Below are 114,696 nucleotides of genomic sequence, written 5' to 3'. Positions count from 1 at the left end.
GTTCGAGACGACGCGCGTCGACTTGTAGGTGTTCTGGACGTTCTGCGTGGCCTGGTTCTCGATCACGTGGCCCTCGGTGGCCTTGGTGACCGTCGCGGGGATGGTGACGAAGTACTCCTTGCCCAGCAGCGTCTGATCGATCGTCGGGTCCTCGAGGGGGCGGATCGTGGCCTGGTCGTATGCGCCCAGGTCCGCCGGCTGCGGGTCGCCGGCGATCGTGCCGCCGTAGACCGCCTCGGTGTCCACCTGCTTGGCGAACACGTAGGCGACACCGCCCGTCACCTGCACGTTGAATCTCGCCGTGACGTCCTCTCCCGTGGTCTTGTCCAGCACGCGGATGCCGCTGGCGGACACCGCCAGGTGCTCGGCGTCGTAGCGGTCGACCAGCCCGAGCTTGTGCACGTTGTAGGCCAGAGCGCTGCGCGCGGGACGGGCATCGAGCGTGAGCCGGTAGAGGATGATGTCCCCGGTGACGACGGTCTTGCCGTCGATGTCGACCTGGTCCGTGGACAGGCTCTCCTTGTCGGGGGTGATCGTAGGCACCTGAACGACGGGAACGTCGGATGCCGTCCGGGCGCCGTTGATGACCTGGAAGGCCTGGTTGTGCACGGTGGAGCCCTCGGGGATGTCCTTGCGGACGGTGCCCGTCAGTCGCATCGTTAGCCATCCCTGCGTGAGCCACTGGCTGTTCGCACCGGACTCGGCGACGTTCTTGGACAGCCACTCGGCGGTGAACGCTGCGGTGAAGCTGTGCGCGTCCTCGTCGAAGGTGAGCTTGTACGCGCTGCGCGGGATCGGTCGCGGGTTCGAGGCGTCGCGCGAGTCCCAGAACTCCACCGACGCCTTGTCGGGCGTGAAGAACGGGTCGTAGACGTCCTCGATCGCGAGCGACTTGATGCCGCGTGCGGTCCCGGTGGGAACGCGCAGGTCCACGCCGACGGAGTACTCGAGCTTCTGGCCGGGCCACACGCTCGTGCCGCCGATGTTGTCGTGCGCCATGTCGCCCGACTCCTCGCTGGAACCCAGCACCTGCTTGTTCGGGTTCGGCGTCCAGGTGTAGACGGGCGGCTCGTTGGAGGCGATCGTCTCGTTGTTCCAGACCTCGCGGCCGGCGTTGCGTAGCTGCACCACCTGGCCGTTCGTGTCGAAGTCCGCGCGGAAGGAGCCGGAGACAATGAGCTTGGTCTTGCGATCGGCGCCCAGGCCCTTCGTGGTCGCCAGGAACTCAGGCTTCGCGGTGGCGGTGGTGACGGTGTCCTTGACCTCCACATCGAATTGGTTCGTGACGCTGACGTAGGTGCCCGATCCCGGCGTCGTCTCGGCGTAGACCGCGACGCGAGTGGCGTCGGTGAAATCGACGTACGCGCCCGCCAGCGTCCAGTCGTCGACGAGCTGGTAGTTCGACATCGGCTCACCGAGCTTGGCGGGAATGCGTCCGTTGACGACGGCCGAGACCTCGTCGCCCATGAGGAAGACCTTGTTGTCGGCGCCGGACTGGTTCGTCTTGGTCGGGTCCGCCGTCGTCAGCCCGCCCTCGGGGTCGAGGACCCACACCTTGTCGGGAGCCGCGGTGACCTTGCGAACAGTCGCAGTGTTGCCCGCGATGCAGTTCGACTGCGCCGCGGTGTAGCAGACCTGCGAGAAGTCGGTGATGGAATAGTCCGTCTTCGTGGGCCGCAGGTAGGTCGGGACGACGAGGGTGTATTCGCGTGCCTGGTGGACGTTCGGGATGTTCGTCACCGTGCCCGTGATCTTCACCTGAGAGCCCGAGCGGTCGATCGCGAAGGTGGCGCCGGAAGCGGGCGAGCCGTTCGGATCGAGCAGCTGCAGCTTGCTCGTGTCATCGGCGGTGGAGGAGCCGATGAAGACCTGGTCGGTTGTGACGACGTCGCTGATGCTCATCGAGCTCGAGTAGCCGTTGGTGCGAGCGGTGACCTGGGCGTTGTAGAACTGGCCCGAGACGAGCACCTCATCGTTGGCGAGCTGGTCCGAGGGAGACCCACTGGTGAGAACCTTGCGGGGTGCCGTGGCCGCTGCAGCCCAGTTCTCGCGGGAGTCGTTGACGCCGGCGTGCGAGACGGCGTTCTTCATCTTGCCCTGCTGCGGAACATTCACGTCGAACCAGAAGCGTCCCGACGGCCACGAGGACCAGCCGAAGTCTCCCGGGCCGAACTCGGGCGACGCGGTGGTCCCCTCGTTCGCGATCGACATGTCCTTCGTGACGCCGCGGCCGTTGCCTTCGACGCCACCCCAGTTCAGAGTCACCGAGGCGGTGACGTTCTCGCCGATGTTGGAGCCGTTGCGGCTGGCGTTGATCCGGTCACTGACCGCCCCGTTCGTCCCGGCGGACGGGAACGCCCCGACCGCGTCGGTGGAGATCGAGAGGTCGTAGTTGACTACCTCGGTGTCGTTGAGGGCGACACAGACGACACGGGGGGTGTCGCCGATGGACGCCATGAACGCGTTGAAGATGCCCTCGAAGATCGGCCCGGAGAAGCCGGGGAGCATCGGCTGCCAGTAGTTGGCGTTGGTGCGCTCCTGGTACCAGTTGCGCATACCGGTCTGCGTGCCACCCCACCCCATGAACCAGTTGCCGTTCTGCTGGTCGACGGAGACGCCCACCTGCACCACGCGTGCGCGGTTCGATGCCCCGTTGCTGCGCGAGATCGCCTGGCTCATTGCAGCGTTGCAGGCGGTGTTGATGCCCTCGCGGCCGCGCATCGCGCTGGCCCACTGCATGCTCTGTTCCATGGCGTCGGCGAAGGAATCGGTGGATGCCTGGCCCCAGAGCCGGGGGTTCCCCGACTCATCGCGATTGTCACCGGTGAACAGCGAGTAGTAGTTCGCGGCGCCGCTGTTGCCGCTGCCGCCGCCGACCCCACCGCCGCCGATATCGGCCATGGCCGGCGTCGCGCCGGAGACGACCAGGCCGGCGACGATGGCGCCAGCCATGAGGCTCTTCACGCCACGGATTCGACCGGAGCGCTTGACCTCAGCGCGTCGACGGTCTCGATAGGTGACGGTCGATTCCCGATCACTCATCTACGTTCCCCTCTCGTCGTGGTTGCGAGTCCCGTCCACAGCGGGGCATGCCTGGACGGGACTCGCTCCTCAAGCCTAGCGGGCGGCGGCTCGTTTTCTCCTCGTTTTCGTGGCAAAACTGTCCCTATTCACGTTTTCGAGGGGTATCGTGATTTCGATGATGGATGCAGCCCCCGCCCACGATGCGGAGGCACCGCAGATCGACCCCTGGATTGAGCAGCTCGCACGCAAGCCGGCGATCACCTGGCGGTCCTGGTTCGAGGCTCTCCGCGCCTTGTCTGGCCGCCTGCTTGACGCCGATGCCGCCTTCGACGCATGGCTCCGAGCGCTGACGCCGGCCGCCTACCTCTTGCACCTGCAGCAGCAGGACCCGACCGATTCGGAGCACCCATGATGCACACCGCCCCCGCTGACCTCGAGCGCGATCTCGCCTGGCTGAAACGAGTCGCCGGCGTCGACGACGACTACATCGCGCGGTGGGACCGCCGCGACTGGACCGCCTGGTCGATCGCCATGCGCACGCCTCGCGGGGAGCTCTGCCCCAGCGTGCCGCAGTGGATGGCCGAGAAGGTGGGTCCTTGGCAGAACGACTTCTCCCTCCCCTACCCCTGTGTCGCCCAGCTCTGGCCGACGACGGTCGACTGGTTCGCGGAGGCTGACGAGCACGACGAGCTGACGCTCGTTGCGGAGGAGAACGGGGATCGACCCTCCCCGACGTCGGACGAGCTTCGCCGGGCGTGGACCCTGGCCGCCGGAGTGTCCGTCACGCCCGCCATGGCGATCTCCGTCGTCCCGGACCCCGCGACGCCGGATGCCGTCGTCGGACAGATCGAGGCGTTCTACCTCATCGGGAACGAGCCGGAAGTCGCGGCGATCGCACAGCGGATCGCCGGGATTCTCCGCGAGCCCGGCAAGACGCCGGTGCTCCCCCTATCGGTCACGGATCACGTGCTCGCGTGGGAGTGGATGTACGGCTGAGACCAGCAGTGGTTGACCAAGGAGGATCGATGAGCCCCGACGACTTCGAGAACGAGCTGTACCGCCGCGCACTCGTTCACGGCGGTACCCACGGTTACCCCTGGGTGAGCCGACTGGTCACCAACGTCATCAGCGATGCGCGGGAACTCTTCGAGGGCAACCAGGCCAACGGGGTTCGCCCATGACCCTGCACGCCACTCCCCCGCACGGAGAGCTCGCCACACCCTGCTGTGATGCGACGGCATCCGAGCTCCCCGAGGGAGATCGTCTGACCCTCGACGAAGCCGCCGTCACCTGCCTCGCGAACTGAACAGAAACCACCCACCAAGGAGCACAATTCGATGTCCGAAACCACCCTCCCCGCCCTCACGCCCGAGGACATGCAGATGCTGTGGACCGACGGTCAGACCTTCCCGTTCGTGGAGAGCGATGACTGCCTGATCATGGGTTTCGGTCACCCCGACCCCACGGAATTCGCCGTGCTCGTGTCGGACTACGACCGCGCCGCCGGACAGGGTGGGGAGGCGACCACCACCCCCGGTGACGTTTCCCAGGTCTGGGCCGTGCGCCTCGCCCCGCCGAGTGCTGACGTCGACACGGACGTCAGTGGCTGGTGGCTCAAGATGGACGGCGTCACCCCCACGACTCCCGGGGCATTCCCCGTCTCTGTGGTCCAGCGATGACCATCATCGACGTCGCATCCGCCGGACACGGGGCCGAGGTCGCCGTCGACTGGGTGCTCGGCGAGGTACTGCACGACGGCGCTGCGTGCCCGGGCTGGCATCCGTGGAACGAGGCCGTCTACGGACCGCTTCCCGAGCGCCAGGTGTGGAAATGGAGCTGCCAGGAATGCAGCGACACCGGCGCCATGCCCGCCGATGCCCTCCAGAGGGTCCACGACTGCACGAGCCGCGGGCCCTTCGACGAGGTCGCACGCCTCCTGGTCGAGCTCTGGGCGCAGGCTCAGAAGGAGGAGGTGCCCGATGAGTGATCGACGAGAGCTCGCGGCGCTGTCGCAGCGAGAGCTCGAGGACTACCTCGACGAGCTCGTCCAGCGCGGCGAGGACGAGCGCGATACCGCTGAGTGGCGACGCGCGTACGCGTTCTGGGAGAAGCAGTAACCGCGCACCAGGCGGCCTGAGAATCGAGAAAACCCCCTCCGCCCTTCGGGGCCGGCGGGGGTTTTCTCGTCTGTGCTAGCGAGCGCACGCTACGCGATCATGCTGCGTGTGCCGAGCGCATTCATCAGCTGACGCGCGGTCTGAGGCTTCGTGCGGCTCTCTGCACGAGTCGGACGTTCCCCAACCCGTCGCGCGACACGGTGAGGCGCTTGCCTTCGCTCGCGTTCCTCAGGACCACGCTGGTGGGACCCCAGAACGTCACACCGTAGAGCGTGTGGCCCAGCTGGACCACGTCGCCCACCGCGAAAATCTTCGTCCCTGTCAGGGCTGACTTCACGATCGCGAGCCGAGTGCGCAGATCCCGCGCGCGCGGGATCTCATCGATCCTCAGATGTCCCTCGCGCATGCCGTGCTCCTTCTTTGTCGATCAGCATAGAGCTCAAATGCGGACGGGTGTGTCGGGCATTATTCTTGTCGGCTTGTCGGGGCCGCGTTTTAGTTTTGCTTCCTCTGAGCGATGTAGCTTTTCGCCGCAGCGAGCCATTGGGTCTTTTCGCTTTTCTCTTTATCGAGTGCGGCTTGGTTCGCTTTGATGAGGGGGTTTTGGAAAGAAGCGACGATGTCGCCCGCTGTCTGTGTTACGCGTAAATCGTTGTTACATCGCGCCTCGATGGTTGCCAATTGAACAATTTGCTCAACGGTTTCACCATCCTCCAGCGCTGTCTGCGACTCGACGGAGATCCAGTCGTTGTTGTTGTTCATCGCCGTGAGCCCATTTTCAGTCAGACACGCTGACCACTCCAGACGGATTTTGCCCCACTCTTCAGTCTGTGTCGCTGCTTGCATCGCGGCCGTGCTCAGCTGCTGCGCCATACTGCCAGCCGTCTTGCTTTGGGTGGGAACAAACCCAGCAGCATCAGGATCAGCCTCAGCCTCAGCGTTGCAATCGGCAACAGCGCGTGACCAGCTTTCGCCCCCGGCCTCCTCGTCCGCCTGGAAGGTCTCTGCTACGGGGTCGGGGGGACGCAGCAGCCCCCAGGTTCGGACTCCGGGTTCAAACCAGACTCCGAAGCTCCGATCGTCCAGCGGTGGCCCCGGGTCTACGCGACCTGCTCGAAACGGCAGGCTCCGCGCAGTCATGCAGGTCTCAATACGCAGGAACAGTGCTTGATTCAGCACGCCGATGTCGGATGCCGAGGCGGAGAGGTCGTACTCAGAAAGCGGGAAGACGATGTGGCCCGTCTGCTGATCGAGACTCACGCGAGCCGTCGGGTCGCGGTCCAGGCTCGTGGGAGAACTGCCCTGTGGGGTTGGGGTGCACGCGACAACAGCGCACCCCAACCCCACAAGAGCGAGCCCCTTGAAGAGCTGCTTCATCGATGGGTTACGGCTTGACGGCGCTGATGCGGTCGCTCCAGGTCTCGCCGAAGTTCAGACTGCTGTTCACGGCGCGCAGATCGTTGTAGCTGCCGTTGAGCCGGACGGTGCGCCCCGCGCAACCGTTGTTCTCGCAGTAGGTGGCCCACCCCGTGTTGCGGATCGAAGACGCCTTGTCGGAGTAGGTGAGGTTTCCACTGCTGAGGGTCTCGAGGTACTTGCCGTAGTTGATGTCGTCGTAGAACGTCGCCGCGGACGCTGCTTGCGCGCCCGACATGAGCAGGCCAACCCCCAGGCCCGCAGTGACGACAATTTTGGTCAGTTTCTTCATCGCGCTTTCCTCTTCTTTGGAGATAGCGAGGCGAGTCCCCCACACCGATTGAGTGTTGCGTAGGAGGTGAATAATCGCAACAGGTGCCTATATTTGCATGTTTTGCAACTCCGTCTATTCGGTATGCGCGATAATTTGGCCCTTTTTTCCATCGATGGCACACGTCTTGCTTGACAATCCGCAATGGTTGCGAAAATATTCGCGCTCGATATTCGTCGGTGCCGCATCGATTGCAATTTTTAGCTCAGCACTTATTGAGCACTCGTGAGGCGGGAGTCGGCAGAGCCGCCTCCGAGAGCAGCTGTGACAGGAGAGTGACCTCTCCCGACATCCGCGCTGCCTCGGAGGCAGCATCACCGCCTGGGAAGGACTCGCATCATGGCCACTGGACTCCACCGCACCAAGACCGGCGAGCTGGTCTACGTCTCCGTCACCGTCGACGGCCACTACATGATCAAGTACTCCGACGGCCGCGTCACCTTCATCTGACCCGCATCGTCCGACCACGCCAGGAGACTCCGTGACTCTCGCAGAGACCCCCATCAACCAGACCGCTCTCGAGGGCGCTAAGGTCGCGATCGCCATCGCCGCCAGCCAGCAGACCAGCGAGGACATCGTGCTCCGCTCCCGTGAGTTCGCCGACCTCGACGGGGCCGTGCACGCCGCCATCAAGGCGCACGAGTACCCCGGCGTGAGCTACCGCACCGTCGACGTTCCGGCGAGCTACAACTGCCACGGCGCGCACGCCGACGTCGAACCCGAGATGTTCCCTCTCGACGCCTACGTCACCGCCCTCGTGCGCATCAAGAGCGAACACCCCGTCGACGAGCTCACGCAGATCTCCGTCATCTCGTCGATTCAACGCGACATCCACCGCGCGGCATCCCGTGCCGACGCGTACATCTCCCGGCTGATCTTCGTCATCGACGAACCCGCCTGATCTGGAAGGATCGCCACCATGACCCCTCGTGACTCCCTCACGGTGACTCCCGGTCTCCGACTCGAGATCCCCGGACACTGGGGCGGGTACCTGCTGCTCATCGACTCGTACAGCCACGTCGAGTTCCAGCTGCTCTTCAGCGCGGACGGCGCCCAGATGGACGTCGAGGTCGCGGCGCAGAGCCCGATGATCGAGGCGAGCATCGGCGACGGCCCCGGGATCGACCGCCTCGAGCTGCACGTCCACGACGTCGTCACGATCCCCGGCATCGGCTCGAAGGTCCTCAGCGGCATCATCGAGATCCGACCCGGGCGGTTCCAGCTGCACCTGGACGAGAAGTTCGCCGAGCGCATCGTCGTCGACGTGCTCACGGTCGATACGCGTCAGCTGGCCTCCGCCGCTTCCCGCTGAACATCCCTCTCGAGAGACCCCCGTGGCCGCACCGGCTCCGGGGGTCTTCTCATTCGAGCCTGCGGCCGCGGCAACCGAGGTGGAAGGGAGCCGGCAAAGCCGTCTCCGGGTGGTGTGGTGACAGAGCAGTATCCCGGAGCCGGAGGAGGCACCCCATGAGCACGCAGATCGCAGCATTCTTCCCGGTCGAGACCATCGTCGACGCGCGCGACCTCCGCGAGGGTGACACGCTCCGCAACGGCGACAAGATTCTCGAGGTCCGCCCCGTCGACGCCGTCTTCCACGGAGAGGTCGCCATCGTCCTCGAGGTCGAGGGCATGACCAACACCATGCGTGTGCCCGGCCACAGCAAGTACCGCATCACGCGCCAGATTCCCGTCACGGCTGACTGGCAGTTCGTCGACGAGTTCGTCGCCGAGATCCCCGTCCCGCTGGCCGCCTGACCCCAGACCCCCACCCCGAGCCTGTGCCGACCGCAGGCTACGCGCGCACCCCACCAGACCCTCGTCGCCCTCACGGGCGGCGGGGGTCTCTTCTTTCGCGGCGGATGCCACCTCTGCGCGCAGCGATCGGCGACGCCGATCCGGGTCTGGTCGTGGAGAGAACACCCACCCCACCAAGGAGGCCCACCGTGAGCATCACCACCGACACGATCGCCGTTCCCGCGGCACAGATCACCCCGGGCGACCACCTGGGAATCACCGGCAATCTCGTTACCGCCGTCGAACCGGTGGACGCCGACGGCCCGGTCAGCATCACCGTCCTGCTGGAGAACGGCGACCCCTTCACATTCCCCGTCCGGGCGACCGGCAACATCGAGATCCTGGCCGCCCGCCCGACGGCCCCCGCGCACACCGCGCGCCGTGACCTCGAGGCGGAGACTGTCTGCGCCGTCGTCTCGATCGGAGCTGCAGCGTGAACACCGCGTCAGCCGCGGCGCCGGCGGAATACCGGTCCTACCCGACGATGACGCTCCCGGTCTTCGACCTCCGGGTGGGTGACGTTGTCGTTGGCACCAACTCCGAGATCGTCGAGATCGACGCCGAGTCCCCGTGGGTCCGCCGTCTCACCGAGCGGTATCCCGCCGGCCAGAAGACCTGCTTCAGCTACAGCTGCGCGGACGAGCTCAAGGTGTACCGGAAGCCACAGCCCGAGAAGGTCTCGGCCGAGACCGTGGGCCCGCCGAGCACCAACACCCAGAACCTCGCTGGCATCCGCTGCCCGCGGTGCTCCTTCGAGAGCGCATTCGTCGTGCAGGTGACGCTCGACATCGTCGTGCTCGACGACGGCTTCACCGACCATGTCATCGAACCCCAGCGCGGTCTCCTGGACGACGACCCCATCCAGTGCCCCGAGGTTCGAGGTGGCTGCGGCCACCGCGGCACCGTGGCGGAGTTCCGCATCCCCGAGGAGGATGTCGCCACTGCATGACCCTGTGTCCCCATCCGATCAGACCCCTGTCGCCGTAACCGGCGGCGGGGGTCTCTTCTTTGGACACCGGCATGATGAGGGCATGGCCCTTTCGCACGCACGTCAATACGGATTCCACGAGCTCGTAGAGGGTCAGGTGGTGCACTTGCGACATAAAGGCGCGCCGGTGACTGAGAAGCCCGAGTACAGCAAGGCGAAGGTGGTCAGTCATCCCAGCGGAACCGAGGGTGAGATGCACGTCGACTTCCGAGTTGATGGGGTGCCCTATCCGATCGAGCTGAGCGAGAAGGTCTACGACGCGTGGAGCCTCCACCGCTAGCCAGCGACCCGAGCACCCCCACCGGACTCGTCCCGGCGGGGGCGTCGACGTATCCGACGCGCGCGGGGCGCGCATCTGGCTTCACGCTGTCGGAACCCTGACGTACACTCGACCATCGAACATCGGTTCGAATGATCGGCAGTGGGTAGGGCGGGTGAGATGAGCGTTCTCGAGGTCCTCGGGCAGATCGACCTGAACGCCCCGCCCGCTGGCATCATCACCCCGGTGACGGGGTCGGTCTCCGCCGGGTTCCCCTCCCCCGCCGAGGGCTGGTTCCGCGGGGATCTCGACCTCAACGAGCACCTCATCCGCGACAAGAACTCGACGTTCCTACTGAACGTCGCCGGGGACTCCATGACGGGTGCCGGGATCTTCGACGGCGACCACATCATCGTCGATCGATCGATCACCCCCAGCCTCGGCGCCGTGGTCGTCGCCATCGTCGACGGTGAGCTCACGCTGAAGACCCTCGCGCGCGAGGGCGGCCGGCTGATCCTGCGCGCGGAGAACCCCCGTTTCCCTTCGATCGCGCTCGAGGGCGACCTCGACGCGCAGCTGTGGGGCACGGTAGTCTGGAATCTGCACCGGCACCAGACATGATCGTCGGGCTCGCGGACTGCAACAGTTTCTATGCCTCCGCCGAGGCCATTTTCGATCCGAAGCTGCGGGGGGTGGCCCTCTGCGTGCTCTCGAACAACGATGGCGCCGTCGTGGCCATGTCGAAAGAAGCCAAGGCGCTTGGCATCAAGATGGGCACGCCCTGGTTCAAGCTGAAGCACTGGGCCAAGGCCCACAACGTTCAGGCTCGATCGTCGAACTACGAGCTCTATGGATCGATCTCGAGGCGCGTGCACGACATCGTCGCCGGCTACGCCGCGCACCACGAGGAGTATTCGATCGACGAGTCCTTCTTTCTCGTGAACGAGGAGAAGAGCGACCTTGCAGAGCTCGGCCGCGAGATGCGCCGGACCATCTACAAGAACGTCGGTGTCCCCGTGTCGATCGGCTTCGCCAAGACCAAGACCCTCGCGAAGCTCGCCAACCATGGTGCCAAGCGCACCGACCGCCTCGACGGCGTCTGCAGCTGGGAGGACTACTCCCCCGAGAAGCAGGAGCAGATCCTTCGGCACTACCCCACCAGCGAGACCTGGGGCATCGCCAGCCGCCTCGAAAAGCGTCTCGCCGCGCGCGGCATCAAGACGATGCTCGATCTTCGCAATGCAGACCCCGACGTCATCAAGAAGGCCTTCAGCGTCGTCGAGCAGCGCATCGTCTACGAGCTGCGCGGCATCCCGTGCATCGAGCTCGAGCCCGTGCGCAAGGTCCGCCAGAGCATCGTCAGCAGCCGCATGTTCGGTCACACCGTCGACGACCCCGCGGAGATCGAGCACGTGCTCTCCGTCTACGCCCAGCGCGCCACCGAGAAGCTCCGCCGCGAAGGATCCGTCGCCGGACACGTCAGCGCCTTCGCCGCTTCCTCCCCCTACGGCGACGACTACACCTCCGCCTACGGGCAGGCGATCTTCGCCATGCCCACCGACGACCCGGTGTCCATCGCGCGCGCAGTCAAGGACTCCATCCGCGACAGGCTGCGCCACGGCGTGAAGTACGTGCGCGCCGGAGTGATGCTCAACAAGCTCTCCCCCGCGCGGTCCCACTCGTTCCTGCCGATGTTCCAGCCCGAGTTCGACAACCGTGGTCTCGGCGAGCTCCTCGACAAGGTCCACAAGCGCCACGGCGATAACGCCCTCGGCCTCGGCCTCGCCGGCCTCCAGCTCGGGGCGTCGTTCGAGATGAGACGGGAGATGCTCTCCCCCCGCGCGACGACCCACTGGGGTGAGCTCGCCACCGCGTACGCGCGCTGAGTGCGGACTCGACGGTCTGCTGACGGAGTTGTGTGCATTGCATACAACCCTGTCCGCGGGCGCTGGTACGGTCGCGAAGTGACCCTGGAACAGCTCGACGACGACAAGAAGATGCGACTGCGATACGCCGGGACGTGCCGTTCCTGCGGTGAGGCTCTGGACGCCGGGGCGCAGGCCGTCTACAGCCGAACGGCGAAGAGCATCTGCTGCCTCACCTGTGCGGGTGAGCCCGCCGAGATCGCCTCGAGCACAGCCGGCGGTTCCGCCCGCCGAGAGTACGAGCGGCGCAAGGCCACGCGCGAGCGCCGGATCCGTGAACGATTTCCCCGGATCGGCGGTCGGATCCTCGCCCTCTTCGACGACCCCCAGAGCACCACCGCCTGGAAGACCGGCGCCGTCGGCGAAGAGCACCTCGGCACCGTGCTCGCGCAGCTCCCTGACACCTTCCGCGTCCTCCATGATCGACGGATCCCGCGGACCCGGGCCAACATCGACCACATCGTCATCGGGCCCGCAGGGGTCTGGGTCGTCGACGCGAAGCGCTACGTGAACAAGCGCCCCTCGCTCCGCGTGGACGGTGGCATCTTCCGACCCCGCGTCGAGACGCTTCGCATCGGCGGCCGCGACGGCACGAAGCTCGTCGACGGCGTCTCGCATCAGGTGAATCTCGTCTCGAGAGTTCTCGGTGACACCGTCCCCGTCTTCGGCGCCCTCTGCTTCGTGAACGCCGACTGGCCGCTCATCGGCGGCTCCTTCGTTGTCGACGACGTTCAGGTGCTCTGGCCGAAAATGCTCCTACGCCGTCTGGCCGGGCAGGAGGACACCACCGTCGACGTCGACGGTGTGCACGCTGCGCTGGTCGCGCACTTCCCGCCGGCCTGACGTCGACACCGGCGGAGCCGGCGCCGGGAGCCCCCGTGAACACGGATGACACCCACACCGACACGGAGGCCGCCATGGCACACCAGACTCTCGACGACGCCGACTTCTTCACCGCCGATCCCGACGAGCTCGCCAACCTCATCGTGAAGACCGAACCGGGTATCGGCACCGTGAGCCGGCTGTACCGGGAGATGGATCGGAAGGGCTTCACGTACTCCACGATCAGCGCCGCGCGACTCCTCGGCGACATCCCGCAGCAGGCCATCGTCGGTGAGCAGATCGACACCCTCGTCGTCGATGCCCCCGGGGAGCTGGTCTTCCACCCCGAGACGCGAGAGTTCGTCGCTCAGCTCATGAACACGCGCGCGGCCGCCGGGCACGCGTACCCGCACCTGAAGCGCATCGTCCTCGTCTACATCGAGCTGCGCGAAAGGATGAGTCTGAGCCGCACCGTGATGTCGGATGGCAGCATCGCGACCACGCTCCTCACGCAGCACCTCGAACGCCCTCGCACCCTGGACCGCACCACGGTGATCACGCGCGAGGTGCTCTGACCTTCTCGCACCAAGACCCCTGTCACCTTCGGGTGGTGGGGGTCTTCGCTTTCGGCGCGCCACCGGCAGAGCCGGCGTCGGGGGGCATCCCGAACACGGATGACACCCACACGGAGACGGAGATTCCCATGCGCGACCAGATTCCCCACGGCCCTGACTTCTTCGACGGCGGCGCCCAGCAGGCCTCGAACGTCATCGTCGTCACCGAGCCCGGACTCGGCACCCTCGCCATGCTGCGTCGCGAGATGGACGCCAAGGGCTTCACGCACGTGACCATCCCGGCGTCGCGCCTCGAGCGCGAGTTCCTCGACAAGGTCGCGTGCGACCAGAGCGTCGACACCCTCGTCATCGACGACGCCGACGACCTGCTCGTCGGATCCGACGTCCACAAGGTCATCGAGGGCGTGTTCAACACCCGCTTCTCTATCCCCCACCTCAAGCGCATCGTGCTGGTCTACCTGCAGCTGCCCGGGCGCCGCGTCGACGACAGCCGGGTGGCGCTCCGCGGCGGTGTCTCCACCACCGTGATCGTGCGTCAGGAGGCTCGCGGCGGCGCCAAGGACGGGGTCATCGAGATCCACAAGAGCATTCGCACCGCTGAGCCCCAGACGGCATCGCTCGTCGGGGCGCGCTCGAACACGGCACCGAAGCGCAGCCTCGTGATCATGCCCGCGCTCTTCAACGCCGAGCCGCGGATCAGCGTCGAGTTCAGCATCGAAGGCGAGAAGCCGACGTCAGGAACGTGCGTGATCACGAAGAGCGGTAATCGCGTCTGGGTCGAGACGTTCGTAGATGGGGAGGTGATCCTGAGCAACAAGCTCGACCCGAACGTGCCCGAGAACGACTTCGACGTCCTGCGCGCCGAGCTCGCTCACCTGCAGGAGGAGTTCCGCATGCCACTCAGCAACGGTTCCATCGACGGCGCTGCCACGATCGTCCACACGTATGTGTCCGGCGGTCGAGCATCCTCCTGGTGACCCCCCTCGCCGATAAGACCCCTGCCACCTTCGGGTGGCGGGGGTCTTCGCTTTCAGACGCTGCGGACCGAGACCAGGACGTGGCCGGCCGGCAACTTCGCGCGGAGGGCCACCATCGTCTCCGCCTCGAGCTCGAGCCCGCCGTCGCGACGGACGATGGTGGCCGTGGCCACCAGGCGGGTCTCGCCCTTCATCATCGTCACCGGCATCTTCGCTGCCTCCCACCCCGCAGGGGTCTGCCGCGCGACCGCCTGGGCGATCTCGGCGAGGCTGTGGCCCTCGACGTCGAAGCTCTTCTTCTCGTCAGGGCGGCAGGATCCGATCAGCATCTCTCCATCGTACGAAGGGTCTCCGACACTCGGCGATCAACGCTGACGCGACGGAGACGGCGACGCCGTCTCGGGATGCCCCGCGACAGGAGTTCGGCTGACACGGCCGAGTCGACACCGAAGGAGCACCACCATGATGACGATCGCCTTCCCGCGCACGCCCCTCAAAGAGATGGACGCGGCATCCCTGGTCTTCGAGCTCTCGCGCCAGGTCGAAGCTCGTGTCTTCGACCGCAAGGGCATCGTCATGGCCGCCGCGATGATGGCCGCCCACCTGCACCGCAACCAGACCCGCGGCATCCGCCGCGACCTGCCCCGTGTGCCTTACATCGAGCACCCGATGCGCAATACGCTCCGCGCGCTGCGCTACGGCAAGACCGACCCTGAGCTGCTCGCCGCCTGCCTGATGCACGACACCCTCGAGGACTGCGTCGACGAGATCGTCGATCAGTTCGTCGACACCGACGAGCTCCCCGGGCACATCGCGCTGGAGACCATCAGTGGACGCCGCGCGGCCGCCCACCTCTGGATGATCGACGCCTTCGGCGCGACGGTCGCCGACGTCGTGCTCGATGTCAGCAACAAGGTCGCCTGCACGCGCCGGGACTACTGGATGAAGATGGCCGCCCTCGCCGCGCGCGCCACCGGGGCGGTCCCCGACCCCATCGCCACGATGGCGGTCATCGTGAAGGCCCTCGACCTCCTCGACAACGCCGGCGCCCTGCGTCACCAGCTGGCAGCCGGAGACACCCCCTCCGTCGTGCTCCGCCGGGCACAGAAGTACCTGCCCGCAGTGAAAGAGCTCAGCCCCGCGCTGCGCTTCATCGGCGAGCCCGAGATCGCCGATGACCTCGACAAGCTCTTGGTCCACCTCGAGGAGATCATCGCGAGCCAGCGGGTCAGCGGCTGAGCCCTCGCACGTGATCACGGTCGGACCCCGCTCCCCTCTCGGAGCGGGGTCTGTCTCTCAGTGGGCGTCAGGTTTACCTGGTAGATGAGAGCTTTCTCATGTGTGACACGCCGCCATCAGCTTGGAGGGCACCCCCGCGCGTGGCACGGTTGTTGAGGCGGCCATCCCCACGGTCGCCCTCAGGCCCCTGCAGACCCCCCGCTGTAGGGGCCTCATCCTTTCTCGGCGCGGTGAGCCCAGCAGAGCTGGCCTCGGGTGACACAGTGCAAGGGAGTCGAACGGACGAGCCGGTGACTCCACACGGGATCTGCGCCTCGGCGCGGGACCGGATCCGTCGTCAAGCTGCCGCAAGGTACGGGCGCGGATCGACGCAGCGACTGAGAGTCCGAACCGAGGGTTCGGATGCTGGTGAAGAACCAGCCGACTGCGGGCGAGGGACTGATCACCCTCGTCGAAGACGGGTCTGCGCGCGAAAGCGCCGGGCCCGGCTTCCTCACCCCTAACGGACGGGCCGCACACCCGGACGCTGCGAACCCTCGTCACCTTCGGGCGGCGGGGGTTCGTGTTTTCGGTGATGGAGCACGGGTGCGATCGAGATCGCACGGGAGCCAGCAAAGCTGTCTCCGGGTGGGGGTGTGACAGGTCCTCCTCCCGTCTGCGTGTTCGTCATCCTCCTCCGAGCAGAACCCCCGTCGCCTTCGTGCGATGGGGGTTCTGCTTTTTTGACGGCGCGCACCTCGGACGAGAGTCGTCTGTATCGTTCGATTGTCGGCTCACCGAAGGAGACCCATGTCCGAACCCGCTCGACCGTCCTCGCGCGTCGCACCCGTCGACTTACGCCGCCTCCGCTGCGACATCAACACCACTGTCGCGATGTGCGGTGCGGACACAGCACCCGCCTGGACGACTCTTCACTCCGAGGTGAGAGAAACGAAGCTGACGCTCACACTCGTGGGTGGCGGCGAGCATGACTCCTCAGGGGGTGATGAAGTGATCGGCGAGGCGCTGGCCTACGTGACGTATTTCAACGTGGACGACGGCAACGAGCGCTTCGCCGAGCGGATTCTCGAATGGCTCACCCCCGTGGGCGGCGAGGCGCTGTCCATCGTCGACGAAGCCTTCGACTCGCATGACTTCGTCGAAGACCTCGAGGTGGCTCACCCTGACGGGCTGGAGCTTCCCGAGCAGCTGATCATCCTCGACAGCATCGTCGTGGACGAGGCGTACCGTGGGCAGGGGCTCGGAGCCGAGATCCTCTCGACGCTGATCGATTCGCTTGATGGTAGCGGCGGTAAGTCCCTGGTCCTCCTCCGCGCGGAGTCGCACCGCATGGAGGCCCCCCTGCGTCGACAGGGATTCCTCCACTACGCGAACGGCATCTACTGGCACCTCACCGGCCCGGCCCGGCAGAACAGGTTCACCCCCTCGATCTGACACGGATTCACTGCACACCTCTCGAACCCTCGTTGCCCCCCCGGGCAGCGGGGGTTCTTCTTTTTCGGCTTACGGGTCAGCCCGACCGCGGCGCCAGTATCGGTACAGTTCGCCTGGAAGCCCACCCGAGGAGACCCATGCACGATCACGATCGCCCCGAGCCTCGCGCTGACTCGCTTGATCTGAATGCCATCCAGTGCGATGTGAAGATCTCCCGACCGTTCCCGGGAACGGAGGTTGAAACGCTGGTCTCAGACATCCCCCATGGATTCGTCGAGCTCGAAGCCACGTTCACGCTCGAGGTTGTCGACTTCGAAGAGGACACAGTCGAAGACCAGGTCATCGCCTCCGCATCCGCGTACGCGATTCGCATCGACGTCGACTGGAATCGGGACCGGCTCTACGCGCGCATCCTCGACAGTCTCGACAGCGTCGGCGGCGAAGCGTTCCACATCGCAGAAGTCGTCTGCGGCGCAGGTGACATCTTGTCCGATCTCGACCGCCCCTACGACGGCGGTCTCGAGCTCACGACGCAATTGGTCTTCGTCGACGACGTCTTCGTCGAGGAGCCCTATCGACGGCAGGGCCTCGGGTCTCAGCTGTTAGGCGCTCTCATCGACGCCGCTGATGGAACAGGTAACCAGTCGCTGGTGATGCTCCGGGCGTGGTCGACGCACTGGCCGGATGTCTCGGAGCTCGACGCGCGCCGCCTGCAGAAGAACCTCGAGTTGCCGCTCGCGAACATCGGGTTCGGCCACTACATGGAGGGCGTCTACTGGCGTCACACCGCCCTAGCCCTCCCGAGCGAGATCGCACCACAGCGCTCCTGATCCGACCTACCCCTCTTGAACCCTCGTTGCCCTCCGGGTAGCGGGGGTTCTTCGTTTCTCGCCGCCGGCGCCGCGGCTCGCTGCTCTCGCCAGGTCGTTTCGGCCGTGTTGGGTGGCGCCGGCAGTATGACCGGTCTGTGACCAGGAAACGGTCAGTCGACGGTCACCTGATGCCCACGGAGGGGCATCCGATGAGGCTGCAGACCCTCGATTCGCCCCCTGTGACCGCGAACCGGCCGTCTAGTGACCGGTTGGTGGTCACTACGCGGTCACGGGACGCGTGACGCGCCCCAGATTTGTCGACAGAGCGACGAATCCACCGCGGTGACCGTCTCCCGGTCACAGAGCGGTCGCTATCCGGTCACGAATGGCCCATTTCTGCCCGGAACGCGACCGCGAACGGGCCGCAGATTCCCGGGGTCGAGACCCCGGATGATCCCGCCACGGAGGCGTATGAGGGGGCGGGGGTGGGAAGCGATGGAGCCTGTCTCCGACGCCCCTAGATCTGGCCGTGACGTACTGCCCAGCACCGGTCGTCCGCCCGCGATGGGGGTCACAATCATCCGCCGGCTCCCTCCCTCAGCTGGCACCACGCCCCACCCAGATCGCTGAAAGTCTGAGGGATGATCGGGGCGTCAATGAGCTGACGAGCGGCAGGACGACGTCCGCATCCCACCCCCACCGGCGCTCGCTCGAGGACGGCGGTGCTCTCCTTCAGCGTCCGCGGGAGGAGCTCAAGACCAAGCAGCTGCAGACCGTCTCCGGGGCTTCCGCCCCGTCGGCATGAAGGCGCAGCCGCCGGGCTCGGCTTCGCCTCGCGCTCTGATCAGAACCCGATCAGCATGAGGCGGTTCCCAGGCACATTCCGAACTGACCGCCAAGGGGGTGAAAGCCCGAGCAGTTCGGAATGAAAGCAGCTGTTGGACCGCACCCGTATGAGCTGGAGAGCACCCATCTGCGAGGTGACAGCGCCAACGGGACTGCATCCGAGACGAGGGTCTGAACCGATCCGGTGACGACTCCTGTGATGCGGCGCAGGGGGTCCCGATGCGCTGCGCGCGCCGAGGCCGAAACCGATCCGGCGACCGGCTCTCAGGCGTCTTCTGAGACGGGTGAAGTGACCCGTTCGGCATCCGGTCCGGTGGTGCCACTGGCCGCTCCACAGTCGCGTCCGAGGGGGTGAAAGAAGAGCTTCACGAACGCCGCTGCGCGGCTGGCGCCAACCCTTCGGCCACGGCTCCTCTGTGGAGGATCCGCGTCCTTCGATGAGGCCGACGACGGCTACACCCAGAGGCCACGGCTGCGCTGCGTCCTGCGCTCCAGCGAGGCTGAAAGCGACCGCGTCCCCGCGGCCGCGTCGGGGTGGAAAGAGGATGGTTCCACGGTGTTGCACCATCCTCGCCTCGCGTTGCTCGAGTCATGGACCCACGGTGCCACTGCGTTCCAAACCGTGGGTCCAAGACAACCCCGACTTTCCAGGGCAAAAGGGTGCCACTTGACCCATGCCGCCCTTCGGGTCCTACGGATTCCGGCATGGGTCAAGAGAGAGTTGACCAACCCTTTTCCCCTGATGCTGACGCAAAACATGACCTCGATCCTCCGCTGAAGCTCCGGATGCTCGGGGGTAAAGAAAAGAGCATAAGGGGAGGTGGCACCGGGCTGCGTTTCTCCGTCGCTGCGCTCGGTCGAAACACATCCCGGTGGTCGGCATAGCCGACACCTCTTCGGTCACCCGTTCGGGCGTCGCTGCGCTCCTTCTCGCGGGTTCCCTCACCCTCGCCGCTGACGCGTCGAGGGCCCCTACTGCGTCGCTTCGCTCCTTGCCCTCCAACGCCCCACTGGGGCGTTTTCGGGTGCTCCCGTCGATGTCGCTTCGTCGCTTCGCTGTGGCGCGGCATCGCCGGTTGAACCCACCCTTCGGGCGGGGGTGTGAGAGCGCGGCTGAAGCCGCTGATGATGTCCGAATGAACCAACGGCGCGGGGCCGCGGTCGCGATGCGACCGAGCGTCTGAGAGCGCCCTCCGCGCCAGGGCAGTGAGAGGTCGGCGGTGCCGACCCGGGGGTTGGTTCGATGTCCGTCACAGGTTCGTGGTCGGAACGTGAGACCAACCTGTTGACCGACAGAGGATGACGTGAGTTCGCTGTGGCTGAGAGTACGAATCGGGACCTGCGCGAGCGGCTGACGTCCTCGCTGGAGATCCCCGAGACGTCTCGCCTCGAGCATGGATCTGGGCCACGGAAACATGACAGCGCAGCGCTGAACGCCGCCTCTCGATTCAGAGCTCTCTGGGGTCGCCGGCGAACGGAGCAGCGCATGCGCGTCGCTCCGATGCAGACGGCTGTCGACGTGGGCCCGCCCCACCTCGACGAGCTCGCGCGCGAGCGCATGCTGATCACCATGGTCGGGTGGCGCTTCGATCGGGGCGCCTCGTCGTTCGTTACTGATGACGTCACGCCTGAGCGAATGGACGCTCTCATCCATGCCGTGATCGCCCTAGGTCCGCGCGTCGTTCAGCTGAACGTCGCCGGGCTCTCGAGAGAGCAGTATCTCGAGGTCGTCGACCACCTCGCCGAGGGATCGTGGCTGACCGTCACACCCGTGCTCGAGGAGCACCTGGGCTCTGCCTGATCGCGCACCCGAGGCGGCGAATCAATTCCGAAATCATTCCGCGAATCATTTCCGCGCATTGTCCTCCCCGCACCCGTCGCCGCCCCGGCGGCTGATGGGTGCGACGAACACCCCGAAGGAGGGGCTATGAAGACCCCCGAATGGATCGCCGACACCCGCTTGGTGGCGCAGCCGTCAGGCACCTCGACTCTCTACCTGGGAAACGAGACGGTGTTCAACATCCAGCGCCATCACGCCGACGACATCCGGAAGGCGATGATCGTTGCCGTCCGTGACGATCGTCAGAGCGCCTCCGATTTCGACCCGAACGCCGCGCCCGCTCGCACCTTCGAGAGCCCGCTGGCGGAGGCGCTGCACGGCTGCCTGATGGATCGGGAGACACCTGGTGCGACACGTGCGGCGACGTGGGTCGCCGAGAACGAAGCCGACCGTCTGTGGGACCACTTCGTCGGGCCGTTGCTGGATGCGCTCGAGCAGGTCGCACGCTGATGGCCGCGCGAAAGAAGTCGCGCACGCCCCTCGCTCTGGCGGCAGCTGAACTCGACCGCCGGTTCGGAAAGAGCAGCGTCTACGGCCAGCCCAACGAATTCGACGAGGTCGGCATGACCCTGGCTCTGGCACGCGGCGACGTCGACAGTGACACCGTCATCGAGATGATCGCCGCGGCGATCAAGGACGACCGCGCACACCGTCCCGCGGTTGAGACCGACGAACAGCGCGGCATCGTGCTGAGTGCCCTCCACGACAAGCTCCACGAGACCGAGCGGTACCTCATGGGGCCTGCCCCCGGTGAGACTCCTGCCCCCGAGGAGGACTGCTGCGACTACCACCGCATGAGGTGGCAGCGCGACCGCGAAATCCGCCAGTCCCTCCTCGCGCGCAAGAAGGCCATCAAGACAGCCATCCGTCAGTTCACGAAGGAGATCCCGTCATGACCTCTCCCGGCGCACAGCCGGGGCTCACCGGGACCCCCGACCAGTGGTGGGAGAACGCCGAGCCCATCACCGAAGAAGAGGTCGCTGATCGCGTGCTCGGCACGTGGTACATCACCGCCGAAACGCGGAACAGGGAGCACACCGGTGCCTTCCGTATCGCTCTCCCCACAGCGGCTGGCAACCATCAGCGCCGAGACCAGCTCCAACGTCGCGCGTACGAGAACGGGTTCAGACCCACCGACATCTCACCCAACGTCCGCGCCTTGATGCGCATCGCCGTCGCACGCGAGCCGTGGATGGACGCCGCATTCGTCTTCGCCACCGACCCGGACACGAACGAACGAGTGCTGTGGCGCCCGAAGAACGGGCGCTGGGTGCTCGTCAGCAACGCCAGCCGCTCCTGCAGCGAAGCCGCGATGGCAGATCTCCGACCCGTGATCGCCGTCATCACCGAACAAGAAGAAGGTGTTTCCGAATGACCCGCATTCGCGCATACCGCGTCCCCGCGGACCCGACTGACCAGCTCGAGCTCGTCCACTTCGACACCAACGAGGCCGTGCGTTCCCTCTCTTCGTTCGTCGGCGGACACTTCCAAGCAATCACCCTCGCGCGGGACGTGACGCTCTGGGTGAACGAGGACCGGTCCACCATCGAGCCGGTGTGGAACCAGCGCGTGCAGACTCTCTGGGACATGACCTTCGGCGCGGGGACGGACCACCTCGTCGGGCAGGCAGTCCTCACCGGCGGCGTCGATGCCGCCGGGGAGACTCTCGGCCTCACGGACGCGCAGCTCGAGCACATCGAGGGCGCACTCGGCGGGCTCGTTCGCGTCAAGATCGAGAACACCTACGAAGACGGCCACGAGTCGGAACGCACCTACGCGCTCACCCCGCCGGAGGATCTCGCCGACCTCGACGACTGGTGGGATACCGCCGTCTACGACGTCACGGGAGACGGGCACGGTGCAGAGCACCCCTCGCTCGGATCGCTCCACGACGCCACCGTCCTGGCGGGTCCATCCGGCCTCGTCGGCAAGACCTGTGAGTTCGGAGGTTGAGTCTCGTGGGCGAGAAGCTGCTCGATGAGCTCCGCGCGGCACCTGGCGTCCTGGAGACGCTCCAGAAGATTCGGCCGGGCGACGATCACGACGAGGCGCTGGCGCGAATCGCATGGTCCGTCATCGCGGAGCCGGATGATGAGTGCATCGGGGCGGCCATCACTGGGCTCGGCGCCGCCGGTGCACTTCGCGACATACGCCCTCTCGAGGGCGCAGGAGAAGCGAAACGCCGCTCACACATTCGCGCAGCGTCCGCGGCCATCACGGACGCGTGTGCTCTCGGCGCTCGCCTGGTCATCCCTGGCGACGAGCACTGGCCCGCGGGCCTCGGCGACCTCGGTGACAGAGCCCCCTTCCTCCTCTGGGTGCGCGGTGACATACGCCTTCTCAGCGCTCCGTCACGAGTTGCCATCATCGGCGCCCGCGCTGCCACGGCGGCTGCCGAGTCGCTGGCTCGTCAGATGGCGGAAGACCTCGCCCGCAGCGGAGTGGTCGTCGTGGGCACACTCGGATGGGGAATCGGAGGAGCCGCCCACCGCGGCGCCCTGGCTGTCGGTGGCCCAACCGTTGCGGTCGCAGCGACAGGCCTCGACAAGTCCCACCCGCTCGGCCACAAAGACCTGGCCGACGAGATCGCCTCAGCCGGCGCGCTGATCAGCGAGCTCCCCTTCGGGGCCACAGCCACCAAGTGGCGGTACCTCGCACGCCAGCGGGTGATCGCGGCCATGACCGAAGCGACCGTGGTGGTCGAAGCGGGCTGGCGGTCCGACAACATTCGCGCAGCGGAGCACGCTCTCTCGATCGGCAGAGTCGTCGCCGCAGTCCCCGGGTCGTGGCAGAGCGCGGCCTCGGCGGGCACATTCCGTTTGCTGAAGGACTTCGCCGCACGACCGGTGAACTCAGCCGAGCACGTGCGTGAGCTGCTGCCTTCTCTGAACACCACGGACGCGCCCGCGTCCTGACGACCCGTGACGGTCACCCTCCCTCGTAACAGAGGGGGGTGACCGTCACGCCTGCTGAAGGAGACCCTCATGAGCCGCGATGACCGTGACCAGCGTGGAGGGCACCCTCGACGAAAGTCCGACCTGAACTCCTGCATGTGCTGCCCGAACCTCCCTCGGCACCCGAGGAACCGAACCCGACGCCAACGTCAGCTCGACCGCTTCGAGCGGACCGCCGATGGGCGCCCCTGACGAGGAGATACCCGTGATGTTCGCGAGCAAACCACCCCGCGTCGACCGCTTCCCCTTCGGGGGAGTCATGCCCAACGGTGAGGTCGCACGTCGCTTTTCGACAGCCGAGGAGGCTCAGAAGTTCGAGGAGAAGACCGGAGGTGCATTCCGCTGGGATTACCGCCCGCGATCGCTCCCTCCGCAGACGAATCCGACGAACCCCATCCTCGTTTCGTTCCGTTCTGCGCTCCAGCATGACGGTCTGACCACGATCTCGTGGTGGCTTACGGAACTCGACCCGGAAAACGTCGACAACCCTGACTGGGAAACCTGGCCCGTGATCTTCGATGCGACATCTGACGAGCGGGACCACGCCCGACGCGTCCTTGAACGTCTCGAAGGCGCCGGTGGCACTCCGCCCCACGGCCTCATCTGAAACACCGACCCACCCCCTCGACAACACCGAAAGCAGAGTCATGTCCAACTTCATCGCCTCAGCCCGCACGAACCGATTCCGCGTTCGCGACATCGATGCTCTCAAGGCTGACCTCGCCACCTACGGCGTGGAGGCTGCGACGTTCGACGACGTGAACCGCGGAGCGGAGTTCGTCCTCGTTGACGAATCCGAGCAGTACCTCGCCGGGTCGGTCTCTCTGTACTCCTTTGGCGCATGGCCGTCGTTCGACGAAGACGGTATAGCGATGCGTCTCGACCTCGATGACGAGACCCCTGTCCCCGACAAGTTCGAGAGCCTCCACGCTCTCGTGGCCTCGCACCTGGTCGACGGTGAGGTGGCGATCTTCATTGAGGTCGGCGCCGAGAAGATGCGGTACCTCGGGGGCGTAGCCCTGGCGGTGAACGCCGCTGGCGAGACCCGTCGCGTCGACCTCGACGACATCCACGGACTCGCACAACAGCTCACGGCCGCGGACCAGTCCATCTGGCGCGCGGACAGCTGAGCGACCTGCCCCACCCACCGTCATCGTCCCAAAGGAGACCCACGATGCCCGAAACCATCAACACCCCCGCCTTCCTCAAGCTCACTCCGACGGTGCCGAAGGGCTCGCCCGCCGTGCGCATCAACGCCATGTTCGATCAGCGCGCCGGCTCGTACGCCACGGCGAACCTCACCGTCGAGAGTCCGGTCGAGTCGATCACTCCGACTCGACTGGCGAAGATGCGTCTGGGCGCGCTTCGTCGCGATGCGCTTCGCCTGCAGCTCGGCGAAGAGAACGCGGTACTCGCCCGTCGCGCACCCGTGAAGTCCTACTTCCGCGGGACCCCCGGCCGTGCTGTGGCGGAGAAAGCCCGCCTCGAGCCGACACCCGAGCACCTCGAGAACGCCGGGCTCGTCTACAGGCTGGCCCGCATCGTCGGCGACTACCCCGTCCAGGCCGTGTCCCGGTGCTTCGGGCTCGAGGTAGCGGATGCTCACCGCTGGGTGCGTCTGGCCAAGAAGACCGGGGCGATCTGATGAGCACCTTGACCTTCCTCGCGCCCCCGGCTCTCGCGCCGGCAACGGACGAGCAAGTGCAGCTGGCCGCAGTCCTCGCAGTCGAGCAGAAGAACGCGACCACCTCTTCGTCGGCTCCCGAGCGAGCCTCGGTGACCCGCACTCGCGTCCTCGTGGAGACGGCATTCGCATCGGACGCCGGACACGGGGTCACCCTGGACCAGGTTTACGCGCGCGAAGCGCTCCGTGACAGCCTGCTTCGCGGCGAGGCCCCCATCTCGAGCCAGGTCCTGTACGGGCAGACTTTCGTCCTCGACACGAAGAACCCGGCCGAACGCGACATCTGCAATCGTGCCGCCGAGAGCTGGATGCCGCTGGTCGACCGCGTCGTCGTCTACGTCGACCGAGGCACCAGCGACGCCGTGCGAGCCACCGTCGAACGCGCGAAGGCCATCGGCGTCGTCGTCGAGGAGCGGACCCTGGACTCCTGGAAGCGAGGCTGACGGTGGTCACCCGCACCGCGCCGAAGAAGTACGCCGACGCCCGTCGCACGAAGGTCACCAAAGAGTGGGCCGAGTGGGACAAGGCTCGCCGAGAGGAGATGCTGGTCGACGGCCCCACGCAGCTCATGCAGGGCGGTATCGACCCGGCCGCCTACTTCCCGGAGCAGTACGACGCTGCCATCCCCGAAGAAGGGGCATGGATCCTCGTCCTCGAGGAGCCGCAAACCGTCATGCGTCAGCACTTCCGAGTGCCTCTGCTCAGTATGTGGCGCGCGAGATCCCACACCCTGAACACGGGCGCTTTCGTGCTCGGCGGCAAGGGCCCCAAGGTCTACCCGCAGCAGGCCGTCATCCAGACACCCGCCGGTGACCTGCACCTCTGGCCTCACGAGTACCGCATCGTTCGTGACCCGATGGCTCTCGCCTCGGGCCCTGACGCGACCCTCAACTCGCTCGGAGGGGAAGCGGTCCTCAACGAGGACGAGCGGTTCTACCTGATGTCCCGCGGGATCAGCCACCAGGACGCCACCCTGATGCTGTTCGGCAAGATCGAATCCCTCGATTTCGTCTACGTCACCTTCCCGGAAGAAATCACATCGATCCTCGAAGGCGTGGGACAACCCCTCCATCGGCACCTCGCGCTGAACCCGCGATGACACGACCGAGAGGGGCCGGCATCCGCTAAGCCCCTCTCCCGGCCCCAAGGAATCCCGTGACCGACTCCCCCACACCCCCGAGCGAGATCGACGACGTAGACGACGCTGAGGACTGGCCTCGCTGCGACCACCGCGACGCCCCTTCCGTGCGCCTCACCAACGCCTCCCAGGTCGCCGGGTACAACCGGAACCTCCCGCACGTGGCTGCAACAACGTGCACCGAGCGCGCCTGCATCATGGACGCTCTCGCCTGGATCGAACGCAGCGTCGGCGAGCACGGCGTCTGGATCGACGCGAACGGCAAAGCCCACATCACGCCGCCGGCCCCGGCGCTCGCGTCGGCCAGCCCCGCCGAAACCTTCGCGCTTGAAGGTGACGAGTTCACCGCTTCGTGGGCATCGGTGACGCCTGAGCATATCGACCTCCTCACCGACTACGCCGAGACCCTTCTCGGCGCCCCCGACACCCTTACGTGACCGCAGGAGGCCCGGTGATGCCTAAGAAGACCCCGAATCCGCATCGTCGGGCGAACCCTGACTGGCAGAGGTCGCAGCATGCTCTCGGCAGCTCGAACGCGACCCAACCACATACCCCCGGCCCGAAGAAGGGCACCCGCGGGGTCCGCGACGACAAGGCGATCCGCGACCAGCGCGATCCCATCTGAAATCGACCCGAAAGCACGCCATGGACACCGATACCCCCGCCACCCTCGCACCCACAGTCTGGATCGTGGAAGGCGACGACCACGAAGTGCGCATGATCGAGGCGCTCACCGCGTCCGAGGCGATCGAGCAGGCCGCAGGCGAGTTCTCGGATCAGTACGACGCGCCGTACGACGAGGATCTCATCAGCGTCGTTGGTGCATTCGCGGGCGACTCCTTCGACACCGACACCCTCGTGTTCGTGCCCACTACGGGTGCGGAGGATGAGTCCGCCGCGCGAACTGCGCTCGATCAGGTCTGACCCTGACCGTCGGACTCAGCGCGATCGCTTCTTCTTCGGTGAGGGCCGCCTGTTGCGCGCTCGTTGCTTTGCCACGAACTCATTCGTGAAGGGGAACTCGACCCCAATTCGTTCCGCCCACGAGCGGTGCGTCTCCGGCCGAGATCCCGTTCGCGTCTCCCATGACGCGCGGATGCACGGGGTGCCCTTCAGCGCCGCGCACTCCGAGCACAGCTTCTCGTTCAGCTCATACGGCCTCGGCCCGACCGGCACCAGACGTCCACCCATCGACCCACCCGTACGCCCCTTGACCATGCCGCAACGCTATCGGTCGCCTTCACAGAAAGCTCCGCCATGACCCGTCTCACCCAGCACACGATCCCGGCCAGCGAACTCGCGGACATGATGGCGGACCCCGCACGGGGCATCTTCAGCCTCGTCGGCGGCAACGGAGGGCTCTCCCTCATCACGGGCGACATCTCCTCCTCCTCCCTGCTCTTCGGAGCCCTGTCCGTCGAGACCGAGCACGGCACCATCTACGTCGCCCCCGACGAAATGATCGTCGTCAGCGAGGCCGTCCCCTACGGCAGTGAGCACGAATGGCTTGTCTCCTGGGACATCGATTCGTATGGGGCGACACCCGAAGCGGCCGCAATGCGCGTCTGGCGCGAGACGTTCGGTCGCACGATCGCTTCGGATGACGACGCGTGCGTCTTCACCGTGACCGACAGCGAGACGAAGACCGTCCACCGCATCGATCTCAGCGAATACGCGCCGGACACCGTCTGAGCAGAGAGGACCACCATGGGCGCTCATCAGCCCCTGGCCGCGCGCATGCGGCCGAACACTCTCGCCGACGTCGTCGGGCAGGGCCACCTTGTGTTCCCGGGCTCTCCGCTCGAGCTCGTCACAAGCGGTAAGTCGTCGGCGTCGATCCTCCTGTACGGGCCACCCGGGTGCGGGAAGACGACGATCGCCGGCGTCATCGCCGAGAGCGTGCGCGGCAAGTTCGTCCAGCTGTCCGCCACGTCGGCCGGCGTCGCCGACGTCCGAAAGGTCCTCGCGGCGGCCGAAGAGGACAGCCGGGAGGGGGTTCACACAGTGCTCTTCCTGGACGAGATCCACCGGTTCACGAAGTCGCAGCAGGACGTGTTCCTCCCGGCCGTCGAATCCGGCGTCATCTCCCTGATCGGCGCGACCACGGAGAACCCAAGCTTCTCAGTCAACGCAGCCCTCGTCTCGCGATCGGTGATGTTGGTCCTCAAGCCGGTCCAGCGCGAAGACGTCGTGGTTCTCCTTCGACGCGCCCTCGACCAGGATGCGGAGCTCGCCGGTCGCGTCACCGCTGCACCTCCTGTGCTCGAGGCTCTCGCCGACCTGGCCAGCGGTGACGTTCGTCAGGCTCTCGGCCGACTAGAGACCGTCGCCGAGACCACCCTCGCCCGCGGGGACAGCGAGATCACGATGGAGGTCCTGCAACAGGTGTCCGGGAACGCTCTTGCGCGCTACGACCGCCAGGGTGACCAGCACTACGACGTCGTCAGCGCCTTCATCAAGTCGATGAGGGGGTCCGACCCCAATGGCGCCCTCCACTGGCTTGCCCGCATGATCGACGCCGGCGAGGACCCTCGCTTCATCGCGAGGCGCATCGTGGTGCACGCCAGCGAGGACGTCGGTATGGCGGATCCCACGGTCCTGCCGGTGGCGATCGCCGCCGCCCACGCCGTCCAGCTCATCGGGATGCCCGAAGCGCGCATCAACCTGGCCCAGGCGGCGGTCGCCGTCGCCGTCGCGCCAAAGTCGCCGGCCGTCATCGACGGGATCGACCGCGCTCTGCAGGACGTTCGCTCTGGTCGCACCGGGGAGGTGCCCACACACCTTCGGGATGCTCACTATCCCGGCGCGAAGGCCCTCGGACACGGCGTCGGATACCTCTTCCCCCATGACTTCCCCTTCGGGGTCGTCGCCCAGCAATACCTCCCCGACGCCGTACTCGGTACCGAGTACTACTCCCCCACCGCGAACGGCTTCGAGAAAGCCGTCGGCACACGAATCGACGCCATCGCGCGTCAGACGCAGAAGGAAGGCTGACCATGACGACAGATCTCGCTCCCGATCAGAGCCTCTCCGAGATCTCCGCGGCTCTCAAAGAGGCCGAGCATCACCTCTCGACAGTGAAGACCGGCGTCGACGAGCTGCGTGCGCGCTTTGCGCGAGCTGTCCTCGAAGAGTCCTACCCGGACCACCGGCTCGCCGTGTTCGCCCGCTACTGGTACGAGGACAAGCCCGTGCTCATCCAGCTGCTCGGCCCCGACGGCGTCCCGGACATCGACGACTTCGAGTCAGCTGCCATGGCCGATGAGTTGTCGGGTGCCCAGATGCGCGCGTGGGCCAGCGCCAGCGAAGCCGTCGCTGCCATCGGTTCCGACGATGACCTCAGTGCCTTGCTCGAGCAGGGCGAGGAGCACGAGGACTGGATCGAGTTCGACCTCCCCCTGAACGCCGATCACGAATCGAAACCGCTCCCCTCGAGCGTGGGCGGGGCACAAGACGAGAAGGAGACGCGATGACCGACCAGCAGGGCAAAACTCCCCTCGGCAACGATGAGAGCCCCACGACCGAGCGGACCGCTGTGTTCATCGCCGATCCCCGCGCCGCGGCGCTCCTGCTCACGGAGACCGTCGAGAAGCTTATCGAGTCGAGCGACATCGAACTCGGCATCATCGATCTCTCCACTGTCCCGGGTATCGCGGTGGCGAAAGCCTTCGACAACAGCGGCGTCCCCTTCGAGTCGCTCGAGTACGGGCAGTCAGACCACACCGACCTCGCCCCCGCGGAACCCTCGACGTCGACACCGGTCACCGCTGACGACGCCACGCGCCTTCGTGCTCTCGCCTCGGCGGAGCATGCCGCCCCGGTGGCCGAGCTCGGCGACATGGATGCCAACATCGTGCTCATCCCCGCCATCAGCGGTGGTGGCGACAACGCGCGTCTGGATCTCAGTCCCCAGACGGTGACCGGCGCCGTCTTCGTTCAGATCGAAGCCGCAGGCCGTGACGTGCTCATCGTCGATGCTCCCGAGCGTGGCCTGCGCACCTCCGGTGATGGTGATTACCAGCGCGCCATCATCCGGGTGCAGACGGAGGACGTCTGAACAGCGGATCGATCACACGCAAGAGCGCGCCGTTTCTCCTCATTTACGAGGGGATGCGGCGCGCCCTTCGCCGTAGACTGCCCCATACCCCTGTATTTCCGCGAAGGAGCGCCCTATGACCAATCCCGGATTTACCGGATCGATCAACAACGGCAACGAACCGTTCGGCGGGTTCGAGGACAACTCCCTGTTCGGCATCCTGGCCCGCAATCGCGGGTGGACCAGCGAGTTCCTCGTCTCGATCAACGACCCCACCCACGACGAGCTGAAGGACGTCGGTCGCATGGCCGACGAGCTCGAGCGCATCCGCCTCTCCGGCGAACAGTTGGTCGTCCTCCCCGACTTCGACATGGACGGCATCACCTCGGGCACCCTCGGGTGGGCCGGTCTCAACGAGCTGGGCTTCAACGTGCGTCTGTACGTCCCCGACTACCAGCGCGGACACGACGTGACCGTCGAGGCGATCCAAGAACTCCGCGCACAGTTTCCCGACGCGACGGCGATCATCACCTGCGACGGCGGGATCAACAGCAACGAAGGCATCGAGGAAGCGCGACGCCTGGGATTCACCACCCTCGTCACCGATCACCACATGGAGCTGCCGCCTGGCAGTGTCGCTGACATCGCGGTGAACCCCGTGCGGATGGTCGAGACCTACGCGCACGACGGAATCTGCGGGGCGTACGTACTGCACCAAGTGCTCATGGCGTACACGACCCGCTACCAGCCTGCCAAAGAGGGGGCGATCGCGAAGCTGAAGCTGTTCGCCGGGATCGGCACCGTCTCCGACGTCATGCCGCTCCAGTACGAGAACCGCAAGATGGTGCGCGACTCCCTCTCGCTGGCGCGCCTGCTTTACGTGCCCATCCCTCTCGACGACACAGAGACACCGTACAACGTCGAGAACAGCACCCTCATGATGCTGCTTCGCTCGCAGAAGCACCACCCGGCGTACGTCTCGGTCTTCGAGGGTTTCGCGCTGATGATGCAGGCGTTCAAGGAGCACCGCAAGCCCGTGCTCGACAGCGAGGGAAACCCGGTGCTCGACGCCCAAGGGAACCCCACCTTCAAGACGGGGAAACTTCGCACCCTGGGGGAGCTGAACGAAGAGTTCTACGCCTACTACCTCGCTCCCGCCTTCAACGCGATCCGTCGCATCGGTGGTTCCATGAACGACGCCTTCGGCGCGTTCTGTGCCGCCACAGCAGCCGAAAAGATGGCGCACGCGAAGGCCATCATCGCCGGGAACGAGCTGCGGAAGGAACTCAGCGCTCAGTACATCGAGAAGCTGTGGACCGAGGACCAACCGCTCGCCGAATCCGGCGTCTACTTCACGGACGCGCCGACCGGGATGCTCGGCCTCATCGCCGGGTCCGTTCTGCAGGACACAGGGTGGCCTGTCGTGGTCGTCCAGCGTCCAACGGATCCTTCCGCACCGCTCGGGGGCTCAGCTCGAGCGCCCTCCTGGTTCCCGATCATCACGACCATGACACAGCTCGGGTTCACCGCCGTCGGCCACGAGCAGGCCTGTGGTGTCCGCGCCAGCAACCTCGACGAACTCACCCTGTTCGCCGAACTTCTGCGCGACGCGGCCTCCGGCATCCACGCCCGGATGCTGGTCAGCGGTGAGCTGGACGTCACGCAGGGCGCCGACCTGGTCATCGGGTCCGCAGATGACTGCCATGCGCCCCTGGGGGACACCGAGGACCTGATGGACCTCACCCTTGGGATCGAGTCGATCGCCCCATTCGGGCACGGCTTCGAGCGGCCCACCATCGAGCTCGTGATCGATCTGACTCGATGCTCCATCTCGACGATGGGCTCGCAGAAGCAACACGTGCGGATCATCCTGCCGAACACCATGAAGGTCCTCTGGTGGAACGCCGCCGAGCGGGTCTCAGAACTGCGCGAGCGAGCGCTCAGCCCGACTCCGGGAGAAAGTGCACTCCGCGTGCGAGTCGACCTATCGATCAACTCGTTCCGCGGTACCCAGTCGGTTCAGGCAGTCATCGCCCACGCCGTCGAGGGTTCTCCTACACTTCTCGAGGCTTGCAGTGCCTGAACGCGAGGCCACGACTTCCTCCCACGCCCTTCGGGGCTGGGGGAAGACCATCGTGGTGGTCCTCGCGGCGCTGGCGGCCTACGTCGCCAGCGCCCTCGCGGTCACTCTGATCACGGGGGATGGCATCCTCGGCGCCGCCGTATCGAATATCGCGACAGCGGTGCTCGCCCTGCTTTACCGGCGACGCGTCACCGGTACCTTCCGGCCGCCGGCGCTCTCCGCTCGCGCGCGCACAGCCGAGTTCTGGCTGGCAGCGGGCGCGGGACTCGTCGCCTGCTGGCTGTTCGGGCAGGCTGCGGCGTCTTGGGTCTACTCGAGCTGGGGCTCCGAGGGGTTCGACGCCGTGAACGCAGCGCGATTCGCCGGGCCCGCGGCGCTCGTTCTGTTGACGGGTGTCCTCCTCGCGCCCCTGGGTGAAGAGGCTCTGATGCGCGGGATCGTGTTCTCCGCGCTCCGGCGACACTGGTCGCTACCGGTAGCAGCGGTCGCCTCGAGCGCCGTGTTCGCGGTGCTTCACGGGAACCTCGTTCAGATCGTCCTCACGCTCCCTCTCGGGGTGCTTCTCGCCTACGTCTACGAGGGAACGCAGCGCCTCTCCCCCGTCGTGCTGATGCACGTGGCGTTCAACGCGGCCGCATCGTTCACGCCCCCGTCCTTCGTGGCGGCGATCACCAACCCCATCGTCTGCGTGATGCTGGCTCTGCTGACTGTTCTCTCGATCATCATGCTGTCGCCAAAAGCGTCAGCTCGGATGTGAGGGCATCACCGCACGAACGGTGGGCGCGCTGCGCGCGATTCAGATGGCAGCTATCGCTGCCGATTTGGCGGGGTGTGGGCTGTCGCCCCACCCCGCCAAGGCTTGAGCGCCACACGGCGGCCACGAACGGGCGGTGCCGTTCGCGTCTGATCGCCGTGCGAGCGACTTCGTGGTGACCGGACGGCCGGTCACCCGGGTGGGTGGGTGAGGAGGTGTTCCAGAAGGACTGGGTAGAGTCTCCTCACAGGTCTTTCGCACCATGAGCCCAGGAGGTGAGAGCGATGAAGATCAGCCCCACCTTCTACAACGAGGACGGCGAGCTTCTCGCTCCCCGCTCCATCGACGTGAAGCGCACGAGAGCCCTTCCGGGCGGTCCCATCACGATCGATGAGGGGTTCTACCACCTCATCAAGCTCGAAGGTCGAACCGCACGCGAGCTCGCCGATGCGCGTCAGCGCTTCATCGACACTCTGTCGACCGCCCGCACGGGTCGTGTCGTCGAGGTGCGCGAGTACCAGGTCACGATGGACTCCTACGTCCGAAAGGGCCTCGAGATCGCCTACGTTGTCGAGCCGCCGCTCGCAGAGCGCACGCGTCGGACTGCCGCTGAGATCCGCGTCGCGCATCTCGCCGCGCGCTTCTGACCCCCCCCTACTCCCCGAGCCTCCCCAAGCGGAGGCTGCCTGGGTACCCATCGCGGGAGGCTCTCCATAGGGCCTCCCGCGCATTCTTCTTGTGCCCGCGCACCGTGCCGGCGGCGACGCCGCTTCAAGCTCACGTGCCGGGTGCCACTACGGTGGACACCGACGCAAATGCTCATAAAGCATCAGAAACGCGGATTTCACCCTGCGGATCGGTCTCACCGATCCGCACATCATTCCCCCGGCTGTCGTAGATGCGGGGCTGGCTGTTCGACAGCGGCCCTCCCCGCGAACGCTTCATCCCCATCCACGCTCGAGTCTCAAGGAGACCACCATGACTGACGAGATCAGTACCTCGCCGGAGGCTCCGGGCTCCCCGCGACGACCCCGTACCCGCACCATCGCCATCTTGGCGACAGCCGCGGTCGTGCTCGCCGGTGCCATCACCGTCGGATCCGTCACCGCTGCTCAGGCCGAGGCTGACGAGACCCTGCGGCAGTGCACGGCAGCCCTGAACGCCGGCGCCGCCGCGCGAGAGATCGCGACCGCGTCCGTCGCCACGGCCAACTCGGCTCTCGAGGCCGTCACGGTCACGGCCCTCCCCAACACCGATGGCTGGGTCAGTTCGGCGTACTCCGAGCGCGCCGGTGCCCCGGCCGTCGAGGCCGTGCCGGCGGTCGAAGCCAGCGAAGGTGTCGAAGCCGTCCCCGCCGTCGACGCGGTTCCCGCTCGCCTGAGCGGCGCCGAGCAGATCACCACGGTGGCAGACGCAAGCTCGTCCCTCGCCGAGGTCGCCATCGCCGAACAGTGCGAGGACCGCGACACCGCGGCGTCCATCACGAAGATCGCCGATGAGGCCACCGCGTCTGCCGCCGACCTCGATGCGAGCACTCTCGCGCTCACGCAGGACTTCACCGCCTTCCAGGGCGAGGAGACCGCGCGCATCGCAGCGGAGCTCGAGGCTCAGCGTCTGGCCGCCGAAGCCGAGGCCAAGCGCCTGGCGGAGGAGGAAGCTGCTCGCCAGGCTGCCGCAGCCGCGGCCGAGGAAGCCGCTCGTCAGCAGGCCGCGCAGCGCAACTCCGGTGGCGGCTCGTCGAACAACTCGAGCGGCGGCAGCCGCAACTCCGGTGGCTCCAGCAACAGCGGTGGCTCGTCGAACAACTCCGGTGGCTCCAGCAACAGCGGGTCCTCCGGTGGCTCGCGACCCGGCAGCGGTGGTCCCCCCGCGGGTGGCCAGGTCGGAGGCGGCGGTGGCTGCGTCGTGGACAACGGTATGGGCGGCACCCGTCCCTGCTAAGACCGGGGGTGGCTGGCCCACCCCGCATCTCGCCTACCAGCGGTAGAAGGAGATTCTGAGAGCGCCCCTGATGGCGCACTCTGCCCGAGCTCGGCGCCCAGCGCGCGAACGGTTCAAGAAGCCCCCGGGGAGCATCTGCTCCTCGGGGGCTTTTAGTCTCGCTCACCGCTCTCGCTGCATCGCGTACCAGGGCATCCGGTACGCGTGCTCGCCGCGTCGAATGGCAAAAAACCCCAGTTCAGGCTTCCTATACAGGTCGAGTTCGCGCGTGGGCGTACCGGCTGCGGTACCACGCTGATTCGCTCGATTCCAACCGCTGACCTGGTCTTTTGCGCCGAAGTACCACGTGTACCACCTGGCGCGCTCAACCTCATGCACGTGTGTGCGCATGCGCGTACGTGTGGAGTTTGTAGATATAGGTGGTACTCCCGGTACATTCACTCTTTCTCTCTCCAAAAGCCCCGGAAAACCGGGCGAGAACGGGGTCTGGAGTGCGTACCGGAAGAAAATCGCTCCCGGTACGTGGCAAAGCCTGGCGTGCATAAATATCACCCCTGAGCTGGCATTTGTTTGACGCCGATGCGTACCAGATGCATCCGGCTACGTGGTACTTCCGCAGCCCTTGCGCCCCCTCGCGCGAGCTCCGATCGGGCAGGAGATGTCAGCGCCCGACGCTGTCGGCCCTCGTCGCTACACTGAGCAATCCGGCGGTCTGGACCGCCCCTCTCCTGGTCAGACCCCCCACGCGGGTCGGACGAAGAGGACAACCGAGGCGGATCCAGAGCTGCAATACCTGTTAAATCCCGTTCTCTCTCATGAGGGCGTCGCAGGCGTGGGGTGTGATGTCCAGAAATGAGATCGAGATGAGCGATTCCACGACGGCCCGAGATCGCGCTATCACCCGCGACGCGAAGACCTGGTCCCGCGTCACGAATACGAAGTACACCGAGGCCCTGCGTCTCATCGAGCACCCGCTGCACCAGGGCATCCTCGGGGATCGCATCGTCGTACGCGATCTGCTGCGGACGCTTGAGGACCACCCCGTAATCGGTTCGGCGCACACGCGATCGACCTTCGGCGCGCGGGGCCTCGGCGACGACACACCCCTGGTCGACGAGCTCTCCCCAACCATGTTCCGGCAGATCCTGCTCTGCGTCGAGTTCCTGCGGATGTTCACCCCGAGCACTGAGGTCGACGAAGCGTCCAGGCACGAGGTCGACAGCTACACGCTGAAGCACCGGCTCGAGCATTTCCTCGAACGCACCACGCCCGAACACATCACCATCGGCGCGATGATCCTGGCGGCCGCGGTGCTCGAGCTCCCGATCCGTGAGCAAAAGTTCGAACTCGGGAAGAGCCGCAACGTGTTGATCACCCTTCCGCGTCACGAGGCCGAGTTCATGCGGGGAGAGCACCCAGCCCTCAACGCGCGCCGCGGTGGAACGTACCACCGCCCTCCCGGGTACCGACGCCTGTTCGCAGTGCTCGACAAAGCGTCCCGCGGTGAGGCCTTTGTGGACGAGCTGCACGCGGACCACGACCGGAAACCGACTCTGTCAGGGTTCCACGTCTGGCTCGCCTCGCAGATCGACCGGGACACGGATGACGTTCCTTTCGTCCGGGACTACCTCGCCGGCATCGCAGACAGCGATCACGACCCCGCGGCTTCTGGTGAGGACTTGCGCGGGATCCTGAACGGCCTCCCCCGTGTCCACGAGGACTGGCTGGCCGCTGCAGAGGGATATATCGCTGAATACGAACGGGCCCAACCCGAACACTGAGCGACCGAAGAGCCACCCGCGGATCACGTCGGGTGGCTCTTCCGCGTGCGCCCGCGGCGCGCATCGGGACTGCGTGCATCGGCGCGACTGCACGCGGACCATGCCCTATCGAGCTTGTGGGTACCGGCGACGGCAAAGCCGCCGACGGGTGGTTTCCGATGGTTCCGCAACGGTGGGCCACACTCCCATCTCCACTCGAAGGAGCATCATGCAGACGCAGACCATCGCTACCGCCATCAGCTCGCTCAGCGGACTCCTGTCCGAGCCCAAGGCCTCGTTCGAGGGACTCACCACGCTCCACGGCGTCCGCGAGCAGATCTCCGACCTGTTCGACAGCTACGCCGCCGAGCTGCGCGCGGATCCGAACACCGCGCCCATGTGGGACGCTGTCGCCGCGGCTCTGCCGCACCCCTCGAGTGCCACGGTGGCGACCCCTTCCCCCGACGCCCACGTCGCGGCGTTCTGGCGTGAGCACTCCGACCAGTTCACCTGGGATTTCGTGCCCATGGTCGTGGTTCACGAGATCTACATCGACTGGATGCGGCGCCGGCACCCGTCCGTGGATCAGCTGACCCGGCTCGCGTTCAGCAGGGCTCTGCGGCGCATCCTCCCCGGCCGCGGCGCCTGGCGCTACACACGGGCTCGCATCGGCGCTCTCGCCCGCGTCGACGAGCCGCTGGCCCGCGGGATCAAGTGGCGCCCGGGCGGAAGCGCCGCGACCTACGGGCTTCGTCGGCAGGCGTCGTGAGCGACGCCTGCGCGGAATCACGCGAGGCGCTCAGCCCCCACGTTCTCAGCCAACTCCTCATCAACAGCGGAAAGACTGGCTATACGATCGTCTTACCAAACCCTATCGAAAGGAAACAAACGTGTCCTTCACGAACTCGCTTCGGTCTTCCCGTCTCGTTGCCGCCGCTGTTCCCGTGGCCCTTGCCGTCGGAGCGGCCCTGACTGTCATCCCCGCGGTTTCCGCCGCGGTCGCCCCCGTCACCGTGCAGGCGGAGGTCGTCCACTACCGGCCCTCGCTGCCGATCGCGAACGGTCCGTCCATTCATTTCTGACGCGAGCCCATTTCTCGCGCGCTCCCGATACCTGGCCGGCGGACGCGATTGGCGATCCTCGCCAGTCCCCTGACCGTGCGGGCCTATCCCATTTCCCTGCCGTGGTCTACGATCCCGGCTAGGCCGGAGGTTCCTGATCAGCTCCCCGCGGCTAGGCCCGGCGGCAAGACCGCCGGGCCTCTCGCCTTCTACGCGTCGACCGCTTGGTTCTGTTGGCGCGAATTACGTTCTCACGGCCCATATCGGTGCAATACTCCATCTCATCGGAAACGCAAAGGAGCGACTCATGTTCCGAGCGGGAGGTTTCACCACGCAGCCGAATTGGAACTGCGTGGAAGACGACTTCGTGCTCGGGGCCTGCGCCCATAGGCCCTTTGGCTTCATCAGTCGAAGTCCCGCCGGCGTGTGGACAGCCTTCAATAGCAACGCGCACCCCGTCGGCGAATTCGACACACTTTCCGACGCCCAAAGCGCTTTATGGGCCACACACCAGCCGACTCACACTATTCGCTGCATCGGAACACAGCGCTCGTGGTTGAGCCTCTGCCGACGTGGTGGGCGTCGAGGTAGTGAAGGGGTTGTCAGCTGAGCGGACCCACCGCGATACGAGGTCTCGTGGGCGGCCGCCCCGCCTGAAACGGTCTCGCGACCTCGGCAACAGTCCTCGGAGTGGTCGCTCTCGTCTTCACGGCATTCAACATCGTGCCGCTCCTGGGGCTCTTGTTCCTGCCGTTGGCCATTCTCAGCGCGATCGCCGCCATACTCCTCGGCCACTTGGGGTTCAGCGCCAGCCGCCGGGTGGGCGTCGGCCGGAAGCTCGCGATCGCCGGCCTCGTAACGGGGTACATCGCCGCGGCGGCTCTCGTGTGGTACCTGGTCTCGTGGGCGGTCGGCGTCACCACCGCATTCGGATAGGCGTTGCGAAACGACTGCTGCTTCGACAGGATCGGTGTCAAACCGTTTCCAGGGGGGACAACGAAATGAACCGTTTCAAGAAGAAAATGGCCGCAGTGGGATTCGCAGGCGCAGTCGTTATGGGATCCGTCTTGGTGGCTTCGCCGGCTCAAGCAGCGGTGCCAAACGGATGGGGTTTCAGCACCCCTTCGCAGGTCATGTGCGTCGCCAAGACGGCCTTGAAAGAAGCGGCGGTGGCTGCGGAGGGAAAGAAGATGCTGAGCAGCTCCACCCGTTGCGTGAAGAGCATCCGAAAAGGCATGGCCTACTACGACACGCGCCTGTGGTGGAACTGAGCGAGTCGCGACTCCCGCGCACATAAGCACCACCAGCGCCCACGCACGCATAACGCGTGGGTGTGTCAGCGAAAACGACCGGTCCCACACCTTGACTAGTGGGACCGGTCGCGGCTTTGAGCCCAGGGCATGACCCCGGCGATGAGCGTAATGGCCTAGTGGCATCAGTAGCGGCGGGAGCTGCGGCGCCGCGTCAGCCGAACGGATAGCGATCCCCGGGTGGTCACCTGGACCTTTCCCGTTCCCTCCCGTTCCCCCGGATTTCACGCTCAGCAGGCGCGACCAACACGCCACCAGTCGGCGGGCTGCCACGCAGCGTTTTGTCCATCGCGACGAATCTCGAGGAACCGTTCCGCGTGATCACGCGGCTCTCGTTGCTCAGCCCCATCTCACTTCACCCCCCTGCCACGAAGGCCTCGATAGTTTCGCTTATCAGGACTATCGGCGCGAACCCCTCGTTTTCGAGGAGTAAGCCCGAAAACAGTGATCGGGAGGGATGGGCGACAGTGAAGGACTCATGGGGCGACACCAGCCGCCGAATCTCGCCCGACAACGTCGCTGCCGACCGAGCGCTCACCGCGGCCGCGAATCAGCCGGCACACGTCGTCGTGCTGTCGCCGGACGCCGCCGTGCCCGCTCGGGTGGACTCCCCCCTGCCCCAGGGGCTCGTGGACGGCATCGAATCCCTCCACGACGCCGCCAGCGCGTCGAACACCGTGCGGGCGTACGAGAGCGACTGGACGGCGTTCTCGCGTTGGTGTGACGATCACGACCAGACCTCGCTCCCCGCTTCGGGAGTCACGGTGGCCGGCTACCTCACCGATCGTGCGAACCTCCTGGCACCATCGGGTGACTACGCGTACGCCCCCAGCACCCTCAGCAGATGGGTGACGGCGATCAACGCCCGCCACCACGAGGCGGGTCTTCCCGAACCGGGCACCCTCTCCGTGGTGAAGAAGACCCTCGCCGGCATCCGGCGCTCTCACCTTCGCCCGACGCGTCGCATGGCACCCCTTCTACTCACCGACCTCCGCACCGTGCTGAGTGGGATCGACCTCAACGCCTTCCCGAACGGCGTCATCGGGCACCGCGACTACGCCCTCCTCGTGCTGGGATTCGCCGGCGCCTTCCGTCGTTCCGAGCTCGCGTCGCGGCTGATCCAGGACGTCGTGCTCCACTCGATCGACGGACTTCACATCCGTCTCCAGACGTCGAAGACTGACCAAGAGGGGCGCGGGTCGCTCAAGGCACTCCCCTACGGCGCCCACGCGCTCACCTGCGCGCCGTGCGCATTCCTCCGATGGATCCGGGTCCTGGACACGGCGCAGAACGAGCCGCGAAGCGCCATGATGCGGCTCCTCCGTTCCGCCTCGACGCACGAACACATCTGCCGCGCGCCCGTGCCGGAACTCGAGCGCCTCGACCCGAAGGGGCCGCTGTTCCGCGCCGTCCGTCGAGGCGGGCACATCGGAGTGGATGCCATCAGCGGCGACGTCGTCAACGACGTGGTGAAGCGTCGCATCGAGCACGCTGGCATGGACCCGAAGCGATTCGGCGGGCACTCCCTTCGTGCCGGTTTCGTCACGCAGGCGCTTCGCGATGGAGCGAGCCCCGAAGAAGTGATGCGGCAGAGCTTCCATCGGAACGCGGCGATCATCGAGAACGTCTATCGCCGAGAAGGCGACCCGCTCCGCGGCAACGCCGTCAACCGAATCGCGCTCTGAGCATGCCCGGCGCAGCTACCCAGGATCAGCGCGACTTTGCGCTCTTCGTCGACTGGTGCCAGTCGATCGATGTGGACCCGCTTCCCGCCTCGGCCGACACTATCGCAGCGTTCCTCGCCGCTTTTCCCGCCAGCATCCGGGCGCACGGGCGCCGAATCCGCGCGATCAGACACGCACACGAACACGCCCATCTGCCGTTCGAGATTCTCACCGAGAACCGCACCGCGACCACACTGCGCGAGGGTGACGAGTGGGTCTCGATCCCCGAGGCGCTGGCACAGGTGCCGAAGTACCAGCACCGCAAGCATCTCCCCATCGCGCTCCGTGGCCGCCGCGACGCGTGGCTTCTTGTGCTGCTCGGTGTCGTCGGCCTCAGCCGCGCCGCGGCGCGGGACCTGGTCGCGGACGACGTCGCACTGTTCCCCAGGCTCGCGATCCGCTCCACACCTATCGTGCGGACGACAGACGCGTCCCCGTGCCCCGCGTGCGCCGTCACCCGCTGGCTGCGAGTCGTCGGCCCCGCCGCCTTCCACTACCGCTCCGAAATCGCGGAAGCCGTCAGCCCCGAAGCCGATGCCGAGTCCGTGCACGACTGCACTCTCGGCCTCGACGGGTTGTGGAGGAAGGCGCCGACGCTACTGCCGGCCATCGACCAGCACGGGTGGACGACATCCGCCCCGATGAGCGCGCGCGCTATCAGCACAACGATGCGGCTGCGCCAGCAGCGCAGCGATCGACTCACCTCCGAGCAGCACATTTCCTCGAGATCCACCGGCAGGTTTGCCGCCGCGACGTCGGACGAGCTCGCTGCGGCTTACGACGACGTCGACGAGCGCCTTGCGGCGCTCCTCCTGCGCACCAGCCAGATGCTGAAGGACAGCGAGGAGATGCTCGACCGGGTCACTGGCATCCGCCGGTAGCCGGTTCCCGACTACCGGGTGGGTGGGGCGCGCGCGCAGCGCGCACCGGGACACGGTGTGACGTTCACACGCCCACGGCCTCCGCGCGTCAGTGGAATCCGGTGCGCTTCCCCGCACCCCGACGACCGAGGTAACCCATGGGCCTGTTCCAAGCTGAAATGACCGCCGTCTCGGACGCCCCGCCCCGGCGCCTGAGCACGCTCGCGGTGCTCTCGCTCGTCGTCACCGCCACAGGCTTTCTCACCGCGATCGGCTTCGTGCTCGGCGCCGTACTCGCGCATCTCGCGCTCGTCCGCCTTCGGTTCGACCGCGGCGCCCATCGGCGGCGAGGCCGACGCCTTGCCATCGCGGCGCTGTGGCTGTCGTACACGGCACTGATCGGAGCCGGTGTGGCCCTGCTCGTCGTACTGCTCGTCGCCTTCGCAGAGCTTCCCGCGCCACCCCGGCTTTTCTGACCAACCCCCGATGCGTGCTCACGCCGGAAAGCGAGACCCCATGACGACGCCCGACGAGCAGGCAGGGCTGCGCTCAGGTTCTGCCAGTGCTGGCGCGGATCTCCGTCTCGCGACCGTGAGCCCCCACGCTGAGAGTGAGATTGATCAGGCGCTCGAGGGCACCACCTCGAACGCGCATCGCGAGAGCATCCGGGCTCTGCTGGACCGCGCGCTGCCCGCCGAATCACACCTGCGGTGCGCTACTCAGGTCCTCCTGAACCTGTCCACTCTGCACTCCGGCGAGATCACCGCGGAGGCAAGACAGGAGTCGCTGGGGACCGCGCGACTGCACCTCGAGCGGCACATCGCTCACCACTCACCCCCGATGAGTCCGACCGACCAACTAGTCGATCGATTCACCCGAAGGATGCACGGTCTCTGAGACCCCGTCCGCCAAGGCCGTACCCCACCCGGGGTGCGGCCTTGCTTTCGTCGCGCCTCGCGCGACATCCCCTGCGCGAGGGGCGTTCGTCACCCTCGCGCGTCGCATCACCCGAGAAAGGGGACCGATCATGGCGAAGACGCAAAACGAGATCACTCGCCAGGTGACTCTCACGTACCTCGCTTCCCTGAACCCCAACACCCTTCCTTCGGCGGCATCGATCGAGGAAAGCCTCATCGCCGCAACGAACAAGGAATTCAATGTCGAAAACGCAGGTCGTTCCGGCACCCACCGCATCAACCTCCTGAAGCGTCTGACCTTCTGGCAGGTGGCCCAGATCCTTATCGGACTTCATCGCGTGCGGAGAATCGCGCCCTCCGGTCGTAACACCGATCGCGACCTCGACATGGTTGCGATCTACGTCGACAAAGGCGATGACGAAGGGATCTACGCCACCAGCGAGGATCACATCCGCAGCGTCGCCCGGTTCTACAACAGCGAGCTCACGATCAACGAGTTCAGAGAAATCATGACCGTTCTCCGTGAAGAGGCGCCCCGGATGAGCCGCAGTCACGACCGCGACCTCATCGCGGTCAACAACGGCATCTTCGACTTCCGTACGAAGGAACTGAAGCCCTTCAATCCCGAGACGATCTTCCTCTCCAAAGCCCGCGTCGATTACGACCCCGCCGCGCTTTCCCCGGGAATCCAAACGCCCGACGGCGACACGTGGGAGGTCGAGGAATGGGTGGCCACACTCAGCCCTGACCCCGAGGTCGTCGAGCTCCTCTGGGAAATCATGAGCGCGATCGTTCGACCCATGGTCCGGTGGAACAAGAGCGCCTGGTTCTACTCGGAGAAGGGCAACAACGGAAAGGGCACGCTCGTCGAGCTGATGCGCAACCTCGTCGGCACGGCCAGCTACGCCTCCATCCCGATCGCTGACTTCGGCAAGGACTTCCTCCTCGAGCCGCTGACGCGTGCGAGCGCGATCCTCGTCGACGAGAACGACGTCGGTTCGTTCATCGACCGAGCCGCGAATCTGAAGGCGATCATCACCAACGACGTGATCTCGATCAACCGGAAGTACAAGACGCCGATCGCGTACCAGTTCTGGGGCTTCATGGTGCAGTGCCTGAACGAATACCCGAAGATCCGCGACCGCTCTGAGAGCTTCTACCGTCGCCAGTGCTTCGTGCCGTTCGTGGTCAGTTTCACGGGTGCCGAACGTCGCTACATCAAAGACGACTACGTCGGCCGCGATTCCGTCCTGCAGTACGTCCTGAAACGTGTGCTCCACATGGATCACTACGTCTTGTCGGAGCCGGAGGCGACTCGCCTGGTACTGGAGGACTACAAAGTCGCCAACGACCCGGTCCGTGCGTTCTGGGAGGAATTCGAAGACACGCTCGTCTGGGATTTGGTGCCATTCACGTTCCTTTACGACCTCTTCAAGGCGTGGTTCGTGAAAAACAATCCCTCGGGGAAACTCATCGCCTCGAAGGTGTTCATCAAGGACCTTCTTCAGCTGCTCCCCAACAGCACGATCTGGCACTGCCCTGACCACAACGCCAAGATCCGGACGGCGCGACGCCTCAACCAGCCGGAGGTGCTCATCGCCCAATACGACCTTCGGGACTGGGCGAGCACTACCTACACCGGAACAGACCCGCAGCGAATCGGGAAACCCTCCCACCTCGCCGTGAGCTACCGAGGCATCCAGCGGTTGCCAGGAGCCATCTCCCCTGCCCTGCAGCCTCCGTCCGACGAAGAGGACTGAGCACAGCCCGGACGCACAGTCGATGTGCGTCCGGGCCAGACCCTGACGGCGACAGCCGGGAACAGGACCCCATGTCGACCACGACTCCCACCGAACGCCACCCGGCGCCGATCGATCAGCACATCAGCAGCAAGAAGATCGTCGCCCGACGCCGGCGCGACGAGATGACGGCCACGCTCACGACCTTCGGGCGCACCACACCCGCGTCGCGACAAGAGGTCGCCAACGACCTGGCCGCCATCACCGAGACCGCCGTCGTCACGAAGGTGAGCAGCTTCGAGTACCTCGCCACCTTCACCGTCACCCACCGCATCATCCCCATCGAAAGCGAACCCAATGGCTGAACCCATCTACGAGACGCTGCTCAACCGCGGAACCGACGTTTCCGCCGGCGCCGTGGATCCGGACAAGGGGCTCGAGAGCGAGGGGCTCGTTTCCGAGCTCGAGGTCTGCGCGCACTTCGTCGCAGGAACGCGGGGTGACGAATACGTCGCCCTCGCAGATTTCACCCGTGAACGCATCGCCCGCGCGCTGCGCACGGCATCCGCAGCGCTTCAGCAGTCGCACCTTCGCGCACGCTCCCGCGGGGCCGAGATGATCACCAGCGGAAGGCTTCGCCAGATCGACGTCCACGGATACGTCCCCGAGGGTGACCGTGGTCGAACACGAGAACTCCTGCGCGCGGCCGAGTCCTACCTCGAAGTCGGGCAGATCGGCCCCGAGGGGTGGCAGGACCGCGACGGCCGGTACCTCCCTCCCGGGGGCTGGCCCTGGGGCGCTGGCGCCTACCACCCGTCCGACGACCAGCTGAAGAACCTGCAGACCGCCGGCGCCCTTCTGGCCGCCGGGATGGACAGCCTGCTCCTCGACCGCCCAGCCGCAGCCGGTTCTCGCCGACGCACCGCCAGATTCACCTGACCGCTCCCAACACCAAGAGGAAGGAACACGCATGTCCAATGCACTCTTGGCGCCTCCGCCGGCCCCCGCCGCCGCCGTCGCACGTCGTCCGGTCACCGCGGCGACCGCCAGCTTCATCTTCTACGACATCGAGTCGCTGAAGAACGCCTTCACGCTCTGCGCCTTCGCACCGCGCACCAACACCGTCGAGGCCTTCTACCTCGTGGATCCCAGCGGCAGCCTCGGTGACGAGATGGCGGCTCGGGCCGCGAGCGGACACACCTCCATCGACGTACAGGCCGCCGTCCAGACCATCTTCGATCGCAACCCCGCCTACCAGGTCGACGGCGAGCTGAAGCGCACCGTTCGACTGCACGACCTCTCCACCTGGAGCGGCAGCCTCGCCCTGGCGGAGCTGTTCGGGCTCAGCGACGCGGAGAAGGTCAACGACCCCGACTCCCATTCGACGTACACCGCCAAGCTCCGTCCGGTCTGCGACACCGATCCCGGTTACGACCCCTTCGATGCGCACCCGTACTTCGCCGGCTACAACTCCTTCAGCTACGACACCACGATGCTCGCGCTGTACTTCATGGAGGCGTTCCAGCACCTCCCCACGGCGCTGTCACACCGCGAGCACCCCAGCACGGGCTTCCTTCCCCCGGAGGCCAGCCGCCTCCGCTCGTACAACGACGAGCTGTTTCAGGAGCCGTGGAAGGGCTACATGCCCAAGTTCCTCGTCGACGGGCGCGTCGCCGGCAACCGGAAGTACCAGAGTGTTCCGCACCGGATTCGTAACGCCATGATGCAGTCGGGCCGTCACATCGACATCTCGCGGTTCAATGAAGCGCAGCAGCGCGTCGGCCTGAAGCGCCTCCTGGGCGGCATGGGGCGCCAGATCATGGAGAGCGACCAGCTCGATTCGTACAACGCGACGGTCACCTCACTGGACGCGCTCTACGAGCTCCTGGCCTACAACGTCTCCGACGTCATCGGCCTCGAGAAGCTCTTCCAGCACCCCACGTACTCGTCGAACTTCGACCTCAAGAAGGGCCTGATCGACGAGTACCCGGAGACCGTCTACGAGCGGTCGAAGAAGGACGGCTCGCCCAACATCCACCCGAAAGCTGTCCGCCGAGGGCGGCTGCTGCCGGACTCCACCTCCGCGAAGCTCGTGGGCCTGATCCTCAGCCCCTACGGCAACCTCAAGGACATCGAGGCGGTCAGCTTCATGTACCCGTCCGAGATGGTCGCGCTCGAGCGTGGCATCCCACGGGTGAACGTCCTCGACGAATGTCGCGCGTTCTTCTACGAGAGCGTGCTCGACGAGTCGGCGCGGGCGCAGTTCGACGAGGTCTTCCGGTACTACCGCTCGATCGAGGGCAAGAACTTCAACGACTCCGAGGAGTACGCGAACGACTACCCGGGTGGGCCCGAGCCCGACGTGCTGACGAACATCCCCAAGGCGGCCAACAACCTGCCCTACTTCGATGCCGCCGGCGCCCCGTCGACGTGCTTCGCGACCTTCTCGACCGGCGGCATTCACGGCGCCGAGGCTGACTGGTCCACCTACCGAAAGGACCTCGACCTGTGGGCCGAAGAACAGCGGTTCCTCTCCGAGGTCAAAGAAGCCTTCCCTGACCCTCTGGAGGTGCGCACCACGAAGGGTGGCGTCACGCTGCCTGACGGCCGCACCGTCCAGTACAAGGACGTGCTTACGAGCAAGTCGACGATCAAGGCCCTCACGGCTCGATCGGAAGCCCTCGCGAGCGTCGGAGCGAACGGGGACCCCGCCCAGATCGCGGCGATCGAAGCGCAGTACGCCGCAGACGGCGTGGGGTACAAGCCCGGGCGCCCTCGGCCGGAGATCTTCGAGAAATCGAAGAGCGGAGCCACGAAGCTGAAGGACAAGTACACCTTCACCTCGGTAGCGCAGGCCATCCACGAGGACTTCACGAGCTACTACCCGAACATGCTCCGCAACATGAGCGCGTTCTACAACGAGGCCCTCGGAGAGGACCGATACGCGAAGATCCTCGCCGACAAGGACCGCTACGGGAAGATGATGAAGGACCCGGGCCTGTCGCCGACGGAGAAGACCCGCCTGGGCGTTCTCCGCAACGGCACGAAGCTCATCCTGAACTCGGCATCCGGCGCGGGTGACACCGCGCGATACACGCCGATTCGCGTGAACAACGCCATCATCTCGATGCGCATCATCGGGCAGCTGTTCTCCTGGCGCATCGGCCAGGCGCAGACGCTCGCTGGCGCGCGGATCATCTCGACGAACACGGACGGTCTGTACTCCGTCCTGGACGAAGAGACCAATAACCGAGTGCTGGCCGAGCAGCAGGCACTCATCAATGTCGAGATCGAGCCGGAGCCGCTGATCATCGTCACCAAGGACTCGAACAACCGCCTCGAGCTCGAGGTCCCCGAGTCTGATGACATCCCGCTGTGGGAGGCCCCGATCGTGTCCGCATCCGGCGGCACGCTCTCCTGCCACCAGGAACCGCAGCCGACGAAGAGCCTCGCCCACCCGGCTGTGATCGACTGGGCTCTGGCTCGGTACCTCCGGTACGTCGCCGGCGGGTTCATCCCCTCGTGGCGAGACACGCCGATCAGCCTGAACGAACCGTTGGACCGCCGCCTCGGCAAGCAGCTCCTCCTGGAGGCCGCCCGCGGAGACGACCCGGTCCTGGCAGCGCGTCTGTTCCAGAACCTGATCGTGGCCAGCAACGGCAAGGTCACCATCCCGTTCGCGGCAGATCCGATCGACCCGGTCCACCCGGACCCGAACACGATCGTCAACCCGCGGGTCCTGCAGCACGTGAACCGCGTGTTCATCGTCCACCAGGGCAAACCTGGTGCGGTGTCGCTTCGCGCGGCGGGGGCATGGGTGGTGAACGCCGCCTCGAAGCTCAAGCGCAACAGAGACGGCTCCGCCCCCGTGCAGACCGATCCGATCGCACTGAGCATCCTGCAACAGAGCGGCTTCGCTCGGACCCGCGTCGAAGCCGCGCAGACGAATAGGCATCTCCTCCCGGAGAACCAGGACGTCGCCGTGCGCAAGATCACGGGTCTGGACCCCTCATGGAGCGCGTTCATCGAGAACGGCGACCTCGTCTGCATGGACGAGGGCAAGCTGCGCGACCTGCTCGGTTGTCTCGATCTGGACGTCTACCTCGGGATGCTCGCGCACACGTTTGAAGAGAACTGGATGAACTCCTCTGAGCGCGCCTGCGGCGACCGCGCGGAGGACGACGTCGACGTGGAGTAGATCCCCACCGCACCATGTCGCAGAAGGGCTCCGGTCACCCGATCGGAGCCCTTCTGCGGCGACCCCGCATGACCCCTTTCCGCAGAGACCACAGAATCGAGACCCGATGACCGCCGTCGCCGTTCAGCTGACGCCCACCCCCGTCGACCCCGCAGCGATCTCCGAGATCATCAGCTTCATGTCGTCCGACAAGTCCAACGACTGGAGCGCTGAGATCGAGACGCTCACCGCCGCCGACGCCGAGTTCGACACCCTTCGGCGTGAGGTCGAGACCTACCGGGCCAACGTCGGGCCCCTCGAGAACATCGTGGACACCAGTCGCTATGCGCGCCTCGGCGAGTACACAGCTGTTCGTCTCGGAGCGAACCTCGAATGGAGCGGCGCGGACATCTGCGCCGACATCGCCAGCACCTGGGGCCGGATCGGCTCCCCCGCCATCGCCGATCAGGATGCGGGCGATCTCGCCCACTGGCGTGTGATCGCGGACCGGCTCGGTATCGAATACGACCCGGAAATCGTCGTCGAAGAGATCGAACCGGCCACGATCGGCGAGCACGCGCCCACCTTCGTGCCCTCCGAGAAGTACCCGCAGCTCTTCCAGGTGTTCTGCGCCTGCGGTAAGTCGTCCTTCGGGGCGACCCTTCGCTCGAGCGCCGAGGCAACCCACGCGCGCCACATCGCGAACCCCGGCGGGGACGTCTACCGCGACGAAGCTGCGACGCGCACCCTGCTCGAGCTCATCGACCCCGAGTCGAAGATGCTTCCCGCTCCCGCCGCCGGTTGAGTCGTGGGCAAGCCCGAAGCGCACGTCGAGAAATACCTGTACGCGCGTGTCAAAGCGCTCGGCGGCATGTGCCTGAAGTTCGAATCGGGTATCAACGGGGTCCCTGACCGCGTGGTCATCCTCGACGGACGGGTCGTCTTCGTCGAAACCAAGGCACCGGGCGAGAAGCCGCGTCGGCTGCAGAAGATCCGCCTGGCGGAGATGTCCGCCGCCGGCGCGGACTGTCGGGTAGCCGACACCCGTGTGCTCGTCGACGCTCTCCTCGAGGAGATCACCGAGACACCGTCCGACATCGACCTGAAAGCAGCAGCATGACCGAGCCGAACACCCCCGTCGCACTTGGCCTGGATGCCAGCGCCGATGTGCCGAACGCCACGACCGCCGAAGGCGATCGTGTCACCGTCGCGTGGGTCGAAGATGACGAGTCCGACGAGTGGGCGCGTACGTTCGAGGCCCGCTACCCGGACGGACACATCGAGTACATCGCCCCCGAGCACCTCGAGCTCGACGAACAAGACGCGAAGGAGCCGCGTTGAGTCTCGACGACAACCCCGCGTTCCACGCAGCTCACGCCGGGTCCTGCACGGGATGCCAGCGAACGTTCGACATCGGCGACTCCATCCGCCGAGCCCTCGAGGGTTGGCAGCATGCGGCCTGCCCGCCCCGCCTGTGTCCGCTGGACGGGCACCACACAGATCCTCATGACGACCTGACGGTCGTCTGTCGCCTGTGTCGGGAGATCCTCCTGCTGGATGAGACCGTCACCGCCGCGACGCCGGAAACCCGCTTCGCGTACCTCGCGGTGGGCGAGACGGACACGGATCCGGAGGATGCGTCGATCGAGAGGTTGATCGACGGCGCTCGGCCAGGCGTCGCGGCGTGACGGGTTCGATCTGTCACTAAAACGCCGAATACATTCGTAAACGTGCAGAAATCGACTAGCCTCGGCATCGATTGCACCGAGACGCGGGTGCACGCACCCACGAGAGGTTCACCCTTATGACCATCACCAGCATCGCATCGACGATCGACGCCCCCACCGAAGCGCCCGTGCTGACCGTCGAGGTCTTCGAGACCGACAACTGCTCCCGATGCACGGCCACCGAGAAGGAGTTCCGTCGCAAGGGCGTCCCGTTCACGGCCACCAACGTCCTCCACGACGAGCGCCCCCGCGAGGACCTCGACGGACTGAGCCCGTTCGACTTCGTCGTCACCCGCTACGGCCGCGAAATGCCCGCCGTGGTCGTCCGCGACGAAGACGGCCAAGTCGTCGACTGGTGGACCGGTGGTCGCATGGACAAGTGGATGGAGACCATCGCCCGCTTCGAGCAGGCCGGACTCCTCATCCCCGAGCATGAGCGCATCGTCGACTGACCTTCGCGCCACGGTCGCCCACCTCTGCCACCAGTTCCTCTCCGAGGATCTCGATGCGCAGGGGTGGGCTTTCTTGTTCCCGGACGAATCGCAGTGGGAGTCCCCTGACTGCGACGAGATGAGCCGTCGTTTCATCGAGCTCGCCCAGCAATCAGGCGTAGACGGGCATGTCGTCCACCTCGAATCCCTCGACGAGGGATCTCACTGGCTCGCCGTGCTCACGAGCCGGTCGGGTGAGCAGGTAGCCGTCGACTGGACGGCACGGCAGTTTTTCAACGCCGGACACCCGGCCCCCGCCACCGACCCTCGTCTCATTCCCTGCCCGCTCGTCTTCGACTGGCCCGGCACATACCCGCTCCCTGTCGTGACATTCGCGCTCGCCTGAGCGTACGAATCCATCTCAGCCCTCGACGGCGCCGCCTCGAGGGCTTTTCGCGTCCCCATCGATCAACGGAGGTCCATGTGACGTTCACCATGCCCACCCTCCTTCCTCACCAAGAGGTCGTGAAGGACTTCATGGTCCGCACGCCCAAGTGCGGCATCTTCCTGACGATGGGTGGCGGAAAGTCGCTCTGTACGCTGTCGGCCCTGGCCGAGATCCGCCCCGCCGGCCACATCCTGGTGGTCGCGCCGATCAATATCGCGCGCTCGACGTGGATCGATGAGATCGCGAAGTGGAACTTCCCGCTCCGGGCCGTGAGCCTCATCGTGAACGAGAACGACAAGCCTCTGGGGCGCGCCGCGCGCCTGGAACGCTACCGGTCGATCTTCCACTCGTCGCCGACCATGTACTTCATCAACGTCGACCTGATCGCGGATCTGATCAAACAGATGCCGACGCAGAAGGTCGATGGCGTGACGACCACCATCTGGCCCTTCCAGACGGTCATCGTCGACGAGTCGCAGACCCTCAAGGGCCACGGTGGTGTCCGATTCAAGGCGCTGAAGAAGGTCGCCCCCGCAACGGTGCGTTTCATCGAGCTCACGGGGACTCCGACGCCGAACGGTCTCGAAGATCTCTGGAGTCAGATGTTCCTCCTGGATGGAGGCCTCGCGCTCGGCCGGACCATCACCGAGTTCCGCGAGAGGTACTTCATCCCCGGTCTCGTCGTGCGCAGTCGGGTCGTCCGATGGGAGCCGCGCCCCGGGGCCGAGGAAGAGATCTACAACCGCGTCCGACACAAGGTCATGAGCGCACAGAACACGTCGATCCCGATGCCCGAGTGCACCATCGAGGACGTCTCCGTGGTGCTTCCGAAGGACATCCTCGAGGCGTACCGCGACTTCACCAAGGAGCTCGTGCTCGATCTCGCGAGCCCGGACCCGGACAACCCCGGGACGCTCACGATCACCGCCGACAACGCCGCCATCCTCTACGGCAAGCAGCTGCAATACGCCTCGGGCACGCTCTACGTCGACGATGACCACAACTACGCGGTCATCCACTCGGAAAAGCTCGCGATGACCGACTACCTCATCCGCAACAACGGCGGGTCGCCGGTGCTGGTGGCCTACCGCTTCCAGTCGTCGAAAAAGCAGCTGCTCGCGCACCTCTCGGCGGCCGGCCACGACGTGCGTGCCTTCGACGGCAGCCGCGCGATGATCGCCGACTGGAACGCCGGAAAGATCCCGGTGATGCTCCTGCAGCCCGCCAGCGCAGGTCACGGCCTGAACCTGCAGGATGGCGGCCACACGCTCATCTGGTATTCGCTGCCCGACTCGCTCGAGCATTACCTGCAGACGAACGCACGCCTTCATCGGATGGGGCAGTCGCATCCCGTGCGGATCTGGCGACTCCTGGCCAAGGGGACACGCGACGAGAAGATGCCGACGTCGCTCGCGCGAAAGGAGATGGTGCAGAACGGACTCCTGGACGCCGTTCGCCACGAGGTCTACGACATCGACCAAGACCTCCAGGAAATCCTCGGGGACCTCGACCTGGCGCCGATCTTTTGAGGGGCCCAGGTGGCGCCGAGACGGATCTCGTGGCCGAAGCGATCGAGATCAATCCCGGCTACGTCGTTGTCGATCTGTCCCACGTTCAGGCGGCCGCGGTCACCGTGGCCGACCTGCGTGCATCGTTCGATGAGTCGAGCGCCCAGCTCGAGCTCGCCGAGATGACTCCAGAAGAGCTCCTCGGGGACCTCGACCTGAGCCCGATCTGAACAGTCGAATCAACCCACAATGGAGTCATGACCGTGGCTGAAGTCGTAATCGAACACCGCAGGGCCAACCTCTTCGAGGTTCGCGCTGACGCGATCGTCAACCCGTGGAATCGAAATTTCGTCCCGCGCTGGCTTTTGCGACCGGGTGGCGTCAGCGGGGAGCTGAAAAAGCGCACGGGGCCCGCGCCCTGGCGGGACCTCCGAGCTCGCGGAGTTCTGCGACTCGGGGAGGCCGTCATCACCGATGCCGGTCACTATCCGAATGCTCACGCCATCATCCACGTGGCAGGAATCAACGCCCGTTGGCGGGCGTCCGAAGAGAGCGTACGGCTGAGTACCCGCAACGCAGTTCGCACGGCTCGCGCGCACGGGCTCGGATCGATGGTCATGCCGCTCATCGGGGCTGGCCATGGCGGTCTAGACCCCAAACATTCGCTGGATGCAACGATCGCCGCGCTCGAGGAGGAACGGCTGGTCGTTGGCCAGCCACGACTCGTCGTCACGATCGCAGACCGCTCGGGCGGTCGATAGCTCACGCCCTGCGCAAGTCAGTGGCCCCGGATCCCATTTGTGAGATTCGGGGCCACTGTTGGTTCCGGCAGCGGTCTTACTGCGCTGTGACCGGCGGGACGTAGATGAACGGCGTCCGGAGGGCCGCACCTTCCGAGATGACGTCCACGTCCTTGACCGCGTTGTACTCGGCGATCGCGTCCACGCTCACGCCGAGCTTGGCCGAAATCGAGGTGAGGGTATCGCCCCGCTCGATCACGTAGACCGTGTCCTCACGGGGAGCGACTGCAGTGGGATCGCTATCGCGATCCGGGGGAGATGAAGGGTCTGCAACCGGTGTCTCGACACCGGTTGGGGCCGGCGGAGCGGCTGCCGCGACAGGGACGTTCGCCAGCGCGTTTAACGCACCCACGCCGCCGACGGCGAGCAGGGCCGCGAAGGCGATCGCTACGGCCCCGATGGCAAACGCCGGGAGCCGGCGATTAGCCGACTCGCCCTCGCTGTAGTCCTCGGTCATCCCTGTACCTTTCCGTCGATTCTCGGAAGGAGTGAACAGCCCAAAGAGCCTTTATTCTCCTCGTATTCCAGCATATCGGAGCGAAATGCGAGGACGAGAAGCGTTCCAAACCCCTCCCCACGCAAAGCCACCACACCACCTCAGCAAAACCTCGAACAAAACCATCACGAAAGCAGGCATCCATGACCGTTCCCGCAGAACGACTCCGCGAGGGTCAGCAGATCTTCGTCCGCGGCAAGATCTCCTTCTCGCGCCTCGCGAAGCTCGTCGACGGCCCCGCCCTGGCCAAGAGCATCGAGCAGGCCAAGAAGCGCGGCTCGCTGTACCCCACGACCGTGCCCCACACCACGATCAACCTCATCGACGCCCAGGTGCTCGCCGCCGACGGCGCCACGTACACGCCGGAGGAGGAGTTCGTCGCCTCCCAGATCTACTCGGTGAAGTCGGGGGAGAACCAGGGTAAGCAGGGCTACGGCATCGACAACAAGTCGACCTACCTGCCCACCATCCTCGAGCCCGTCACCCCGACGGCCGAGGACCCCTCCACCCACCGTCAGCTCGTCCTGGAGCGCGACCTGGCCACCGGCGTGGACGTCACCCTCGTCCTGCAGGTGTTCAAGCCGAAGGACTACGAGAAGCGCGGCATCGGCCTGCAGCAGGTCATCCTCAACGAGGCGCCGCGCTACTTCGCGTCGGGCGGCGTCGACTCGGCGGCCCTCCAGGCACGCGGCATCGTCGTCGGCGGTCCGATCGTCTCGGTGCCCGGCGAGTCGGCCCCCGTCGACCCCGCGACCGCGGCCGCGGAGTTCACGCGCGAGGCGGCGATGTCGGGCTTCCCGACGCACAACACGGCCGTCGTGGGTGGCTACCCCGTCCCGGTCCCCGGCGCACAGGGTGTCCCGCCCGTCGTCGCGCAGGCGCCCTACGTGGTGCCCGGAGCCCCCGTCGCCCAGGCCCCGGCCGCCCCCGTGGTGCAGGCTCCGGTCGTCGCCCCGGCTCCCGCGGCGGCGTCCGCCGTCGCCGCCGCCCCGGCGGCCCACCAGGGCCAGTACCCGGGCGAGAGCACCGAGCAGTACATCCAGCGCCTCCAGGCGCAGGTGCTGGAGACGCAGAACGCGGCGGCCCACTCCGGTGGCGCCTCGGCGTTCGACGGCGCCGCCCCCGTCGGCGCACCGGCGGGCGCGCCCTCGCCGTGGGACGTCCCCGGTGGCGGCCCGCAGCAGTTCCAGGGCTGAGCCCCGCTCATCCCAAGACGAAGAAAGGCCCGGTGCTTCTGCCCGGGCCTTTCTTCGTTCCCCTCGAGACGTAGGAGATGCCATGACGGAAACGATCCCGATCCACCAGCACGCCCACTCCGATGTCCCCGCCGGCTTCTGGCGCCAGATCGCGCATCAGCTCGATCGCATTCGCAGGAGTGAAGGGTGCTCGTTCGACGCTGTGCGCGACGTGCTCCAGGACGAACGCTACGCCGAGGTCATCGCCGAGATCACCCGCAACGGCCCCACCCATCAAGGCGACGACGCCACATTCTTCGCGGGCTCCGGTGGCGACGCCTCGCTGCTGGAAGCGCTGCTCGAGGCCGGGTGGGAGATGCGGGCCTACAGCGCGACGTGCCACTACGCCCTCCGCTCCCCGGACGGGGAGACCCTCACGTACTGCGAAGGCGATGTCCTGCGCGGAGACCACATCACCGACTGAGTGTCGGGTCTGAAAGGAAACGCACGTGCTCCGTCTGCCCACCGGTATCCCCACCCTCAAGAACGCCTTGGCGGCCTGGGATGCGCTGAACCCCGGCGACCCCTTCGACGAGATCGAAGCCGCCGCGTCGTCCCTCGCGGAGGCTGCGCGTATCGCAGTCGTCTCTCCCGAGCTCACATCCGCGCTCGACGCCCTCTCCGGGCTTCGGATCGACGCCCCCGTCGAGGACGTCCAGCGCGCGGCCGCGCGCCTGCAGGCGGCATCCGCTGCCTTCGCGCCGGCCGAGACATCCCCTTTCGCTCGCCTCGAAGCCCCGGGTGCCGCGCTAAAGGACCCCCTGCTCCTCGCGCGAGAAGCGATGGACCGTCGTTACGGCCTCGGCACGGAGTGGGAAGAGCCGAACATCCACGGAGAAGAACATTTCACCCGCGCGCAGGCGGAGAGCGACATCGACGCCGACGAGATCTTGTCGATCATCGTCTCCGCCGTCGAGGCCGACCGCGCCCAGAGCGCTCGTGCACTTAACGACACCCCTACCGTCACCACTGAAGGAGCCCCCCAGTGAACACGCCCGCCACGACCCAGAGCGAGCCCACCGACGCGCACTCGGACCCGGTGATGGTCGCCGTCTGGAACGCGCAGCCCGAGCTCTCCGACGGCGACAGCCACTTCGCCGCGGAGGATGCGATGGCCTCCAGGACGCTGACGATCACGGTTAGCGAGACCGTCGTCACCACCTTCGTGTGCAACGAAGCCGAGGCCCTCGCGCTGTCGCTGCCCTTCGACGTCGACGCTCTCGATCGCCTCGACGCCGACGACGTCGCCGCCCTCCTGGCCGGCGAGCACTCCCCCGCCACCGTGGCCGTCACCGAACGAGACCTCGAGTTCGACATCACCCAGTGATCGCCTCTGGCGAAGAGAGGAAGCCGTGAGTCTGACCGCCCCGCGCTCCGCGTTCCCGGAGTTCTACGACAACCCGATCATCGGAGCCATCGCCGACATTCCGCGATGGACGGTATCGGACAGCGAGAAGATGCCGATCAACTTCCGCGAGCTGATGAGCACCAACCGGCTGTGGGGTGCCCACGAGATCAGCGAACACTGCCTGGTCACCCTCGACGAGCTGACGGGGTTTCTGCCCAACGCGGCCAACAACGCGTTCTACCTGCGCGCGCAAACCGACGGCGTTCTCGTCCTCGACATCGAGAAGACGTGCCCACCGGAGGTCGCGGCGAAACTCCTCGGCATCCCGAGTCTCTACAGCGAGCTGTCCATGAGCGGAAAGGGATACCACCTGCTGCTGCCGCTGCCGGCGAACTTCTGGGACTTCCCGATCGCCACCGGGAAGAAGGTGCTGAAGCACGAGGAGGGCTGGTTCGAGATCCTTCTCGATCACTGGGTCACCTTCACTCGTGCACCCGTCCCGAGCGACCGGATGCCCCGCCAGGACTACGAGCCTGGCGCATGGGAGGCGCTCTACGCGCAACTCGCCGGGAAAGCGGTGGAGGTCACCTCGACCGAGTTCGACATGACCACGGAGCGACCGGAGATTCCGCGCTTCGAGCAAATGGTGGAGCTCATCTCCCGGCGAGCGATCGGCAAGAGCCTGAGCGACTTCGCCGGCGACGCCTCGCGCTTCGAATTCTCGGCCCTCGGAGTGCTCTACAACCGCCTTCAAACGGTTCTCATCGCCGTTCGCGATGCCGAGCGCACGGCGAACTTCGACGAAGCCGCGCAGGCGTGGGTGCTGTTCGAGGCCGCGCAACGCATCCTCCCCGCGCGAGACAAGCACGCGGAGATCAGAAACGAGATGCCACTGCTGCTGAATGCTGCCGTGTCGCTCGTCGCACAACGTGTCAGCACCCAGGAACAGCCCTCGGCCGGTCGCTGACGAACAGCCGCAGCTCTCTCTGCGGGCAAGGGGCGCCATGCGCCCCGCGGCAGCCCATCCACCCACGACGACGGGAGACTCATGACCCCGAACACCACCAGCCCCGATGGCGAGGAGACCGACTCCGTCTACGTCATCCAGAGCTGGTACCACCACAGAGACATCGACAACCGGCCGACCACCGACATCGAGCTGCGCGAAGACGAAGGCTGGTTCGCCAGCGCAGAGTCGGCCGATGCGCGTTGCGAACAGCTGAACAGCAAGAACCGCGAGCTCTACGACGTGGCGATGAGCCGCGCGACGCGTGACCAGAATGCGCGCATCCAGGCCGCCGAGAACACCAACGCGGAGAACGCCGTCCTCCGGCAGGCCGGCTTCCAGAAACGGGATGTCCCCGTCCCCACCCCCTTCGTCGCTCCGCGCTTCGAGGACTGGACTCCCTCCGGCGGGCACACCACGTACGCGGTGCTCCCGATCAAGAAGTCGGAGCACGACGGAATCTCGCCGGCATCCGAGGTCGATGCCAAGACCTGATCAGGTCACGACATCTGCGCACGACGCAGATGACCCTCTGGCCTGGTGGCCAGAGTGGCTGCGCAACGCGCAGCCGGGAGTGGTTGCGACGACCGGTGCAGGGGCGAAAGCCCTGCCCGGCGCGTCGCTGACGGAAGGCTTCACTGTTCTGCGGAAGCTCCTGCGACCCCTCTTCGAGTGTGCAACCGAACACCCGAGGAGGGGTCGATGTCTCGACGGACTGTGATGACCGGCTACCTCGGTCCCTGCGACGGACGCCGACGCGAACGCGGCGTCTACGTCTGCATTCCGGACCACGTGGGCCCCTCTGACGCCCCAGCCGTCATCCCGATCCTCGCCGGTCTGATCCGCGCCGGTGACCGGCTCCTCTACTCGCAGGAGCGATCGCTCGCGCACCGCCTCGCCGTGGAACGGTTCGCCGCAGACCTCGGAGTGGACTCCGCTCCCCTCCAGGAGCAGGCACACAGTCCTCGGCTCGTGATCGTCATCCTCGACCCCTTCGCCGACAGCGATTCGGCCATTCGCGCGCGCGCCCACGCCCGCGGCCCCTCCGACGTCGTCATCGCCGAGCTCCTGGCGACCCACGCCGAGGCGACCCCCGAACTCTCCCCGAAGAACGCTCCCTTCTAGACAAGGAAAATCACCATGAAGTTCAACGACACTTTCCTCGAGATCATCAAGACCGACCTCGAGGTCGGCATCGTCCCCGCCCTCATCGGCGAGCCCGGCATCGGCAAGTCGTCGCTGATCAAGGACCTCGCGACGAAGATGCACACGAAGTCGTTCACGCTGCCGTGCAACCAGCTCGCCGACAAGGCCGACCTGACCGGTGGGCGCCTCGTGCCCTACGAGCACAACGGCGAGACGAAGTACAAGCAGGAGTTCTACCCGCACCAGGTCATCATGGACGCCATCGACTACGCGAACGACCACAAGCGCGAGGATCCGGTGCTCCTTCTCGACGAGGTGAACCGCTCGACCTCCGACGTCACCTCGGCCGCGCTGTCGATTCCGACCGATCGCCGGATCGGGTCGATCGACCTCCCGGAGAACCTGAAGGTGATCGTCGCCGGGAACGACAAGGGCAACGTCACCAGTCTCGACGAGGCGTCCATCTCGCGCTTCGCGATCTACCACGTCGAGCCGGACGCCCCCACGCTCATCTCGCACCTGGGCGACAGCCTGAACCCGTGGGTGAAGGCCGTGCTGGTCAAGCACCCCGAGCTCATCTTCGAGAAGGGAAAGCCCACGACCATCCTCGTCGACGGCACTGGCGACGACGACGACGACAACACGGCGTCGTACACCGACCTGTTGGACAGCGGGGACGAGATGCTCCAGCTGACCACGCCGCGCACGATCGACGCGATCAGCCGCTGGCTGAACGCCACCTCGACCGACAAGCTGACCGAGTACCTCCAGGCTCCGACCATCGTCGGCGGCATCACGACGACCGTGCTCAACGAAACCATCGAAGCGAAGATCGGTCGCACGGCCTTCACGACGCACCTCGTCGCCGAGATCGCCACCGGGCTGACCTCGGGTGCTGTGCACCAGTCGAACACCCTCACGGCCAACAAACCGGCCTGCTACCAGGACCTCAAGAACGTCTCGACGGTCAACGAGTTGGAGAAGGTCATCGCCGGCCTCGGCGACCGTGACAAGTCGGGCTCTCTGCTGTACGCGCTGTACGAGCGCCACGACAACACGCTGATCATCCAGCAGCTCGCCGCGCAGACGGACGCGCTGATCAAGGAGGACAACAGCCTCCTCGTCCAGCTCGCCGCGAGCGACCTGCTGGATCGCGGCAACGTCGAGACCCTCCTCGGCACGTCGACCAAGATCGGCGCCAGCTCGCAGATCGTGCTGAGCGCAGTCCTGCCCGACTGATCGGGTACCCGTGGAGGGCCTCACCGGCGTCAACCGGTGAGGCCCTCCATCCCCCGTTCAACCGACCCCACCCACCGTCAGGAGCAGTCGTGACTCTCACGCTCAGCGGGCAGAAGCCCGCGATCCTCACCCCCGTGCACACGCTCCCCATCAGCGGGGGCTACGACCCCATTCCCGCCATCCGCAAGACCATCGTCAAGCCGCTGTTCAAGCCCGTGCGCAAAGGCGGCCAGGTCGCCATCACCAACCCGAAGAACGTCACGCTGGACAAGGAGGACGTCCTCGGCATCCTGCTCGGTGCGGTCGGCCCCACCGTCGACCCCGACAGCGAAGACGCCATGAAGGCGCTGCTTCAGCAGGGGCTGGTGCACTACGACAAGAGCACCCCGCTTCTGGTGAACGAGATGTTCGCCGTCCAGGCCGGGCACGCCAACAAGCTGCCGAACCCCGGGGACAACTTCATGTACACCGCCGCTCACGACGTCATCCCGGAAGCGAAAAACCTTCTCGGCGGACACGCCCCCGACGATTCCGCATTCTTCGCGAGCCTGGCCTACACCTACTCGCCCGAGGCCCTCGGATTCTGGTTCCAGACGGAGGCTGACTTCGACGACTTCAAGGTGTGGCTCGACCTGCAGACGCAGGCTCTCTCCTCGATCCTGCCCGGGGCGACGACCGCGATGCTCAAGAGCTTCGGCCAGACGACTCTCTCGGGTCTCGTGGAGGGGTACCTGTTGCGCAAGACCGACTCGGACGGCAACGACGAGTACTCCTTCGCGCGAGTGATCGTCCATCTGCTGATGAAGTACCAGCAGCACCTCGCCCAGCAGAACTCCACGAACGTCGCCGGAGTTCTGCCGTTCGTCGTGTCGGAGCTCTACCTCCCTCAGACGATCGTCCTGGTCAACGTCGAAGCCCACGCGCGCGCTACCGCCCGCAAGGTGGAGAACGAGTGGAAGCTCGTCAACGCCTCGATCGCTCAGCCGATCAAGGTCATCTCCAACAGCGCGCTGAGCAAGCTCACCGCACTTCCTCGAGCGATGGCGAAGGCCAGCGCGATGGCCGCGACGGCTCAGTCGAACAAGAACGCCCAGACCGGGCGCTCGGCGAAGATCGTCTTCAAGAAGCTGGCGCCGACGAAGGTCGACATCGAGCGCGATCTCCTTCGGGTGATGGGTGCGATGAAGGAAGTCTCGAAGTCCTCAAACGTCACGAAGAGGATCCGCACGAGCTACGCGAAAGCGAACCGCCGCGACCCGATGGACTACAACCGTCCCGGCAAGATCACCTCCACGCACTACCTGCCGGATCTGCACGCGTTCGTCGACACCTCGGGGTCCATCTCCGAGGCGAACTACCAGCAGGCGGTCATGATGCTCATCCGCCTGGCGAAGAAGCTGAACGTCGACCTGTACTTCAACTCGTTCTCGCACGTGATGTCTCAGGAGGTGCTCCTGAAGACGAAGGACAAGACGGAGGCGCAGATCTGGGAGGCGTTCCGCAAGGTCCCGAAGGTCAGCGGCGGCACGGAATACCGACAGATCTGGGACTACATCAACCAGTCCGAGAAGCGGAAGCGCCGTCTCTCCCTCGCGGTCACGGACTTCGAGTGGGGGGCGCCGTCGCAACGCGTCGAGCACCCGCGCAACCTCCATTACGCGCCCTGCTCGAGCATGGACTGGGATCAGCTCCTCCGCTCGGCACGCAGCTTCTCGAGGAGCATGCGCCACATCGAACCGGCCATCGGGCAGCGGTTCATCGGCATGGTCGTGTGACGACCCTGCACGCCTGACAAGGCATCGACCAGCGACCGGCCCCGGCGCGCCTACCCATCGGGTACGAGCGCGACCGGGGCCGGTCGCCGTCTTACTCACGAGAGGAAATCACCATGGGACTTCAGGACTTCAGTAGCCCCTCCAACCCCAACGGCGGAGGAGGTTCCGGCGCCGGCGGTGGATCCACCCCGTCGTTGCCGTCGTTCCCGGGTATGGGCATGCAGACCGGCGGGCTCAGCGACATCGAAGAGATGCTGATCAACTACAACGACCGCTTCAAGACCGCGTCCCCCGCGCTGTTCCGAGACGAGCAGATCGCCCAGATGTTCTCTGTCCTCATCGGTAAGAGCAAGCCGAACCCCCTCATGGTGGGCCCCGCGGGCGTCGGCAAGACGCGCATCGTAGAGGAGCTCGCGCGACTCATCGCGGTCGGCAGCGCACGAGTGCCCACCAAGCTGCTCAAGGCCACCATCTACGAGCTGCCGCTGAGCAACCTCGTCGCCGGCGCCGGCGTGGTGGGTCAGCTCGAAGACCGTGTCGCCCAGCTGGTCGACTTCGCCGTCGACAAGAAGAACGATGCCGTCGTCTTCATCGACGAGATCCACATGCTGCAGGACAGTCACGACCCCATCTACAGGAAGGTCGCCCAGATCCTGAAGCCCGCCCTCGCGCGCGGCGACATGCGCGTGATCGGCGCAACGACGATGAACGAGGCGAAAGCCTTCGACGACGACCCCGCATTCCAGCGCCGATTCCAGCGACTCGTCGTGGACGAGCTGACCCGGGAGCAGACGATCGAGGTTCTGCACGGCGCCCGTCCTGGACTCATCAGCCACCACGGCAACCAGGTCGGCATCACCGACGACGTGCTCACGAAACTCGCGGTGATCGCCGATGAGAACTCGCGCGCAACGTCGCACCGTCCTGACAACGCGCTGACGCTGTTGGACCGCGCGATGGCGGATCTCGTCGTCGGCCACAGCACGGCGATCGCCGCGGCGCTCGATGCCGGTGACACGGGAACAGCGCAGGCGTTGCAGAGCCTCACCACGCTGCCCCTGACCGAGCGGAAAGTCCGTTCGGTTGCCGTGCGCCTGATGACGGGCATGGCGTCGAAGGGAGCCTTCGACGAAGCGAGCGTGCTCGACGAGCTGTCCCGGATCAAGGGACAGGACGACATCCTCGACGACATCATCGATGCTCTCCGCAGAGACGACCTCGGCACGTTCCCGCGCAAGCGACCCATGGCGTGGATGTTCGCTGGCGCGTCCGGCGTCGGCAAGACCGAGGTGGCAAAGATCGTCGCGTCTGCGCTGACCAACCAGCCCCCCATCATGCTGAATATGGGCGAGTACTCCCACGAGCACGACGTCTCGCGTCTGATCGGCGCGGGGCCCGGCTACGTCGGCAGCAACTCCGACAAGGAGCTGCCGTTCGACACGCTCGAATCCAACCCGTACCGCGTGATCTTGCTCGACGAGCTTGAGAAGGCGCATCGCGTCGTCCACCGTCTGTTCCTGACGGCCCTCGATGAGGGGTGGATGCGCATGGCCAGCGGGAAGGTGATCGACTTCTCCAAGACGATCATCATCGCGACGACGAACGCCGCAGCCGACGCGATCAAGTGCAAGCCGATGGGGTTCACCTCGGGTGATGCACCCACCGCTCTCTCGCGACAGGACCTGATTCGAGAGCTCAGCCAGAGCTTCGACAAGGAGTTCCTCGGCCGGTACTCCAAGGTGATCGCGTTCGCCTCCCTCACACGGGAGACCTACGCCGAGATCCTCGTCAGCAGCTACCAGCGAGAGCGCGATCGCATCGCGCTGTCCGATCCGCGCACGGCGCGCGACATCCCCGTCCCGATCGATCAGGACCTGCTCGATCGCACCGTGGAGGAGACCTTCCTGCCGGACCAGGGAGCGCGCCCCGCAGAGCAGGCGGCGCGACGACTCATCGAGGACGCCCTCCTCGCGCGGCGCTTCCCGGCGACCGTGGTCGCCGCACCCGGTGCAACCGGGTCGGGAGACCAACCTGCCGCGGACATCGACGCGGGCTGACGCTCGTATCGGCCTGCAGGGGGTGGAGGGAGACCTCCACCCCCGTCCGTCGCCTCCACCTCTCGGCTTGCCGAGCACCCGTCGGCGACGCGCTGACGACACCGCACAACCCACTCCGCCCACGGGCGTAAATGACCAGAGAGAAGCCATACGATGCCTCTTCAGCTCGATGACATCACCAAGCTCGCCACGGCCGGCCCCACCTCGGCGGCCAAAGCTCTGACCCCGAAGTACTTCAGCATCGAGCTCACCGGCTCCGGTGGCAAGGTCGGCCTCCTGAACGAAAACGTCCGACCCGGTCGATACCCCCTGGGCTCCAGCGCCGCGACCATGTCCACCGCCGACGTGCTGCAGAAGAGCCGGTACTCGGGGTCCAACGTGACCACCATCACGATGCCGATGGGGCCGCTCGCGCAGTATTCCGTCGAGCACAACGCCTCGCGCGGTCTCACGTACACGGTGCCGCGCACCGACGACCGCTTCGACGTCACCGCGCACGCCACGAACTACGACTTCGACGTGTTCTTCGATCTGACACCGCAGGGCATCGTGCTCCGCGTCGATGAGGGCGGCGACACCAAGACCAAGGACCTGCGGATTCTGTACCGCATGGAGGTGTTCGTCGTCGCCAAGGGCTCGACCAGCGAGCGTGTCCGAGCCGTCGCCTCCCACCCGCCGCTGTACCGGGCCCCCTTCGATGCCGCCGACGAGTTCGCGATGATGCGCTTCAGCTACGCACCTCTCGACGACGCCGAGCAGCTCATCCGCGAAGCGACGAACAACATCTCCGCCACCCCCGGCGGAGTATTCGTCGACCCCGATGCCCTCGCCGAGTGGATGGAGATGTACCAGGTCGTCGAGCGCATCTGCCGCCAGGCCGAAGCGTGGGCGGGAGATGGAGTCGCCGACATCATGTCGACGCACATCACCGAGCTCTTCGCCAACGGCCAGCCGGATCAAAACACGCTCCACCACCTCGCGATGCAGCTGCGCTACCTCGAGACTTACAACGTCTCGCTCGGCGCCTACCGGACGATCCACGCCACCATCAACGGTGTGTGCCCTCCGGACATCGCGAACAACCTGAGCAAGCAGAACCTGAACCTGCTGATGTCGCACACGCTCGAGGGCCTCAACTCCATGAAGAGCCAGCTCGCGGCGCCGACCACCACCAGCAACTGGGCGATGCCGGCGCATTTCTCCGTTCAGCAGCGTCAGGCGATCTCCACCCCGGAGCCGCTGACGCTGGTGCAGGCGGGCGCGGGAACGGGCAAGTCGACCGTCATCCTGGGGCGCATCCAGCACCTGCAGGGATGCGGGGTCGACCCGGCGAAGATCGCGGTGCTGTCGTTCACGAACGCGGCCGCCGACAACATCACGGAGAAGAACCCCGCCGTGAAGTCGATGACCATCGCGCGGATGATCCACGATATTTACTCGCTGAATCACCCGACCCACGAGCTGTCGTCGATCGACACGATCCTCAACAGCCTCGACATCTACTTCCCGAACAACGAGATCGCGCGGAACTTCCGCTCGGTGATGGTGCAGGTCGACCAGCTGAAGCCTGGTGCGACGACCCTGCTCAACGCGTTCATCGAGAAGTTCGAGGTCGACGTGCTCGCGATGCTGGACCGCATCCGTCAGACCTGCCTCGAGCTGGAAATCGTGATCGCCTACCAGCAAATCGACAAGATGATCGAGCCGGCGCACGTGCAGTCGGAGTACCTCATCATCGACGAGGTGCAGGACAACTCGATCTTCGAGTTCATCTACCTGCTCAAGTACGTCTCGAAGCACCGCGAGAACATGTTCATCGTCGGCGACGCGTCGCAGACCCTGTACGAGTTCCGCGCGTCGAACCCGAAGGCGCTCAATGCGCTCGAGGAATCCGGCGTCTTCGCGACGTTCCAGCTGACGACGAACTACCGGAGCAACCAGGAGATCCTGGACTTCGCGAACGTTCACCTCGCCGACATCGAGGCCAACGCGGCGGCAGGTCTGCAGCTGCGGGCGAATTCGCTCATGGTGCCCACGGCCGACTCCTTCCAGGACAAGGTCACGCTGAGTTACCAGCACTTCCAGCACCTGACGAAGTTCCGCGAGCAGCTGGCGGGCTTCATCGCAGTCGAAGCACGCCCCTTCATCGAAGCCGCGCTCGCGCGCGGTGAGCAGGTGGCCTTCCTCGCCCACGCGCGGATGGACATCCTGATCATCGAGAAGAAGCTGCAGCAGATGTTCCCCAACGAGCACGTCGCCAGCCTCGTCAGCAGCAAGAGCTACCCCACCACCGTCTTCTCGCAGTACATCAAGCTGTACTGGAACGACGTGTGCCAGGTGGACCCCGCTGACGCGGCGTTCGTGATCCACAAGGGCATCAACGACAACCTCGCCGAGCTCATCTCGAAGAACAAGAAGGCCCAGGGGGCGATCGACAAGATCGCGCCCGCGGTGCAGCGGATGACGTCCGAGTGGTGGGTTCAGGCCTCCAACGCGGTCGCCGGATGGCTCGGTGAGTTCCAGGCTGGTCTCATCACCCGCGAAGTGTTCTTCGAGCGCCTGCAGGAGAACGTGCTGGGCTTCGAGATCCGCCACAACTCGGTGAAGCAGTCGCTGATGAACCAGAAGAACCAGGAGCGCAAGGAGAAGAACCTCAGCGCGAAGGCTCGTCTGGTCGTTAGCACCGTGCACGGAGCCAAGGGTCTCGAGTTCGACAACGTCGTGGTCGTCCACAAGGACGATTCGAAGATCAAGGAGGCCGAGAAGCGCATGTACTACGTCGCCTTCACCCGGGCGATGAAGCGCATGTTCGTGCTCTCCTACGGCAACGAGAAGCACCCGCGGATCGTGTCGGACTACGACATGCTCCTCTCGGCGCTGAAGAAGCGGGACGACGTCCTCTTCCTCCAGCAGCAGGGGCTGGTCTCGGATCAGTCCAGCGATGACGAGGTGGAGGCGGCTCTCGCGCTCCTCACCGCCTCGGCACCCTCCGAAGAGCCGAGCGTCGACGTGGGCACGGCTGTGGCCGAGTTCGCGGACGAGCTCTCGCGCCTGGATCCGGTGGAGACCGCTGCGGTCCTCGCCGGCGACAGCGCGAACGCGGGCGGAGACGCCGGCGTGACCGAGCCCGTCGACGACGGATCGGCGTTCACCGCCTCGACCAGCTGACCCCAGGTCGCCGGTCGGGCACCGCACGACAGAGAGGGACGTTGCCACCACGGTCACGTCCCTCTCTGTCGTGCTCCCACCAGCAACAACGAAGGACACCATGCCCCGCTACCTCGTCACCTCACAGACGACTCTCGTCAGGGACGCGCCCGCCCGCGCCTCGCGCAACGACGCCTCGAGTGGAGCGACCTTCGACATCGTCACCGCGGACAGTCTTCTGACGGCGGCGACCGTCTTCCATCAGCGGAGCGTGACCTCTCCGAATCGACCCCGTCTCGTCTCCGTGGAAGAGCTGTTCGACATCGATCCGCACACCCTCACGGACGAAGCTCTGGTCGGAGCGCTCACTTCGGCGGAGCCTGCCGTGGACCTCGATGGCTACGGTTCCGAGGACGCGCCGCTCTACGACGAACCGGACGACTTCCTCTCGGCCGTATGCGACGTCGTCGACGCTCTGCGCAACAGCGACGTGGTTCCCGGTCTGACGATCACCCTCTCCCGCGACTACGACGGCGTCGCCGATTACTGCATGGTCGAGATCGCCGATGGCGCGACCCGCTCATACCGGGCTGCCGGCTCCGAGCTCCGCGGCCTCATCGAGGACAGCCGACTGTCCGGCCGGGACGCCGTCATCTCGACCGCACGCGCCATCGTGCTGATCGCCTTTCACCACCACCTGCTCTGACGCAGACCAATCTCCGGCCCCGGCCGAAAATCACCAGGAGGACACATGTCTCTCGTCGCCCCCGCCTCGACCGAGCGCGCATATTCGACCGTCTACTCGGCGATCGTCGTCGACGACACGGTCGTCGTCATGGACGAGCTCTTTCCGAACCCGTCCGCTCGTCGTGACGCCGTCGTGGGGCTTCTCACGTCGAACCACGACGAGGTCACCACGGAAGAGATCGAGTCGATCCTCGCGCCCTTCGGCGGGGCGAACGCGGACGTCGCCCTGCTGCTCGTCCTCGCCGCGTTCCAGCAGGCCGGCGCTTCCGTCGACGTCGCTCTGAACGAACGCCAACAGGACGTCGGACCCGCGGCGTTGTTCACGACGTTCACCGACTACGGCGACGGCACGTACGTCGTCGAGCACTACGGCAGCCGTCAAATTCGCCTCGACCAGCTGCGCATCCGCGCCGAGGCCGTCGCCACGGACTACCCCGACGGGCACTTCGACGACGCGGACGAAGAGTCCTGCCGCAAGGCGCTCGAGTACCAGGTCGCCCGTAACAGCGGTCATGTCTACCTCATGGACGCCTTTCGTCACGCCGCAGCCGACGTCTACACCGGCCGCGGTCCCGAGTAACGCCCCCACCCACACCGATCAGGAGGTGACCCGCATGACGAAACCCACCCCAAGCCCCGCGGACATCGCCCGTTCGGCGCCGACCCGTTCTCAGGACGAGCAGAAGAGACGCCATCGCCGCGGAGAAATCTGGATGGTGATCGCCGACCCCAACGCCCCTGCGGTCGGATCGGAGCTGTGGAGCAACCGACCGGGGCTCATCGTCTCGAACAACGTCACCAACGGGCGCGCCGGGTTCGCGCAGGTCGTGTATTTGACCACTGCCACCCGAAAGCGCACAGGCCCCACCCACGTGGAGCTGCCACAGATCGAGGGTGTGGGTGCCTCACTCGCCCTCTGCGAGCAGGTTCACACCGTCGACTCATCGCGGTTGAAGCACCGGATGGGCGTTGTCGCTCCCGCGGGCATGCGCGAGATCGACGCCGCGCTCGCCCTATCGCTCAGCGTCGGCCGCGACCCCCAGACCTTCCCGCTCTTCTACAAGTGGGAAGAGCACGTGAAGCTCCACGGCATCGACATGTCACGCGAAATCGACGCCATCGCCGGCGCCACCGCCGACGAGCGAGTCCAAGCGCTCACTCGCGCGCTCTCCTTGGTGGCTGCAGAACGCGACGCCTACCAGACGCTCTACGAATCCATCCCCGCCCGCGGCGATGCCATGGCCGAGGTCGAACGCGCACTCAGCGCTGCTCCCTGACGAGACCCGATAGAGGTCTCGCCGACACGACGAAGACGAGGACCTCATGAACGAACGACCGAAACGGATCGATGCCACCGGCACCATCCGTCGTACGCGAGCTCTCAGCGCTATCGGGTTCACCCAGCAGCAGCTGGCATCCCACCTCGAGCTGTCACCTGCGCACGTGCACACTCTCCTGAACGGTGCTGTGAGTCAGGTGTTCCCTGCGACCGCGCAACGCATCGCGCGGCAGTACCGCCGCCTGTGCTGGCGCCCACCCACCGGGCCGGCTGCAGACGCGGAGCGCGACGCGGCCCGAGAACGTGGCTGGCCGAACCCGCTGGCGTGGGACGACATCGACGACCCTCGAGAACGACCCCACGGCAGTCCCGCTCTCGCGGTCGTCCCGGTCACTCCCGTCGCGCCGCTCCCGCGCAAGACCCCGCCGCTCCCAATCGACGAAGCCGCCGTGCTCCGGGCGATGGACGGCGAGGAGGTGAAGCTCAATCTCGCCGAGCGTCGCGAAGCGATCACCCGGCTCCACGCGCGTCGATGGGGTGACCCGAAGATCGCGGAGGCGCTGCACCTCAACGTCCGGACGGTGTTCCGCAACAGGCGACTGCTCGGGCTGGACGGCTGGGCGAGCCCAGACGAAGCGAGGAAGTCCGCGTGAAGAAGCTGCTGCAGGCAAACACCGCCGGTGGCGCCCGTCGGATCGGGGAGGTGTTCCGGGACTTCTGCGAACTCACCGCGCTGTGCTTTCGCTCAGCCGTCGATCGAGGTCACGGCTTTGATGAACGCCGAGACCGATTCAGCGCTGTCGCGGGGAAGTACTCGACCGAGGAGATGCAGCGTTTCGACCAAGTCCTCGACGGACTAGTAGCGACGCTCGAGGCAGGGTTCACCGACGCGCTCGGCGAGCTCTACATGAGTCTCGACCTCGGAAACGAGCGCTTGGGGCAGTTCTTCACTCCCTATGATCTGAGTCTCGTCACCGCCAAACTCACGATTGGAGACACCCTCCCCCTCCTCGTCGACCGCGACTTCATCACCGTAAGCGAGCCCGCCTCCGGCAGCGGCGGCATGATCATCGCCCTCGCTCATGCTCTGCGGGACGAAGGCGTGAACTACCAACAGCGAATCCACGTCACCGCCACCGACCTCGATCCGATGGCCGTCTTCATGACGTACGTTCAGCTGACGCTGATCAACGTGCCCGCGCTAGTCGTTCACGGGAACACTTTGACCCAGGAGCGTTTCGACGTCTGGCCGACCCCGGCTCATGTCCTCGGCGGCTGGCGTTGGAAGCTCGCGGCGAAGCATGCGGCCGACGACGTCGCGACAATTTCTTAGCTAATCGCGCCTAAGAGACTGGCTAAGAATTCGGCTCGTAGGGCTCGACGTCGGCGTCACCGATGTTGGCGCGTTTGATGACATCCCACGCTCGCTCCGAAACGAGCAGCCCGGGAACCTTCTCGCGCAACGCGAAGTCGTCACGAGGAAAATCGCCGATCACTTCGAAGCAAACGAGTTCGGGGATTTCTTTGCCCTCAAACTGCCCCAGCTCTTCGGCCTGGGGGTCGAGCCCGAGAGTAAACTGACGCTCCCTGAGCCCGGAGAACTGACGCAACTGCGCAGCGAGCTCGGGCGTAGCGAGGTAGGCGCCGTAGACCGTGCTCAGGTCGGGCACCGGAAGCTCGAGCAGGTTCAAGTCGATGGTGATGTAGGGCTTCCGCCCATGACGCCGGTGCGAAGGGTCTTGGTCGATGACCGCCTTGTCGCCGTAGCTGAAGGGTACTTCCAGCTGGACTCGGGTGTACGTCATGGTAGTCAGCCTATCAACTCATCGAATCGGCGGGATAAAGAGGTGTCCGTATTTATCGTCGATGTATGTCGCGTGGTCGAGCAGCTCTTGAACCGACGGATCAGGGTTCATTTCGTAAAATGCATCCCATTCTCTGCGAATGGTCTTGAGGTGAAGGGTCGAGTTTATCTCGTTCGGAATTCCCCGCAGATTCTCAAGGGAATGCATCTGGCTTGGAGTTACGAGGCCCGGATTGTTGACGAGGACTTGCTGCTCAACGGCATGGTGCACAGTCACATCGCCAGGCGCAATCTCGGGGTGCGCTTCGAGGAAGGTCTTTCGATACTGCATCCGCGGGGCTACCCCGAAGGACGCAGGTGGGTGCACGACGGGGGTGACTTCCACCTTCGACGGCGCTGCGCCGGGGCGGAAGCCCCGGAGCCAGTCGCCTATGTGGCCGGCGACCTTGCTTGCTGCTCCGGCGAGCTTGTCGATGAGAGGAACCGCGCGCCGCAGTGACGTCAGCAGGTGCTCGAGGAACCGACCCACCTTGGTCGCCAGCGAGGCGACCTTCGTGACGATCTGCCCTACCGCGACGGGTGCACCGAAGCCCGCTGTCGCAGCCGTGGTGATGGCGGCGCTGATCGCCGTTCCCACCACCTGCGAAATGGCGTCGCGGACCAATTCGTACACGGCCTGCACGAGGGTAGACGCGATCTCCAGACCTGAGCTGACCGCGTTCGCCCACGTCCCCATCGACGACACGGAGTCAGCCATGCGCTGCCCGTGAGCGCGGTAGGCGTCGACAGCTTCGCCGCTCATTCCCTCGATGTCACCAAGCCGGTGGGCGATGTCTCCGCCGACCTGCTGAAGCTTTCCTGCGGCATTGGCCAAGGTCTGCGAGAACGCCTGCACCTCGGCGGCGTTGCCGGAGAGGTCCTGCAGCCAGCCCCGGAGCGGCTCGATGTGGTCGATCACCCAACCCAGCCCGTTGGCGATGAGGGTTCCGATGGGGTCGATGACAGCGCCGACGGTGTCCAAGGCCGTGGAGAACGCGGCTACTCCCCCTTCAACCCAGCCGCCAGACTGCAGAGCGTGAGAGAGGTCGGCCGCGTCTTGAAGTAGGTATGCCCCGCCGAATGCCGTGGGCTGAGATGCGGCGGCGGTCGCGACCAGTGGGTTATCGCTCATCCGCCGAGTCCTTGCTCGAGACTTCGTACGACGTCGATGGCGGAGTCTTCGAACTCCCGGAAATCGCTCGCCATCCCGCGGACGGCCTCACCGGTTCGCTCAATCACGTCCTCGCCGGCCCGGATTGCGGTTCCCACCGCGTCCGTGGCCATCGAGAATGGCGGCACCATCCACGAGCACAACACTCCGAACGCCCCGCCGGAGAGACTGATCGACTGTAGTGCGGAAAGCGCCTGCGCGGCGTCGCCAGAGAGCTGCTCGATCCGTGCTGCGTGCTCATGCAACAGATCCGCGTCGACGCGAATGTCCCCCGCGCTCATCGCGTGCCTCCGGGGCGCCCGAGGTCATCGTCTGCGTTCCGCGCGTCGAGCTCCGCCGCGATGGTCTTCACGATGGGATCGTCATCACCCATGATCTCTGTCGTGGCCGCGAGCGTTCGCGCCCGAGCCTCCCGGGTCGCCTTGCTGATTAGCTCGAAAATCTCGCCAGCGAGGCGGTCGCCACCACGTTCGAGAGCACCGTCTCCGATGCGGAGATCTCGCAGAACCCCCGACGCATCCACTTCGACCGACAGATCGCGTCGAACCGAGATCGCACCACCTCGAACACCATCGAGGGCTGATTGCAGAGCTGGGTACCGCTCCGCACGGCTCTGCGCGCGGCGAACATCGTCCTGCACACGCTGCATAGCCTCGTCCGCACCCCAGACCATACGAGCCCCCTTCGTATCCCGGCCTCTCGACCATACGACTCGCGTGCCGGCAACGGGATTAGAACTTTGTCATCTATGTCGGTCGCCACTCACCGGCGTCACCTCAAGCCCGTGAAGGCTTTGGTTCCGGACGCCAGCCGACCGGAAACCCCCAAATTGGTGGCTGGGTTGCCTTACGTCCCAGCGAATCGACTCGATAGATACACGCAGAAGCCGAAAGAAGAGACATGTCAAGCACCTATATCGAGACCTCCGGCAACGTTCGCGTCTACGACTCCACCGTTACCGCCCACGACGCGTTCCCCGTCGGCACCTACAAGGTGCACTTCAGCCAGAAGGACGGGTTCAGCCTCATGAAGTGCGACGACCTCGCCGTCGGCCCCGAACGGGTCTACGGAGGCCGGGAGAAGAAGGTCGACAAAATCTTCCGCACGTACGAGCGGACCGTCCGCAGCCTCGGTGTGATGCTCACCGGCGACAAGGGCATGGGTAAGTCCCTCTTCCTCCGCATGGTCGCGGAACGTGCGATCGAAGACGGCATCCCCGTGGTCCTGGTGACCGAGGACGCCGACGGCATCGTCGACTTCATCGAGACCCTGGACGAGTGCCTGGTCATCTTCGACGAGTTCGAGAAGGTCTTCCCCGCCGGCGGCCCCCGCAACTACCAGCATGACCGCCAGAACCAGTTCCTCACGCTGTTCGATGGCATCTCCACCACCAAGCGGATCTACTGCCTGACCGTCAACGACATCGCCGACGTCAGCCAGTACATCGTCAACCGCCCGGGTCGCTTCCACTACCACATGCGCTTCGCATACCCCGGCCCCGCCGAAGTCCGACAGTTCCTGAACGACGAGGCCCCCAGCGCTGCCACGGGCGAGATCGAGAACGCAGCGCTGTTCTCGCGACGGATGCCGCTGAACTACGACCACCTGCGGGCGATCGCGTTCGAGCTGAACCACGAGGATGCCGTCTTCGCGGACATCGTCGAGGACCTGAATATCAAGTCCATCGCTCCGAGCCGATACCGCGTCGACGTGCGCTTCCCGCCGGAGAAGGACAACAAGACTCCCGTCAAGGTCTTCACCGACGAGGTGGAGCTCAACATCCACGTCCAGGGTGATGTCGCTCGCACGGTGGAGCTCTCGAACCGCGAGGATTCGATCTTCATCTCGTTCCTCCCGAAGGATCTCATCTTCGAGGACGACGGAACGATCTTCCTCCCCGTTCAGAAGGCGACCCTCCTGAACGACTACGAAGAGGTGCCCGACCCGCTTCCCGGGAGCATCACCTTCACACTCGTCGGCCAAGAGATGTACAGCTTCGCCACGTAATTCCCCCGATCTACAGTGCCCCTGCGGTGTCCGGCTCAGCCGGCCCGACAGGGGCACTGTCGTTTCCGCCACCCTTTCGCGAAAGAACGACAACACCTCATACCGAGAGCGGAACGCGGACGACTGACCAACACGGCGGGCGGCCCTCTCACAGGGTGCCGCCCGCGCCCGACCCGGGGACCCCGCTGCACGGCGGCACGACCCACGACCGCACGCGAAAGGGCGAACATGACCGCACGCACGAAAGAACAGGCGGACGAGGTCCGCGCGATCGAGAGCCTGATTCGCAGATCCGCCACGCTCGACCCCGGCACCTGCGTCGAGTTCAGTTCGGTGGATGACAACGGCGAGGTGAAGGGTGTCTGGGTCGAAGGTGAGCAGACGGGTCACGTCTTCTACACCGCCCCAAACGGCGACACCCGCAAGGGGAAAGGAGAGCACACGTGACCACCCCCTCGGTCAACCCTCCCGCTGACGCCGTCGAGATCGCGGCCGAAGAGGTCCGTGCCGCTCTCGCCCGGTACCGCACCGTCATGGCATCCGCCGACGGGCTCGGTCGCGCGCCTCTCGTCTACGAGCCGTCCACTGTCGGTTGGGATGTGAAGAGGTTCACCCTGGGCGATACCAGCCCTCTGCGCCGCTTTCCCGCAGACGCCGTTCTCGCGGCCGCCGCCGAAGCTGCTGACCCCATGCTCGAGATGTTGATGCTCTCAGCGTCTCCCCACTGGGAGGACCGCATCCGCGCCGAAGCTCTTCGCGGGGAACGTGCTGCTGCCGTGACCCTGCCGGACAGGTTCCCGTGCATCTTCGAGCCCGCCGACTCCCCGAAGAAGCAGGGGGAGCTCAGCCCTCGACCATTCGCATGGGTCGTGTCCCCCGACGAGGACATGCTCCGTGAGCTGCTCCCGCTCTACCGCGAGCTCTGGCTCAGCTACGAGGGTCAGTGGCCGCACTCACCGAACCGAACGTTCGAGTTCGGCTACCTCGATGGGCTCGCGCCACGAGGTGTCTACCGTCCCGGTGCGACGGTCGAAGACGTCATCGGGTCGACCTTCCTCACCCACGCCGACATGTATCGTCTGGCGCCCGAGCACCTGCGGCAGATGAGCTTTCGCAATCGAGCTGAGAGAGGAGCTCTGTGACTGGCACACCCCCCAACACCGTCGAGTCCGTAACGAATCGGGTCGAAGCCCAGCCGGCTCACACCGAGGAGCCCGCGGCCGGCGGCGACGGGTACTACCTCTCCATCGGGGATCAGTACGCCAGGATCGCTCTCGAGAGCCCCTCACCCTCAGCCAAGAGGGCCAACGCGCAGGAGGCGGCGAAGTACTACGGCATCGCCGAGCGGGTGGCATCCGCATCTCGCTCGCGGTGAGCGTCCACCAGGAACAGGCCCCGAGGGATACGTCCCTCGGGGCCTGTCTTTTTCGTGCGTCTCAGCTGTCGAGGGCCCGTGCCACCAGCGCCCGCGCCATCTGCTTGCCGCTTCGAGCGATCCGCTCGAAGTACTTCTCCAGACCTGACGACGAGGTCTCCGGTGCCACTGCCGGCTCGTCACGATGCTCGTCCGGGTAGTGGTGGTCCATGGCGTTGCGGAGCATGCGCACGGCTTCGGCGCGCTGTTGCGAGACCGCTGCCGAGCTCACACCGAGGTCATCGGCGATCTCCTTGATGGGGCGTTCCTCGAAGTAGTGGTCCCTGATGATCTGGCGCTTGCGCTCCGGCAGAGATTCGATCGCCACCTCAAGGATTGCGCGCTCCTCGTCTGACGCCACGACGTCTTCGGGAAGCGGCATCGCAGACGCGACGTCGAACGCGCGGCCCTCGTCGAGATCGGTGAGCACGCGAGCGGCATCCGCGAGGCTCTGCGTGACCGCCGCCGGTGAACGATCGAGCTGCAGGGCGATCTCGGCGGAGGTCGGTGTCCTCCCGAGCTCCGCGCACAGCATCTCCCGGGTCTGGACCGCCTCCTTCGCCGCGGCACGCACCTTCTGCGGAGCCCAGTCCATCCGGCGCTGCTCGTCCTTGATCGCCCACGCCACGCGCAGCCGCGCGTAGTCGCTGAACGGCACGCCGAGATCGACCTTGTAGTCGTCGGCCGCCTTGACCAGCGCTTCGGCGCCGGCCGATGCGAGGTCGTCGCGAGAAATCTGCGTCACCCGTGCCTGCACGGAGCTCGCCAGAAATCGCACTAACGGAAGCGTCTCCACGACGAGTGCGTCGCGCTTCGCTGGTCCCATCCCCCCACTAGCCCTTCCAAGTCCGGAATGCACCCTCAGTGGTGCACACCCAAAACCACCCCCCGGCGGCTCAGAATTTGCATTCATGGACATGCTACGTGCGTTGGAGACGCAAAAAGTCCCGGGGGCGTCAACCCCCGGGACTTCTCGTTTACGTTTGGATTACGATCTCTTCTCCGCATCCGGCGATACCGACGGAATGCCGAGACCCTGGTTCGTCTCACGCGTGGCAGAGAACTTCAGGACGGCGTAGTCGCGCACCTCGTCGTCCTCTTTCTTGAAGCGAACCTGGTGGCCCTTGTGCACCTGGGGGTAGAACTTCCCGAAACCGGTCAGCGTGACACTCACGCCTCGGCCCGCGAGCTCCTTGATCTCGTCGAAGATCGCGTCGTAGACCTGGTTCGTGATCTTCAGGGGCACGCCAGCTCGTCGTCCAACGCGCATGACGAACTCGCGCTTGCTGATGCGCTCAGCGTCGCTCTTGCGGTTCGACCTCTGCTTGGCCTCGGAGGCTTCTTCGATCGCTGCGCTCATGGGCTCACCGTCCTTGATTTAGCCCCGAGGGGCAATGTGTCGTGCCCCGGTCCGATTGCCCTCAGACCGAGGCCTCTGATTTCCTGCGCCGACACTGAATCTGCTACAGACCAGCCTCGTACTCATCAGAGGATAGGGGTTCTTCCTTGGTAAACGTGGTGACTGTCCGTTTTGTCTGCTTTTGCGTAGTATTTCGCGCCGACTCGTTGCGTGCGGCGTGCAGCTCCGCGTTCAGCACACGCTCTCCGATACCCACCGCCGGCATCGCTGCCTGAGAGACGAGCCCTCGGGCGCTCAGGCCCTCGCGCGTCTCCTGGCGGCGACTCTCCGAGGCTTCGCGACCCCTCCGCCACTTCTCGCGGTCCTCGTCGGTGACGAAGCCCAGCATGGACGACAGCTCATTCTCGCTGGGGAAACCCAAGATGCCCATGTCCACCCCTCCTATGTTCTGCGCCCGGCGGTACCGGGTCGGTTTTTGCTCGTATATGAGCAAGTCTATACGGTGAGACCGTCAGCCCAGCTCGAAGTCGACGTCTTGCAGGGGCGCCGCGTCGTCCTTGCCGATCCCCATGATCGAACCGGTCTGCACCTCGTTGTAGTGCTGGTTGACGCGCGCTCGACGGATCTTCGCGACAGCCATCCGTCGACGAGCCGAATCCGCCTCCGACTCGACCTCCGGGCCCGAGGGCTGCAGTGCGCCGGCGGCGGGGAGAAGAGCCGCTCGACCCCGTCCCGGCCCGATCGAGTCGAGGTTGGCGATCTCAACGTCGATGATGTCGTCGTCGGAACCGACCTCGTCGGCCGGCAGGAGGTCACCCTCGTACACCGGCTGCTCGAGACGTCCCCTGCGCGCGGGGCGTCGAGGCGCGCTGCTCGGACGCGTGCGTTCCGCCCCCTGCGGGGCTGGGCGCGTGGGGCGGCCCCGCCGATCGTCGTCGACCACCTCGGCGTCCACGATGTCCTCTGCGGTGGGCGCGGCTCCCGATGAGCCGGACGATGCGGTGAAGTGCTCGAAGTTCTCGGGAGCTGCGGCCCCCGAACCGCGCGCGGCGTTGGCGCCCATGTTCTTGAAGCGTGCAATGTCCTCGGCGACCTTCTCCTGCCAGTTCTCGCCGTACTGGGCGACCCACGATGCTGCAAGATCGGGCTTGAACAGCTGCATCATCTCCACGGCGTCGACGTACGCGGACGAGTATGCGAAATGCTGTTGCTCGGCGCTCAGGCCGTCGTCCTTCATGGACGAGAACATCGTCCTCGCCTTTCCGAACCGTCGCCGCGCGTCGGTGTCGCTCAGCTCGTCGACGACGTCCGGGTACTCGCCGGCTGACGCCGCGACGACGTACTGCGTGAGGACGTCGTTCATCTCGGCCGCGGTCGAGGTCGCCGCCATCTCGGTGGCCAGGATCTCCGTGACCGCGGTCATGTGCTCATCCGGGCTCATCTTCGGGCGCACGCTGAACGAGCCGCTCGAGATGGTCTTCCCCTCGAAGCCGTCCACGAAGTCTCCGGTCCAGACAAGGCGCGGCTCCATGGTCACCGCGTCGTATACCTCGCGCGGCTCGCTCTTCGCGAAACGACCGTGCCCCAGCTCGTTGAAGACGCTCGCCAGGCCTGGCTCGCGCTCGAGACGCTGACCAACGACCACACGCATCGCGCGTGATACCTGCTCCGGGGCGATGCCATCCGCCTCAGCGAAGCCGTAGAGGTTGGCCAGGGCCGACACGTACCGATCGTTGACGGCGCTGGCATCCGCACCCGGTCGACGCATGTCGGCGTACGCGGCCTCAGCCAAGGCGACCTCCGTCATCGCCGCACTCTCGGCGGTGAACGGAAGGCGATGACCTCTCTCGGCGAACTCGATGCGCTCGAGGCGTCGACGCCAGCGACCACCAAGCTTCTCCTCCTTGCCCTTGCTGGCCAGCTTGTCGAAACGACTCCGGGCCTTGTCGTCCTTCTTCGCCTCCTGGCGATCGATCTTCTCGCGGATCGCGGGCCCGATCCCGTCCACGAACGAACCCAGCTGCGCGCGGAAGTCGGGCGACATCGCCCACATCGACGCGGCCATGCCGAGCGTGGCCACGATGTTCTGACCAGATAGGCCCTGCTTGAGTGGGCCGACGCACTGCAGGACCATCATCGAGGCGTAGACCTGGTGCAGGCCGGAGAGCTGCTGTCGCTGGTCGGCGGGACTCTGATTCTGCTCGAGGATCCCGCTCGCGCGCAGGCTCTCCATGTACGCCTCGCCGGCCCGAGCGGTGGACAGGCGGAGCCGCGCGATGGGGTCCATCCGCGCCTCGCGCTCCAGCCGAGCGCGCTCCGCACTCTGCTGTCGTTGGGTGGCCTCGTCGTCGCGGCGGCGCTGCTCGTCGTCCCGGCGTCGATCGCGCCCCGCCTGCCGCGCGCGTGCGCGGGAGTCGGCGCTGCCGCGAGCGAAGCGACGCTCATCGGCTGGGGCGGTGAAGAAGCTGTCCCAGGCGCCGTTCAGGCGGACGTTGCGCACGGATGCCGCAACGGACTCCGCTCCACCGCGAGCTCTTGCACGCAGCCGCTCCCCCAGGGATGTGGCGTCGACGACCTCGACATCGATGACGTCGTCGTCGAGGATCGTCCCACCGGGTGCATCCCGGACGTCGTACATCGGGATGTTCAGGTTGCGCCTCGGCTCGGCCATCGCTGTTCCTCTGCTTCATGTGGCGACGGGGTGTCGCTGCGAGTTCTGGCGAGCCGGATGCCCAATGAGGGGCCCCGGAATCGCTCGTTTCTGAGGCGATTCTACAGATCAATTGGTTTTCGTGCGGAAAACGACGTACGATCCCAACCGTGGATTTCCTGCCACGACAAAAGAACCCCACCCCTTGCCCGGGGTGGGGTTCTTTCATTCACGCCGTCAGAGCTGGTAACTCTCCGCCGCAGTTTCCTCGATGGTCTGCTCGCTCAGCTCGGGACGCAGCTTCGGTCGCGGGGCACGGACGGTGGTGGCCACCGGGGACATGCGACCAGCGCCCCGGGCGCGGGCCCGGGAGTCGTGCTCGGCGAGCACATCGCGGTTGACCAGCGGCTTCACCGTCGGCACCTCGACCTCGAACCCTGCCTCGGTTGCCTTCTCCCACTCGGCGATCGCACGCTGGTTTGCGCGGATCGCGTAGGGAGCGAAGTGACCGTTCTCCGATCCGGCGAAGATGTTCTCGCGCTTCTCTGCGGCCGCCAGGACGTCGGTGAAGGTGCCGCCGTAGGCCAGGCGGTCCATCGTGGATCCCGCGACGTCGAACGCCGCCGACTCGGTGTCCTCGATGTCGATGATCCGACCGTCAGGTCCGGTGAGCGCCGCCGTCACCTTTTCGACGTTCTCCGCGTTCACCGAGACGTTCAGTCCGTCCTTCGCGGTGTACAGCTCGACGAACTGCGTCTTCCACGTCTCGGCGTCCGCCTGGACCTCTTTGCCATTGTTGTCGCGCACGACGGCCCACTCGCGACCACCGTCCTCGCTGGTGACCACCTCGAGCTTGCGACCCTTCCACAGTGCGCGTGCGGGCCCCATCAGCATGTTGTACTTCTGGCGAGCCTCCTCCGGGTCGTGCTTGGCCTGCAGGACGGACTGCGTCACCGGGTAGGTGAGCTCGAGCACCGCCTTCAGCTCCACGTTTCGCAGCGCCTTCACGCCGCGCTGCGAGAACGCGCCGGCGATACCGGTGCCGTGGGACTTCACGGCGGTCGCCATCATGACGCCCTCGTCCTCTTCCCGGGTGTGCTGGGTGTCGCCGAGGTCCGCCATCGTGTCGGGGTCGACCCCGAGGTGGCGGCAGTAGTCTCCGATCTTCGACATCGACCCCTTGGCGCCGGTGTCGATGCACGCCTCGATCACGCTCTTCACGTGATCACCGGCGTCCCCGAAGCGCAGCGTGGCATCGCCGAACTGGCTCTGCATCGCTTCTCGGTAGTACTCCGACAGGTCGCCGACCAGCGCGTGACGCTGCTCCCACGCGGCGAAGTTGTCGATCTCGCCCTCGTCGAGGTCGACCTGGATGTCGTTCGCGCGGGTGCGCGCCCGCACGAAGCGACCGGTGAGGGCGGGGTCGACGTGCTGCGACACCTTCACGTCGAGAGAGTCCTGCATCGCGAGGGGGTGGAGGCCGTCGTCGCCGACCTGGCCCAGATCGAGCAGGTTCGCCTCGATCGTCAGCTTCTCCAGTGCCTGCTGGCGCGCGGCGTCGCTGGTCAGGCGCACCACGGCCACCGAGTCGCCGTCGAAGTCGCCGTCGAAGGACTTGTCCATCACAGGGTTGATGGCAACACCGGTGAGTCGCTCGTCGATCTTCACCCGCATGTAACGGACGCCGGCGTCGCGCAGCACCGGGTCGCGCCAGATGAGCGCGTAGTCGTTGTCCTGGAAGCCGAGGGCCTCCGCCATCGCCGGCCCGATTGCGACCTGGTCGATGTCCAGACGAGGGTCGCTCGTCCAGACGGCGGTCGCCGAGTTCGGCAGCCGCGAGGACATCAGGCCCTCCTTGAAGATGTTCCGACGACCCGAGAAGCGCTTCTGCTTCAGGTCCTCGGTGATCGTGTCGAAGGCGGCCTGCGCGCGCCGCGGGCTCTCCGCGATCGTGTCCTCGAGCGCGCTCAGGCGCTGCGGGGTGAGGACCGGCCGGTTCGCTTCCAACTCCGCCTTGGCCGCGCGGTACCGGCAGGCCATTTCGTGCACCGCCAGGTACTGGTTGGTGTAGTCGTGAGCGGTGCTCTGGCCGTCACTGAGATCCTGACCGCTGCGCAGGTGCGAGCTCATGACCGGCAGCTTCCAGGAGGAGTCGCTGGCCGTCGGGATGCGGTTGCCGGTCGGGAATCGCAGCGGGAACGGGATCTCGAGGTCACCACCGCGGTCGCCGATGAGCTTGCCGAAGTCCGCCTTCATCTTGTTGGCGTTCAGGGTGCCCCGGGTCGTGAGAATCAGCTCGGGCATCGGGAACAGTCGGCGCTCCGAGCCCTCAGCCATGTCGTCGTAGCCCACGCGCATCGTGCCGTCCGGTTCGACGTCCAGCCCCATCACCACGAGCATCTCGCGGAAGTTCGCGATCGCGGGATTGTTGGGCCCGTAGAACTCCGCCATCACCTGATCGGCGCCCTGCGACCCCAGCGCCCACGCCAGCTGGCTGGATGCCTTGCGGCCGCGGCCTTCGCGAAGAGCCGCCTCGTCGTAGACGCGTGTTCCGCGTTCGACGTCCTTGTGGGTGACCACGAGGCGCATCTTGCCCATGGTGTCGCGGGTGACGCCCTTGCCCGGCAGCGTCAGGTCGGCGGGCTCCTCCATCAGCTCGCGCGCCGTTCCGCCGTTGAAGCGAGACACCGCCGAGAACGGGCTCATCACGACGTCGAGGTCGCGGTTGGCGGAGAACACCTCGACCGCGGTGGCCATGCTCGTGTCGTCCAGGTCGTAATCCTGGCCGGCCACGGCGTCGGGGTCGACGACGAGAGAGATGACGCCCTTGTTGCCGTGCATGTCGCTGAGCTTGTCGCCGGGAACCAGCGAGCGAAGCCCTCCGTCCGCGCCGCGGATCGCGTGCTTCTCGGCGAAGCTCTTGCTGACCACCATCGGGTCATCAGCCGTCCATCCGCCGAACGTCATCATGGCCACACCGACCGGCTCGGTCACGGCGGCCGCGTTGAGCAGGTTGGACGCCGACATCTGCTGGCGGTCATACGGGTCGTACTTCATCCACTCCGTCTCGGGGAGCTTCATCAGAGGCGTGCGGTCCGCGGGGTCTGCGCTGGGGATGATCTGCCCCGTCTTACCGTCGACGCGCGCGCCGTCGACGAGGTAGCGCGTGATGCCCTGGTAGACGGCTCCGTTGGTCATCACCGGGTCGAAGTAGCCGTCACCCTCCGAGGTCATGATCGCCATGTTCCGCCCGCCCGTGAGGATCCACGGGTCGAAGCGGTTGTCGTTGGCGGGGTCGGCGGCGTGTGATGCGTTCTCCGCCCGCCACGCGGCGTGCACGGTGGAGCCCGAGGCGATCTCGCTGGGGTAGCGGATGCGTCGCGCCTCCGTGGCCAGGATGGCGTCGACGACGTGCTGCTCGAGCCCTTCCTCGGCCGCGCGGGCGATGTAGTCGACGTCGTGGCGCACGTCGTAGAGACGGCGGTACACGCCGTTCAGCGACGTGGGCTCGCCGACCTCGGTGCGCATCACGAGCATGTCGTTGGCCACCTGGTAGTCGATCTGGTCGGCCATGATCTGCTCGTAGCCGCGCAGGAGCGTGCGCTCTTCGACGCTGCGGTCTTCGCCCGCGCGCTGGGAGGCGATGCGCGCCTCGTAGCCGGGGACGAAGAGGTAGTTCTCTCCGCTGGCGAAGCGGGTGACGACTTCACCGTGCTCGCCTCGACCGAAGAGCTGACCGATCTCGCCCTGGACCTTCTCGACGTCGCCGGTGCGGCTCAGGCGCTCCGCTTCCCATCGCGCGATGCCCTGGTGATCGATCGTGACCTGGATCTGGCGGCCACCGTTTCGCTCGATGGCGTATCCGATGGCGGATCCCATCTTCACCACGAAGGGGTCCGGGTGGCTGTTGGGCTCGACGGCCGTGGAGGCATCGAACTGGATCAGGCGGTCTTTGATCGACTGGGCGTTGAAGCTCGAGCCCATCATGTCGTCACCGCTGATGCCGGTCACCCGCAACGCCGCGATGATGTCGGCGTTGTTGCGCCAGGTGCCGAACTCGCTGGTCATGTGCTGAGCCACGCGCACGGGGTCGAAGCGCCGCGTCACCGTGGTGTCGGCGAGCTCCACCTCGTGCTGCTCGAAGGTGCCGAGGAGCTCGTCGACGACGTCGGCCGCGTGATCGCGCACCTTCTGCTCGGGAGAGCCCACGTAGGCCAGTTCACCCACGAGCATGTCGTGGGTGGCGCGCGCGGCGTCGGTGTCGACCTGAAGCTCGCCGATGACGCCGACCTTGGCGAGGTAGTCCTCCTCCGTGGCGCCCGAGCGCAGCAACGTGGTCTGGGCGCCGCGGAGCACCTCCCAGTACGAACGCTGGATCGCGGCGACCTCCGGCTCCCCGCTGAACTCAGGGAACCACTCCCCCAGCTCGGCGGCTTCGGCGTGGTCCGCGTGTTCGGCGATCAGGCGGTCGACCTCGAGGGCTGCTGCGAAGTTCTCGCGAGCGGTGTCGATCGACTCGCGGAGGTACTGCTCACCGCGCTCGGCGTCGACGAAGAACTGCGCCGTGGCGGTGCGGGACTGCGCGGACCGGCGGATGAGCACCTTGGCGCCCGGCTCGGGGATCTGGCCGTCGATGACGAGGTCGCCGTACACGGCCGTCCACATGCGGTCGTTCTTGGCGTAGTAGGAGTCCTGCACCTCGACTGGGACGCGTCGGCCCTGGGTGCGATCCCACTCCGACTCGGGGTGGCTGCGCACCTCGCCGACGAGGCCCTTGCCGTCGGCGCGCGGGACCGGCTGGCCCTGGGCGATGCGCAGAAGCGAGACCGCTTCAGCCGGCGTCGGAACGTAGGGAATCGTCTTCTGCGACCGACCGTCCTTGACGTTCGTGGAGAAGTACGTGGCCACGCCGTCGTCGTACACGCGCCCGACGAAGTGCTCGAGCTCGCGCGGCTCGGTCAGGCGCACGGAGAGCTTCGTGCCGTTGATCTCGGCCTTGATCTGGCCGGGGTTGCGGTCGCGCTTAACCGTGTAGGGGACGCCGCGATCGCGAAGGTCGTCCAGGATGGCGGATGAGCGCTCGAGCGCCTCGGCCGTCATGAACCGGCGCGGGTTGATCTGGCCGTCCTGACCGCGGGCTCCATCGATCACCCAGTCGCGGACGATGCGGTACTCCTGCTCGCTCATGCGACCCATGAGCTCGGTCATGCCGCTAGCGTCGTCGACGCTGTACGCGTCCCCCGCCTCGATCGCCTGACCGTCCTCGTCCAGCATCTGCAGGTGGAGGTCCTGGGTGCGCAGCTCACTGATCTGCGCGGCGCTCCCCCCGGCGAGCTCGGTGACGTCGTGTCCGAGCACGTAGAGCACGCGGGAGCCAGCCTGCTTGACGGTGCTGCGCACGGCCCAGCGAGGGTCGTAGGGCGAGATCGGCAGGCGGGGGCCGGCCTTGCCCGGCTGGGGCTGAATGATCTCGTTGTCGGCCCCGCGACGAGCGAATCCGGCCATGTCGAAGAACGACGCCTGCATCTGCAGGTAGGCGGGCGAGGTGCTGCTGGCGTCGAGGAAGACCCCGGGGTATCCCGGGACGTTCTCGGACATCGTCTTCTCGATCGCGGCGAGCACCGGTGGGATGCCGAGGTCGAGGTCGTTCATCGAGCGGTTCTCCGCGTTCAGCGCCTGCTCGACCTTCGCACGCAGGGAGCGGGCGGCCGAGACCATGATGGTCTTGCCCGTCGCCCCCTGCGTGCGTTCGATCGTCTGCTGGAAGAGATGCTCGTACAGGTATCGACGCATACCTGCGCTTCGAGGGTCCATGGTCATGGGCTTTCCCCTTCGTTCAGGCTGGTCCAGCCAGCCTCGGTGAGTGATCCTCCCAGCGTAGTAGCGGGGGCGGACATTTTCACTCAAAAACGAGAGAAAAACGCATATTTACGGGGTTAACCTTTCACTCGTTCCGATCCCGCATCGCGAGCATCATCGCCCGATCGAATTCGCCGCTGGCGATGCCCGACCAGCTGTCGAGCGACGCCAGGAACTCGTAGAACTCAGGCGTCACGTGGTAGCCGCCGAGCGTGGCGATCTCGTCCTCGGCATAGACCCCCGACGTCTCCTCTTTCGCGGCGCGATTGAGCTGGCGCAGCGCGTCGGATTCATCGAGCGCGTCGATGTAGAGGGTTCCCCCGTCGGAGGACCGCAGCGAGCCTCCCGCGCCGACGCTGAAGTGTGCCGCGTCGCGCTCCATGTAGGCCCGTGCCGCCTTGTAGGCCTCCACGATCTCCCGGTCGAGGGTGTTGCGCAGGGCGGTGCCGTCCGCGCTGACGAGCATCTCGCGGCTGATGTGCGCGCCGGCGTAGCGAAGCTCCTGACGACCGGCGGCCGCGGCTTGGGCGACCTGGGTGGCTTCGATGACTTCGTGATTCACTTCCCAGTCGTCGTGGTCGTAGAAGCCAGCGGGGGCATCGTCGAGGTCGACCTCGTCGGCGATCACGCCGTACTCGTCGGCAATGGTCTCGCGCAGTGACACGTCGACGAGCTGCATCACCTCCTCGCTGTAGACGTCGGGGTCCAGGCGAGCGATGTCGACGTCGGCGTAGTCGTATGCGGCCTGGTAGACCGACTTGCAATCGAGGGCGTTCTCCGCCTGGAGCATGCGCTTGGCCAGCATCTTCTCGAAGTCGGGCTGGTTCAGGCGCACGTCGAACTCGAGCGCCGAGCTCAGCGTCGGGATCGTCTGCAGGGTGTACTCGTGGCCCGGGTGCACGATGGTGTCCTTGAGCAGGCGGTAGGACATCGGCAGGCCCGTCTCGTTGCGGTTCCACACCGGGGAGTCGCCGGCGCGGAAGACCATGCTGTTGCGCTCGGAGATGTAGGCCATGTCGTTGTACGAGATGACGGGCTCTTCCTTCGTCGTCATCGTGTACGAGACCTTGCCCTCGACGTTGAGGCTCTTGACCACGCGCTCGGTGTCCTTCGTCACCGTCTTCGAGTCGCGGTATCCGACGTGGCGGGTGCCGGACATCTTGGACAGGGTGTCGATCATGGAGTCGTCCGTCGACTTCAGGAACACGATGTTCGAGGTGTTCCCCTGCACGATCTTGTCGACCGACTCCCCGTAGACGTCCCGCAGCTGCTGCAGCGTCTGCAGGATGATCGTGAACTGCTGGTCCTGCCCGAGCCCGATTGACAGCATCGTCTCGAAGCCGGAGATTCCGTGGCCCTCGGACTGAAGGTTGCCGAGCTCGTCCAGCATGAACCGCGTCTTGTAGAGCGGTTTCTGGTCCTTCTTCGTCATGTAGGACTTGTCGAAGTTCAGGTCCACGAGCTGCTTGACGAGGATGAGGATGAGCTTGGCGTACTTCATCAGGTGGGGCGGCGTCACCAGGAAGACGGCCTTCGGCTTCTCGCTGTAGCGCACCATCGTGGAGGTGATCGCCATCGCGTCAGCCCACTCCTTCTCGGGCATGCCGAAGGTGATGTTGGTCAGACGCTCCTGGCGGTACGTGGTGTGGCCGGGGGCGTACGTCATCTTCCCGTCGGCATCCGCGCCGTTCTCGCGCAGTTCGACGAGGATGCCGTTCTTGACGATCTTGTCGTTGGAGATCGGGTCGGTGATGTAGTACTTGCCGTTGAGGGAGGTCTGGTACTCCTTCGTGAACCGGAAGTAGAAGGTGCGATTGAGGATGCCGGTCGCCGGGTCCATCACGCGCATGCGCAGGTAGGCGACGTCCGTGGCGAACTTGCCCTTGAAGTAGTAGCGCGCCCAGCCCTCTCGAGACACGATGTCTTCGTGCGCGAAGTCGGCGCCGAGGTCGTCGGTGAATCCGGCATCCGCGAAGGCGTCCCACTTCACCTGCAGGCCGACGAGGTGGTTGCGCTTGAGGAAGTTCATCCCGAACCGCACTCCCATGCGCCGAGGGAAGGACAATCCGCCGAGGTCGGTGTTCTGCGAAGGTGCCCCGGAGGTGAGGGTGGAGATCGTGGGGTCGGTGAAGAACGACATGGCCGTGATCGCGATGCCGTAGACGCTGGCGAGCATCTTCTCCGCGGCGCCCATCGCACGAAGGGCGTTGTCGGCGTTGCTCACCAGTGTGCGCATCGAGTTGCGTGGGAGTCCCGCGGTGGCGTTGAAGAAGAGCGTCAGCATGTCGAGCTCGTCCTTGTCCTCCCAGAGGAACGCCTTCTTCATCGCGACGTCGCGCTCCTCCTCGTACGCGTCCGCATCGAAGTCCTCACCCTGGGGGTCGCCGAACTCACCCTGCTTGGCGCGCGCCTCGAGGGCCTTCAGGGGGTTCTTCACCTTCTTGGCGGTCAGCTGAACGAACAGCTGGTAGCAGTTGTAGAGCGTCACCTTGCCCCACAGGTCGTCCAGGCGCTTCTCGAGCACGGTCGGATCCATGTTGGTGCGGGCAGCGTGCGCGCGCAGCTCACGCTCTTCCTCTAGGTAGTAGTCGATCAGGCCGTAGGCGGCACGCTTGAAGGCGTTGTTGGCGGCGTTCGGCCAGACGGGGTCTTCGCCGCCGTCGAGGGGGAAGAAGACGTCCGCGATGTTCTCGACGTACAGGGCGCACTTCGGAGAGTCGCCCTCGCGCGCGGCATCCGCGGCCATGCCGAGCGGGTTGTAGATGTCCGTCTTCATCGCGTTGATGAGGTTGAACTGCACCACCTGGAAGCCGCGCATCGTGGCGGGCACGTAGTTCTTGACCAGCAGTTCGCCCTTGGGATCGTTGATGACGAGGTTGCTGGGGTTGCGTTCGCGCAGCCACATGTCGATGACGGGCTCGATGTACGTCTGACCCTTTCCGCCTCGGGTGATGGCCAGGACCATCGTGTTCACCGGAGCGGTGTCGACGATGTAGGCGCCCCCGGGCCGCTGCACCTCGTACTCGGGCAGCACCCAGTCGGCGTTGATCATGTCGGCGACGGTCTTGTGCGTGCCGAGCTTGCTGCGGTCGGAGCCGTCGCCGTTGTACGGCACCGTGGTCGCGTCGAACTTGCGACGGAATTTCTTGTCCTTCGGGACGCCGGACGTCTCGAACAGGGCGTCACCGAACTCCTCGTCGATCATCGGTGCGCGCGTCGTGATGACCTGGTCGTTCTCGTCGACGAGGAGCTCGCCTTTGAGGTATTCGATGTCGCCGTCCTCGTCGAGGATGTCACTCTCGGCCCGGACCGACGTGTCGATCTTTTTCAGGCCCTTGTTGGTGAGCATGACATGGCTGATCATCGAGCTGAAGCTCACGGACGAGTGTGCGCCGGCGTCGGGGAACCAGTCGAATTTGCGCACGATCTCGTCGGGAAGAGCGATGTGCTGGTCGCCGGTGTGCTGGTTGATGTCGCTGGTGTCGTTCATCAGGTTCTGCGCGTCGAGGTTGCGCATGAGGATCGAGTGCACGATCCCGAAGACGCCGAAGGAGAGCAGCAGCGTCAGCAGCACCTTCCACCAGGCGAGGTTGCCGAGCTCGCCGACGAAGGGGTTCGTGCCCGACGCCGGCGTCGCACCCGCGACGGGCTCGGTCTCGGGGGTGCCGTGTCGCTCTTCGAGCCACCAGGTGGGCGGGTTGTCGGCAGCTTCGACCATCGTGTCGTAGCAGGGTGCGCCCTCGAGCGGCGTGCCGTCTGCGTCGAGGATCTGGTAGCAGTGGAACACCGTCGAGCCGTCCACCTGCACGAGCTGATAGAACTCACTCGGCGCCTTCGGCCCGTCTCCGGGGCTGATGAACCCCATGAACAAGCCAGCGACGGAGAGGACCAGCCACAGCAGGGCCGCGGTGATCAGCGCCACGATCGTCGCGGCAATCGTGCGACCGGTTTTGGTCTGCAGCGGGTCGATCCGACCACGATCGAGTTGCTGGGTCTCGTAGACGTCCCGGTTGCGAAGCGTCTCGCTGGCCTCCCGGCCTCGGAGCTTGTCCCAGTTCGTTGCCCGCGGGTTCGGGGTCTTCTTCGCCATGTGGTGCTCCCTGCGTCTCCTCGCGCTGGGGCGAGGGTGAGTCTGTGTCGGTGCGAGAACGGGGCGCGCAGCCGCTGTGGCCACGCGCCCCGTCTGCTTTGGCGGTGCGATCGGTGAGATCAGGAAAGGGCCGACCGCACCACCGGTCTAGGGGGCCAGAACGGCAGCCTGGTTGAGGGCGAAGACGAATCCGCAGATGCCGCCGATCGCGACCCCGGATCCACCGAGCACCACGCACATGAGCGCGAAGATGCGGTTCGAGCGCTTGTGGTCCTTGCGCGTGCGCTTCAGCTCCGACTCGACGCTCGATCGGGCCGAACTGAGCTCGGCGATCTTCGCCTCGTACGACTTCTTGATCGAGTCGCTGAGTTCGGCAAGCTGGCGCTGGGATGCCTCGAGCAGGGCCGCGCCGGAGGTCACCCGGTCGCGCTCGAGGTTGAGGCTCGCCTCGTACTCGGCGCGTCGGGATTCGAGCTGCGCGTGACCCTCTTCCCGGACCAGGCGAAGCTGCGTCAGCAGTTCCGCTTCCCGGCCGGCGTGATCCTCGCGCACGCGCGCCAGCTCGGCAGCCTGCTCGCTCTTCAGCACCTCGACGGCGTTGGAGCGGCTCAGCTGGTCTGCCAGCACCATCGCGCGAGCGATGTCTTCCTTGCGATTCTCGTCGAGGAAGGTGGACAGCTTCGCGTTCCACGCCGACAGCAGCAGGCGCTCACGCTCGCGCTGTTCCGCCTGCACCTCGCGGAGGTGCTCGAAGATCCGGTTCGTGCCGAGATCCATGCGGACGCTGGCGTCCTTCCGGCGCATCTCGAGCACGGTGCTCTTGGCGTGGGAGTACTGCTCCTCGTGCTGACGATCCAGGTCGAGGCTCAGGTCCGCGATGTCGCGTTCGAGCTTCGGGCGGTGCTTGTCCTCGTAGTTGGCCCGTGCGTGCGCCGCGGCCTGGTCGGCGCGGGTCTGAGCGGCAGCCTCGAAGTTCGCGACGAGCTCGTTGCGACGGTCGGCCAGCTGCTGGCCGGAGTTGGCGCGGTTGGCGTCGAAGTCGTCACGGGCCCCGGTCAGAAGCGCGGAGTACTGCGACTCCGGGTTCTCCGTCGAGACGAAAGCCATCGTCTTCTCCACGTGCAGGGCCATCGTCTCGACGTACAGCTCGCGCAGCTCGTCGACGTTGCCCTGGTGAAGGTGCGCGAGCTCGGCGTTGGCCTGTCGGCTCAGCTGGGCCATCTGGGTCGTGAGCCAGTCAGACTGCTCGGAGGGTACGTCGAACGCGATCGGTTCGGCCGAGGTGTTGAAGACGCGCTCGAACTCGGCGAGGTCGACAACCAGGTCGAGGTCGTCACTGAGGAAGCGTCGAGCGATCGTGTCGCGAACCTCTTTCTCGTCGACGACCCGCTCGCGATTCTCCACGAGGTACTGCTCGTAGCCGTTGGTGGCGTCGTCGACGGCTTCCGCCTCCGCGGCCGCGTCGTCGTCGCTCCAGGTGAGTTCGACGGCCGGAACACCGCTCTCCGGATCGATGGTGGGAGCTGCGGCGACCTGCGCCTCGAACTGCTCGGCGTCGAAAGGCAGCTCCGGTTCCGCGTCGTCGTCGATCACACCGGTGGCGACGTCGTAGGAGAACTCCTCGAACGAGGGCTCGAGGTCGGGACCGTCCGACGGCTCGACGTCCGACAGCGGGTCGAAGTCCGTCGCGAACGCATCGGCGAGGGGGTCTGCTTCGAGCACGGCGGTGCTCGTCGTCGAGGTGCCGTTCTGCGCCCCCATCGCGGGAGCGCCCGAGACGATGCGGTCGAACTCGGAGGCGTTGCCGCCACCCCACGACCACACCTCGGGAAGCACCTGCTGCAGCGGGGTCTGCCCGGTGGAGATGGCGCGCACCTCAGCGAAGGTGGTCTTGCGATCGTTGATCGAATCGGCCTGCAGTTCGCCGTCTTCGCCGAGGCTGAAGGCGCACCAGTAGTAGGGCGCCTCGGTCAGCAGACGGAACTCGTCGAGGCGGTCGAGGGTCGCTGCGCTCGGGATGATCCCGAGGAAGTTGTCCTGCATCATCGCGGGGGTCGCGACGACTTCGATGCTCCCGGACTTGACGAGCTGGATGAACTGGCCCTTGTCGGCGTCGTTCTTGTTCTTGTCGCTGAGCCCGCCGATGTCGTCGGCCTGCAGCAGCAGACCGATCCACGACTTCCCGTTTGGAAGGGCGAAGGGCTCGTTGCGCTTGAGGGTGTCGACGGCGGCGCCGGAGGTCGTTTCGTTGATGACAGAGGCGACGCCCTGCACCTTCCGTTTGCGACCCGCGACCTTAGCGCTCTTCGTGCTGCGGAATGCCATGGAGAACGTCCTTTCCTGATCTTCTCAGGAACGAGCATAACACGCGGATATCCTCATCTTCGAGGAAAAAACGCGTCCCGGTCTACCCTAGCTGGCCGCGTATACGACGACCTTCGCGTCCGATTTCAGGGTCTTCTTGTCCTGCGATTTGAGGGTGCCATCGATCGCGACCTGCACCTTCGACTCACCCGGGTACGCGTTGACGAAGGCGGCCACGCGGGTCGCCACCTCGTCGGTGAGACGGCTGATCGCCGCGCGCGCGCCGCCGGCATTCGAATCGGTGTCCGCCTTGTCCTCGATCAGGTAGTCCACGACATGCGGGTGAATGAGCAGCCGCGTCCCGTGCTTCGTCAGGACGTCTTGCACGAAGTCGCGCAACTTCGCATTCACCACCAGGCGCTGGGTGTCGCGCGACAGGGGCTGGAATGGCACGATCTGGTCGATGCGACCGAGCAGCTCCGGCGGGAATCGGTTGTCGCCCTGGGTGGACGTGATCGCGCGACGGATCTCCTTCATCTTGTTCTCGAGCTGTTCGCCGGAGCCGGTGTCATCGACGTTGTACTGCGCGATCGTCTCGAAGATCTCCGCACCGGCGTTGGTCGTCAGCACGATGTAGGTGTTCAGGAAGGACACCTGGCGGCCGTTGGCGTCCGAGAGGCGCCCATCGTCGAGCACCTGCAGCAGCATCCGGGTCACCATCGGGGAGGCCTTCTCGACCTCGTCCAGCAGCAGAACGGCGTGGCTGGTGTGCCATACCCGGCTCGTGAGTTCGCGCCGGAACAGATCGAGCGAGTCGTCGCGCGCGTACTCGGTCATGTCGAAACGGATCAAGTGCTCGCGGGCGTCCCCGAACATCAGCTGCGCCAACTGCTTGGTCAGCTCGGACTTGCCGACACCGGTCGAACCGGTGAAGAGGAACGACGACGCCGGCTTGGTCTTGTCGTGGAGGTCTGCGACGCACAGCTGCAGGCGGTTCGCGACTGCGGAGGTCGCCAGGTGCTGACTGAAGACCTTCGTGTCCAGATCCGCCTTGATCTTGGCGGCATCCACGCGGAACGCGACGTTGACACCCATCGACTCGAGCAGGACGTCGGCGAGCAGGGTGCGGTCCATTCTGCGGTCGAATTCGCGGTGCCACCCGACCATCGAGTCGAGCACGCTGATCGATTTGCGCGGCTGCGTCGCCGCGGGAACGTACCGCTCGGTGTACTCGTAAATGAGGTCGTAAACCCGGTCGTCGTAGACCTCGTCGGCCACGCCGTACTTCACCGCCATGCCCTTCAAGATGTTCACCGTGGTGACGCGGTCCGGCGGGTTGACGATGATGCGCTGGAGACGCTCCACGAGCGGCTGATTCGGCTTCACGAAGGAGTCGAACTCCTCCTCGGTGGTCGCCGCGATTAGCCGGATGCCGCGCGCCCCGGAAGCCGCCAGGGCGGGCTTCAGGGCTTCGACGGCGGCCGGACTCAGCTGGACGAGCTGGTGGAACTCGTCCATGAACAGGACGAGCCCGCGCGATTCGGTGACGCTGTATAGCTCGGCCTCGGTGAAGAGCTTGTTTACGGCGCCGGCCATCGCGTCCTTGCTCGGCGCGTTGGCGATCATGTCGGCGAGGTTGACCTCGAGGTACAGGCGGTCCGGGTCCTGTGTCATGACCGCCTGTACGAGAGCGGTCTTCCCGGCGCCGGCGGGGGCGAGGAGGATCGTGTTGCAGAGCTCGGGGCGCCGCATGGCCGCGCGTACCTGCATGATCTCGCGTTCGCGACCGATGATGTCGCGCACCGGGTTCCTGAGGGCCTGGCAGTACGCGCTGAGGGTGGGGTATGCGTCAACATTCAGGTCAGTCGCGGTCAGCATTAAGTCCTCGTTTTTCCTCGTAGACGAGTAAACTCTACCCGTATCTTGGGTGAGGAGTGCTGCTGGCGGGGCGTTGTCGCGACTAGTTGCTCGCGAAGAAGGTCCCGTCGGGTCGATGAATTCCTCCGCCTTCGGTGACGGCTACTGCAGCGATATCCACTACGGCTCCACTCTCGACGACAACGCCGCGGAAGCTGATGCGGCCCTCGTTTAGCACCTTTACGCCCTGTAGGCCCAGCCGCCCTCGACCATCGACAGTTGTGTGAGAGAAATCAACTTCACCGCTGCTTTCGAGCGTCGAATGGTCGATCTCCACGCTGCCCGCTTCGCTGACCACCATTCTTCTGAGATCCAAGAGGCTAGCTGTCTCGATTCTCGAATCGGACAAGTCGACGAAGCCGTTGTCGTAAACCGATGCCTTCCTGATGCGCATGCGCCCTTTATGCGTCACGCGTATCGCTCGAGCGAGGATGTTTCCTGCGTCAGCGATCGTGGAGTTCGAAATATCTACCCTCCCCCCACTAACGAGGAGATGCGTCAAATCCACCGTGGCGCGCCCCACTATCGCCGAAGAACGGAGGTTCATCCTTCCGCGTCCGACGACCAGCGCGTTCGCGAATAGTACGCGCCCTCTGCTGCTCACGGAAATTCCGGCGAGGTCGATATTTCCATCATGGGAAATGCGTGCGTCACGGAAGTCTAGGACTCCACTGTCACTGATCTGGGACCTGATGAGATCCACGGGGAAATCGATGTGCGCTCGAGAGAGATTGATGTGTCGATCGTGCCAGTGAGGAGAGCGCCCCCGCTGCAGGTGATTACGAATGACGGTGAAGCCAGCGTGTTTCACGGCGACCTCTTGGGGGGTTGTGCGCTGCGAGGCGTAGAAATCTTCAGGTTCCGTGTAATACGCTTCTTCCGCATCGAGGGGCAGGAGCATGTCGGCGGACCGCGGTGCGCGTAGGTATCCGGCAATTACCTCGATACATACCTGGACTTCGTCGGCATTTCCGAATGCGTCCCAATCGTCGGCAAGGGCTCCCAAAGCATATAGTGCGGCCTGTCTGTTTACGGCTGCCGAATCGCTGAGTAGCTGCACCGTCGTCACGAATCGTGCACGTAACGCCCGCTCCGTTTCCGTCTTGCGTTGATCCTCGACCTCGTCGATGCGAGCCTGCTCCCGAGCTCGATCGAGCTCAAGGCGCTGGCGATCGCGATCGGCGGCTTCCACTTCCTGGCGATGGCGGGCGAGACTCAGCCCGACCGTGACGACGGCGATGACCCCACCAAGCGCAAGGAGGACGAGATTCCCGGCCGTACCGAGCAGTTTTCCCTGGTCATCTACTGACGACCCCGGTATCCACTCGCCAAGTAACCACCTTGGTGCGTTGAGGACCGTGAAGAACGCCAGGAGGATGTAGAGCCCGGCGCAGATGGCGACGCGCCACCCATAGCCAATTCGCCTCCACCTGTTCACGGGCCACAAGAGCACCACCAACCATTTCGGTCGTGAGGTCTTGTCGCTATCGCCCGTTGGAGTCGTCTCAGAGGTCACAGCCTGATTATCCGGTTCTGACTCGACGAGTGGCCACCAGGCCACCTCTCCTGCGCGCGCGTCCGCTCAAGATCGGGGCCCTGCGGACCGTCGACGGGCGCTCCGCGTCGGGCGCGCGCGAGAAAGGGCCCCACCGTTCAGATGGGACCCTCGTCCTCGACGCGGAACGGCGGTCGGTCGAACCGCTGAGATGCCTACCGCCGCAGCTCGATGTCATCCTTTTCGACAGGCGCCATGACCGGCGTCTCTCCGAGCTCGGGGAACCGGCCGGCCGCCCCCGAGGCGAGCTCGAGATCACGCAGCTCCGGGAAGCGCTCCATCCGCGCGTCGACGTCACCCTGCGTGAAGCCCTCCTCGACCGACTCGGCGAGGCCGATCATCATGCCGACGGTGGAGGCTTCGTCCAGCTGTGATGACCGGACTGGCCCGCTCGATCCCCCCATCGCGGCTGCGTCGACGGCAACGCGGGCTGCGTTCGCCACGCTCCGTGCGTGCGATGCTCCTCGGCGGCGCCCGCCCTGGTCTTCCTTCTCGTGCGACTTGCGATCGCGGTCATATTCGATGGTCATCTCGTCACCTTCGTGTCAGGGGCGGGGCCCCGTGGGATCGCGCATGTTCGCGCCCTCAACGGACGAAGACCCCGCACCGAGGAACGAACCTCTGGTGCGGGGTCTTCGTGGGGTCTTAGCCGAGGGCGGGCTCGTCCGCGGCGGCGACGGGCGCTCCGGCTCCCACGAGAACGGGCTGCTCGACCGACGGGGTGTTGGCCTCCGCCTGAGCGGCCTCGTTGCGGGCTTCCTGAGCCTGCTGCTTGGCGAGCTTGGTGGCGTTCGTGACATCGAACTCGCGCTGGCGGATGGTCTTGCCGGCGGCGTCGGGCTGGACCGAGAACTCGGAGGGGACGAGGGTCTTGGTGTTCGCCACGACGCCCTCGTTGCCGCTGATCAGGTCGGCCTTGACACCGTAGATCTTGCCGACGACGGTGCCGTCCTGCATCGTGAGGTCGGTGACGTTGGCGCCGGCGGCCTCCTTGATGGACGCCATCTGCCCGGCCGAGTAGCGCGCCGAGTTGTTGTAGCCCGACGGGGACTTCTCGTCCTTCTTCGAGACGAGCGCGAGGGTGGCCTGGCCTGCAGCGCGGCGGTCCTCCGGGTGGATCCGGGCGTCGAGGTAGTGCGTGGTGACCTTGCCCTCGCCGTCCTTCGCGACGCGGTTGTCGTACGCGAGGATGACGAGTTCGACACCCTTCATCGAGCCGGGGCCGTAGGTGTCCTTGCGGAAGTTCGCCATGGTGTTCTCTCCTGTGCGTCGGGTCGGCGGCTCCCGCCGGGCCGACCAGTGTGGGTTTAGGTAACGCACCCGAGATGCCCCCTCGAGTGATCTGACTGTAGCATCAAAAATACTCGTACACGTGCAAAAGCGACGAATATGCGCACTCAGAGCCGTGTCAGTCCAGCTGCTCCCGCGGCGTCTGTACCGTGTGGTCGCCGTCGACGCCGAAGACCTGCTGTCTCGTGACGCGGTCGACTTCGGTGTCGAGCTGTTCGGCGAGGTTGGCCGTGATCTGCACGGTGCGGCTGCGACGGGTGATCGCGCGCTGGCGAGCCAGCTCCGCGACGTGGCTCGGCATCCGGGAACCGGGGTCAGCGGTGATCTCGTCTGCCAGCCTCACCATCGCCTGGATGTCCGATGCCGGCAGCTCTGCGATCGCCGCTTCCTGGTCGGTGTCCTCCAGGTAGGAGATGGCACCCTCCAGCGCGACAGCACGCGAACGCGCGGCGGCGGTGAAGGTCGCCAGGGTGCGCTTGCCGACCTCGACGTCTCGCGAGAAGTCGTATCGCATGTGGTGCAGATCGAGCCCCTTCACCTCATCGAAGGCGAACTCGGCGCCGGCGGTGATCGTGGCGGCATCGCGACCGGATGCCGGGTCGGCGAGGACCTCGAGCTGGAGACCCTGGCCCGCCAGTTGGACCCGGAGGTCGTCAACCATCCCTGCGTAAGTAGCGCGCATGCGCTGGACCCGCTCCTCAAGGGCGTCGAGGGACGCCTGGTCGCCCTTCGCCACCAGGCGGCCGCCGGACTGGCCGTAGATCTCGCGGCCGAGCGCCTCGGCATCCGAACCGTTCTTCATCCGGCGCAGGGACTGGTCGCGACGCATCGACTCGAGCGAGATGACTCTCTCGCCGTACTCCGCGACATCCTTCCACCCTCGATACCAGCTGTCGCTGGCGGGGACGAAGTTGAGGAAGCTGCGATACTTCGCCGCCACGCGGGCGTGATACCCCTCTTCCTCGAGGTAGTGCAGGTACACGGCGCGGGATGCCATGGAGGCACGCCCCTCGGCGTCGGCAGCCTCCCAGGCTCGAACCTGCTCGTGGTATTTCTCGCGCTGTTCGACGTGGTGCTCGAGTCGGGTCGCGAATGAACGCATTCGGAAGCCGAAGCCGACCAGGTCGTCGTCGCTGTCCTCCTGGTGTGCCCGTTGGGCGAGTTCTTCGTAGTCCATCCCCATCGCGTCCAGCATCGGGGTGCGCACCCGCAGTGCGTCCTCCGGGAGTTGGCGAAGCAGGGCGTAGACCGCGTTCACGCTTCGCTCCATAATCTTCTCCTCCCCCGTCGTGACCAGCTTCCGCCACTGGTCGACGCTGAGGGATTCAGAAGCGCGGCGGTGATCCGCGTACTCGCGGACTTCGCTCATCGCCTGGGCCATGGGCGAATTGGGCCGCCCGAGCACCTCTCGCACCAACTGGCGAACGATGCGGTTGGGCTTACGCATCGCCTGGTGGTTCGTGCCCGCGCGCCATAGCCGCCGATCTTCGGGGAGGCAGGCGATCAGGAATTGCGGGAGAGCCTCCCGGAGCATCTGCTGGTGCGCCCACCGTTTCACGTAGGTCGTGACGTTGCGGCGCTCGTATCCGACAGCGCTCGAGAGGTGCCGGACGGTCTGCTTCTCATCGAGCCACGCGTCGACGCCGCGGCGCAGGATGCTCTTCGCCCGGGCGCTGATCTTCCCCTTCTGCGTCCCGTCAGCGGCGAGAGAGCCGCGGCCGGCATCGACCATGGCGAGGTGGCAGTGGACATGCTCGGTGTCGACCTGGATCACGGCGACGTAGCGGAGGTCGTCGTAGAGCATCCGCCCCATGCGTCCGAGACCGTGCATGATCGCCAGGCGCATCTTCATCTGATCGATTTGGCCGCGGTAGTCGCCGCGCTTCTCACACACGAAGTCTTCGGGGATGATCTTGTGCTTGCGCAGGTACTCCTGGTCGAACGACAGCACCGTCTTCATGACCGTGTGCCCGCTGTCAAACAGCCCCTGAATATCGCGGCTCGCTGCCTGGAGACGATCGTGGGAGAGGGAGACAGAGTCGTAGCCGAACGCGACGCCGCCCTCTCCGCGGGCCTTGCTCATGCGGCGCTTCAGATCGCCCGGCGAGCGAACGTCGAGGCTCTCGGTCGCGCTCTCGCGCGCGAAATAGCGAAGGATGAGTTCGTCGGTGCGGTGGCGCCGGATCGGGGCGAGAGGCTCGGTCGCCATCTCGCGCGCCATGTAGCGCTCGATGTACTCGCCCGGCGTCCCCCCGCGGGTGCCCTTCTTCTTGCTCCCCGACGGCAGCGGCACGGAGAACTCGTTGACGATGATGACGCTCTGCTTCAGTCCCATGGGCTGTCCCTCAGATCGTGTGTTCGGTGATGAAGCGCGAAGGGGTTCGCCCCGGTGCTATCCCGGTGCGAACCCCTTCGGTCTCGGAGTCAGAGGCTCCGGTGGCTGTCGTCGCCGGCGTCGACGTCGGACGTCGTTGCCAGCTCGGCGCGTACTCGCGCAATGCGCTTTTCCTCGGCCCGCTCGTGCTCGCTGGCCAGCTCGAGCGGCGTGATCAGCGGCTGCAGCTCAGGGGACGGATCGCTCAGGGTGTAGTCGATGAAGCCGTCCGAGGTCAGGGGCACGCTCTCGGAGAAGGACGCCGCGCTGTCGAAGGTCTCGGTCTGTGCCGTGTCGTCGACGAACGCCGCCGAACCATCTCCCGGGTGCTCGCCGTACGCCTGGTCTCCCGAGGAATCCTGCGCCGCGTCATCTCCCTGCACGAGGTCCGACGCACTCGCGGTGAGGTCCTGGTCGGCGAGATGCTCTCCGCTCAACACGTGGTCGACCCCCGGGGCGACCCGCGAGAGATAGATGTCCCAGGCGCTGCTGTGCGAGGGGGCCGGCTCATCTTCGACCTGCTCGACGGCGGGCGCCTCCTGGCCCTCGATCTCGGAGATGAGGCGGGAGAAGATCCCGTCGGGCACCGTCGCGCGAGCGGAGTCGTGATCGAGCGAACGTCCCTCGCCGAGGTCGTCGAAAGCCCGATGCTCTTCGAAGACGACGTCGCTGAAGACGTCCAACGACTCCGCCCCGCGCTGCGGCTCGATGTCGAACGGTTCTGCCGCCTCGCGCTGCGCATCGACCTCCGAACTCACGTCCGCGAAGTACTGGGAGAGCTCGTGGCCACTGGTCGACTCCGTCAGGGCCATCTCGGACTGATCGCGCACCGTCATGAACACCAGCGGCGGCTGATCGAAATCGGCGGGCGGCACGATGAGGAAGTCCGCCTTCGCCGGGAGGGGCCAGGTGATCGCCGTCATCTCCGTCGGAACGGTGAATGCGCTCGAGAAGTAGCCCTTGCTCACCAAGCTCGCCAGCTGGTCCTGGTTAAAGTCGTAGAAGACATCGATCGTCGTCCCACCACCGCGCGTCATCGACAGCTCGGTGACGCCGTACGGCAGGTCCACCGAAGGCTTCACTTCGACGAGCTCGCCTCGAAGGTGGAGGTACGGGCGGTAGTTCTCCCCCACCTCCCCGTGGAGAAGCTCCACGAGCTCCATCTCCACGAATGTCTCGACCGGGACTGCATCGAGGGCGTCGGACTCGATCTGGGCATCGGCTGCGACGCGCGATGCCCAGGGGTCGGTCATTTTGAGTGCTGCGATCTTCATGGGTTGTCCTCGCTGTCTCAGGCGGTCGTGGTGCGGCGGGCTTTGGTGGCGATGCCGGCGGGAATGAGCTTGGTCATGACAGCGTCTTCGCTGCCGTATGCCCAGGTGCGCACACGCCAGATGAGGTCGCGGCGCAGCTGCCAGAGCTTGCGCATTACGACCCAGACCAGGCCGAACAGCAGTGCGAGCAGGAAGAGGGAGGGGGCGATCCACCCCGCGACGACGGTTTCGACGGGCATGTCCATCGTCACGCCCGAGCCATCCTTGATGAAGCCCAACGTGAGCGGGACCACACGGACGGCGGCGAAGAACGCGATCACATAGAAGGCGAAGATGAGTGCGGCGAGGCTCACCGCCTGAACCGACAGCACGATGGCCGCCGTCGCTGCCTTGCTCCGAGGTGCTCGCTTCGAGGGCCCGGTGCCGACGTGACGTTTCGCGCTGGTGTTCATTTCGTTCTCCTCGATGGGGGTAGCAGACTCATTTTCTGCTCATCTACGAACAATTCTAGCGGAAATCGGGGTTCCTGACTTGGGTGTCTGTATGTGCCGTCGTACCGTGGGTGTCGCCGGGATTTCGGGTATCTCGGCAGAACGTCGGGGCGCGTCCTTCACAGGGTGGGTGGTTCCCCCGCGAGGCGGACACCGCCTCCGCGCCTCGACCTCCACCTCCGTGCCGATACCCCTGTTGGTCGAGGGCAAGGGAACGCTCGCGTTCCCGCGGCAGCGCCTCAACGGGTGGTGAGAGGAGCCGCTGTCGCTGCGAATCCCGTGAGGTCGGAAACCTCGCCCGCGGGGTCGACAGAGACGAACACCGTCGCGATGTTGGTGGCGCTTCCGAGCCCATCGCTCGAGGTCGACGTCACGGGGATGAGAGCCATGTACGCGTAGACCGCCCCCTCGACGTTCAGCAGATTGACGCGAGCTGTACCGGAGCGGGAGTTGAGCCCGGCCGCGTCGATGAAGGCGTACTCGTTGCCTTCCGCATCGACGGTGATGGGGGCCGGAGGCAGGAAGGACGCCATGAAGGTGGAGGTCTCCTGGAGGCCGTATGCCCGCATGGTGCTTTCGCGCGCGTCCGAGTATTCGGCGTTGCTGGCCCACGTCATGGAGCGATCGGCGAGGTCTTGGATAACCTTCGTGTCGGCCGCGATCCGATCTGTCCGAGCGCCCAGGTCGGCGACGGTTGCCTCGGCGATCGCCGCATCCGCCACGCGTTCGAGCTCTGCGTTCTCGCCGGCGATCCGCGAGAGCGTCGCGGCGGCCTCCGCACGCTGCGCATTCTGGGAGACGATCGTCACTCCCGAGACGATGCCGACGACGACGAAAACCGCCGCGCCGACGGCGGGGAACATCAGCTTCTTCCACGCGGTCATGTCACTTCCTCGCCTTCTGCGGCTCGGTGGCGCTGTGGTCACCGAGAGTGGTTTTGCCGACCACCAGGTCGACGAAGAGCCGTCGATCCATGTCGTACGTTCCCTGTGCCCAGGCGTACAGGTCGCCGGTGGTGGGGTTCCGGTTCACCCAGGTGGCGACATACGTCCCGGAGTCTGCGGCGGGGTTGATCGCGGCGAGGGTCCATGAGGTCGTGTCGGGGTTGAGCACGGTCACGTCGTCATCGGCGAAGGCCACGAACCAGGGGAAGCGAGGGTCGATGCGCGTCTCCCCCAGGGCGTCCTCGCGATCTGCGGTGTAGGTCTCGGGCGCGAAGTACGGCGCGAGCGCCGACTGATGCTCGAGGGAGGCTTCATAGGCGAGCTGAGGGCCGGCATCGCCTGCCTCTTCGTCGTTGCCCGCGAAGAGAAGGCGCGCATACTGCTGCTGCAGCGAGGCGACCTCCGTCGCGACGTCGCGCACGGATGCGACCTGATCGGCGTAGCCGGACGCGGGATCCGTTCCGGTGGATTTGGCCAGGGCGTTCCGCTCTCCCTCGGCGGCGGCGATCTCTTGCTGCGTGATCAGCTGCTCGGCGGCAAAACTCTGCGAGGCGCTCGTGGTGGCCACGCAGATGACGGCTGCGGCAGCCAGGAAGGTCGCGCCCAGCACTGCCGGAATCGTCGCCCGCACGCGGCCCGCTCGAGCACGATCGTTTGCACGAGCCTCGATGCGCTCGATCACCTGTTCCGGGCGCACGGGATTCTCACGCCGGCGGCGGTTGGACTGCTGGCGTTCGGTGAACCACGCCTCGACGCTCTCGCGTGTGGCGCGATTGCTTTTCTGGTCTGTCATGGTGCCTCTGTTCGATCGTGCGGGGTATTGGTGGCAACGAGATAGCTCGCGTGGTCAATCGCTGATGCTCATGGCATGCACTTAGTGCAAATGAGACATGCGAGTGCAAGATAAAGACGGTTAGTGCAATCTGAGCGCGATTCCGACAACGGCCCGAATTACCCCACCCCGTAGTACTCCCAGTGCCAGGCCTCGAAGGGGCCCGATCCGCCAGGCTCCATGAATTTCGGGTGCACCCACCCGTACTTTCCGGCGTTCGCCTTGAGCCAGGCGTACTCGGGTGAGCCGAAGCCGATGACCGTGTGGTTTTTCTGGCCGATGTCGATGGCCAGGGCCCAGCCGTGGTTCGACGTTCCCGGGATGGCGGCGTTCTGGCACTTGCCGAGGGCGCACCAGTCGCTTCTGGCCTGCACCTGGTTGGCGTAGTCACGGTAGGCGTCGTTCAGGGTGAGGTCGTACCCGAAGTGCGCGCGGAACTCGGCGTTCAGCTTTGTCAGGGCGGCGACCGCGTCCGAGCGAAGGAACAGGGGCCCCTGGTCTGCCCAGGGGATCGGCATAAGCGCGCTCTGCGGGATCTTGCCATTCGAGAATCCGCCCCACGCGCCCGGGGCGGTTCCATCGGCGACCCACTCGGCCGCCGGCTCGACCGGCTTGCAGTTCGAGCGGACTTCTTCCGCCCGGGCCCCGTTGGCGCCGGACACGGTGGTTCCCGCCTGCGCGAGGATCGAGTCGGCCAGAGCCTTATCGGACGTCCAGCCGCCGAACAGGCCCATCCACTTGGTCGCGTACGTGCCACGGCGCGCGGCCATCGCCGCGGTGTCGGCCGACCGTTCCCACGCGTCGTGGAAGTGCGCTGCGGCGGAGGCCGGGGTGCCGTAGGAGGTGGCGATCATGTCTTTGACGACCGCCGCATCCGAGCCCTCTGCAGCAGACAGCATGAAGCCGAGCTGGACCTCGAGGGTCCACCAGTCCTTGCCGAGGGTGTCGGCGTACGCGCGGAGATTCGTGTTGCGGCCAAACGTCCACTGACCTAGTCCGATGCCGTTGTCGGTGTTCGTCGCGGCGCTGCGTTTTTCATCCGACATCCGCTGCGGCGAGGTGAAGTGGTTCTGCACGCTGGTCGGGTCGACGCCAGACTCCGCATCCCAGTTTCCGATGATCCCGGCGATGTTCTCGTTCGGCATCCCCCAGGCGCTGAGCACCGAGTAGATGGTCTGCGCGTTCGCGCGAGTCTGCTGATCGACGGCGCCGTTGGAACCCTCGATCTCGTTCAAGGCGGTCTCGGCCTGTGTCGTGCACGAGGCCAGTGCGACGTCCTTGACACCGAGGTTGTCACCGATCATGGTCACCGCGGTGGTAAGCACGAACACCACGGCCAGGCCGCCGGCGGTGACCGAGGTCACTCCGGCGGCCGCGGCCGAGACAGCCCCGCCCAAGGCGGTGCTGACGGTCGTGCCGATCGCCATGATCGACCCCGCGACCCACTTCCCCGCGCCGAGCAGGAGACCCATCGCGAGGTTCCAGAGGTTCTGCACGAGCGCGAGCAGCGTCGCCATCAAGCCCTTAAGCCAGTTCAGGAACATCATGAGGACGAGCACCTGGCCCGCAACACCCGCAGCGGGGATTGCCGCGCCCACCGCGGCTGCCTTGGCCACGCCGCTACCCGGACCTTGTGTCGCCTCGGGCTCTTCTGCGCGGTCGCTCGCGACGAAGCTCCCGCCGGCGCCGAGAGAGCGATCGTTCTCCGACGGCTTCGCCTTATCGCCCACCGCCGTGTCGCCGGTCTTCGTCGACGCGTCTCCGTCGCGAGAACCCGTAGGAGAGTCTTCTGCCTCGTACGCGGGGGCGCTCGTCGACCTGCGCACGCTGACGGCCTGATCTCCGGTGACGGGTGCGTGCCCCGCGGCACCTCCGGCGCTGGGGCGGGATGTCTCTGTCATTGGCAGGCCTTCCTTCGTCTCAGTCGTCTCGCGCGCGGGGCTCAGTACGTGAAGAGCACGTCGTCGGCGGTGTTGATCGAGGTGCTCGTGCGCACCGTGCGCAGCTCCACCTCGAGGTCGATGAGCTGGGCCAGAGTCTTCGTCTGGTACTCGACCTTGTGCGTGTAGTAGTCCTCCCAGGCCTGCGAGAGGTCGTTTCGGATCTCCATCAGCGGCTGCATCGCCTTGTCGGCGCTGGTGAAGTCCTTCAGCAGTCGACCGTTGGAGAGCGTCCAGTCGAGAGTCGCTGTGCGCAGCGATCCAGATTCGTCCCCCTTGGCCTGCGCTTGCTTGTCGGCGAGGTAGGTGACGTAGGACTGGCCGTCGCCGATGATCTCGTCGAGGTAGCCGGAGGATGCGCGTCCGTCTCGCCACGAGAAATTCCACCCGCGGGGGCTCACCCAGACGGGCTTGAGCTCGAGGGTCGAGGCCGTGTCACCGATCGCCGGGGATCCGTCGACGACGTCGCCTGCAATCTGAGTCGGCGTCTCGGGCAGTTCCAGGGTGACCCCGTCGACGTTCACCCGGCGTGCATCCGACTGGTACTCCACGATGCGCGCCTGGTCGGTCTGCATCTCTGCGAGCTGGTTGTCGAGGGTGACGCGCAGCGCATCCTCCTCCGGCTTCACGACGAGCTCGGAGTAGACCGCCCCCGCGTCGAGGGTTTTACCGGCGAGGGACTCTGTGACCGTTGCCCCGGATGCCCCGGGGTTGAAGTACAGCCGCCACTGGTCGAATTCGGTGAAGCTCGCCTGGCCGGCCAGGTCTTCTCGGACCTTGCGCTTTTCGGAGGGCTGGTAGACCAGCTCGGAGTTCGCGCGCATCGTGAGGTTGAGGATCTGTTGCGGGAATGGGCTGGGGCTCTCGAGGACCGTGGCCATGTAGCCGGTGCTGCCGAAGACGACAATCTGGGCGGAGACATCCCCCTTGAGGGGCTCGGGGGTGAGCTCCTTGTTCGAGCCGGTGAGGAAGGCTCGGTATTTCTCGGCGTTCGAGGACATCAGGCTCGTGCTCTTGAAGTGCATGAGGACCATGGCACGGGTCTTGTCGGGGCTGACGAAGATCCCGGTGACGTCGCCGCCGAGCTGGGTCTTCGAGGTCGTGAAGGCCTTGGTGTAGAGCGTCGTGGTGTCGAGGTCGGCCTGTTGGTTGGCCAGCGACGACGTCGTCGCGCCGCCGAGCAGAAGCCCGAACGAGACGATGATGACGGCGAAGATCACCCCGAAGCGTTCGATCGCGTGATGGGAGTCCAGCCGAAGCGCGGTCGCCAGTCCCTTGGTCTTGTCCTTGATGCTCATGCTCGAACCCTCCGAAATCGCCTCGATGTGCTGGCGAGGTCACCCTCAGCCGATGAGAAGGGGCCGGCGGCAGATGCCACCGACCCCGGTTCCACTCCCGTGGAGCGTCGACTCTTACCGACCGAGACCGATCAGGCCCGGGGCGATGATGAAGCCGCCACCGAGGTCCTCGATCGTGGTCTGACCGCCCGCGGCGATGTTCAGGACGAACGCGATGCTCCCACCGAGAAGGGCTCCGCCGAGGATGAACATGAAGACGATCAGGACCCAGGACTTGTTGCCCTGGCCGTTGCCAAGGAAGTTCTTCGCGGCCTGGAAGACAGCGACCACAACGAGCACGAGGCCGATGAGTGAGACGAATCCGCCTCCGAGGATGGTGCCGTAGTTCTTCGCGTTGGTGAAGAACGAGACCAGGTCCCAGGCGCCCAGCGGGAGGGGCGAGATCGACACCGCGTCGACGGCGGTCTGGAGTGTGGTGCTGATGGTCATGGAGTCCTCGCTCTGTGTGGAGAGTGTGATCTGTGGGCAAAGCCTCCTAAAAGCATATCGGATTGGCTCATAAACGAGTAAAAAACACGAAAACGCCCCGAGGCTCACCCCGGGGCGTATTCAGTCAGGCTCGAAGCGCGGCGTTACTCCGCCCCGTCGCCTCCCTTGCGTGGCGGCCTTTGCACCGGTTGGCCCAGCGGTCGTTTCGGGGCCTGTCGTGCAGTCGTTGTACGCGGCGACTGGGGCGGCGTCGACGAAGCGCCCGTCTGCTGCTTCGGCGCCGACACGGGGCGGCTGGGTGCGGAGCTGGTCGCGCGCGCCGGAGCCGATCGCACAGCGCGCGGGGCTGCATCACTCTTTGCGGCACCGGGAGCCTTCGTCGCACCGACACCCGCGCCCGAGGCGGGAACAGCCGGGGTGGACGGACCGATAGATCCGGCGCTGACCTGCCCGGTTCCGTTCTTCGCCGCAGCGACCTGAGACACCGTGGCGCCCGCCTGGGACGTCTTCCGCGCTGCTGCGGCCGCCCGGACATGTTTCTGGTTCGGCTTGTCGAGACTGCTCCGCGCGGCATCCGCACGCAGCTGCTTCGCGTCCTGCCCGCTCGCGACAGCGGAGCCGCCCTTCTGAACAGCCTTGCCCCCGGACTCGGCTGCACCCGCGCCGTCGCCCGCGAACCCGCGACCGACAGCCAACGCGGCGTGACCCGCCGCCTGAGCGCCATCCGTGCCGATTTCCTTGCGCTTGGCGGCTGCGGCCTTGTACCCGGCCGCCGTCGCACCCATCGACGTCGAGATGGAGCTCAGCGCGTCGTCGCCGGCCTGCGGCGCACGCGTCTCGCCCGGCTTGGACAGTCCGTTCGCTTCGATACCGCGCCCGATCTCGACCTCACGAGCGATCGCGAGACCGTCCTGGCCGGCACCGGTGAGCGCGGGTGTCGTGCCGGGGTCTCCGTTTCCGGGCGTCGGACCGCCGTCGCCGCCCGTGATGACGCCGGTCGGACCGCCGGATTCTCCTCCGGGGCTCGAGGGCACGGTGTTGCCGCCGGCGGAGGTGACGCCGCCGGGTCCGGCGTTCCACGCGGGAGTCGGAGGGGTCACACCCTTCGCGCCGTCCTTGTTGATCATCCGTGTCGCCATGGCGGCACCGGCGCCGGATGCGAGTCCCCCGGCCAGAGCGGGGGTGAGCCCGCCGGTGGTCGGCATGCCGACGGACGAGTCCATGAACTTCTCGACGATCTTGGTGACGGCCTCCTCGATCGCTTTGACGAAGCCCTTGCGCACCCGCAGGGCGAGGACGGTGAAGCCCACCAGACCGATGATCGAGATCACGGTGACGACGAGCGAGAACCCCCACCCGTTCACGAGGAATGCGATGAAACCGGCCATGTCTCCGCCGGAGCCGTTGTTCAGGATCGCCGCGAACGGCATCTCGATGATCTGGGGCAGAGAGGTGAGGAACTCCTGCACGAGCTTGTAGACGAAGATCGTCACGACCACCTCGAGTACGAGCGCGACCGAGTAGACGACGATCTTCGCGATGGCTGCGATCGCGCCGATCGTCGCGAAGGGCATCGAGGTGACGATCTGCACGGAGCGGCGGATGCTCGCCCAGAGCATCGCGAACGCGTACCCCAGGCCGATGAGGACGAAGGAGCCGAGCAGCACCACCGTGTTCAGCCAGTAGAGGAAGCTCATGCTGCCGGTGCCGACCTGGTTCACGGAGTTGTGGATCGAGCGGGTTGCCTCGGAGGCGACGTTCGAGGACGAGTACATCCGCATCGAGGTCGAATCGAAGTCCGTGTTGAGGTAGTTGTACATCGCCAGCGGCGACAGGTTGCACGCGCGGGGCGCCCCGTCGCTCCCCGTGATCTTCGTCCCCGTGTAGGAGCATCCGCTCGTCGACGAGGTGAAGGTGCGGACGGTGGTGCCGTCTGCTCGCAGACCCGAGCCGGAGGAGACCGCCAGGATCGGGTTGCTGGCAGGGTTCTCCTTGTTGAGGTCGGTGCCACCCTTCGTGAACTTCTCGAACCAGTCCTTCACCGTGGTTCCGGCGTTTTTGGCGTAGTAGCTCGACTGCGTCAGATCGCCCTTCGCAATCGTCTCGAAGGACGCCGCGGAGACCTGGCTGCCGCTGAGGTAGCGCGAGAGCATGTCGACTGTCCGCGTGAACGTGTTGGCGTTGGTGGCAGCGTCACCCGACTTGCCCTCCATGACCTGGTTCGCCCAGCTCGCGTCATAGGCGCCACTGGAGACGATCGAATTGAGGTTCAGACCGAGGGTCTGGTTGTTGATGGCGAGGGTCGTGTTGCGGATCTTCGCCTGCGAGGTGCCGCTCGGGGAGCCGGCGTTGACGTCCCATGCGATGGTGGCATCCGCCGGAACGGCCAATCGACTCTTCATCGCCCAGTTCTCGAAGTCGACGTAGGTGCTCATCACGACGCGCGTTGAGCCGGCGTTGCCCGATGCCGACGCGTCCGCCATCGAGTCGATCATCCCGGTGTACATCGTTCCCAGCAGGGGAAGTCCGAGGCCGATGAAGAGCATTCGAATCACGAGCTTTTTGATGGCGCCGCCGCGATCGAGCTTCTTGAACACCAGCAGTCCCAAGAGCAGCACGGCGATGAAGATCGGCACCATGACGCCCCACGCGAGGCTGGTGAGGACCTGGTACCAGCCGCCGATCCATTCGACGAGACCGCTCAGGGGCCCGACGTCGGCGCTGCCGTTACCGATCATCCCGTCGGCGAGAGCGGGGTTCACCGCGGCGACGCCGGCGTAGAAGAGTTTGAACGGGTTGAGCATGCTGAGCACGCTGATGACCGAGTTGAAGACGAAGTCGACGGCTCCGCTGAGGATGTAGAGGAGCATGACGACGCCGCCGCCGAGCCAGTTCCAGAAGCCGAGCGACAGTCCCGTGCTCGTGCCGTCTAGACCCATGCCCTTTAGCGCGGCGCCGAAGTACGCGTAGTCGACCATGCCCTGAAACTGACCGGTCGCGTAGCTCGCGGAGTCCCCGCCGTCGCGTACGAGGAGCGTGTCGTAGCCGATTGCGTCGGAGGACCCGGACAGCTTGGACGCGAGCCAGCCTGAGACGTCCGAGAGGTTCGGGTCGGCGTATCCGAGGAGGGACCCGGCCGAGCCGGGATCCTGGATGATCCGTTTCCAGTCGCCGCTGAACTGCTCGCTGCTGCCCGGTTCCTGAACCGTGGAGAAGAACGCAGTAGTCGAGGAGGCCACCTTGTAGAAGCTGTACTTCATCGGGTCGGCGTCGTCTGCCCGTGCCGACGATGCCGCGAGAAGCCCGAGGATCGCGGTCAGCGGGAGAACGACGAGCAGCAGCGCCGCGGCCAGACGACGCACTCCCCACTTCGGCGCGGTGGGCTCGGTGTGGAGCCGGTGTCCGCCCGCACGCCCGTCGCGAAGGAATGCCCAGAGGCTGCGCGGGGCGCCCTGGGGTGTCGAGATGTCGGTCATCGTGTGTCCTTGCTCGTGGGATCGATTCGTGCGGTCGTGTGCTCGGCGGCGGTCACCGCGTCGAGAGCATCCGATTCCGCATGAGGGGGGACGCCGGCCGTCCCTGTGTGGCTCCGAGGAGTGTGCGCTGCAGCGGGGCCGCCGCGCCTTGCGTTGCGCGCGACGAAGACGTCGCCGGGGTGAGAGCGGCTCGGCTCAGCGGTGTCACCTGCCGAGCAGCCTCCTCCCGCTGGGCTGCGCGCGCGGGGTTCACTCCGAGAGCCAGGTCGAGGTGGAAGACGACGTTGGTGACGTCGCGCCGGAGATACGCCAGCCCCTGGGTGCGCTGCGTGATGAGCCGCTCGAGGTCCGGCGGGATGTCCTGCTTGAGCTTCTGCTGATACGCGGCGACTGTGTTCTCCCCCATCGGACCGAGCACGGTCCAGTCGGCCCGGTCGAACTTGTTGAATTCGGCGTCGCCGAGCATCTTGTCGACGTCGTTGTAGAGGTACATCACGCGTCCACCCCGCTTGAAGAGGCGCTCGAGCTGAGTGGTGATGTACGGCTTCACGCCCGCCTCGATGTACTCGGCGCCGTGGATGATAACCGTGTCGCCGAGGCCGAGGCTGTTGACCGCGAATCCGACGGTGTTCACCAGCTGGGCCATCGCGACGCCCTGGCTGCGGTTGAGCAGCTTCGAGAAGTCGTAGAGCACCCGACGCGCTTCCGAGACTCCATCGACTGAGGAGCTCGTGAAGGTGTTGAAGAGGTCGCCCTCGTTGTCGAGCATGTCCTTGAACGTCAGACGCAGCACGTTGTAAGCGTTCATCTGCTTGTCGTCGCGCGCGGTGCTGTTCTTGAGAGCCACGTAGGCCGTGTCGAAGTAGCTCACGAGGTCCTGCAGGCGGGGCACGTGCGTGTGCTCGAGGCCGACGATCCGCACCCGTTCGCGGTTCTCCTTGGCGTTGCGCACCCACATGCCCTTGTCGATGTAGAACATCGTCAGCGTCTCTTTGAGGGATCCGCGGATGATCGAGCGGTCGGAGTCGGTGGTGGCGTACGCCTGCTCGGCCATCAGCACGAGCTTCTCCAGGTGGGCGGAGAAGATCGCGAATTCGTCTGCTGCGTCGCCGAACATCTCGAACATGTTGATGTCGCCCGTGCTCATGTCCAGACGAGCGGTGACGCCGGTCAGCGCGGGCCCGAGCGTATTCAGGTCGGCGCCGTCGAGAACCAGGTGGACGACGCGCCTGTTGTTCAGCAGTGCGCTCTGGCTGGCCTTGCTCCCCCACATGTCCGGTACGTGGCAGCGACCGAGGACGGGGTTGATCGTGGCATCCGCGACGACGACGTGGTGCTGGTAGTCGTTCACGTCGAAGAGCACGGCTGAGTTGTTGACGTCGCCGAGCATCGAGCCGACGTACTCGCCGGCCGGGTCGTTGAGCCCGTTCGTGACCAGGGAGTGCGCGCCGGCGAACTCGACGGAGGTGAAGTGCTGTCCCTTGCCACGCGTGCGGTCGTTCTTTCTTAAGAGGGTCGACAGTTCCTGTCGCTGCTCGCCCGGGTAGGCCGCGACCGTCAGCGTGCCGAATCGATCGATGTAGAGCCGACGGATCTTCTCGATCGCGACGTCGAGCGCATCCAGGCTTGCGGCACGCACGAGGAGCCGGTTGTGGACGTGCAGGTAGCTGGCGCCGTTGTTCAGCTCGCCCGTGACCTCGTCGACGTCGGAGCTCACCTTCTGCGCCTTTCGGCGGGAGCTGTTCGTGGTTGCCGCGGCTTGTTCTCCGCGGTCCATGTTCTCGAGGCGTTCGCTATCGGTCAGGCGATCCTCGATCCACTTCTTGCCCATCCGGCGAACCTGCTCGAGCATTACCACGCTCACGCCGTCGCCGAGGCCGGCGGGGATCCTGTTGATGCCCCAGAACGCGCCGAAGTCGTCCTGTGCGACGTCGTCGTGAAAGAAACCGAGCACGCACCCCACGGAGTCGTCGATGTGGAAGTAGTCCGAACGGAAGACGTACCCCTCGCGAGGCTTGATCGCGAGCAGGTGGGGGTAATCGCGGAAGGATCCCTTGAGTCGTCGAATCATGCGCTTCGCGTCGCGCCGTTCCTGCGCGCTCATTCCGGAGAAGGGGTCCGCGGCGGCTTCCTCGTCGATCCGGCTCTGACGCTGCCGGGTCTGGTCCTGGGCTGCCGCCAGGCGGAGTGCAGCGAAGCCGCCACCGGAGCTGAAAGGCTGATCGGGTGACGGCGTCTTCCCCTGCGGGGCGAAGGTCTGAGTCTCGCTCAAGTCATCCTCTGCATCTGCTCGTTTTATGCTCGTAAATGAGTGTTTCTTGCAATTCTACACGTCTCCGTTATCGCGACACGGCATATACGGAGCGCAGCATTTCCAGGGCATCGCGCTGGTCGAGGGCAGTCAGTTGTTTGATCATGAGCGACGACTCCTGGGCTTCGGCACTCACGACGGTGTGCGCTCGACGCAGTGCCTCGAGGTTGTCGGCCTTGATGACGAGGTACTGGTGGATCGAGGTGAACGAGTCGCCCACATAGTCGGTGAGGATCGAGTAGCGCTCCTCCATCAGCTCTCGAAGTTCGGGGTCGTCGACGGTCAGGTCCACGTTCAGGCGCTCGAGATTGGCCAGTTGGCGGTACACCCGCTGCGGCTCCTTCGTCGTGAGCCAGATGAACTCGGCGGTGGTGTCGACCTTGCGGTAGAAGTTGTCGACCCGCTCGATGATCGCGATGCGGTCCTGCTCGAACACAAGCACGGACGCCGAGCCGACGACGAGATACGCCTGTCCGACGGTCCCGTCCGCCCAGGTGAGGTAACCGGTCTCGTCGACGCCGTCGAGGCCCGTGATCGAGTAGAAGCCGCTCGGCTCAGAGGACGTCCGAGTGTTGACGCGCCGCATGGAGGGCTGGATGTAATTCAGCAGCGCGGGGACGCTGAACAGGTTGAGCTCCTTCGTGCGCGAGTACCGCCCGAAGAACGCGGTGGCCGCGATCCACCAGAGCGCGATGCCGATCAGCAGGAAGATGTTGGCGTGCTTGAGGTAGGTCGTGGAGAGCACCCAGAACCCGATGAACAGCGATGCCACCCAGAAGAGGATCACCTTGATGGGGAGGGGCTTCGCCTGGAAGCCGGCGCCGGCGAAGGTGATCTCGTGATCGAGAAATGATCGAGCGATCGACGTAGGGATCTTGTAGCTGGCCTTGGCCACGATTCGCCTCCTGGTCTCAGTGGGCGCGGCGCGGCCCGGGGCTTCCAGCCTACCTTCGAGGGTTCGTTTAATCCTCGTTTCCGTGCAATATCGGCGAAAAGACGCATCGATGACTATCCCGCTCGCTCACGCAAAAAGACCCCCGACCGACGGATGCCGGCAGGGGGTCTTCGTGCGTATGCCTCAGGCGAATTCGAAGATGATCTTCTTCTCCTTGCCGCCGATCTCTTTCGCGAAGTGGACGGTCGCGGCGAACTCTTTCCCCTTCTTGCTGACGAAGTCGTCGACATAGATCTTCCGCCCCTTGAGCAGATCGTCGATCTCCGTGGGGGTGAACGCGTGGCCGCACATCTTGGCCGGAGGCATCTCCTGGCCGGCGGCGCTTCGACGGGGCCCGAATTCGGGCTTGAAGCCGACGAAGGGGTAGCTCTTGCCGTTCCGCTCCATGGTCTGCAGGGCGAGCTTGCCGCGCGCTTCGAAGGGGGCATTGTTGCGCTTCGCGGAGAACGCCTGAAACACGATCTCGCGGCCGGCGAGGAGGTCGGTCACCTGCTGGTCGGTGAAGCGGTGTCCCGACCACTCGCGACGGAACTTCACCGGCTGCCCGGTCTCCGCCCATACGCCCTCTGCGCGCTCCGCCTGGACCGGGGCCTTCAAGCCGAGGTCGACGCGCATCTGGGTCGCGTTCTTCTGCATCGTGATGATGTCCTCACGCACCCACGCGGCGACCTGGGCGAGCTCTTTGTCGGCGGAGGTCTTGCCGCTGGCCACGTCGCGCATGATGGCGTAGACCCGCTCTGTCAGTTCCAGGTCCCCAATGCGCGTCCCGGGGAGGAGGCGATGACTCATGTCCCCCGCCTCCGTCATCGTGAGCTTGCCGCGCGCCTCGGCGAGCAGGGGGAAGCGCGCGCGCGCGTTCGTGACGTCCGCGTAGGTGCTCGTTCGCGTTGCGCCCGTGCCGACGTCGCGCTTCTCGAGCTGCTTCATCAACCACTTCATCGACGGGTGTTCGGGGCGCGGAGGGATGATCTCGAAGACGATCGGCTGCCCGACGGTCCCCAAGCCGTTCGCGTTGTCCTGGTCTTGCTCGGCGTCGGACTCGTCCTTTTCGTCAGCGTCGGAGAAGACCAGCTTCCACCCCATGCTCTTTGGGACGTTCGCGCGCCCCACGAAGGCCGGATACAGGGTCAGGTGCCCGTCCTGCGCCTCGTAGAGGTAGTCCTCGGCGAGCATCGCCAGATACGAGCGTCCGAGCTCCATGTAGATCAGCGGGGCGATGGGGCCGAACGTCGTCTTCAGTGCGTCCAGAGAAGCGGGGACCTTGGGCCCTGGGCGGTTGGCGCCGTGGGCGCCGGCGTCTTTGACGTGCGTCTTGCGGGGCGCACGGTGCGTGAGCAGGGAGGGGTCGACCCCGACCACCGCGGCGATCTTGTTGACGAAGGGGAGCAGCTCGTTGAACTGCTCGGTCGTGATCGTCTTGTCCTCGGTGCGGGGGTATGAGACCACCTGAGCCTCGTACATCTTCTGGTACGTGGCGAGGACCTGGTCGGCCTTCACGCCCTTGCTCGAGAGGCGGGCGGACAGCCCTGCGAGATCCAACAGTCGACGAGGGGGCGTCGCCTTGTTCGTGCGCTTGTCCAGGACCACCCGCGACGGACCATACGGTCGAGGCACTTCCGCCTCCGTCGCGAACCGGGGCTCCTCCGGGTTCGTGTACAGCACGCCGTTCTCGTCGCGGAAGCGGTTCTGGAACTGGGTCACCTTGACGTAGTTCTTGTGTGCCTGCAGCTGGTCCCCCACCAGCTTGACCATGGCCGATTTCAGTCGTCCCTGACGGAGGACGAGGTTCTGGCCGGACACCCGGCTCGCCACGCGAGTGAACTGGATGGTGAGGAAGTCGAAGCGGTCGCGGAAGTTTGCCTTCAGGTAGTCGCCCTCGTGCAGCATGCCCTTGACCGGACGCCGTTTCGCGAACGCCCGTTGGAG

General features: G+C 65.8%; 117 protein-coding genes (2 of these 117 only partly in view). 85 read left to right on the top strand and 32 right to left on the bottom strand.

Annotation, left to right across the window (positions count from 1 at the left end):
* Window positions 1-3,042: the 5' portion of an LPXTG cell wall anchor domain-containing protein gene (locus OVA26_RS16825; protein ID WP_268105155.1), read on the bottom strand. Its footprint begins 1,842 nt before the window's first position; the window shows 3,042 of its 4,884 coding nt (coding positions 1-3,042); it begins with the start codon at window positions 3,040-3,042; the stop codon falls past the left edge of the window.
* A gap of 109 nt (window positions 3,043-3,151) precedes the next feature.
* On the opposite strand from OVA26_RS16825, the gene OVA26_RS16820 reads away from it, so the two are divergent.
* Genes OVA26_RS16820 through OVA26_RS16790 form a run of 7 tightly spaced genes read left to right on the top strand, consistent with a single transcriptional unit; the run spans window position 3,152 to window position 5,141 of the window.
* Entirely contained in the window at window positions 3,152-3,436 is a 285-nt protein-coding gene (locus OVA26_RS16820) for a hypothetical protein (RefSeq protein ID WP_268105154.1), read from the top strand.
* Window positions 3,433-4,020 (top strand): hypothetical protein, encoded by a 588-nt coding sequence (locus OVA26_RS16815; RefSeq protein ID WP_268105153.1) that lies wholly within the window; start codon window positions 3,433-3,435, stop codon window positions 4,018-4,020. The genes OVA26_RS16820 and OVA26_RS16815 overlap by 4 nt, the downstream gene beginning before the upstream one ends.
* Window positions 4,021-4,049: 29 nt before the next feature.
* On the top strand, window positions 4,050-4,205 hold the full coding sequence (locus OVA26_RS16810; RefSeq protein ID WP_268105152.1) for a hypothetical protein: 156 nt from the start codon (window positions 4,050-4,052) through the stop codon (window positions 4,203-4,205).
* Entirely contained in the window at window positions 4,202-4,330 is a 129-nt protein-coding gene (locus tag OVA26_RS16805) for a hypothetical protein (RefSeq protein WP_268105151.1), read from the top strand. The genes OVA26_RS16810 and OVA26_RS16805 overlap by 4 nt, the downstream gene beginning before the upstream one ends.
* A gap of 31 nt (window positions 4,331-4,361) precedes the next feature.
* Window positions 4,362-4,703 carry a hypothetical protein gene (locus OVA26_RS16800; protein ID WP_268105150.1) on the top strand — a complete coding sequence of 114 codons (342 nt, stop codon included), beginning with the start codon at window positions 4,362-4,364 and terminating at the stop codon, window positions 4,701-4,703.
* A complete protein-coding gene (locus OVA26_RS16795; protein ID WP_268105149.1) occupies window positions 4,700-5,011 on the top strand; it encodes a hypothetical protein in 312 nt (103 codons plus the stop codon). Before OVA26_RS16800 ends, OVA26_RS16795 begins: the two co-directional genes overlap by 4 nt.
* Window positions 5,004-5,141: a hypothetical protein gene (locus OVA26_RS16790; RefSeq protein ID WP_268105148.1), complete on the top strand. Its 138-nt coding sequence runs from the start codon at window positions 5,004-5,006 to the stop codon at window positions 5,139-5,141. Before OVA26_RS16795 ends, OVA26_RS16790 begins: the two co-directional genes overlap by 8 nt.
* 495 nt (window positions 5,142-5,636) lie before the next feature.
* On the opposite strand, the gene OVA26_RS16785 is transcribed toward OVA26_RS16790, so the two are convergent.
* Both OVA26_RS16785 and OVA26_RS16780 read right to left on the bottom strand, forming a co-directional pair.
* On the bottom strand, window positions 5,637-6,401 hold the full coding sequence (locus tag OVA26_RS16785; RefSeq protein WP_268105147.1) for a hypothetical protein: 765 nt from the start codon (window positions 6,399-6,401) through the stop codon (window positions 5,637-5,639).
* A 124-nt stretch (window positions 6,402-6,525) separates the two neighbouring features.
* Window positions 6,526-6,849, bottom strand: a complete 324-nt coding sequence (locus tag OVA26_RS16780; protein ID WP_268105146.1) for a hypothetical protein — start codon at window positions 6,847-6,849, stop codon at window positions 6,526-6,528.
* A gap of 520 nt (window positions 6,850-7,369) precedes the next feature.
* On the opposite strand from OVA26_RS16780, the gene OVA26_RS16775 reads away from it, so the two are divergent.
* The 11 genes from OVA26_RS16775 (at window position 7,370) to OVA26_RS16725 (ending at window position 14,228) form a co-directional block, all read left to right on the top strand.
* Entirely contained in the window at window positions 7,370-7,789 is a 420-nt protein-coding gene (locus tag OVA26_RS16775) for a hypothetical protein (RefSeq protein ID WP_268105145.1), read from the top strand.
* A gap of 18 nt (window positions 7,790-7,807) precedes the next feature.
* Window positions 7,808-8,200 carry a hypothetical protein gene (locus OVA26_RS16770; RefSeq protein WP_268105144.1) on the top strand — a complete coding sequence of 131 codons (393 nt, stop codon included), beginning with the start codon at window positions 7,808-7,810 and terminating at the stop codon, window positions 8,198-8,200.
* A 155-nt stretch (window positions 8,201-8,355) separates the two neighbouring features.
* Window positions 8,356-8,643 (top strand): hypothetical protein, encoded by a 288-nt coding sequence (locus OVA26_RS16765; RefSeq protein WP_268105143.1) that lies wholly within the window; start codon window positions 8,356-8,358, stop codon window positions 8,641-8,643.
* Between the two features lie 188 nt (window positions 8,644-8,831).
* Window positions 8,832-9,119, top strand: a complete 288-nt coding sequence (locus tag OVA26_RS16760; protein WP_268105142.1) for a hypothetical protein — start codon at window positions 8,832-8,834, stop codon at window positions 9,117-9,119.
* Window positions 9,116-9,631, top strand: a complete 516-nt coding sequence (locus tag OVA26_RS16755; RefSeq protein WP_268105141.1) for a hypothetical protein — start codon at window positions 9,116-9,118, stop codon at window positions 9,629-9,631. Before OVA26_RS16760 ends, OVA26_RS16755 begins: the two co-directional genes overlap by 4 nt.
* 166 nt (window positions 9,632-9,797) lie before the next feature.
* Window positions 9,798-9,950 carry a hypothetical protein gene (locus OVA26_RS16750; RefSeq protein WP_268105140.1) on the top strand — a complete coding sequence of 51 codons (153 nt, stop codon included), beginning with the start codon at window positions 9,798-9,800 and terminating at the stop codon, window positions 9,948-9,950.
* A 159-nt stretch (window positions 9,951-10,109) separates the two neighbouring features.
* Window positions 10,110-10,550 (top strand): LexA family protein, encoded by a 441-nt coding sequence (locus OVA26_RS16745; protein WP_268105139.1) that lies wholly within the window; start codon window positions 10,110-10,112, stop codon window positions 10,548-10,550.
* Window positions 10,547-11,815: a Y-family DNA polymerase gene (locus OVA26_RS16740; RefSeq protein WP_268105138.1), complete on the top strand. Its 1,269-nt coding sequence runs from the start codon at window positions 10,547-10,549 to the stop codon at window positions 11,813-11,815. The genes OVA26_RS16745 and OVA26_RS16740 overlap by 4 nt, the downstream gene beginning before the upstream one ends.
* Before the next feature lie 78 nt (window positions 11,816-11,893).
* Entirely contained in the window at window positions 11,894-12,697 is an 804-nt protein-coding gene (locus OVA26_RS16735; RefSeq protein ID WP_268105137.1) for a nuclease-related domain-containing protein, read from the top strand.
* Between the two features lie 74 nt (window positions 12,698-12,771).
* Entirely contained in the window at window positions 12,772-13,251 is a 480-nt protein-coding gene (locus OVA26_RS16730; RefSeq protein WP_268105136.1) for a hypothetical protein, read from the top strand.
* Between the two features lie 128 nt (window positions 13,252-13,379).
* Entirely contained in the window at window positions 13,380-14,228 is an 849-nt protein-coding gene (locus OVA26_RS16725; protein ID WP_268105135.1) for a hypothetical protein, read from the top strand.
* Window positions 14,229-14,281: 53 nt separating this feature from the next.
* Here the strand turns inward: OVA26_RS16725 and OVA26_RS16720 are convergent, their stop codons facing one another.
* Window positions 14,282-14,557, bottom strand: a complete 276-nt coding sequence (locus OVA26_RS16720) for a hypothetical protein (protein ID WP_268105134.1) — start codon at window positions 14,555-14,557, stop codon at window positions 14,282-14,284.
* A 133-nt stretch (window positions 14,558-14,690) separates the two neighbouring features.
* On the opposite strand from OVA26_RS16720, the gene OVA26_RS16715 reads away from it, so the two are divergent.
* The 46 genes from OVA26_RS16715 (at window position 14,691) to OVA26_RS16490 (ending at window position 53,412) form a co-directional block, all read left to right on the top strand.
* Window positions 14,691-15,467: a hypothetical protein gene (locus OVA26_RS16715; protein WP_268105133.1), complete on the top strand. Its 777-nt coding sequence runs from the start codon at window positions 14,691-14,693 to the stop codon at window positions 15,465-15,467.
* Window positions 15,468-16,388: 921 nt separating this feature from the next.
* Window positions 16,389-16,901 (top strand): GNAT family N-acetyltransferase, encoded by a 513-nt coding sequence (locus OVA26_RS16710; protein ID WP_268105132.1) that lies wholly within the window; start codon window positions 16,389-16,391, stop codon window positions 16,899-16,901.
* Window positions 16,902-17,038: 137 nt separating this feature from the next.
* Window positions 17,039-17,731: a GNAT family N-acetyltransferase gene (locus OVA26_RS16705; RefSeq protein WP_268105131.1), complete on the top strand. Its 693-nt coding sequence runs from the start codon at window positions 17,039-17,041 to the stop codon at window positions 17,729-17,731.
* 2,314 nt (window positions 17,732-20,045) lie between these two features.
* The gene (locus tag OVA26_RS16700) at window positions 20,046-20,360 is read left to right on the top strand and encodes a hypothetical protein (protein ID WP_268105130.1); all 315 of its coding nucleotides are present in this window, start codon (window positions 20,046-20,048) and stop codon (window positions 20,358-20,360) included.
* 126 nt (window positions 20,361-20,486) lie between these two features.
* Window positions 20,487-20,849 carry a hypothetical protein gene (locus tag OVA26_RS16695; protein WP_268105129.1) on the top strand — a complete coding sequence of 121 codons (363 nt, stop codon included), beginning with the start codon at window positions 20,487-20,489 and terminating at the stop codon, window positions 20,847-20,849.
* On the top strand, window positions 20,849-21,295 hold the full coding sequence (locus tag OVA26_RS16690; protein WP_268105128.1) for a hypothetical protein: 447 nt from the start codon (window positions 20,849-20,851) through the stop codon (window positions 21,293-21,295). Before OVA26_RS16695 ends, OVA26_RS16690 begins: the two co-directional genes overlap by 1 nt.
* A complete protein-coding gene (locus OVA26_RS16685; protein WP_268105127.1) occupies window positions 21,292-21,774 on the top strand; it encodes a hypothetical protein in 483 nt (160 codons plus the stop codon). The genes OVA26_RS16690 and OVA26_RS16685 overlap by 4 nt, the downstream gene beginning before the upstream one ends.
* The gene (locus OVA26_RS16680) at window positions 21,771-22,352 is read left to right on the top strand and encodes a DUF3846 domain-containing protein (RefSeq protein WP_268105126.1); all 582 of its coding nucleotides are present in this window, start codon (window positions 21,771-21,773) and stop codon (window positions 22,350-22,352) included. Before OVA26_RS16685 ends, OVA26_RS16680 begins: the two co-directional genes overlap by 4 nt.
* A gap of 5 nt (window positions 22,353-22,357) precedes the next feature.
* Entirely contained in the window at window positions 22,358-23,314 is a 957-nt protein-coding gene (locus OVA26_RS16675) for a DNA-processing protein DprA (RefSeq protein WP_268105125.1), read from the top strand.
* Between the two features lie 244 nt (window positions 23,315-23,558).
* On the top strand, window positions 23,559-23,960 hold the full coding sequence (locus OVA26_RS16670) for a hypothetical protein (protein WP_268105124.1): 402 nt from the start codon (window positions 23,559-23,561) through the stop codon (window positions 23,958-23,960).
* A 40-nt stretch (window positions 23,961-24,000) separates the two neighbouring features.
* Window positions 24,001-24,483, top strand: coding sequence for a hypothetical protein (locus tag OVA26_RS16665; protein ID WP_268105123.1), 483 nt, complete (start codon window positions 24,001-24,003; stop codon window positions 24,481-24,483).
* Between the two features lie 44 nt (window positions 24,484-24,527).
* Window positions 24,528-24,998 (top strand): hypothetical protein, encoded by a 471-nt coding sequence (locus tag OVA26_RS16660; RefSeq protein WP_268105122.1) that lies wholly within the window; start codon window positions 24,528-24,530, stop codon window positions 24,996-24,998.
* Window positions 24,998-25,480: a DUF7768 domain-containing protein gene (locus OVA26_RS16655; RefSeq protein ID WP_268105121.1), complete on the top strand. Its 483-nt coding sequence runs from the start codon at window positions 24,998-25,000 to the stop codon at window positions 25,478-25,480. Before OVA26_RS16660 ends, OVA26_RS16655 begins: the two co-directional genes overlap by 1 nt.
* A gap of 2 nt (window positions 25,481-25,482) precedes the next feature.
* Window positions 25,483-26,136: a hypothetical protein gene (locus tag OVA26_RS16650; protein ID WP_268105120.1), complete on the top strand. Its 654-nt coding sequence runs from the start codon at window positions 25,483-25,485 to the stop codon at window positions 26,134-26,136.
* 56 nt (window positions 26,137-26,192) lie between these two features.
* Entirely contained in the window at window positions 26,193-26,612 is a 420-nt protein-coding gene (locus OVA26_RS16645; RefSeq protein WP_268105119.1) for a hypothetical protein, read from the top strand.
* Between the two features lie 208 nt (window positions 26,613-26,820).
* On the top strand, window positions 26,821-27,099 hold the full coding sequence (locus OVA26_RS16640; protein WP_268105118.1) for a hypothetical protein: 279 nt from the start codon (window positions 26,821-26,823) through the stop codon (window positions 27,097-27,099).
* 333 nt (window positions 27,100-27,432) lie between these two features.
* Complete coding sequence (locus tag OVA26_RS16635) at window positions 27,433-27,867, top strand: hypothetical protein (RefSeq protein ID WP_268105117.1); 435 nt, start codon at window positions 27,433-27,435, stop codon at window positions 27,865-27,867.
* A 15-nt stretch (window positions 27,868-27,882) separates the two neighbouring features.
* A complete protein-coding gene (locus tag OVA26_RS16630; protein WP_268105116.1) occupies window positions 27,883-29,169 on the top strand; it encodes a replication-associated recombination protein A in 1,287 nt (428 codons plus the stop codon).
* A 2-nt stretch (window positions 29,170-29,171) separates the two neighbouring features.
* Window positions 29,172-29,648 (top strand): hypothetical protein, encoded by a 477-nt coding sequence (locus tag OVA26_RS16625; protein ID WP_268105115.1) that lies wholly within the window; start codon window positions 29,172-29,174, stop codon window positions 29,646-29,648.
* Window positions 29,645-30,232, top strand: a complete 588-nt coding sequence (locus tag OVA26_RS16620) for a hypothetical protein (protein ID WP_268105114.1) — start codon at window positions 29,645-29,647, stop codon at window positions 30,230-30,232. Before OVA26_RS16625 ends, OVA26_RS16620 begins: the two co-directional genes overlap by 4 nt.
* Before the next feature lie 115 nt (window positions 30,233-30,347).
* Window positions 30,348-32,294: a DHH family phosphoesterase gene (locus tag OVA26_RS16615; protein WP_268105113.1), complete on the top strand. Its 1,947-nt coding sequence runs from the start codon at window positions 30,348-30,350 to the stop codon at window positions 32,292-32,294.
* On the top strand, window positions 32,287-33,051 hold the full coding sequence (locus tag OVA26_RS16610; protein ID WP_268105112.1) for a CPBP family intramembrane glutamic endopeptidase: 765 nt from the start codon (window positions 32,287-32,289) through the stop codon (window positions 33,049-33,051). The genes OVA26_RS16615 and OVA26_RS16610 overlap by 8 nt, the downstream gene beginning before the upstream one ends.
* Window positions 33,052-33,332: 281 nt before the next feature.
* Window positions 33,333-33,695 carry a hypothetical protein gene (locus OVA26_RS16605; protein WP_268105111.1) on the top strand — a complete coding sequence of 121 codons (363 nt, stop codon included), beginning with the start codon at window positions 33,333-33,335 and terminating at the stop codon, window positions 33,693-33,695.
* Between the two features lie 331 nt (window positions 33,696-34,026).
* Window positions 34,027-34,989, top strand: a complete 963-nt coding sequence (locus OVA26_RS16600; RefSeq protein WP_268105110.1) for a hypothetical protein — start codon at window positions 34,027-34,029, stop codon at window positions 34,987-34,989.
* A gap of 863 nt (window positions 34,990-35,852) precedes the next feature.
* Entirely contained in the window at window positions 35,853-36,770 is a 918-nt protein-coding gene (locus OVA26_RS16595) for a hypothetical protein (protein WP_268105109.1), read from the top strand.
* Window positions 36,771-36,978: 208 nt separating this feature from the next.
* A complete protein-coding gene (locus tag OVA26_RS16590; RefSeq protein ID WP_268105108.1) occupies window positions 36,979-37,518 on the top strand; it encodes a primase-like DNA-binding domain-containing protein in 540 nt (179 codons plus the stop codon).
* A gap of 121 nt (window positions 37,519-37,639) precedes the next feature.
* The gene (locus OVA26_RS16585; protein WP_268105107.1) at window positions 37,640-37,831 is read left to right on the top strand and encodes a hypothetical protein; all 192 of its coding nucleotides are present in this window, start codon (window positions 37,640-37,642) and stop codon (window positions 37,829-37,831) included.
* Window positions 37,832-38,500: 669 nt separating this feature from the next.
* A complete protein-coding gene (locus OVA26_RS16580) occupies window positions 38,501-38,746 on the top strand; it encodes a hypothetical protein (protein ID WP_268105106.1) in 246 nt (81 codons plus the stop codon).
* A gap of 65 nt (window positions 38,747-38,811) precedes the next feature.
* Window positions 38,812-39,081, top strand: coding sequence for a hypothetical protein (locus OVA26_RS16575; RefSeq protein WP_143017933.1), 270 nt, complete (start codon window positions 38,812-38,814; stop codon window positions 39,079-39,081).
* Window positions 39,082-39,587: 506 nt separating this feature from the next.
* Window positions 39,588-40,805 (top strand): site-specific integrase, encoded by a 1,218-nt coding sequence (locus OVA26_RS16570; RefSeq protein ID WP_268105105.1) that lies wholly within the window; start codon window positions 39,588-39,590, stop codon window positions 40,803-40,805.
* Window positions 40,806-40,807: 2 nt separating this feature from the next.
* A complete protein-coding gene (locus OVA26_RS16565) occupies window positions 40,808-41,725 on the top strand; it encodes a hypothetical protein (protein WP_268105104.1) in 918 nt (305 codons plus the stop codon).
* A 158-nt stretch (window positions 41,726-41,883) separates the two neighbouring features.
* Complete coding sequence (locus OVA26_RS16560) at window positions 41,884-42,180, top strand: hypothetical protein (protein ID WP_268105103.1); 297 nt, start codon at window positions 41,884-41,886, stop codon at window positions 42,178-42,180.
* A gap of 40 nt (window positions 42,181-42,220) precedes the next feature.
* Entirely contained in the window at window positions 42,221-42,601 is a 381-nt protein-coding gene (locus tag OVA26_RS16555) for a hypothetical protein (protein WP_268105102.1), read from the top strand.
* Window positions 42,602-42,731: 130 nt separating this feature from the next.
* Window positions 42,732-44,381: a DNA primase family protein gene (locus OVA26_RS16550; protein WP_268105101.1), complete on the top strand. Its 1,650-nt coding sequence runs from the start codon at window positions 42,732-42,734 to the stop codon at window positions 44,379-44,381.
* Between the two features lie 71 nt (window positions 44,382-44,452).
* The gene (locus OVA26_RS16545) at window positions 44,453-44,725 is read left to right on the top strand and encodes a hypothetical protein (RefSeq protein ID WP_268105100.1); all 273 of its coding nucleotides are present in this window, start codon (window positions 44,453-44,455) and stop codon (window positions 44,723-44,725) included.
* The gene (locus tag OVA26_RS16540; RefSeq protein ID WP_268105099.1) at window positions 44,718-45,299 is read left to right on the top strand and encodes a hypothetical protein; all 582 of its coding nucleotides are present in this window, start codon (window positions 44,718-44,720) and stop codon (window positions 45,297-45,299) included. Before OVA26_RS16545 ends, OVA26_RS16540 begins: the two co-directional genes overlap by 8 nt.
* A 31-nt stretch (window positions 45,300-45,330) precedes the next feature.
* A complete protein-coding gene (locus OVA26_RS16535; RefSeq protein WP_268105098.1) occupies window positions 45,331-48,558 on the top strand; it encodes a hypothetical protein in 3,228 nt (1,075 codons plus the stop codon).
* 106 nt (window positions 48,559-48,664) lie between these two features.
* A complete protein-coding gene (locus OVA26_RS16530) occupies window positions 48,665-49,342 on the top strand; it encodes a hypothetical protein (protein WP_268105097.1) in 678 nt (225 codons plus the stop codon).
* Window positions 49,343-49,345: 3 nt separating this feature from the next.
* Window positions 49,346-49,657, top strand: a complete 312-nt coding sequence (locus OVA26_RS16525) for a VRR-NUC domain-containing protein (RefSeq protein WP_268105096.1) — start codon at window positions 49,346-49,348, stop codon at window positions 49,655-49,657.
* Window positions 49,654-49,878: a hypothetical protein gene (locus OVA26_RS16520; RefSeq protein WP_268105095.1), complete on the top strand. Its 225-nt coding sequence runs from the start codon at window positions 49,654-49,656 to the stop codon at window positions 49,876-49,878. Before OVA26_RS16525 ends, OVA26_RS16520 begins: the two co-directional genes overlap by 4 nt.
* Window positions 49,875-50,225, top strand: coding sequence for a hypothetical protein (locus OVA26_RS16515; RefSeq protein ID WP_268105094.1), 351 nt, complete (start codon window positions 49,875-49,877; stop codon window positions 50,223-50,225). Before OVA26_RS16520 ends, OVA26_RS16515 begins: the two co-directional genes overlap by 4 nt.
* A 116-nt stretch (window positions 50,226-50,341) precedes the next feature.
* On the top strand, window positions 50,342-50,716 hold the full coding sequence (locus OVA26_RS16510; RefSeq protein WP_268105093.1) for a glutaredoxin family protein: 375 nt from the start codon (window positions 50,342-50,344) through the stop codon (window positions 50,714-50,716).
* On the top strand, window positions 50,697-51,101 hold the full coding sequence (locus tag OVA26_RS16505) for a hypothetical protein (protein ID WP_268105092.1): 405 nt from the start codon (window positions 50,697-50,699) through the stop codon (window positions 51,099-51,101). Before OVA26_RS16510 ends, OVA26_RS16505 begins: the two co-directional genes overlap by 20 nt.
* 77 nt (window positions 51,102-51,178) lie before the next feature.
* Window positions 51,179-52,672, top strand: a complete 1,494-nt coding sequence (locus OVA26_RS16500; RefSeq protein ID WP_268105091.1) for a DEAD/DEAH box helicase — start codon at window positions 51,179-51,181, stop codon at window positions 52,670-52,672.
* Between the two features lie 29 nt (window positions 52,673-52,701).
* Window positions 52,702-52,881, top strand: coding sequence for a hypothetical protein (locus tag OVA26_RS16495; protein ID WP_268105090.1), 180 nt, complete (start codon window positions 52,702-52,704; stop codon window positions 52,879-52,881).
* A gap of 27 nt (window positions 52,882-52,908) precedes the next feature.
* Window positions 52,909-53,412: a macro domain-containing protein gene (locus OVA26_RS16490; protein WP_268105089.1), complete on the top strand. Its 504-nt coding sequence runs from the start codon at window positions 52,909-52,911 to the stop codon at window positions 53,410-53,412.
* Window positions 53,413-53,488: 76 nt separating this feature from the next.
* On the opposite strand, the gene OVA26_RS16485 is transcribed toward OVA26_RS16490, so the two are convergent.
* The gene (locus OVA26_RS16485) at window positions 53,489-53,908 is read right to left on the bottom strand and encodes a LysM peptidoglycan-binding domain-containing protein (RefSeq protein WP_268105088.1); all 420 of its coding nucleotides are present in this window, start codon (window positions 53,906-53,908) and stop codon (window positions 53,489-53,491) included.
* Between the two features lie 182 nt (window positions 53,909-54,090).
* Between OVA26_RS16485 and OVA26_RS16480 the strand changes: the two genes are divergently transcribed.
* The 16 genes from OVA26_RS16480 (at window position 54,091) to OVA26_RS16405 (ending at window position 70,259) form a co-directional block, all read left to right on the top strand.
* A complete protein-coding gene (locus OVA26_RS16480) occupies window positions 54,091-55,143 on the top strand; it encodes a hypothetical protein (RefSeq protein ID WP_268105087.1) in 1,053 nt (350 codons plus the stop codon).
* A gap of 82 nt (window positions 55,144-55,225) precedes the next feature.
* On the top strand, window positions 55,226-55,606 hold the full coding sequence (locus tag OVA26_RS16475; protein ID WP_268105086.1) for a hypothetical protein: 381 nt from the start codon (window positions 55,226-55,228) through the stop codon (window positions 55,604-55,606).
* Between the two features lie 25 nt (window positions 55,607-55,631).
* Complete coding sequence (locus tag OVA26_RS16470) at window positions 55,632-56,171, top strand: hypothetical protein (protein WP_268105085.1); 540 nt, start codon at window positions 55,632-55,634, stop codon at window positions 56,169-56,171.
* Window positions 56,168-56,509 carry a hypothetical protein gene (locus tag OVA26_RS16465; RefSeq protein ID WP_268105084.1) on the top strand — a complete coding sequence of 114 codons (342 nt, stop codon included), beginning with the start codon at window positions 56,168-56,170 and terminating at the stop codon, window positions 56,507-56,509. The genes OVA26_RS16470 and OVA26_RS16465 overlap by 4 nt, the downstream gene beginning before the upstream one ends.
* 25 nt (window positions 56,510-56,534) lie before the next feature.
* Entirely contained in the window at window positions 56,535-57,497 is a 963-nt protein-coding gene (locus tag OVA26_RS16460) for a hypothetical protein (protein WP_268105083.1), read from the top strand.
* Window positions 57,498-57,578: 81 nt separating this feature from the next.
* Entirely contained in the window at window positions 57,579-58,031 is a 453-nt protein-coding gene (locus OVA26_RS16455) for a hypothetical protein (RefSeq protein ID WP_268105082.1), read from the top strand.
* A 207-nt stretch (window positions 58,032-58,238) separates the two neighbouring features.
* Window positions 58,239-58,661: a hypothetical protein gene (locus OVA26_RS16450; protein ID WP_268105081.1), complete on the top strand. Its 423-nt coding sequence runs from the start codon at window positions 58,239-58,241 to the stop codon at window positions 58,659-58,661.
* Between the two features lie 15 nt (window positions 58,662-58,676).
* Window positions 58,677-59,921 (top strand): AAA family ATPase, encoded by a 1,245-nt coding sequence (locus OVA26_RS16445; RefSeq protein ID WP_268105080.1) that lies wholly within the window; start codon window positions 58,677-58,679, stop codon window positions 59,919-59,921.
* Window positions 59,922-60,010: 89 nt separating this feature from the next.
* Complete coding sequence (locus OVA26_RS16440) at window positions 60,011-61,696, top strand: hypothetical protein (protein ID WP_268105079.1); 1,686 nt, start codon at window positions 60,011-60,013, stop codon at window positions 61,694-61,696.
* A gap of 113 nt (window positions 61,697-61,809) precedes the next feature.
* Window positions 61,810-63,753 carry an AAA family ATPase gene (locus OVA26_RS16435; RefSeq protein ID WP_268105078.1) on the top strand — a complete coding sequence of 648 codons (1,944 nt, stop codon included), beginning with the start codon at window positions 61,810-61,812 and terminating at the stop codon, window positions 63,751-63,753.
* A gap of 153 nt (window positions 63,754-63,906) precedes the next feature.
* Window positions 63,907-66,921 carry an AAA family ATPase gene (locus tag OVA26_RS16430; RefSeq protein ID WP_268105077.1) on the top strand — a complete coding sequence of 1,005 codons (3,015 nt, stop codon included), beginning with the start codon at window positions 63,907-63,909 and terminating at the stop codon, window positions 66,919-66,921.
* Between the two features lie 100 nt (window positions 66,922-67,021).
* Window positions 67,022-67,606: a hypothetical protein gene (locus OVA26_RS16425; protein ID WP_268105076.1), complete on the top strand. Its 585-nt coding sequence runs from the start codon at window positions 67,022-67,024 to the stop codon at window positions 67,604-67,606.
* Window positions 67,607-67,651: 45 nt separating this feature from the next.
* Window positions 67,652-68,227 carry a hypothetical protein gene (locus OVA26_RS16420; RefSeq protein WP_268105075.1) on the top strand — a complete coding sequence of 192 codons (576 nt, stop codon included), beginning with the start codon at window positions 67,652-67,654 and terminating at the stop codon, window positions 68,225-68,227.
* 34 nt (window positions 68,228-68,261) lie between these two features.
* Complete coding sequence (locus OVA26_RS16415) at window positions 68,262-68,924, top strand: type II toxin-antitoxin system PemK/MazF family toxin (RefSeq protein WP_268105074.1); 663 nt, start codon at window positions 68,262-68,264, stop codon at window positions 68,922-68,924.
* Window positions 68,925-68,970: 46 nt separating this feature from the next.
* Complete coding sequence (locus tag OVA26_RS16410; protein ID WP_268105073.1) at window positions 68,971-69,579, top strand: hypothetical protein; 609 nt, start codon at window positions 68,971-68,973, stop codon at window positions 69,577-69,579.
* Window positions 69,576-70,259, top strand: a complete 684-nt coding sequence (locus tag OVA26_RS16405; protein ID WP_268105072.1) for an N-6 DNA methylase — start codon at window positions 69,576-69,578, stop codon at window positions 70,257-70,259. Before OVA26_RS16410 ends, OVA26_RS16405 begins: the two co-directional genes overlap by 4 nt.
* A gap of 22 nt (window positions 70,260-70,281) precedes the next feature.
* Here the strand turns inward: OVA26_RS16405 and OVA26_RS16400 are convergent, their stop codons facing one another.
* Genes OVA26_RS16400 through OVA26_RS16385 form a run of 4 tightly spaced genes read right to left on the bottom strand, consistent with a single transcriptional unit; the run spans window position 70,282 to window position 72,589 of the window.
* Window positions 70,282-70,731 carry a hypothetical protein gene (locus OVA26_RS16400; RefSeq protein ID WP_268105071.1) on the bottom strand — a complete coding sequence of 150 codons (450 nt, stop codon included), beginning with the start codon at window positions 70,729-70,731 and terminating at the stop codon, window positions 70,282-70,284.
* Between the two features lie 18 nt (window positions 70,732-70,749).
* Window positions 70,750-71,901, bottom strand: coding sequence for a WXG100 family type VII secretion target (locus tag OVA26_RS16395; protein ID WP_268105070.1), 1,152 nt, complete (start codon window positions 71,899-71,901; stop codon window positions 70,750-70,752).
* Window positions 71,898-72,221, bottom strand: coding sequence for a type VII secretion target (locus tag OVA26_RS16390; protein WP_268105069.1), 324 nt, complete (start codon window positions 72,219-72,221; stop codon window positions 71,898-71,900). The genes OVA26_RS16395 and OVA26_RS16390 overlap by 4 nt, the downstream gene beginning before the upstream one ends.
* Window positions 72,218-72,589: a hypothetical protein gene (locus OVA26_RS16385; RefSeq protein WP_143017923.1), complete on the bottom strand. Its 372-nt coding sequence runs from the start codon at window positions 72,587-72,589 to the stop codon at window positions 72,218-72,220. Before OVA26_RS16385 ends, OVA26_RS16390 begins: the two co-directional genes overlap by 4 nt.
* 251 nt (window positions 72,590-72,840) lie before the next feature.
* Here OVA26_RS16385 and OVA26_RS16380 point away from each other — a divergent pair, with 251 nt between their 5' ends.
* From OVA26_RS16380 to OVA26_RS16365, 4 genes are all read left to right on the top strand, one after another.
* A complete protein-coding gene (locus tag OVA26_RS16380) occupies window positions 72,841-73,947 on the top strand; it encodes an AAA family ATPase (RefSeq protein WP_268105068.1) in 1,107 nt (368 codons plus the stop codon).
* Between the two features lie 228 nt (window positions 73,948-74,175).
* Complete coding sequence (locus OVA26_RS16375) at window positions 74,176-74,394, top strand: hypothetical protein (RefSeq protein WP_268105067.1); 219 nt, start codon at window positions 74,176-74,178, stop codon at window positions 74,392-74,394.
* The gene (locus OVA26_RS16370; RefSeq protein WP_268105066.1) at window positions 74,391-75,089 is read left to right on the top strand and encodes a hypothetical protein; all 699 of its coding nucleotides are present in this window, start codon (window positions 74,391-74,393) and stop codon (window positions 75,087-75,089) included. The genes OVA26_RS16375 and OVA26_RS16370 overlap by 4 nt, the downstream gene beginning before the upstream one ends.
* Entirely contained in the window at window positions 75,086-75,322 is a 237-nt protein-coding gene (locus OVA26_RS16365; protein WP_268105065.1) for a hypothetical protein, read from the top strand. The genes OVA26_RS16370 and OVA26_RS16365 overlap by 4 nt, the downstream gene beginning before the upstream one ends.
* 61 nt (window positions 75,323-75,383) lie before the next feature.
* Here OVA26_RS16365 and OVA26_RS16360 read toward each other — a convergent pair whose 3' ends face one another.
* The 9 genes from OVA26_RS16360 to OVA26_RS16320 all read right to left on the bottom strand — a co-directional run bounded on the left by OVA26_RS16360 (window position 75,384) and on the right by OVA26_RS16320 (window position 94,610).
* On the bottom strand, window positions 75,384-76,187 hold the full coding sequence (locus OVA26_RS16360) for a sigma-70 family RNA polymerase sigma factor (protein ID WP_268105161.1): 804 nt from the start codon (window positions 76,185-76,187) through the stop codon (window positions 75,384-75,386).
* Between the two features lie 162 nt (window positions 76,188-76,349).
* Window positions 76,350-76,721: an HU family DNA-binding protein gene (locus OVA26_RS16355; RefSeq protein WP_268105064.1), complete on the bottom strand. Its 372-nt coding sequence runs from the start codon at window positions 76,719-76,721 to the stop codon at window positions 76,350-76,352.
* 103 nt (window positions 76,722-76,824) lie between these two features.
* Window positions 76,825-77,214, bottom strand: a complete 390-nt coding sequence (locus OVA26_RS16350) for a hypothetical protein (protein WP_268105063.1) — start codon at window positions 77,212-77,214, stop codon at window positions 76,825-76,827.
* An 18-nt stretch (window positions 77,215-77,232) separates the two neighbouring features.
* Window positions 77,233-79,392, bottom strand: coding sequence for a hypothetical protein (locus OVA26_RS16345; RefSeq protein WP_268105062.1), 2,160 nt, complete (start codon window positions 79,390-79,392; stop codon window positions 77,233-77,235).
* A 216-nt stretch (window positions 79,393-79,608) separates the two neighbouring features.
* Complete coding sequence (locus tag OVA26_RS16340) at window positions 79,609-85,191, bottom strand: hypothetical protein (RefSeq protein ID WP_268105061.1); 5,583 nt, start codon at window positions 85,189-85,191, stop codon at window positions 79,609-79,611.
* Between the two features lie 124 nt (window positions 85,192-85,315).
* The gene (locus OVA26_RS16335) at window positions 85,316-89,320 is read right to left on the bottom strand and encodes a type IV secretory system conjugative DNA transfer family protein (RefSeq protein WP_268105060.1); all 4,005 of its coding nucleotides are present in this window, start codon (window positions 89,318-89,320) and stop codon (window positions 85,316-85,318) included.
* A gap of 147 nt (window positions 89,321-89,467) precedes the next feature.
* Window positions 89,468-91,645, bottom strand: a complete 2,178-nt coding sequence (locus OVA26_RS16330; protein WP_268105059.1) for a hypothetical protein — start codon at window positions 91,643-91,645, stop codon at window positions 89,468-89,470.
* An 87-nt stretch (window positions 91,646-91,732) separates the two neighbouring features.
* A complete protein-coding gene (locus OVA26_RS16325; protein WP_268105058.1) occupies window positions 91,733-93,502 on the bottom strand; it encodes an AAA family ATPase in 1,770 nt (589 codons plus the stop codon).
* Between the two features lie 82 nt (window positions 93,503-93,584).
* Window positions 93,585-94,610, bottom strand: coding sequence for a hypothetical protein (locus OVA26_RS16320; protein ID WP_268105057.1), 1,026 nt, complete (start codon window positions 94,608-94,610; stop codon window positions 93,585-93,587).
* Window positions 94,611-94,649: 39 nt separating this feature from the next.
* Here OVA26_RS16320 and OVA26_RS16315 point away from each other — a divergent pair, with 39 nt between their 5' ends.
* Window positions 94,650-94,850 carry a hypothetical protein gene (locus OVA26_RS16315; RefSeq protein ID WP_268105056.1) on the top strand — a complete coding sequence of 67 codons (201 nt, stop codon included), beginning with the start codon at window positions 94,650-94,652 and terminating at the stop codon, window positions 94,848-94,850.
* Window positions 94,851-95,251: 401 nt separating this feature from the next.
* Here the strand turns inward: OVA26_RS16315 and OVA26_RS16310 are convergent, their stop codons facing one another.
* The 14 genes from OVA26_RS16310 to OVA26_RS16245 form a co-directional block, all read right to left on the bottom strand.
* Window positions 95,252-95,626, bottom strand: a complete 375-nt coding sequence (locus OVA26_RS16310) for a hypothetical protein (protein WP_268105055.1) — start codon at window positions 95,624-95,626, stop codon at window positions 95,252-95,254.
* Window positions 95,627-95,741: 115 nt separating this feature from the next.
* Window positions 95,742-96,347 (bottom strand): hypothetical protein, encoded by a 606-nt coding sequence (locus OVA26_RS16305; RefSeq protein ID WP_268105054.1) that lies wholly within the window; start codon window positions 96,345-96,347, stop codon window positions 95,742-95,744.
* Between the two features lie 157 nt (window positions 96,348-96,504).
* Window positions 96,505-98,721, bottom strand: a complete 2,217-nt coding sequence (gene mobL / locus OVA26_RS16300) for a relaxase MobL (RefSeq protein ID WP_268105053.1) — start codon at window positions 98,719-98,721, stop codon at window positions 96,505-96,507.
* Between the two features lie 89 nt (window positions 98,722-98,810).
* Window positions 98,811-100,034, bottom strand: coding sequence for a hypothetical protein (locus OVA26_RS16295; protein WP_268105051.1), 1,224 nt, complete (start codon window positions 100,032-100,034; stop codon window positions 98,811-98,813).
* Between the two features lie 17 nt (window positions 100,035-100,051).
* Window positions 100,052-100,486 (bottom strand): hypothetical protein, encoded by a 435-nt coding sequence (locus tag OVA26_RS16290; RefSeq protein ID WP_268105049.1) that lies wholly within the window; start codon window positions 100,484-100,486, stop codon window positions 100,052-100,054.
* A 278-nt stretch (window positions 100,487-100,764) separates the two neighbouring features.
* Window positions 100,765-101,409 (bottom strand): hypothetical protein, encoded by a 645-nt coding sequence (locus tag OVA26_RS16285; RefSeq protein ID WP_268105048.1) that lies wholly within the window; start codon window positions 101,407-101,409, stop codon window positions 100,765-100,767.
* Between the two features lies 1 nt (window position 101,410).
* A complete protein-coding gene (locus OVA26_RS16280) occupies window positions 101,411-102,262 on the bottom strand; it encodes a hypothetical protein (protein WP_268105047.1) in 852 nt (283 codons plus the stop codon).
* Window positions 102,263-102,420: 158 nt separating this feature from the next.
* On the bottom strand, window positions 102,421-104,202 hold the full coding sequence (locus tag OVA26_RS16275; RefSeq protein WP_268105046.1) for a phage tail tip lysozyme: 1,782 nt from the start codon (window positions 104,200-104,202) through the stop codon (window positions 102,421-102,423).
* Between the two features lie 41 nt (window positions 104,203-104,243).
* On the bottom strand, window positions 104,244-105,539 hold the full coding sequence (locus OVA26_RS16270) for a hypothetical protein (RefSeq protein WP_268105045.1): 1,296 nt from the start codon (window positions 105,537-105,539) through the stop codon (window positions 104,244-104,246).
* Between the two features lie 114 nt (window positions 105,540-105,653).
* Window positions 105,654-106,028: a hypothetical protein gene (locus OVA26_RS16265; RefSeq protein WP_268105044.1), complete on the bottom strand. Its 375-nt coding sequence runs from the start codon at window positions 106,026-106,028 to the stop codon at window positions 105,654-105,656.
* Between the two features lie 143 nt (window positions 106,029-106,171).
* Window positions 106,172-109,504 carry a hypothetical protein gene (locus OVA26_RS16260; RefSeq protein ID WP_268105043.1) on the bottom strand — a complete coding sequence of 1,111 codons (3,333 nt, stop codon included), beginning with the start codon at window positions 109,502-109,504 and terminating at the stop codon, window positions 106,172-106,174.
* A gap of 52 nt (window positions 109,505-109,556) precedes the next feature.
* Entirely contained in the window at window positions 109,557-111,776 is a 2,220-nt protein-coding gene (locus OVA26_RS16255; RefSeq protein WP_268105042.1) for a hypothetical protein, read from the bottom strand.
* A gap of 67 nt (window positions 111,777-111,843) precedes the next feature.
* Entirely contained in the window at window positions 111,844-112,710 is an 867-nt protein-coding gene (locus OVA26_RS16250; RefSeq protein ID WP_268105040.1) for a hypothetical protein, read from the bottom strand.
* A 183-nt stretch (window positions 112,711-112,893) separates the two neighbouring features.
* On the bottom strand, window positions 112,894-114,696 hold the 3' portion of the coding sequence (locus OVA26_RS16245) for a DNA topoisomerase (RefSeq protein ID WP_268105038.1). It continues 441 nt past the right edge of the window; only the last 1,803 of its 2,244 coding nucleotides appear in the window; the start codon falls outside the window, past its right edge; it ends in the stop codon at window positions 112,894-112,896.

It is taken from the genome of Microbacterium sp. SL62, assembly GCF_026672635.1.
GTDB classification, from domain to species: domain Bacteria; phylum Actinomycetota; class Actinomycetes; order Actinomycetales; family Microbacteriaceae; genus Microbacterium; species Microbacterium testaceum_A.
Note: the sequence above shows the minus strand (reverse complement) of the source record. Positions and strands in the feature narration are given on the sequence as shown.

Excerpts from the sequence above, each read along its gene's own strand:
- OVA26_RS16815 (WP_268105153.1), top strand. The coding sequence starts at position 3,433 with ATGATGCACACCGCCCCCGCTGACCTCGAGCGCGATCTCGCCTGGCTG.
- OVA26_RS16810 (WP_268105152.1), top strand. The coding sequence starts at position 4,050 with ATGAGCCCCGACGACTTCGAGAACGAGCTGTACCGCCGCGCACTCGTT.
- OVA26_RS16805 (WP_268105151.1), top strand. The coding sequence starts at position 4,202 with ATGACCCTGCACGCCACTCCCCCGCACGGAGAGCTCGCCACACCCTGC.
- OVA26_RS16800 (WP_268105150.1), top strand. The coding sequence starts at position 4,362 with ATGTCCGAAACCACCCTCCCCGCCCTCACGCCCGAGGACATGCAGATG.
- OVA26_RS16795 (WP_268105149.1), top strand. The coding sequence starts at position 4,700 with ATGACCATCATCGACGTCGCATCCGCCGGACACGGGGCCGAGGTCGCC.
- OVA26_RS16790 (WP_268105148.1), top strand. The coding sequence starts at position 5,004 with ATGAGTGATCGACGAGAGCTCGCGGCGCTGTCGCAGCGAGAGCTCGAG.
- OVA26_RS16780 (WP_268105146.1), bottom strand. The coding sequence starts at position 6,849 with ATGAAGAAACTGACCAAAATTGTCGTCACTGCGGGCCTGGGGGTTGGC.
- OVA26_RS16770 (WP_268105144.1), top strand. The coding sequence starts at position 7,808 with ATGACCCCTCGTGACTCCCTCACGGTGACTCCCGGTCTCCGACTCGAG.
- OVA26_RS16765 (WP_268105143.1), top strand. The coding sequence starts at position 8,356 with ATGAGCACGCAGATCGCAGCATTCTTCCCGGTCGAGACCATCGTCGAC.
- OVA26_RS16745 (WP_268105139.1), top strand. The coding sequence starts at position 10,110 with ATGAGCGTTCTCGAGGTCCTCGGGCAGATCGACCTGAACGCCCCGCCC.
- OVA26_RS16740 (WP_268105138.1), top strand. The coding sequence starts at position 10,547 with ATGATCGTCGGGCTCGCGGACTGCAACAGTTTCTATGCCTCCGCCGAG.
- OVA26_RS16730 (WP_268105136.1), top strand. The coding sequence starts at position 12,772 with ATGGCACACCAGACTCTCGACGACGCCGACTTCTTCACCGCCGATCCC.
- OVA26_RS16725 (WP_268105135.1), top strand. The coding sequence starts at position 13,380 with ATGCGCGACCAGATTCCCCACGGCCCTGACTTCTTCGACGGCGGCGCC.
- OVA26_RS16720 (WP_268105134.1), bottom strand. The coding sequence starts at position 14,557 with ATGCTGATCGGATCCTGCCGCCCTGACGAGAAGAAGAGCTTCGACGTC.
- OVA26_RS16715 (WP_268105133.1), top strand. The coding sequence starts at position 14,691 with ATGATGACGATCGCCTTCCCGCGCACGCCCCTCAAAGAGATGGACGCG.
- OVA26_RS16705 (WP_268105131.1), top strand. The coding sequence starts at position 17,039 with ATGCACGATCACGATCGCCCCGAGCCTCGCGCTGACTCGCTTGATCTG.
- OVA26_RS16700 (WP_268105130.1), top strand. The coding sequence starts at position 20,046 with ATGCGCGTCGCTCCGATGCAGACGGCTGTCGACGTGGGCCCGCCCCAC.
- OVA26_RS16695 (WP_268105129.1), top strand. The coding sequence starts at position 20,487 with ATGAAGACCCCCGAATGGATCGCCGACACCCGCTTGGTGGCGCAGCCG.
- OVA26_RS16690 (WP_268105128.1), top strand. The coding sequence starts at position 20,849 with ATGGCCGCGCGAAAGAAGTCGCGCACGCCCCTCGCTCTGGCGGCAGCT.
- OVA26_RS16685 (WP_268105127.1), top strand. The coding sequence starts at position 21,292 with ATGACCTCTCCCGGCGCACAGCCGGGGCTCACCGGGACCCCCGACCAG.
- OVA26_RS16680 (WP_268105126.1), top strand. The coding sequence starts at position 21,771 with ATGACCCGCATTCGCGCATACCGCGTCCCCGCGGACCCGACTGACCAG.
- OVA26_RS16665 (WP_268105123.1), top strand. The coding sequence starts at position 24,001 with ATGTCCAACTTCATCGCCTCAGCCCGCACGAACCGATTCCGCGTTCGC.
- OVA26_RS16660 (WP_268105122.1), top strand. The coding sequence starts at position 24,528 with ATGCCCGAAACCATCAACACCCCCGCCTTCCTCAAGCTCACTCCGACG.
- OVA26_RS16655 (WP_268105121.1), top strand. The coding sequence starts at position 24,998 with ATGAGCACCTTGACCTTCCTCGCGCCCCCGGCTCTCGCGCCGGCAACG.
- OVA26_RS16640 (WP_268105118.1), top strand. The coding sequence starts at position 26,821 with ATGGACACCGATACCCCCGCCACCCTCGCACCCACAGTCTGGATCGTG.
- OVA26_RS16635 (WP_268105117.1), top strand. The coding sequence starts at position 27,433 with ATGACCCGTCTCACCCAGCACACGATCCCGGCCAGCGAACTCGCGGAC.
- OVA26_RS16630 (WP_268105116.1), top strand. The coding sequence starts at position 27,883 with ATGGGCGCTCATCAGCCCCTGGCCGCGCGCATGCGGCCGAACACTCTC.
- OVA26_RS16625 (WP_268105115.1), top strand. The coding sequence starts at position 29,172 with ATGACGACAGATCTCGCTCCCGATCAGAGCCTCTCCGAGATCTCCGCG.
- OVA26_RS16620 (WP_268105114.1), top strand. The coding sequence starts at position 29,645 with ATGACCGACCAGCAGGGCAAAACTCCCCTCGGCAACGATGAGAGCCCC.
- OVA26_RS16615 (WP_268105113.1), top strand. The coding sequence starts at position 30,348 with ATGACCAATCCCGGATTTACCGGATCGATCAACAACGGCAACGAACCG.
- OVA26_RS16605 (WP_268105111.1), top strand. The coding sequence starts at position 33,333 with ATGAAGATCAGCCCCACCTTCTACAACGAGGACGGCGAGCTTCTCGCT.
- OVA26_RS16600 (WP_268105110.1), top strand. The coding sequence starts at position 34,027 with ATGACTGACGAGATCAGTACCTCGCCGGAGGCTCCGGGCTCCCCGCGA.
- OVA26_RS16595 (WP_268105109.1), top strand. The coding sequence starts at position 35,853 with ATGAGCGATTCCACGACGGCCCGAGATCGCGCTATCACCCGCGACGCG.
- OVA26_RS16590 (WP_268105108.1), top strand. The coding sequence starts at position 36,979 with ATGCAGACGCAGACCATCGCTACCGCCATCAGCTCGCTCAGCGGACTC.
- OVA26_RS16575 (WP_143017933.1), top strand. The coding sequence starts at position 38,812 with ATGAACCGTTTCAAGAAGAAAATGGCCGCAGTGGGATTCGCAGGCGCA.
- OVA26_RS16565 (WP_268105104.1), top strand. The coding sequence starts at position 40,808 with ATGCCCGGCGCAGCTACCCAGGATCAGCGCGACTTTGCGCTCTTCGTC.
- OVA26_RS16560 (WP_268105103.1), top strand. The coding sequence starts at position 41,884 with ATGACCGCCGTCTCGGACGCCCCGCCCCGGCGCCTGAGCACGCTCGCG.
- OVA26_RS16555 (WP_268105102.1), top strand. The coding sequence starts at position 42,221 with ATGACGACGCCCGACGAGCAGGCAGGGCTGCGCTCAGGTTCTGCCAGT.
- OVA26_RS16550 (WP_268105101.1), top strand. The coding sequence starts at position 42,732 with ATGGCGAAGACGCAAAACGAGATCACTCGCCAGGTGACTCTCACGTAC.
- OVA26_RS16545 (WP_268105100.1), top strand. The coding sequence starts at position 44,453 with ATGTCGACCACGACTCCCACCGAACGCCACCCGGCGCCGATCGATCAG.
- OVA26_RS16540 (WP_268105099.1), top strand. The coding sequence starts at position 44,718 with ATGGCTGAACCCATCTACGAGACGCTGCTCAACCGCGGAACCGACGTT.
- OVA26_RS16535 (WP_268105098.1), top strand. The coding sequence starts at position 45,331 with ATGTCCAATGCACTCTTGGCGCCTCCGCCGGCCCCCGCCGCCGCCGTC.
- OVA26_RS16530 (WP_268105097.1), top strand. The coding sequence starts at position 48,665 with ATGACCGCCGTCGCCGTTCAGCTGACGCCCACCCCCGTCGACCCCGCA.
- OVA26_RS16520 (WP_268105095.1), top strand. The coding sequence starts at position 49,654 with ATGACCGAGCCGAACACCCCCGTCGCACTTGGCCTGGATGCCAGCGCC.
- OVA26_RS16510 (WP_268105093.1), top strand. The coding sequence starts at position 50,342 with ATGACCATCACCAGCATCGCATCGACGATCGACGCCCCCACCGAAGCG.
- OVA26_RS16505 (WP_268105092.1), top strand. The coding sequence starts at position 50,697 with ATGAGCGCATCGTCGACTGACCTTCGCGCCACGGTCGCCCACCTCTGC.
- OVA26_RS16490 (WP_268105089.1), top strand. The coding sequence starts at position 52,909 with ATGACCGTGGCTGAAGTCGTAATCGAACACCGCAGGGCCAACCTCTTC.
- OVA26_RS16485 (WP_268105088.1), bottom strand. The coding sequence starts at position 53,908 with ATGACCGAGGACTACAGCGAGGGCGAGTCGGCTAATCGCCGGCTCCCG.
- OVA26_RS16480 (WP_268105087.1), top strand. The coding sequence starts at position 54,091 with ATGACCGTTCCCGCAGAACGACTCCGCGAGGGTCAGCAGATCTTCGTC.
- OVA26_RS16475 (WP_268105086.1), top strand. The coding sequence starts at position 55,226 with ATGACGGAAACGATCCCGATCCACCAGCACGCCCACTCCGATGTCCCC.
- OVA26_RS16455 (WP_268105082.1), top strand. The coding sequence starts at position 57,579 with ATGACCCCGAACACCACCAGCCCCGATGGCGAGGAGACCGACTCCGTC.
- OVA26_RS16450 (WP_268105081.1), top strand. The coding sequence starts at position 58,239 with ATGTCTCGACGGACTGTGATGACCGGCTACCTCGGTCCCTGCGACGGA.
- OVA26_RS16445 (WP_268105080.1), top strand. The coding sequence starts at position 58,677 with ATGAAGTTCAACGACACTTTCCTCGAGATCATCAAGACCGACCTCGAG.
- OVA26_RS16435 (WP_268105078.1), top strand. The coding sequence starts at position 61,810 with ATGGGACTTCAGGACTTCAGTAGCCCCTCCAACCCCAACGGCGGAGGA.
- OVA26_RS16430 (WP_268105077.1), top strand. The coding sequence starts at position 63,907 with ATGCCTCTTCAGCTCGATGACATCACCAAGCTCGCCACGGCCGGCCCC.
- OVA26_RS16425 (WP_268105076.1), top strand. The coding sequence starts at position 67,022 with ATGCCCCGCTACCTCGTCACCTCACAGACGACTCTCGTCAGGGACGCG.
- OVA26_RS16420 (WP_268105075.1), top strand. The coding sequence starts at position 67,652 with ATGTCTCTCGTCGCCCCCGCCTCGACCGAGCGCGCATATTCGACCGTC.
- OVA26_RS16415 (WP_268105074.1), top strand. The coding sequence starts at position 68,262 with ATGACGAAACCCACCCCAAGCCCCGCGGACATCGCCCGTTCGGCGCCG.
- OVA26_RS16410 (WP_268105073.1), top strand. The coding sequence starts at position 68,971 with ATGAACGAACGACCGAAACGGATCGATGCCACCGGCACCATCCGTCGT.
- OVA26_RS16400 (WP_268105071.1), bottom strand. The coding sequence starts at position 70,731 with ATGACGTACACCCGAGTCCAGCTGGAAGTACCCTTCAGCTACGGCGAC.
- OVA26_RS16395 (WP_268105070.1), bottom strand. The coding sequence starts at position 71,901 with ATGAGCGATAACCCACTGGTCGCGACCGCCGCCGCATCTCAGCCCACG.
- OVA26_RS16390 (WP_268105069.1), bottom strand. The coding sequence starts at position 72,221 with ATGAGCGCGGGGGACATTCGCGTCGACGCGGATCTGTTGCATGAGCAC.
- OVA26_RS16385 (WP_143017923.1), bottom strand. The coding sequence starts at position 72,589 with ATGCAGCGTGTGCAGGACGATGTTCGCCGCGCGCAGAGCCGTGCGGAG.
- OVA26_RS16380 (WP_268105068.1), top strand. The coding sequence starts at position 72,841 with ATGTCAAGCACCTATATCGAGACCTCCGGCAACGTTCGCGTCTACGAC.
- OVA26_RS16375 (WP_268105067.1), top strand. The coding sequence starts at position 74,176 with ATGACCGCACGCACGAAAGAACAGGCGGACGAGGTCCGCGCGATCGAG.
- OVA26_RS16360 (WP_268105161.1), bottom strand. The coding sequence starts at position 76,187 with ATGGGACCAGCGAAGCGCGACGCACTCGTCGTGGAGACGCTTCCGTTA.
- OVA26_RS16355 (WP_268105064.1), bottom strand. The coding sequence starts at position 76,721 with ATGAGCGCAGCGATCGAAGAAGCCTCCGAGGCCAAGCAGAGGTCGAAC.
- OVA26_RS16345 (WP_268105062.1), bottom strand. The coding sequence starts at position 79,392 with ATGGCCGAGCCGAGGCGCAACCTGAACATCCCGATGTACGACGTCCGG.
- OVA26_RS16340 (WP_268105061.1), bottom strand. The coding sequence starts at position 85,191 with ATGACCATGGACCCTCGAAGCGCAGGTATGCGTCGATACCTGTACGAG.
- OVA26_RS16335 (WP_268105060.1), bottom strand. The coding sequence starts at position 89,320 with ATGGCGAAGAAGACCCCGAACCCGCGGGCAACGAACTGGGACAAGCTC.
- OVA26_RS16330 (WP_268105059.1), bottom strand. The coding sequence starts at position 91,645 with ATGGCATTCCGCAGCACGAAGAGCGCTAAGGTCGCGGGTCGCAAACGG.
- OVA26_RS16325 (WP_268105058.1), bottom strand. The coding sequence starts at position 93,502 with ATGCTGACCGCGACTGACCTGAATGTTGACGCATACCCCACCCTCAGC.
- OVA26_RS16310 (WP_268105055.1), bottom strand. The coding sequence starts at position 95,626 with ATGACCATCGAATATGACCGCGATCGCAAGTCGCACGAGAAGGAAGAC.
- OVA26_RS16305 (WP_268105054.1), bottom strand. The coding sequence starts at position 96,347 with ATGGCGAACTTCCGCAAGGACACCTACGGCCCCGGCTCGATGAAGGGT.
- mobL (WP_268105053.1), bottom strand. The coding sequence starts at position 98,721 with ATGGGACTGAAGCAGAGCGTCATCATCGTCAACGAGTTCTCCGTGCCG.
- OVA26_RS16295 (WP_268105051.1), bottom strand. The coding sequence starts at position 100,034 with ATGAAGATCGCAGCACTCAAAATGACCGACCCCTGGGCATCGCGCGTC.
- OVA26_RS16290 (WP_268105049.1), bottom strand. The coding sequence starts at position 100,486 with ATGAACACCAGCGCGAAACGTCACGTCGGCACCGGGCCCTCGAAGCGA.
- OVA26_RS16285 (WP_268105048.1), bottom strand. The coding sequence starts at position 101,409 with ATGACCGCGTGGAAGAAGCTGATGTTCCCCGCCGTCGGCGCGGCGGTT.
- OVA26_RS16280 (WP_268105047.1), bottom strand. The coding sequence starts at position 102,262 with ATGACAGACCAGAAAAGCAATCGCGCCACACGCGAGAGCGTCGAGGCG.
- OVA26_RS16275 (WP_268105046.1), bottom strand. The coding sequence starts at position 104,202 with ATGACAGAGACATCCCGCCCCAGCGCCGGAGGTGCCGCGGGGCACGCA.
- OVA26_RS16270 (WP_268105045.1), bottom strand. The coding sequence starts at position 105,539 with ATGAGCATCAAGGACAAGACCAAGGGACTGGCGACCGCGCTTCGGCTG.
- OVA26_RS16265 (WP_268105044.1), bottom strand. The coding sequence starts at position 106,028 with ATGACCATCAGCACCACACTCCAGACCGCCGTCGACGCGGTGTCGATC.
- OVA26_RS16260 (WP_268105043.1), bottom strand. The coding sequence starts at position 109,504 with ATGACCGACATCTCGACACCCCAGGGCGCCCCGCGCAGCCTCTGGGCA.